104 protein-coding genes and 3 pseudogenes (2 of these 107 cut by a window edge) are annotated in these 115,343 nt (G+C 70.2%); 35 read left to right on the forward strand and 72 right to left on the reverse strand.

Translation table 11 applies throughout. The features are described 5' to 3' along the window. Both OG878_RS12115 and OG878_RS12120 read left to right on the forward strand, forming a co-directional pair. On the forward strand, nt 1-295 hold the final stretch of the coding sequence (locus tag OG878_RS12115; RefSeq protein ID WP_328886806.1) for an Acg family FMN-binding oxidoreductase. It extends 707 nt beyond the left edge of the window; the window shows 295 of its 1,002 coding nt (coding positions 708-1,002); its start codon lies off the left edge, out of view; its stop codon occupies nt 293-295. A gap of 60 nt (nt 296-355) precedes the next feature. Beyond that, complete coding sequence (locus tag OG878_RS12120; protein WP_328886807.1) at nt 356-676, forward strand: universal stress protein; 321 nt, start codon at nt 356-358, stop codon at nt 674-676. 391 nt (nt 677-1,067) lie between these two features. Here OG878_RS12120 and OG878_RS12125 read toward each other — a convergent pair whose 3' ends face one another. The 3 genes from OG878_RS12125 to OG878_RS12135 all read right to left on the reverse strand — a co-directional run bounded on the left by OG878_RS12125 (nt 1,068) and on the right by OG878_RS12135 (nt 6,832). Further along, entirely contained in the window at nt 1,068-2,513 is a 1,446-nt protein-coding gene (locus tag OG878_RS12125) for an aldehyde dehydrogenase family protein (protein WP_328886808.1), read from the reverse strand. Between the two features lie 193 nt (nt 2,514-2,706). Continuing rightward, nucleotides 2,707-4,275: a PucR family transcriptional regulator gene (locus OG878_RS12130; RefSeq protein ID WP_328886809.1), complete on the reverse strand. Its 1,569-nt coding sequence runs from the start codon at nt 4,273-4,275 to the stop codon at nt 2,707-2,709. Between the two features lie 163 nt (nt 4,276-4,438). Beyond that, complete coding sequence (locus OG878_RS12135) at nt 4,439-6,832, reverse strand: ATP/GTP-binding protein (protein ID WP_328886810.1); 2,394 nt, start codon at nt 6,830-6,832, stop codon at nt 4,439-4,441. A gap of 246 nt (nt 6,833-7,078) precedes the next feature. Here OG878_RS12135 and gabT point away from each other — a divergent pair, with 246 nt between their 5' ends. After that, on the forward strand, nt 7,079-8,419 hold the full coding sequence (gene gabT / locus OG878_RS12140) for a 4-aminobutyrate--2-oxoglutarate transaminase (protein ID WP_328886811.1): 1,341 nt from the start codon (nt 7,079-7,081) through the stop codon (nt 8,417-8,419). A 456-nt stretch (nt 8,420-8,875) separates the two neighbouring features. Continuing rightward, nucleotides 8,876-9,361 carry a phosphatase PAP2 family protein gene (locus OG878_RS12145; RefSeq protein WP_328886812.1) on the forward strand — a complete coding sequence of 162 codons (486 nt, stop codon included), beginning with the start codon at nt 8,876-8,878 and terminating at the stop codon, nt 9,359-9,361. Here OG878_RS12145 and OG878_RS12150 read toward each other — a convergent pair. The 8 genes from OG878_RS12150 to OG878_RS12185 form a co-directional block, all read right to left on the reverse strand. Then, nucleotides 9,346-11,169, reverse strand: a complete 1,824-nt coding sequence (locus tag OG878_RS12150; RefSeq protein WP_328886813.1) for a chitinase — start codon at nt 11,167-11,169, stop codon at nt 9,346-9,348. The two genes, OG878_RS12145 and OG878_RS12150, sit on opposite strands and share 16 nt — an antisense overlap. A gap of 116 nt (nt 11,170-11,285) precedes the next feature. Further along, nucleotides 11,286-11,780: a hypothetical protein gene (locus OG878_RS12155; RefSeq protein ID WP_328886814.1), complete on the reverse strand. Its 495-nt coding sequence runs from the start codon at nt 11,778-11,780 to the stop codon at nt 11,286-11,288. A 140-nt stretch (nt 11,781-11,920) separates the two neighbouring features. Continuing rightward, nucleotides 11,921-13,336, reverse strand: a complete 1,416-nt coding sequence (locus OG878_RS12160) for an NAD(P)/FAD-dependent oxidoreductase (RefSeq protein WP_328886815.1) — start codon at nt 13,334-13,336, stop codon at nt 11,921-11,923. 23 nt (nt 13,337-13,359) lie between these two features. Further along, entirely contained in the window at nt 13,360-14,163 is an 804-nt protein-coding gene (locus OG878_RS12165; RefSeq protein ID WP_328886816.1) for an ABC transporter permease, read from the reverse strand. After that, nucleotides 14,163-15,095: an ABC transporter permease gene (locus OG878_RS12170; RefSeq protein WP_328886817.1), complete on the reverse strand. Its 933-nt coding sequence runs from the start codon at nt 15,093-15,095 to the stop codon at nt 14,163-14,165. Before OG878_RS12170 ends, OG878_RS12165 begins: the two co-directional genes overlap by 1 nt. After that, nucleotides 15,092-16,243, reverse strand: coding sequence for an ABC transporter ATP-binding protein (locus OG878_RS12175; RefSeq protein WP_328886818.1), 1,152 nt, complete (start codon nt 16,241-16,243; stop codon nt 15,092-15,094). Before OG878_RS12175 ends, OG878_RS12170 begins: the two co-directional genes overlap by 4 nt. A 55-nt stretch (nt 16,244-16,298) precedes the next feature. After that, the gene (locus OG878_RS12180; protein ID WP_328886819.1) at nt 16,299-17,549 is read right to left on the reverse strand and encodes an ABC transporter substrate-binding protein; all 1,251 of its coding nucleotides are present in this window, start codon (nt 17,547-17,549) and stop codon (nt 16,299-16,301) included. A 42-nt stretch (nt 17,550-17,591) separates the two neighbouring features. Further along, nucleotides 17,592-19,106: a gamma-aminobutyraldehyde dehydrogenase gene (locus OG878_RS12185; RefSeq protein WP_328886820.1), complete on the reverse strand. Its 1,515-nt coding sequence runs from the start codon at nt 19,104-19,106 to the stop codon at nt 17,592-17,594. Nucleotides 19,107-19,321: 215 nt separating this feature from the next. Between OG878_RS12185 and OG878_RS12190 the strand changes: the two genes are divergently transcribed. Continuing rightward, complete coding sequence (locus OG878_RS12190; protein ID WP_443049251.1) at nt 19,322-19,888, forward strand: NADAR family protein; 567 nt, start codon at nt 19,322-19,324, stop codon at nt 19,886-19,888. A gap of 63 nt (nt 19,889-19,951) precedes the next feature. On the opposite strand, the gene OG878_RS12195 is transcribed toward OG878_RS12190, so the two are convergent. Beyond that, nucleotides 19,952-20,644 (reverse strand): DUF4190 domain-containing protein, encoded by a 693-nt coding sequence (locus OG878_RS12195; protein WP_328886822.1) that lies wholly within the window; start codon nt 20,642-20,644, stop codon nt 19,952-19,954. A gap of 133 nt (nt 20,645-20,777) precedes the next feature. On the opposite strand from OG878_RS12195, the gene OG878_RS12200 reads away from it, so the two are divergent. Continuing rightward, nucleotides 20,778-21,812, forward strand: coding sequence for an adenosine deaminase (locus OG878_RS12200; RefSeq protein ID WP_328886823.1), 1,035 nt, complete (start codon nt 20,778-20,780; stop codon nt 21,810-21,812). Nucleotides 21,813-21,834: 22 nt separating this feature from the next. After that, on the forward strand, nt 21,835-22,539 hold the full coding sequence (locus tag OG878_RS12205; protein ID WP_328886824.1) for a glycerophosphodiester phosphodiesterase: 705 nt from the start codon (nt 21,835-21,837) through the stop codon (nt 22,537-22,539). 13 nt (nt 22,540-22,552) lie between these two features. Here OG878_RS12205 and OG878_RS12210 read toward each other — a convergent pair whose 3' ends face one another. Genes OG878_RS12210 through OG878_RS12220 form a run of 3 tightly spaced genes read right to left on the reverse strand, consistent with a single transcriptional unit; the run spans nt 22,553 to nt 23,661 of the window. Further along, the gene (locus tag OG878_RS12210; RefSeq protein WP_328886825.1) at nt 22,553-23,098 is read right to left on the reverse strand and encodes a hypothetical protein; all 546 of its coding nucleotides are present in this window, start codon (nt 23,096-23,098) and stop codon (nt 22,553-22,555) included. Between the two features lie 21 nt (nt 23,099-23,119). Then, complete coding sequence (locus OG878_RS12215) at nt 23,120-23,401, reverse strand: DUF6308 family protein (protein ID WP_328891214.1); 282 nt, start codon at nt 23,399-23,401, stop codon at nt 23,120-23,122. Continuing rightward, nucleotides 23,398-23,661 carry a hypothetical protein gene (locus tag OG878_RS12220; RefSeq protein WP_328886826.1) on the reverse strand — a complete coding sequence of 88 codons (264 nt, stop codon included), beginning with the start codon at nt 23,659-23,661 and terminating at the stop codon, nt 23,398-23,400. Before OG878_RS12220 ends, OG878_RS12215 begins: the two co-directional genes overlap by 4 nt. A gap of 28 nt (nt 23,662-23,689) precedes the next feature. On the opposite strand from OG878_RS12220, the gene OG878_RS12225 reads away from it, so the two are divergent. Beyond that, on the forward strand, nt 23,690-24,229 hold the full coding sequence (locus OG878_RS12225; protein WP_328886827.1) for an ArsR/SmtB family transcription factor: 540 nt from the start codon (nt 23,690-23,692) through the stop codon (nt 24,227-24,229). Next, complete coding sequence (locus OG878_RS12230) at nt 24,226-25,521, forward strand: MFS transporter (RefSeq protein ID WP_328886828.1); 1,296 nt, start codon at nt 24,226-24,228, stop codon at nt 25,519-25,521. Before OG878_RS12225 ends, OG878_RS12230 begins: the two co-directional genes overlap by 4 nt. Nucleotides 25,522-25,737: 216 nt before the next feature. On the opposite strand, the gene OG878_RS12235 is transcribed toward OG878_RS12230, so the two are convergent. Continuing rightward, nucleotides 25,738-26,901, reverse strand: coding sequence for a polyamine ABC transporter substrate-binding protein (locus OG878_RS12235; protein ID WP_328886829.1), 1,164 nt, complete (start codon nt 26,899-26,901; stop codon nt 25,738-25,740). Nucleotides 26,902-27,085: 184 nt separating this feature from the next. Further along, nucleotides 27,086-28,525 (reverse strand): gamma-aminobutyraldehyde dehydrogenase, encoded by a 1,440-nt coding sequence (locus tag OG878_RS12240; RefSeq protein WP_328886830.1) that lies wholly within the window; start codon nt 28,523-28,525, stop codon nt 27,086-27,088. A gap of 178 nt (nt 28,526-28,703) precedes the next feature. Here OG878_RS12240 and OG878_RS12245 point away from each other — a divergent pair, with 178 nt between their 5' ends. The 5 genes from OG878_RS12245 (at nt 28,704) to OG878_RS12265 (ending at nt 34,060) form a co-directional block, all read left to right on the forward strand. Further along, nucleotides 28,704-29,192, forward strand: coding sequence for an Lrp/AsnC family transcriptional regulator (locus tag OG878_RS12245; protein ID WP_328886831.1), 489 nt, complete (start codon nt 28,704-28,706; stop codon nt 29,190-29,192). Then, nucleotides 29,177-30,556 (forward strand): aspartate aminotransferase family protein, encoded by a 1,380-nt coding sequence (locus OG878_RS12250; protein WP_328886832.1) that lies wholly within the window; start codon nt 29,177-29,179, stop codon nt 30,554-30,556. Before OG878_RS12245 ends, OG878_RS12250 begins: the two co-directional genes overlap by 16 nt. Nucleotides 30,557-30,834: 278 nt before the next feature. Further along, nucleotides 30,835-31,572, forward strand: a complete 738-nt coding sequence (locus OG878_RS12255) for an ABC transporter ATP-binding protein (protein ID WP_328886833.1) — start codon at nt 30,835-30,837, stop codon at nt 31,570-31,572. After that, entirely contained in the window at nt 31,554-32,864 is a 1,311-nt protein-coding gene (locus OG878_RS12260; protein ID WP_443049096.1) for a hypothetical protein, read from the forward strand. Before OG878_RS12255 ends, OG878_RS12260 begins: the two co-directional genes overlap by 19 nt. Before the next feature lie 74 nt (nt 32,865-32,938). Continuing rightward, nucleotides 32,939-34,060 (forward strand): LOG family protein, encoded by a 1,122-nt coding sequence (locus tag OG878_RS12265; protein WP_328886834.1) that lies wholly within the window; start codon nt 32,939-32,941, stop codon nt 34,058-34,060. Between the two features lie 29 nt (nt 34,061-34,089). Here OG878_RS12265 and OG878_RS12270 read toward each other — a convergent pair whose 3' ends face one another. The 5 genes from OG878_RS12270 to rlmN form a co-directional block, all read right to left on the reverse strand. Further along, nucleotides 34,090-34,542 (reverse strand): SRPBCC family protein, encoded by a 453-nt coding sequence (locus tag OG878_RS12270; protein WP_328886835.1) that lies wholly within the window; start codon nt 34,540-34,542, stop codon nt 34,090-34,092. A gap of 139 nt (nt 34,543-34,681) precedes the next feature. Further along, nucleotides 34,682-35,707, reverse strand: coding sequence for an ABC transporter ATP-binding protein (locus tag OG878_RS12275; protein WP_328886836.1), 1,026 nt, complete (start codon nt 35,705-35,707; stop codon nt 34,682-34,684). Between the two features lie 22 nt (nt 35,708-35,729). Next, nucleotides 35,730-37,343, reverse strand: coding sequence for an ABC transporter permease (locus tag OG878_RS12280; RefSeq protein ID WP_328891216.1), 1,614 nt, complete (start codon nt 37,341-37,343; stop codon nt 35,730-35,732). 131 nt (nt 37,344-37,474) lie between these two features. Continuing rightward, nucleotides 37,475-38,596, reverse strand: a complete 1,122-nt coding sequence (locus tag OG878_RS12285; protein ID WP_328886837.1) for a thiamine ABC transporter substrate-binding protein — start codon at nt 38,594-38,596, stop codon at nt 37,475-37,477. A gap of 227 nt (nt 38,597-38,823) precedes the next feature. Beyond that, entirely contained in the window at nt 38,824-39,930 is a 1,107-nt protein-coding gene (gene rlmN, locus OG878_RS12290) for a 23S rRNA (adenine(2503)-C(2))-methyltransferase RlmN (protein WP_328886838.1), read from the reverse strand. A gap of 269 nt (nt 39,931-40,199) precedes the next feature. Between rlmN and OG878_RS42260 the strand changes: the two genes are divergently transcribed. The 3 genes from OG878_RS42260 to OG878_RS12300 all read left to right on the forward strand — a co-directional run bounded on the left by OG878_RS42260 (nt 40,200) and on the right by OG878_RS12300 (nt 41,246). Continuing rightward, nucleotides 40,200-40,493 (forward strand): DUF6233 domain-containing protein, encoded by a 294-nt coding sequence (locus OG878_RS42260; protein ID WP_443049097.1) that lies wholly within the window; start codon nt 40,200-40,202, stop codon nt 40,491-40,493. A 26-nt stretch (nt 40,494-40,519) separates the two neighbouring features. Beyond that, the gene (locus OG878_RS12295) at nt 40,520-40,747 is read left to right on the forward strand and encodes a hypothetical protein (RefSeq protein ID WP_328891217.1); all 228 of its coding nucleotides are present in this window, start codon (nt 40,520-40,522) and stop codon (nt 40,745-40,747) included. A 133-nt stretch (nt 40,748-40,880) separates the two neighbouring features. Then, nucleotides 40,881-41,246, forward strand: a complete 366-nt coding sequence (locus OG878_RS12300; RefSeq protein WP_328886839.1) for a nuclear transport factor 2 family protein — start codon at nt 40,881-40,883, stop codon at nt 41,244-41,246. Nucleotides 41,247-41,838: 592 nt separating this feature from the next. Here OG878_RS12300 and OG878_RS12305 read toward each other — a convergent pair. From OG878_RS12305 to rpsB, 5 genes are all read right to left on the reverse strand, one after another. Then, complete coding sequence (locus OG878_RS12305; protein WP_328886840.1) at nt 41,839-42,921, reverse strand: phosphatidate cytidylyltransferase; 1,083 nt, start codon at nt 42,919-42,921, stop codon at nt 41,839-41,841. Continuing rightward, nucleotides 42,921-43,478: a ribosome recycling factor gene (frr, locus tag OG878_RS12310; protein WP_277328610.1), complete on the reverse strand. Its 558-nt coding sequence runs from the start codon at nt 43,476-43,478 to the stop codon at nt 42,921-42,923. Before frr ends, OG878_RS12305 begins: the two co-directional genes overlap by 1 nt. A 150-nt stretch (nt 43,479-43,628) precedes the next feature. Then, complete coding sequence (pyrH, locus tag OG878_RS12315) at nt 43,629-44,405, reverse strand: UMP kinase (protein ID WP_277328609.1); 777 nt, start codon at nt 44,403-44,405, stop codon at nt 43,629-43,631. Between the two features lie 159 nt (nt 44,406-44,564). Next, nucleotides 44,565-45,401, reverse strand: a complete 837-nt coding sequence (gene tsf, locus OG878_RS12320) for a translation elongation factor Ts (RefSeq protein ID WP_328886841.1) — start codon at nt 45,399-45,401, stop codon at nt 44,565-44,567. A 102-nt stretch (nt 45,402-45,503) separates the two neighbouring features. Further along, nucleotides 45,504-46,415, reverse strand: coding sequence for a 30S ribosomal protein S2 (gene rpsB, locus OG878_RS12325; protein WP_328886842.1), 912 nt, complete (start codon nt 46,413-46,415; stop codon nt 45,504-45,506). A gap of 278 nt (nt 46,416-46,693) precedes the next feature. Between rpsB and OG878_RS12330 the strand changes: the two are divergent. Further along, a pseudogene (locus OG878_RS12330) lies at nt 46,694-47,152 on the forward strand (murein hydrolase activator EnvC family protein); the annotation flags it as partial. Between the two features lie 212 nt (nt 47,153-47,364). Here OG878_RS12330 and OG878_RS12335 read toward each other — a convergent pair. From OG878_RS12335 to proS, 18 genes are all read right to left on the reverse strand, one after another. Further along, complete coding sequence (locus OG878_RS12335) at nt 47,365-47,922, reverse strand: TetR/AcrR family transcriptional regulator (RefSeq protein ID WP_328891218.1); 558 nt, start codon at nt 47,920-47,922, stop codon at nt 47,365-47,367. A 93-nt stretch (nt 47,923-48,015) separates the two neighbouring features. Continuing rightward, on the reverse strand, nt 48,016-48,852 hold the full coding sequence (whiG, locus tag OG878_RS12340; RefSeq protein WP_277328606.1) for an RNA polymerase sigma factor WhiG: 837 nt from the start codon (nt 48,850-48,852) through the stop codon (nt 48,016-48,018). Between the two features lie 241 nt (nt 48,853-49,093). Then, complete coding sequence (gene dprA / locus OG878_RS12345) at nt 49,094-50,446, reverse strand: DNA-processing protein DprA (RefSeq protein WP_443049098.1); 1,353 nt, start codon at nt 50,444-50,446, stop codon at nt 49,094-49,096. After that, nucleotides 50,443-52,068 (reverse strand): YifB family Mg chelatase-like AAA ATPase, encoded by a 1,626-nt coding sequence (locus OG878_RS12350; RefSeq protein WP_328886843.1) that lies wholly within the window; start codon nt 52,066-52,068, stop codon nt 50,443-50,445. The genes dprA and OG878_RS12350 overlap by 4 nt, the downstream gene beginning before the upstream one ends. Next, a complete protein-coding gene (locus tag OG878_RS12355) occupies nt 52,068-52,427 on the reverse strand; it encodes a YraN family protein (protein ID WP_328886844.1) in 360 nt (119 codons plus the stop codon). The genes OG878_RS12350 and OG878_RS12355 overlap by 1 nt, the downstream gene beginning before the upstream one ends. A gap of 201 nt (nt 52,428-52,628) precedes the next feature. Continuing rightward, on the reverse strand, nt 52,629-52,937 hold the full coding sequence (locus tag OG878_RS12360) for a DUF2469 domain-containing protein (protein WP_008745401.1): 309 nt from the start codon (nt 52,935-52,937) through the stop codon (nt 52,629-52,631). Nucleotides 52,938-53,001: 64 nt separating this feature from the next. After that, complete coding sequence (locus tag OG878_RS12365) at nt 53,002-53,490, reverse strand: NUDIX hydrolase (protein ID WP_328886845.1); 489 nt, start codon at nt 53,488-53,490, stop codon at nt 53,002-53,004. After that, entirely contained in the window at nt 53,480-54,229 is a 750-nt protein-coding gene (gene lepB, locus OG878_RS12370) for a signal peptidase I (protein ID WP_328886846.1), read from the reverse strand. Before lepB (OG878_RS12370) ends, OG878_RS12365 begins: the two co-directional genes overlap by 11 nt. A 49-nt stretch (nt 54,230-54,278) precedes the next feature. Further along, complete coding sequence (gene lepB, locus OG878_RS12375; RefSeq protein ID WP_328891220.1) at nt 54,279-55,175, reverse strand: signal peptidase I; 897 nt, start codon at nt 55,173-55,175, stop codon at nt 54,279-54,281. Continuing rightward, nucleotides 55,126-56,151: a signal peptidase I gene (gene lepB / locus OG878_RS12380; protein WP_328886847.1), complete on the reverse strand. Its 1,026-nt coding sequence runs from the start codon at nt 56,149-56,151 to the stop codon at nt 55,126-55,128. Before lepB (OG878_RS12380) ends, lepB (OG878_RS12375) begins: the two co-directional genes overlap by 50 nt. Continuing rightward, a complete protein-coding gene (lepB, locus tag OG878_RS12385) occupies nt 56,144-56,911 on the reverse strand; it encodes a signal peptidase I (RefSeq protein WP_328886848.1) in 768 nt (255 codons plus the stop codon). Before lepB (OG878_RS12385) ends, lepB (OG878_RS12380) begins: the two co-directional genes overlap by 8 nt. A gap of 45 nt (nt 56,912-56,956) precedes the next feature. Further along, on the reverse strand, nt 56,957-57,307 hold the full coding sequence (rplS, locus tag OG878_RS12390; RefSeq protein ID WP_030928567.1) for a 50S ribosomal protein L19: 351 nt from the start codon (nt 57,305-57,307) through the stop codon (nt 56,957-56,959). A 128-nt stretch (nt 57,308-57,435) separates the two neighbouring features. Further along, the gene (gene trmD, locus OG878_RS12395) at nt 57,436-58,257 is read right to left on the reverse strand and encodes a tRNA (guanosine(37)-N1)-methyltransferase TrmD (RefSeq protein WP_328886849.1); all 822 of its coding nucleotides are present in this window, start codon (nt 58,255-58,257) and stop codon (nt 57,436-57,438) included. Further along, a complete protein-coding gene (rimM, locus tag OG878_RS12400) occupies nt 58,257-58,826 on the reverse strand; it encodes a ribosome maturation factor RimM (protein WP_328886850.1) in 570 nt (189 codons plus the stop codon). Before rimM ends, trmD begins: the two co-directional genes overlap by 1 nt. A gap of 79 nt (nt 58,827-58,905) precedes the next feature. Further along, a complete protein-coding gene (locus OG878_RS12405) occupies nt 58,906-59,145 on the reverse strand; it encodes an RNA-binding protein (protein WP_005311361.1) in 240 nt (79 codons plus the stop codon). Between the two features lie 2 nt (nt 59,146-59,147). Beyond that, the gene (gene rpsP / locus OG878_RS12410; protein WP_277328596.1) at nt 59,148-59,591 is read right to left on the reverse strand and encodes a 30S ribosomal protein S16; all 444 of its coding nucleotides are present in this window, start codon (nt 59,589-59,591) and stop codon (nt 59,148-59,150) included. A gap of 157 nt (nt 59,592-59,748) precedes the next feature. Beyond that, nucleotides 59,749-60,342: a hypothetical protein gene (locus tag OG878_RS12415; protein ID WP_277328595.1), complete on the reverse strand. Its 594-nt coding sequence runs from the start codon at nt 60,340-60,342 to the stop codon at nt 59,749-59,751. 228 nt (nt 60,343-60,570) lie between these two features. After that, complete coding sequence (gene proS / locus OG878_RS12420; protein ID WP_328886851.1) at nt 60,571-61,986, reverse strand: proline--tRNA ligase; 1,416 nt, start codon at nt 61,984-61,986, stop codon at nt 60,571-60,573. A gap of 271 nt (nt 61,987-62,257) precedes the next feature. Between proS and OG878_RS12425 the strand changes: the two genes are divergently transcribed. Further along, nucleotides 62,258-63,118 (forward strand): methyltransferase domain-containing protein, encoded by an 861-nt coding sequence (locus tag OG878_RS12425; protein ID WP_328886852.1) that lies wholly within the window; start codon nt 62,258-62,260, stop codon nt 63,116-63,118. A 68-nt stretch (nt 63,119-63,186) separates the two neighbouring features. On the opposite strand, the gene ftsH is transcribed toward OG878_RS12425, so the two are convergent. The 6 genes from ftsH to nsdA all read right to left on the reverse strand — a co-directional run bounded on the left by ftsH (nt 63,187) and on the right by nsdA (nt 73,128). Next, nucleotides 63,187-65,097 carry an ATP-dependent zinc metalloprotease FtsH gene (ftsH, locus tag OG878_RS12430; protein WP_328886853.1) on the reverse strand — a complete coding sequence of 637 codons (1,911 nt, stop codon included), beginning with the start codon at nt 65,095-65,097 and terminating at the stop codon, nt 63,187-63,189. Between the two features lie 279 nt (nt 65,098-65,376). Next, on the reverse strand, nt 65,377-66,930 hold the full coding sequence (gene ffh, locus OG878_RS12435) for a signal recognition particle protein (RefSeq protein ID WP_328886854.1): 1,554 nt from the start codon (nt 66,928-66,930) through the stop codon (nt 65,377-65,379). A 176-nt stretch (nt 66,931-67,106) separates the two neighbouring features. Then, entirely contained in the window at nt 67,107-69,557 is a 2,451-nt protein-coding gene (locus tag OG878_RS12440; RefSeq protein WP_328886855.1) for a [protein-PII] uridylyltransferase, read from the reverse strand. A gap of 31 nt (nt 69,558-69,588) precedes the next feature. Further along, nucleotides 69,589-69,927 carry a P-II family nitrogen regulator gene (locus OG878_RS12445; RefSeq protein ID WP_037689863.1) on the reverse strand — a complete coding sequence of 113 codons (339 nt, stop codon included), beginning with the start codon at nt 69,925-69,927 and terminating at the stop codon, nt 69,589-69,591. Next, nucleotides 69,924-71,282: an ammonium transporter gene (locus OG878_RS12450; protein WP_328886856.1), complete on the reverse strand. Its 1,359-nt coding sequence runs from the start codon at nt 71,280-71,282 to the stop codon at nt 69,924-69,926. Before OG878_RS12450 ends, OG878_RS12445 begins: the two co-directional genes overlap by 4 nt. A gap of 370 nt (nt 71,283-71,652) precedes the next feature. Continuing rightward, nucleotides 71,653-73,128, reverse strand: a complete 1,476-nt coding sequence (nsdA, locus tag OG878_RS12455) for a transcriptional repressor NsdA (protein ID WP_328886857.1) — start codon at nt 73,126-73,128, stop codon at nt 71,653-71,655. Between the two features lie 424 nt (nt 73,129-73,552). On the opposite strand from nsdA, the gene OG878_RS12460 reads away from it, so the two are divergent. After that, nucleotides 73,553-74,200, forward strand: coding sequence for a bifunctional DNA primase/polymerase (locus tag OG878_RS12460; RefSeq protein ID WP_328886858.1), 648 nt, complete (start codon nt 73,553-73,555; stop codon nt 74,198-74,200). Between the two features lie 128 nt (nt 74,201-74,328). Here OG878_RS12460 and ftsY read toward each other — a convergent pair whose 3' ends face one another. After that, nucleotides 74,329-75,543: a signal recognition particle-docking protein FtsY gene (ftsY, locus tag OG878_RS12465; RefSeq protein WP_328886859.1), complete on the reverse strand. Its 1,215-nt coding sequence runs from the start codon at nt 75,541-75,543 to the stop codon at nt 74,329-74,331. Between the two features lie 75 nt (nt 75,544-75,618). On the opposite strand from ftsY, the gene OG878_RS12470 reads away from it, so the two are divergent. Then, on the forward strand, nt 75,619-77,055 hold the full coding sequence (locus OG878_RS12470) for a purine-cytosine permease family protein (protein ID WP_443049099.1): 1,437 nt from the start codon (nt 75,619-75,621) through the stop codon (nt 77,053-77,055). Between the two features lie 57 nt (nt 77,056-77,112). Continuing rightward, complete coding sequence (locus OG878_RS12475) at nt 77,113-78,072, forward strand: LLM class flavin-dependent oxidoreductase (RefSeq protein WP_328886861.1); 960 nt, start codon at nt 77,113-77,115, stop codon at nt 78,070-78,072. Nucleotides 78,073-78,190: 118 nt separating this feature from the next. On the opposite strand, the gene OG878_RS12480 is transcribed toward OG878_RS12475, so the two are convergent. The 4 genes from OG878_RS12480 to OG878_RS12495 all read right to left on the reverse strand — a co-directional run bounded on the left by OG878_RS12480 (nt 78,191) and on the right by OG878_RS12495 (nt 84,899). After that, the gene (locus tag OG878_RS12480; RefSeq protein ID WP_328886862.1) at nt 78,191-79,609 is read right to left on the reverse strand and encodes a sugar porter family MFS transporter; all 1,419 of its coding nucleotides are present in this window, start codon (nt 79,607-79,609) and stop codon (nt 78,191-78,193) included. 227 nt (nt 79,610-79,836) lie between these two features. Further along, the gene (locus OG878_RS12485; protein ID WP_328886863.1) at nt 79,837-83,667 is read right to left on the reverse strand and encodes an AAA family ATPase; all 3,831 of its coding nucleotides are present in this window, start codon (nt 83,665-83,667) and stop codon (nt 79,837-79,839) included. A gap of 298 nt (nt 83,668-83,965) precedes the next feature. Then, nucleotides 83,966-84,178 carry a hypothetical protein gene (locus tag OG878_RS12490; protein WP_018551753.1) on the reverse strand — a complete coding sequence of 71 codons (213 nt, stop codon included), beginning with the start codon at nt 84,176-84,178 and terminating at the stop codon, nt 83,966-83,968. A gap of 439 nt (nt 84,179-84,617) precedes the next feature. Beyond that, nucleotides 84,618-84,899, reverse strand: a complete 282-nt coding sequence (locus OG878_RS12495; RefSeq protein WP_328886864.1) for an acylphosphatase — start codon at nt 84,897-84,899, stop codon at nt 84,618-84,620. A 144-nt stretch (nt 84,900-85,043) separates the two neighbouring features. Here OG878_RS12495 and OG878_RS12500 point away from each other — a divergent pair, with 144 nt between their 5' ends. Further along, nucleotides 85,044-85,988, forward strand: a complete 945-nt coding sequence (locus OG878_RS12500; protein ID WP_328886865.1) for a CAP domain-containing protein — start codon at nt 85,044-85,046, stop codon at nt 85,986-85,988. Between the two features lie 23 nt (nt 85,989-86,011). On the opposite strand, the pseudogene OG878_RS12505 reads toward OG878_RS12500, so the two are convergent. The 3 genes and pseudogenes from OG878_RS12505 to OG878_RS12515 form a co-directional block, all read right to left on the reverse strand. Beyond that, nucleotides 86,012-86,657: pseudogene (locus OG878_RS12505) on the reverse strand (tyrosine-type recombinase/integrase); the annotation flags it as partial. Between the two features lie 693 nt (nt 86,658-87,350). Then, nucleotides 87,351-88,289 (reverse strand): hypothetical protein, encoded by a 939-nt coding sequence (locus tag OG878_RS12510; RefSeq protein ID WP_328886866.1) that lies wholly within the window; start codon nt 88,287-88,289, stop codon nt 87,351-87,353. After that, the gene (locus OG878_RS12515) at nt 88,286-88,834 is read right to left on the reverse strand and encodes a SigE family RNA polymerase sigma factor (RefSeq protein WP_328886867.1); all 549 of its coding nucleotides are present in this window, start codon (nt 88,832-88,834) and stop codon (nt 88,286-88,288) included. The genes OG878_RS12510 and OG878_RS12515 overlap by 4 nt, the downstream gene beginning before the upstream one ends. 487 nt (nt 88,835-89,321) lie before the next feature. On the opposite strand from OG878_RS12515, the gene OG878_RS12520 reads away from it, so the two are divergent. The 6 genes and pseudogenes from OG878_RS12520 to OG878_RS12545 all read left to right on the forward strand — a co-directional run bounded on the left by OG878_RS12520 (nt 89,322) and on the right by OG878_RS12545 (nt 94,650). Beyond that, nucleotides 89,322-90,779 (forward strand): NF041680 family putative transposase, encoded by a 1,458-nt coding sequence (locus OG878_RS12520; RefSeq protein WP_328886868.1) that lies wholly within the window; start codon nt 89,322-89,324, stop codon nt 90,777-90,779. An 87-nt stretch (nt 90,780-90,866) separates the two neighbouring features. Next, complete coding sequence (locus tag OG878_RS12525; protein WP_328886869.1) at nt 90,867-91,364, forward strand: hypothetical protein; 498 nt, start codon at nt 90,867-90,869, stop codon at nt 91,362-91,364. 54 nt (nt 91,365-91,418) lie between these two features. Beyond that, nucleotides 91,419-92,332, forward strand: a pseudogene (locus OG878_RS12530) (IS982 family transposase). A 496-nt stretch (nt 92,333-92,828) separates the two neighbouring features. Next, nucleotides 92,829-93,374, forward strand: a complete 546-nt coding sequence (locus OG878_RS12535; protein ID WP_328886870.1) for a hypothetical protein — start codon at nt 92,829-92,831, stop codon at nt 93,372-93,374. A gap of 256 nt (nt 93,375-93,630) precedes the next feature. Beyond that, nucleotides 93,631-93,888 carry a hypothetical protein gene (locus tag OG878_RS12540; protein WP_328886871.1) on the forward strand — a complete coding sequence of 86 codons (258 nt, stop codon included), beginning with the start codon at nt 93,631-93,633 and terminating at the stop codon, nt 93,886-93,888. A gap of 348 nt (nt 93,889-94,236) precedes the next feature. Next, nucleotides 94,237-94,650 carry a winged helix-turn-helix transcriptional regulator gene (locus OG878_RS12545; RefSeq protein WP_328886872.1) on the forward strand — a complete coding sequence of 138 codons (414 nt, stop codon included), beginning with the start codon at nt 94,237-94,239 and terminating at the stop codon, nt 94,648-94,650. On the opposite strand, the gene mutM is transcribed toward OG878_RS12545, so the two are convergent. The 8 genes from mutM to recG all read right to left on the reverse strand — a co-directional run bounded on the left by mutM (nt 94,647) and on the right by recG (nt 102,157). Beyond that, the gene (gene mutM / locus OG878_RS12550; RefSeq protein ID WP_328886873.1) at nt 94,647-95,507 is read right to left on the reverse strand and encodes a bifunctional DNA-formamidopyrimidine glycosylase/DNA-(apurinic or apyrimidinic site) lyase; all 861 of its coding nucleotides are present in this window, start codon (nt 95,505-95,507) and stop codon (nt 94,647-94,649) included. The genes OG878_RS12545 and mutM overlap by 4 nt on opposite strands. 119 nt (nt 95,508-95,626) lie before the next feature. Then, nucleotides 95,627-96,445, reverse strand: a complete 819-nt coding sequence (rnc, locus tag OG878_RS12555) for a ribonuclease III (RefSeq protein WP_328886874.1) — start codon at nt 96,443-96,445, stop codon at nt 95,627-95,629. A gap of 19 nt (nt 96,446-96,464) precedes the next feature. Beyond that, nucleotides 96,465-96,638: a 50S ribosomal protein L32 gene (gene rpmF, locus OG878_RS12560; RefSeq protein ID WP_003965982.1), complete on the reverse strand. Its 174-nt coding sequence runs from the start codon at nt 96,636-96,638 to the stop codon at nt 96,465-96,467. 2 nt (nt 96,639-96,640) lie between these two features. Beyond that, complete coding sequence (locus OG878_RS12565; protein ID WP_328886875.1) at nt 96,641-97,309, reverse strand: YceD family protein; 669 nt, start codon at nt 97,307-97,309, stop codon at nt 96,641-96,643. A 166-nt stretch (nt 97,310-97,475) separates the two neighbouring features. Next, nucleotides 97,476-98,564 (reverse strand): ATP synthase F0 subunit B, encoded by a 1,089-nt coding sequence (locus tag OG878_RS12570; RefSeq protein WP_328886876.1) that lies wholly within the window; start codon nt 98,562-98,564, stop codon nt 97,476-97,478. Between the two features lie 98 nt (nt 98,565-98,662). Continuing rightward, nucleotides 98,663-99,142, reverse strand: coding sequence for a pantetheine-phosphate adenylyltransferase (gene coaD / locus OG878_RS12575; protein ID WP_277329857.1), 480 nt, complete (start codon nt 99,140-99,142; stop codon nt 98,663-98,665). Nucleotides 99,143-99,168: 26 nt separating this feature from the next. Beyond that, complete coding sequence (gene rsmD, locus OG878_RS12580; RefSeq protein ID WP_328886877.1) at nt 99,169-99,753, reverse strand: 16S rRNA (guanine(966)-N(2))-methyltransferase RsmD; 585 nt, start codon at nt 99,751-99,753, stop codon at nt 99,169-99,171. A 196-nt stretch (nt 99,754-99,949) separates the two neighbouring features. Then, nucleotides 99,950-102,157: an ATP-dependent DNA helicase RecG gene (recG, locus tag OG878_RS12585; protein WP_328886878.1), complete on the reverse strand. Its 2,208-nt coding sequence runs from the start codon at nt 102,155-102,157 to the stop codon at nt 99,950-99,952. A 161-nt stretch (nt 102,158-102,318) separates the two neighbouring features. Between recG and OG878_RS12590 the strand changes: the two genes are divergently transcribed. Together OG878_RS12590 and OG878_RS12595 are read left to right on the forward strand one after the other, a co-directional pair. Next, complete coding sequence (locus OG878_RS12590) at nt 102,319-104,238, forward strand: HSP90 family protein (protein WP_328886879.1); 1,920 nt, start codon at nt 102,319-102,321, stop codon at nt 104,236-104,238. Continuing rightward, the gene (locus tag OG878_RS12595; protein WP_328886880.1) at nt 104,235-107,186 is read left to right on the forward strand and encodes a tetratricopeptide repeat protein; all 2,952 of its coding nucleotides are present in this window, start codon (nt 104,235-104,237) and stop codon (nt 107,184-107,186) included. Before OG878_RS12590 ends, OG878_RS12595 begins: the two co-directional genes overlap by 4 nt. Before the next feature lie 138 nt (nt 107,187-107,324). Here the strand turns inward: OG878_RS12595 and OG878_RS12600 are convergent, their stop codons facing one another. Continuing rightward, complete coding sequence (locus tag OG878_RS12600; RefSeq protein ID WP_328886881.1) at nt 107,325-108,950, reverse strand: DAK2 domain-containing protein; 1,626 nt, start codon at nt 108,948-108,950, stop codon at nt 107,325-107,327. Between the two features lie 257 nt (nt 108,951-109,207). Here OG878_RS12600 and rpmB point away from each other — a divergent pair, with 257 nt between their 5' ends. Further along, nucleotides 109,208-109,393, forward strand: a complete 186-nt coding sequence (rpmB, locus tag OG878_RS12605; protein WP_030928661.1) for a 50S ribosomal protein L28 — start codon at nt 109,208-109,210, stop codon at nt 109,391-109,393. A gap of 191 nt (nt 109,394-109,584) precedes the next feature. Here the strand turns inward: rpmB and OG878_RS12610 are convergent, their stop codons facing one another. After that, nucleotides 109,585-110,565: a thiamine-phosphate kinase gene (locus OG878_RS12610; RefSeq protein ID WP_328886882.1), complete on the reverse strand. Its 981-nt coding sequence runs from the start codon at nt 110,563-110,565 to the stop codon at nt 109,585-109,587. 320 nt (nt 110,566-110,885) lie between these two features. Between OG878_RS12610 and OG878_RS12615 the strand changes: the two genes are divergently transcribed. Together OG878_RS12615 and OG878_RS12620 are read left to right on the forward strand one after the other, a co-directional pair. Continuing rightward, a complete protein-coding gene (locus OG878_RS12615) occupies nt 110,886-111,119 on the forward strand; it encodes an Lrp/AsnC family transcriptional regulator (protein ID WP_030928667.1) in 234 nt (77 codons plus the stop codon). A gap of 20 nt (nt 111,120-111,139) precedes the next feature. Further along, on the forward strand, nt 111,140-111,628 hold the full coding sequence (locus tag OG878_RS12620) for a DUF3515 domain-containing protein (RefSeq protein ID WP_328886883.1): 489 nt from the start codon (nt 111,140-111,142) through the stop codon (nt 111,626-111,628). A gap of 6 nt (nt 111,629-111,634) precedes the next feature. Here the strand turns inward: OG878_RS12620 and OG878_RS12625 are convergent, their stop codons facing one another. From OG878_RS12625 to OG878_RS12635, 3 genes are all read right to left on the reverse strand, one after another. After that, nucleotides 111,635-112,792 carry a D-alanine--D-alanine ligase family protein gene (locus OG878_RS12625; protein WP_328886884.1) on the reverse strand — a complete coding sequence of 386 codons (1,158 nt, stop codon included), beginning with the start codon at nt 112,790-112,792 and terminating at the stop codon, nt 111,635-111,637. A 74-nt stretch (nt 112,793-112,866) separates the two neighbouring features. Next, complete coding sequence (locus tag OG878_RS12630) at nt 112,867-113,877, reverse strand: NAD(P)H-dependent glycerol-3-phosphate dehydrogenase (protein WP_328886885.1); 1,011 nt, start codon at nt 113,875-113,877, stop codon at nt 112,867-112,869. Then, complete coding sequence (locus OG878_RS12635; RefSeq protein ID WP_328886886.1) at nt 113,874-114,626, reverse strand: lysophospholipid acyltransferase family protein; 753 nt, start codon at nt 114,624-114,626, stop codon at nt 113,874-113,876. The genes OG878_RS12630 and OG878_RS12635 overlap by 4 nt, the downstream gene beginning before the upstream one ends. Nucleotides 114,627-114,776: 150 nt before the next feature. Here OG878_RS12635 and cofC point away from each other — a divergent pair, with 150 nt between their 5' ends. Beyond that, on the forward strand, nt 114,777-115,343 hold the 5' portion of the coding sequence (gene cofC, locus OG878_RS12640; RefSeq protein ID WP_328886887.1) for a 2-phospho-L-lactate guanylyltransferase. The gene runs 117 nt beyond the window's last position; 567 of the gene's 684 nt are visible here — the first part of the coding sequence; its start codon is at nt 114,777-114,779; its stop codon lies off the right edge, out of view.

Here is a 115,343-nt window from a genome sequence, read left to right on the forward strand (position 1 = left end):
CGCCCTGTTCGAGAACCGGCCGCAGCTGGCTCTTCTGAGCACTGCGGGCGACCGTCCCGAGGACTGGCTGCGCGCCGGCCAGGCCCTGGAACGTGTCCTGCTCACCGCCACACTTCACCACGTGTCCAGCTCATTCGCGACACAGCCCCTCGAATGGCCAGACCTGAGATGGATCCTGCGCGACCCTGTCTTCGGCAAGGGACATGCACAAATGATCATCCGCCTGGGATACGGCCCGGCGGGGCCCCGCACACCACGCCGCCCACTTGACCAGGTACTGACCATCGAACCGTAGAAACCCGGTCGTATGCCACCGAGGCAGGCGGCCGTCCGAGCAGGGAAGGCGGGGGGAGCGATGCAGCTCCCTGTAGTCGTCGGAGTGGACGGATCAGAGGGCAGTCTGCGCGCACTGGACTGGGCAGCGACGGAAGCGGCCCGCCGACAACTCCCTCTGCGCGTCATCCACGCGTCATTGTGGGAACACTACGAAGGGCTGCGCCCCACATTCGACACCGAGTGTCCCGCCGAGCAGATCCTCGCCGATCATCTCGTCGCCTCCGCGCAGGAGCGGGCGCAACGTCTCCGGCGCTTGCTCGCGGTGCGATTCTCGACGGACTCAACTGCCCAGCGATCGAAGCGGTATCGCAGCTGGTCCGCGGCGGCGGGGTCGATGTAGCCCTTGCCCTTCACCCAACCTGGGGGCCAGTGCTGCCCAGCCTCGTCAACGGCGTCCCTGAAGACCGTGGCCGAGTCCTCGTCGTCGAAGCGTTCGGTCTGCTGCTCGCCGGTCCTCACACGGCCTTCGCGCCACCTCACCTGGTAGCTGGAGATCTCCCCAGCGCTATTCCTACGCGCAACAAGGTTCGCCATACGCGGAGAGTGGCGACTCATGCTCCCACTGCCCCATCTGATCCAGCCCAGATCCGACCATCGCCGCAGTTCAGGGCCCAGATATGCAGGAACGGCCGGAGCCCCCGCACAGTGGGCTCCGGCCGTTCGGCTGCCGCCTGTTGTCGTGCTGTCCAGGCGGATTACAGGCGGCAGAGGTGGATCGGTTCGATCCCGCGCTACAGAGCGAGGCCGGTGAGGACCAGCACGCGCTCGTAGGTGTAGTCATCCATCGCGTAACGGACGCCCTCGCGGCCGACGCCGGACTGCTTGGCTCCGCCGTACGGCATCTGGTCCGCGCGGTACGAGGGGACGTCACCGATGATCACGCCGCCGACCTCGAGGGCGCGGTGGGCACGGAAGGCGCTCTGCAGGTCGTGGGTGAACACACCTGCCTGCAGGCCGTACTTGGATGAGTTGACGGAGGCGAAGGCCTCGGCCTCGCCGGACACCTTCTGCACGGTCAGCACCGGTCCGAAGACCTCCTCGGCGGCGAGGGTGACGCCGTCCGGGAGCTCCGTGAGCACGGTCGGCGCGTAGGTCGCACCGTCCCGCTTGCCGCCGGCGAGCAGCTGGGCGCCGGCCTGCACGGCCTCGTCGACCCAGGACTCGACGCGCTTGGCGGCGTCCTCGTTGACCAGCGGGCCGACATCGGTGGCGTCGTCGGACGGGTCGCCGGTGACCTGGGCCTCGACGGCCGCGACGATCTTCGGGACGAGCCGGTCGTAGACCGAGGCGTCCGCGATGACACGCTGCACCGAGATGCAGGACTGGCCGCCCTGGTAGTTGGAGAAGGTCGCGATGCGGGTCGCGGCCCAGTCCAGGTCCTCGTCGGACGCGTAGTCGCCGAGGACGACCGCCGCGGCGTTGCCGCCGAGCTCCAGGGTGCAGTGCTTGCGCGGCACCGACTCCATGATCGAGTAACCGATCGGGGCGGACCCGGTGAAGGAGATCACGGGCAGGCGCTCGTCCTGCACGAGGGCGGGCATCCGGTCGTTGGGCACCGTGAGGACGGACCACGAACCGGCCGGGAGGTCCGTCTCGGCCAGCAGCTCACCGAGGATCAGCGACGAGATCGGGGTGGCCGGGGCGGGCTTCAGGATGATCGGGGCGCCGACGGCGATGGCCGGGGCCACCTTGTGGGCGCTCAGGTTCAGCGGGAAGTTGAAGGGCGCAATGCCGAGGACCGTGCCGCGCGGGAAGCGCCGGGTCAGCCCGAGACGACCGGTGCCACCCGCGTCGGTGTCGAGCCGCTGGGCGTCGCCGCTGTTGAAGCGCCGGGCCTCCTCCGAGGCGAACCGGAACACGGAGACGGCGCGGCCGACCTCGCCGCGCGCCCACTTGATGGGCTTGCCGTTCTCGGCGGAGATCAGCTGGGCGATCTCCTCGGTGCGCTCCACCAGACGCCGCACGACGTGGTCGAGGGCGGCGGCGCGGACGTGGGCGGGGGTCGCGGCGAACTCCTCGCGCACGGCGTGCGCGGCGGCGACGGCCTCCTCGATCTGCGCGTCGGTCGGCACGCTGACGGTGCCGACGAGACGACCGTCCCAGGGGTTGGTGACGTCGAAGCTGTCCTCGCCGGTGGCCTGGCGGCCGGCGAGCCAGAAGGCGTGGGTGGAAGTCATGGAGGTTCCGGCCCTTCGGAGTCGTGGGGTGTTCTGCCCCCACCGTAGGGCCGTACGGCAGGCCTGGCGTTTGTCCGGCGTGGAGCGGAGGAGGGCGGGCATGCGCCGGTTTGTCTGATGACGACGCGGCCCGCGGGGAAGGCGCACGGCCGTCCAGGGGGTGAGACGGTCCCCGGCCCGGACGGGCTTCGGCTCACGGCGTCGGCGGAGAGCCGGTGACCTTCAGCGCCAGCCAGAGCTCCATCCGCACGTCCGGGTCGTCCAGGGACCGGCCGAGGATCTCCTCCACCCGCCGCATCCGGTACCTCAGGGTGTGCCGGTGCACGCCCAGGTCGGCCGCGGCCGCGTCCCACTGGCCGTGGTGGCTGAGCCAGGCGCGGAGCGAGGCGACCAGGTCGCCCCGGCCCTTGGCGTCGTGTTCGCGCAGGGCCCGGAGCATGCCGTCGGCGAAAGCCCGGACCGCGTCGTCCGCGAGCAGGGGGAGGACCGAGCCGGCTGCCAGTTCTTCGTGCTCGACCATGGCCCTGCCTCTGCGGCGGGCGACCGAGAGCGCCTGCTCGGCCTGTTTGTACGCGGCGGAGACAGCGATCGGGCCCGCCGGTGCGGACAAACCCACCACCAGGCCCGCGTCCTCCGGCGCCGCCTCGTCCGGGGTCCGTTCGTCCTGGGCCTCCGCGTAGGCCGCGCAGGCTGCGACCGCCTCGCCGCCGTCCTTGGCGAGGACGACGAGCCGTTCCCCTTCGGGGACGGACAGCAGCGCCTCGCCGGACCGGGCGGCGGCGGCCTCCATCGCCTCGCCGAGCAGTGTCCGGCTCGCCGGATCGGGCGACTCCGCGATCAGCAGCCGGAACGGGGCGTCGAGCAGCCCGCCGTACAGATCTCCGGCAACGGCCCGGGCATGGTCCGGCTGGCCGGCCAGGAGCATCCGCAGTACCGCCGCGCCGAGGCGCTGCTCGGCACCCTGGAGGGCGCGGGAGCGGGCGGTGGTGAGCGTCAGCAGGGCGACGGCCGAGTGCACGGCGTACCGCTCGGCGGTGCCTAGTGCGGCCCCGGTTCCCACGGCCAGGGCGCCCCGGGCCCGGCGGCCGGTGCCCAAGGTCTGGAGCTCGACTCGGTCCTCGGTGTCGCCGACGACGACGCTCGCCGGGGCGGGGCGTTCCCGCAGGCGCTCGACATCCGGAGTGAGCCGGGCGGCTCTGCGGGCGGCCCAGTCGGGGGCTGCGGCCACCACGGCGCCGGAGGCGTCGTACAGCGCGGCCCATCCGTCGACCTGGGCGGCGAGCCGGGCGAGGAGTTCGCCGGGGCCGTCCCCGGCGAGCGCGGCCCTGGTGAGATCGCGCTGGGCTTCGAAGCCCGCGGTCACCGCCCGGTACTGGTCGGCGGCGATCTCCGAGGAGACGGCCTTGGCGATGGCGAGGAAGGCGGTGCGGCGCGGCACTTCGAGGAGCGGCAGCCCCGCCTCCTGCGCGGCATCGATCAGCGGCTGCGGTACGTCGTCGTAGTTGACGCCCACGGCGAAGCCGAGCCCGACGACTCCGGCGTCGGCCAGCCGGCGCACGTACCGGCGCATCGCTTCGGGGTTCTCGGCGTCGAGGTTGCTGGCGGTGACGAGGAGGAGCTCTCCGCCCTCCATGTACGGAACGGGGTCGGCCAGCTCGCTGGCATGCGCCCAGCGCACGGGCGCGTCGAGCCGGTCCGCCCCCGCACGCACCGTGAGTTTGAGCGCCGAGTGCTGGACGAGCGAGGCGAGAGTGGGGGGCATGGGACCGCGGGACCTTCGGGAGTCGATTTCGCCGTCCCGTATGAACGGCTCCTCACGATTCTGCCAGAGCGGCAGGGTCGACCGTAACCACTCTCCGTGACCCGGTGCCGTCCCGGCCGGGCGGATCCGCCGCAGGATCCGCTGCGACGGCCCCGGCCCCGGTTCAGCCGTTCAGGTTCACGAGCAGGGGCGGCGCATGGTCCCCCCGTACGGTCGTCAGGGACAGCACCGCATGTCCGGCCGGGACGCGATGGGCCAGCTCGGAGGCCGACCAGCGTTCGCGCTCGACCTGGCGAACGGTCACCGCGTCCGTGGTCACGGCCTTGCCGGTGACCAGCTTGCGGAAAGCGTGGACGGCCCGGGTCATCGGCTGGTCGGCGAAGACGGTCCGTTGGGTGACGTCCCGGGTCTCGACCCATTCCGTCCCCCATGCCTCGGCGAACCGCTTGCCGTCCCAGGTGGTGATCCCGGAGAAGGCCATTCGGCAGCCGACCGCGCCGAGCAGCGCCGTGTGCAGGTTCTCCGGCACGTCGTCGAGGGTGCGCAGCGTGAGCACGGCCCCCGCGTGGGCGGAGCGCAGCCGCTGGACGCCGCGGACGGTGTCGGGGGTCAGCGTGCGGGTCGCGTCGTCGAGTACCAGGCAGGCGAAGAGGGAGCGGTCGGCACGGGCTGCAGCGCTCGCGGTGAACTGGGCGAGGACGAGACGGGCCAGCATCCGCGAGGCCTCGGCGTGGCCGCGTTCGGGCAGATCGATACGGACCCGGAGCGGGTGTTCCAGCGCCCGCAGGGAGAACGGGCGGGCCTTCCCGGTGGTGTCGAAGAAATCGGCGAACGCGGGCCGGTCGAGCAGAGCGACCCGGTCGGCGAGCGCGGGTCCCGGGTCTCCGGGCGTGCCGGACTGGCGGGCGCGGGCGTCGAGCTCGCGGTGCATGCCGTGCCCGCGCCCGACCTCCGTGTCGAGAGCCTCGCGCAGGTCCGCGAGCGCATCCGGGACGCCGTCCAGCAGCTCCCGCAGCTCGGGGACGGAGGGGAAGCGGCCGTGCGCGGCGCGGTAGGGGCCGAGGAGCTGTGCGAGGGCGGTGGCGGCGCGCCTGCCGTCCACCTCGGGCAGATCACCGACGAGCCCTTCGGCCAGGACGGCCGCGGCCTCGTCGGGGTCGGTGGTGCCCCCGTACAGGTCGAGATCATGGACGGAGGCCGGGTCGCCGATCTTGATCACGACGTCGAACCCCTGGTCGGCGCCGAGCTGGGTTCCGGTGGCGCATACCGCGACGACGGCGGCCCGCCCGGCAAGCGCCTGGAGGGCGAGGGATTCGACGACGGGCCGGACCAGTGCGCGGCTCTTGCCCGCCCCCGGCGGTCCGACGGCCAGCAGGGACGTGCCGAGCAGGCCGGGGTCGAGGGCGATGCCGCTGCCGCGGCGCGCATAGGGGTTGCGCTCGTTGTCGTCGACCGTGCCGAGCCTGACCTGGTCGACCAGCAGATCGTGGCGGGCGGCGCGGACCGGGAGATCGCGGGCGCCGGAGGGGTGGGTGCAGGCGGCGGCGCCGTTACGGAGCACGGTGTCGATGAAGGCGGGCAGCCGGGTGCCGTCGGCCCGCACGGAGGTCCAGGCGCGTCGGATACGGGCGTAGTCGACGTCGTTCATCCGGCCCGACCGGGCCTCCTGGGCGAGCTTGGCGGCGGCCTGCTCCTGTCCGGCGGCGCGCAGTTCGGGCCATTCGGCCGGATCGTCCGCGCCGCCCTCCCCCGGGGCCTGTGTGCCGCGGCCGGCGACGGGCGTGGTGCCACGGTCCGCGGGACCGCGCGCGCCGTCGGGGGTGGCGGCGTTCCGGCGGCGCAGCTGTGTCCATCGGCCCAGCCTCGCGAACGGCCACACGATCACCAGGGTGATCAGGGCGTACAGCCCGTACGTGACTGCGGTGGTCAGGGTGCGGTCGGTACCCATCCACGGCCCGGCCACGAAGCTGAAGGTGAGCTCCATCCCCGGCACGGTCCCCGTCCACACGAGGATCCAGACCAGCAGTGCGCCGGCCGCCGCACCACCCGCACGGGCGAGGGGCCCCCGGCGGGCGACACCGCGTTCGAAAGCGGCGGGCCAGTTACCCAGCCGGCCGAACCCGTAGACGAGGGCCCCGATGATCAGCAGACGGTAGATGTCGAGGGCGCGCACGGCGCCGTGGGTCAACGGCTGGTCTCCGAACGGTCCCCACCATGCGTGGGGGGTGAACAACTTCAGCGGGACGCGCCAGTAAGGGATGTAACCGTTGCGCCAGAGCGACCAGACGAGGATGCAGGCCAGCAGCGAGATCACCGCTCCGCTCAGCAGCGCGCGGTCGGGCGTGCGCTCCTCGGCCTCGGCGGGCCGGACGGTGTGTCCGGACCGCCAGACGCCCGGTTCCGCCAGGGGCCTGGGGATGCGCAGCCAGGCCCCGAGGGAGGGGCCCGAGGCCGGTGCGTGGCCCGGCATGGGCGGTAGTGCGGGCGGGCCGGCCGGGCGCGGCACCGGAGGACCGGAGCGGGTGCCGCGCGGGTCGTACGTGCCCTCGGTGTCCATGTGCTGTCCCTCGTCCCCTGACCAGCGCCGACCACTGACTCCGGGCGCAGGCGCCCCGGCCCCCTCAATCTAGTGCCCCGTGGCACCCCGTCAGACGCGGTCGCACGGGATGTCCCGCCCCCGGTCGCTATGTCCGTGACGGACAACCGCGTCGGGCCACTTCTCCCGATCGGAACATGCCGGACCCCCCTGCTCGCACCTAGCCTGCAGACAGAGAAGCGTCCGAAACACCCCCAGGAGCCCCTCATGACCGAAATTCCGCAGGAGCGCCGCGTCGTCACTGCCATTCCCGGCCCGAAGTCGGTGGAGCTGCAGGCCCGCCGTCTCGCGTCGGTCGCCGCAGGTGTGGGCTCCACCCTGCCGGTCTTCACCGCCCGCGCCGGTGGCGGAATCATCGAGGACGTGGACGGCAACCGTCTGATCGACTTCGGTTCCGGTATCGCCGTGACGACGGTCGGCGCCTCCGCCGAGGCCGTCGTACGCCGCGCGTCCGCGCAGCTCGCCGACTTCACCCACACCTGTTTCATGGTCACGCCGTACGAGGGGTACGTCGAGGTCTGTGAGCAGCTTGCCGAGCTGACGCCGGGCGACCACGCCAAGAAGTCCGCGCTGTTCAACTCGGGCGCCGAGGCCGTCGAGAACGCCGTGAAGATCGCCCGCGCCTACACGAAGCGCACCGCGGTCGTCGTGTTCGACCACGGTTACCACGGCCGGACGAACCTGACGATGGCGCTGACCGCCAAGAACATGCCGTACAAGCAGGGCTTCGGTCCGTTCGCGCCCGAGGTCTACCGCGTCCCGGTGGCGTACGGCTACCGCTGGCCGACCGGTGCGGAGAACGCCGGTGCCGAGGCGTCCGCCCAGGCCATCGACCAGATCACAAAGCAGATCGGCGCCGAGAACGTCGCCGCGATCATCATCGAGCCGGTGCTCGGCGAGGGCGGCTTCATCGAGCCGGCGAAGGGCTTCCTCCCGGCGATCGCGCAGTTCGCCAAGGACAACGGCATCGTCTTCGTCGCGGACGAGATCCAGTCGGGCTTCTGCCGTACCGGCCAGTGGTTCGCCTGTGAGGACGAGGGCATCGTCCCCGACCTGATCACGACCGCCAAGGGCATCGCGGGCGGTCTGCCGCTCTCCGCCGTGACGGGCCGCGCCGAGATCATGGACGCCGCGCACCCGGGCGGCCTCGGCGGTACGTACGGTGGCAACCCGGTGGCCTGCGCGGGCGCGCTCGGCGCCATCGAGACCATGCGCGAGCTGGACCTGAACGGCAAGGCGAAGCGCATCGAGGAGGTCATGAAGGGCCGCCTCGCCGAGATGCAGGCGAAGCTGCCGAACGGCGATGTCATCGGTGACATCCGCGGCCGTGGCGCGATGATCGCGATCGAGCTGGTGAAGTCCGGCACGAAGGACCCCAACCCGGAGGCGGCCGCGCAGCTCGCGAAGGCCTGCCACGCGGAGGGCGTGCTGGTCCTGACCTGCGGCACGTACGGAAACGTGCTGCGCTTCCTGCCGCCGCTGGTGATCGGCGAGGACCTGCTGAACGAGGGTCTCGACGTCATCGAGCAGGCCTTCGCGGGCATCTGATCCCTGCCGGAGGGGTCCGCTCCCGGCCCGGCCCGCGTGAGGGCCTGTGAAGAAGGTGTGGGGGGCCGATGGCGGGATTCGTTTCCGACTGTCGGTCCCCCGTCGGCTGACGTACGGTTCCTGCAGATGAGAGAAACACCCCGCTCGCAGGGGACTGCGGGTGATACCGGGTCGGAGCTTCGCCGGCGCCGTCCCGGTCGTGCCACCGCGCACACCACTGGAGCCTCCGGCTCCGGAACTCCTCACCGATCGGATGGCCGCTCGCCCCAAACCCCCCGGGGCGCGCGGCAAACCGATCCGGACGGCCGCCCCGGAACCACCCCCCCTGTTCCGGGGCGGCCGGCTCCTCTCCTCCTCCTGGCGCCGTCGCTTCTCGCGGTCCTCGCGCTCCTCACCTGGCAGGTCGCATCGCACGGGCCGCTGCGCGGGCTGGACGAACGGATCGGCCGCGCGGTCGTGGGGCACGGCCCCGTCCGTCTCACGGAATGTCTCGCCGATCTCGGCAATATGCAGGTCGCTCTCCCCGTCCTGGGCTTCGCCCTCGTCCTCGCGCTGGTGCGCGGCGCGCGCCGCGTCCCGCTCCTTGCGGTGCTCGCCATGGCGGCGGTGCCCGCACTGATCGTCCCCCTCAAGGAGTGGATCGCCCGTCCGGGACCGCTGACCGAGGCGGCCGGCTACTACCCGTCGGGCCATGCGGCGACGGCCGCGGTGGCGTACGGAGCGGCGGCGCTGGTGACCGCCCCCTGTGCGCAGCGGTCGAAGCGGTCATGGATGATGCCCGTCGCCGCTGTCCTGCTGACGGCGGCGACGGGCATCGGTCTGTTGCTGCGCGGCTATCACTGGCCGCTGGACGTGCTCGCCGGCTGGTGCCTGGGCGGGCTGTTGCTGGTGGCGCTCAGCTGGACGAGCGGTCGGTCTCGGTGGCGTCAGCCGCCGAAGTAGGCGTCGAAGTTCCTCGCGAACTCACCGTTGTTGAAGCGGTCCCAGTTGATCGACCAGGTCATCAGCCCACGCAGCCCGGACCAGGTCCCGTGCGTCGCGTATGTCCCGCAGTCGGTCTTCTTCGTCAGGCAGTTCAGCGCCTTGGTGACCTCGGTGGGTGAGGTGTAGCCGTTGCCCGCCTGGGTGGAGGCCGGCAGTCCGATGGAGACCTGGTCGGGGCGGAGTCCCGGGAAGACCTTGGTGGTGTCGCCGGCCACCGGGAAGCCGGTGAGCAGCATGTCGGTCATGGCGATGTGGAAGTCGGCGCCGCCCATCGAGTGGTACTGGTTGTCCAGACCCATGATGGAACCCGAGTTGTAGTCCTGGACGTGCAGCAGGGTGAGGTCGTCACGCAGGGCGTGGATGACCGGCAGGTAGGCGCCGGCGCGCGGGTCCTGGCCGCCCCACGGGCCCGAGCCGTAGTACTGGTAGCCGAGCTGCACGAAGAAGGTCTCGGGGGCCATGGTCAGGACGAACTTGTCGCCGTACTTGGCCTTGAGGGTCTTCACTGCGGAGATCAGGTTGACGATGACCGGAGTGGTCGGGTTGCGGAAGTCGGTGTCACCGGTGTTCAGCGAGAGCGAGTGACCCTCGAAGTCGATGTCCAGACCGTCCAGGCCGTACTCGTCGATGATCTTGCTGACGGAGGAGACGAAGGTGTCGCGGGCGGCGGTGGTGGCGAGCTGCACCTGGCCGTTCTGGCCGCCGATGGAGATCAGCACCTTCTTGCCCGCGGCCTGCTTGGCCTTGATCGCCGCCTTGAACTCGGCCGCGGACTCGACGTTCGGGCACTCGGTGACCGGGCAGAGCGAGAACCGGATGTCGCCGGAGGTGACGGAGGTCGGCTCGCCGAAGGCCAGGTCGATGACGTCCCAGGAGTCGGGGACGTCCGCCATCCGCGTATAGCCGGAGCCGTTGGCGAAGCTGGCGTGCAGATATCCGACGAGTGCATGGGCCGGGAGGGCGCCGCCCCCGCCTCCGCCGCCCGCCGTGGTGGTGGCGGTGACGGCCCCGGACCTGGCGGACTCACCCGCGGAGTTGGTGGCGCTGACCTGGAAGCTGTACGAGGTCGAGGCGGCCAGGCCCGTCACGGTGGCGGAGGTTCCGGTGACGGAGAGAACCTTCGTACCGCCCTGGTAGACGTTGTAGCCGGTGGCTCCCGTGGAGCCGGTCCAGGAGAGGGCGACGGAGGAGGACGTGGTCGTGCCGGTGCGCAGTCCGGCGGGGGTGGCCGGGAGCTGGACCGGGTCGCCGCCGGGGCCGATGAGGGTGAGGTCGTCGGCGTAGTAGGCGGGGGTCCCGTACCACCCGTGGGTGTAGATCTTCACCGAGGTCGTCGTGGCGCCGGTCGTGAAGGTGGTGGTGAGCTGCGTCCAGCCGGTCGCGGACGGCGTCCAGGTCGACACGTCGGTGGTGCCCGTCCCGGATGCGCCGAGGTAGACGTAACTGCCCTGCACCCAGGCGCTCAGCGTGTATGTGGAGCTCGGCTTGACCGTCACGGCCTGGGAGCACTCGGCGTTGTCGCTGCCGGCCGGAGTCGCCTTCAGCGCCGAAGCCCCGCCGTGGGTGGGGGCGCTGACGACGGCTCCGCTGCCGCCCGTACAGCTCCAGCCGTCCAGGCCGGCCTCGAAACCGCCGTTGCGCGCCAGATCGGTGTCGGCCGCGACGGCGGCCGGCGCCGAGACGGCGAGACCGGCGGCGACCAGGAGGGCCGCCGAGAAGGCGGCCAGAAGTCCGGACATTCGGGCGGGGGGTCCCGTGCGTTCCACAACGGCCTCCGTGCAGGGGGAATTGAGTGGGGCGCGCCACAACATGGTCCAGACCAATCGGGTTGTCAAGACCTCTGGCACCACCGCACCTTTCCCTCCCATCTCTTGACCCCCTTTCAGACCTCTGCGCCGCCCCCGCCCCGGTCCCTGTCGCCACCGAGGTCCGGCCGGACCGCTGCCGCCGCGGCCTCGTGCATCGCCAGTTCCAGCAGCGCCGCATCGGTGAGCGTTCCCGAACCGTCGGGCGGGATCAGCCAGCGCACCCCGCCGGCGGCCCGCCCCGGGTACGGCACGACGATCCAGGTCCCGAGCCCCACCCCACGCACCCCTGTTCCGATCCAGCGGGCGGCGGTACCCGGCTGCACGAGAAAGCCCATACGGGCCTCGCCGAAGCAGGAAAGGACCGGCCCGGGCCGGTCGATGAGACGGGTGAGCACATCGAGCGTCGGATAGCCGAGCTCCCCCGGAAGAATCAGTACGTCCCAGCGCCTGCCTGCAGGAAGGAGCGCAACCCCCTGGGGATTGCGCTCCCATTCCCACCGGCAGGCAGCCGGATCCGGTGCCACCGACGCGAGCCACTCGACTCCTGCCCGTACCCCCGTGCCCACCATGAGCGGCCTCCTCGTCCGTGTGCGCCGACAGCGCGTCCACACGGCGAGAGAGGGTTCGGCCCGGACCATTACGCGAGTCGGGGCCACCAATCAAAAGTGATACGGGTCACTTCGCGACCGGTGCCATGTCCGGACCGGGATCAGCTGTCGAAGCCGAGCCCCAGCCGGTCCATCGTCCGCAGCCACAGATTGCGGTGCCCGCCATGGCTGTCCGCCCGGGCCAGGGACCTCTTCGTGATCTCGACCCCGGCCCAGGCGAACGGTTCCGGCGGGAACGGCATCGGCTTGGTGCGCACCATTTCCAGGCCGGTCCGCTCGGTCCGTTCACCGGAGAGGAGATCGAGCATCACATCGGCGCCGAACCGGGTGGCTCCGACGCCGAGACCGGTGAAGCCTGCGGCGTAGGCGACCCGCCCCCGGTGGGCCGTACCGAAGAAGGCGGAGAAGCGGGAGCAGGTGTCGATCGCGCCGCCCCAGGAATGGCTGAAGCGCACCCCTGCCAGTTGCGGGAAGCAGTCGAAGAACTGGCCGGCGAGCTTGAGGAACGTCTCCGGCCGCTGGTCGAGATCGGCGTTCAGCCGGCCGCCGTACGGATAGATCGCGTCATAGCCGCCCCACAGGATCCGGTTGTCCGCGGACAGCCGGAAGTAGTGGAACTGGTTGGCGCTGTCGCCCAGGCCCTGGCGGTTCTTCCAGCCGATGGAGGCGAGCTGGCCGTCGGTGAGCGGCTCGGTCATCAGCGCGTAGTCGTAGACCGGGACGGTGTACGCGCGCACTCGCCTGACCAGCGACGGGAAGATGTTCGTGCCGAGTGCGACCCGGCGGGCGAGGACCTTGCCGTACGGCGTGCGGACCACCATCCCGGTGGCGGTCCTGGCGAGTTCGAGGCCCCGGGTGTGCTCGTACACCCGCACCCCCAGATCGAGGCAGGCCTGCTTGAGGCCCCAGGCCAGCTTGGCGGGGTGCAGCATGGCGACTCCGCGCCGGTCCCAGAGCCCGCCGAGGAAGGTCGGTGAGTCGACTTCGGCGCGCAGTGCGTCCCGGTCGAGGAATTCCACTCCGGTGAAACCGAGTCTCTCGGCCTCCTGGTGCCGTTCCCGCAGCTCTTCCAGCTGATGCGGTTCGGTGGCGACATCGATCTCGCCGGTGCGCTCGAATGCGCAGTCGATGGAGTAGCGGGCGACGGCCGCCTCGATGGCGTCGAGGTTCCGTTCGCCCAGCTCCTCCAGCTTCGCGATCTCGTCCGGCCAGCGCTCCAGGCCGTTGGGGAGGCCATGGGTGAGGGACGCGGCGCAGAATCCGCCGTTGCGGCCCGAGGCGGCCCAGCCCACCTCGTGCCCCTCGATGAGGACGACGTCCCGTTCCGGATCGCGTTCCTTGGCGATCAGCGCGGTCCACAGTCCGCTGTATCCGCCGCCGACCACGAGCAGATCGCAGTGCTCGTCGCCGGTGAGCGCGGGAAGCGCGTCGGGCCTGCCGGGGTCGTCCAGCCAGAACGGGACCGGCCGTGCTTCGGAGAGAGATTGTGCAGCAGTACGCATGGCAGCTGGGGCCATGGTTTCCAACTCCTTCAGGACTCTCAGGGTCGTGCGCTGTTTTTTCGCCGGTTCGTGAGCAGCTGGCCGGCGACGACCACCAGTACGGCGATGACGAACATCGCGGTGCCGATGACGTTGATCTGCACGGGTGTGCCGCGCTGTGCCGAACCCCAGACGAACATGGGGAAGGTCACGGTCGAGCCCGCGTTGAAATTGGTGATGATGAAATCGTCGAAGGAGAGCGCGAAGGCGAGCAGCGCTCCCGCGGCGATGCCGGGTGCGGCGATCGGCAGGGTCACCCGGACGAAGGTCTGCACGGGTCCCGCGTACAGATCGCGGGCCGCCTCCTCCAGCCTCGGGTCCATCGACATCACGCGCGCCTTGACGGCCGTCACGACGAAGCTCAGGCAGAACATGATGTGGGCGATGAGGATCGTCCAGAAGCCCAGCTGCGCGCCCATGTTGAGGAAGAGCGTGAGCAGCGAGGCGGCCATGACGACCTCGGGCATCGCCATCGGCAGGAAGATCAGCGAGTTGATCGCGCCGCGTGCCCGGAAGCGGTAGCGGACGAGCGCGAAGGCGATCATGGTGCCGAGTGCGGTCGCACCGATCGTCGCCCAGGCGGCGATCTGGAGGGAGAGCGAGAGCGAGCCGCACATGTCGGCGACGCCGCACGGGTCCGTCCAGGCGTCCAGTGAGAAGCGCTGCCAGGCGTAGTTGAAGCGCCCGTTCGGCTTGTTGAAGGAGAACACCATCACGACGATGTTCGGAAGGATCATGTACGCGAGGGTCAGCAGACCCGCGATGACGATCAGATGGCGGCGGAGCCAGCGCAGTACGGGCATCAGACCAGGTCCTCCGTCCCGGAGCGGCGGATGTAGACGGTCACCATCAGCAGGACGACCGCCATGAGGATGAAGGAGAGCGCGGCCGCCATCGGGTAGTCGAGGACGCGCAGGAACTGGGTCTGGATGACGCTGCCGACCATCTTGGTGTCGGTGGAGCCCAGCAGTTCCGCGTTGACGTAGTCACCGCTGGCCGGGATGAAGGTCAGCAGTGTGCCGGAGACGACGCCCGGCATGGAGAGCGGGAACGTCACCTTGCGGAACGTGGTGGCGGGGGTGGCGTACAGGTCGCCCGCCGCCTCGTGCAGCCTGCCGTCGATCCGCTCCAGCGAGGTGTAGAGCGGCAGGATCATGAACGGCAGGAAGTTGTACGTCAGACCGCAGACCACCGCCATCGGCGTGGCCAGCACCCGGTTGTTCTCGGTCCAGCCGAGCCAGCTGGTGACGTCCAGGACGTGCAGGGTGTTCAGTACGTCGACGACCGCGCCGCCGTCCGCGAGGATCGTCTTCCAGGCGAGCGTACGGATCAGGAAGCTGGTGAAGAACGGCGCGATGACCAGCACCAGCACCACGTTGCGCCAGCGGCCCGCCTTGAAGGCGATGAGATACGCCAGCGGGTAGCCGAGCAGCAGGCACAGGATCGTCGCGGTGCCCGCGTACAGCAGGGACCGGATGAACTGCGGGTAGTACTCGGACAGCGCGTCCCAGTACGTCTGGAAGTGCCAGGTGACCTCGAACCCCTTCTCCAGGGATCCGGTCTGCACGGAGGTCGAGGCCTGGTAGACCATCGGCAGCGCGAAGAAGACGACCAGCCAGAGGATGCCGGGCAGCAGCAGCCAGTACGGGACGAGTCGTTTGCGGGTGGAGGCCTTGCGCACGGGGAGTTCGGCAGGGTCCTTGGGCGGCGCGGGCGGCGCTTCGGTGACGGTCACGTCGCGTCCTCCACCGTCTCGACACCGGCGTCGATGTCCTGAGCCGCGTCGAGGCCGAAGGTGTGCGCCGGGTTCCAGTGCAGAACGACCTCGGTGCCGCGGGTGAGTCCCGCGCGGTGTCCGACGTTCTGCTCGTACACCTGAAGTGCCTTGCCGGCCGGGCTCTCCACCACGTACTGCGTCGAGACGCCGATGAAGCTGGAGTCGACGATCCGGCCGGTCACCCGGTTGCGTCCGGCGGCTATGGCGTCCGCCTCGTCGGCGGATGCGAGGGAGATCTTCTCCGGGCGGACTCCGACCAGCAGCTTGCCGCCGCGGGCGGCGGGGGCCGAACAGCGATCGGCGGGCAGCCGCAGCGTGCTGCCGCCCGCGGCGACCAGGACGTCCGCGCCCGCCTCGGTGATCTCGCCCTCGATGAGGTTGGAGGTGCCGAGGAAGTTGGCGACGAAGGTGGTCTTCGGGTTCTCGTACAGATCGGCGGGGGCGCCGAGCTGCTCGACGCGGCCCGCGTTCATCACCGCGACGGTGTCGGCCATGGTCATGGCCTCCTCCTGGTCGTGGGTGACATGGATGAACGTGATGCCGACCTCGGTCTGGATGCGCTTGAGCTCCAGCTGCATCTGCCGGCGCAGCTTGAGGTCGAGGGCGCCGAGCGGCTCGTCGAGCAGGAGCACCTGAGGGTGGTTGATCAGTGCGCGGGCGACGGCGACGCGCTGCTGCTGGCCGCCGGAGAGCTGATGCGGCTTGCGCTTGGCGAAGTCGCCGAGCTGGACGAGCTCCAGCATGTCGTCGACTTGTTTCTTCACCGACTTGATGCCGCGCCGGCGCAGACCGAAGGCGACGTTCTCGGTGATGTCGAGGTGCGGGAAGAGCGCATAGCTCTGGAAGACGGTGTTGACGGGCCGCTTGTACGGGGGCAGGCCGGTGATGTCCCGGCCGCCGAGCGAGACGGTGCCGGTGGTGGCCTCCTCCAGCCCCGCGATCATCCGCAGGGTGGTCGTCTTGCCGCAGCCGGAGGCTCCGAGCAGGGCGAAGAAGGAGCCCTGGGGGACGGTCAGGTCGAGCGGCTGAACGGCGGCGAAGGAACCGTACGTCTTGCTGATCCCGGCGAGGCGGACGTCGCCGCCTTCTGTCTGCTGCTGTGTCATGGGTCGCAGTCCCAGTGGTGTCAGGGGAAGATCGGGCGGGGGAAAGGCACGGCGGTCAGGCGCCGATGAGCTTGGCGAACTTCTCCTCGTACGCCGTCTCTTCCTTGGCGCTCAGCGAGCGGAAGGCGTGCGATCGGGACGCCATCTCCTTGTCCGGGAGGATCAGCGTGTTGGAGGCCATCGCCTTGTCGATCTTGGCGAGTTCGTCGCGGACACCGTCGACCGGGCAGACATAGTTGATGTACGCGGCAAGCTGGGCGGCGACCGGTGGCTCGTAGTAGTAGTCGATGAGCTTCTCGGCGTTGGTCTTGTGCCGCGCGTTGGCGGGGACCAGCATGTTGTCGCTGGACGTGATGTAACCGGCGGCCGGGATCGCGAACTTGATGTCCGGGTTCCCCGACTGCAGCTGGATGATGTCGCCGGCCCATGCGATGCAGGCGGCGAGGTCGCCCTTGTCGAGGTCCGCGGTGTAGTCGTTACCGGTGAAGCGGCGGATCTGCTTCTTGTCGACGCCCTTCTGGATCCGGCCGATCGCGGCGTCGAAGTCGGCGTCCGTGAACGAGCCGGGGTCCTTGCCCATGTCGAGCAGGGTCATGCCGACGGAGTCACGCATCTCGGAGAGGAACCCGACCCTGCCCTTGAGGGAGGGGTCGTCGAGCAGTTGCGTGATGGAGTCGACCTTGCGCCCGCCGGTCGCCTTGGAGTTGTAGGCGATGACGGTCGGAATGCCCGTCCAGGGGTACGAGTGGGAGCGGCCCGGGTCCCAGTCGGGGGTGCGGAACTGGGCCGAGAGGTTGGCGAAGGCGTGCGGCAGGTTCGTCGGGTCGAGCTTCTGCGCCCAGCCGAGCCGGATGATGCGCGCGGCCAGCCAGTCGGTGACGATGATGAGGTCCCGGCCGGTGTCCTGGCCCGCGGCCAGCTGCGGCTTTATCTTGCCGAAGAATTCGACGTTGTCGTTGATGTCCTCGGTGTACTTGACCTCGATCCCGGTGCGTTTCGTGAACGCCTCCAGCGTGGGCCGGTGCTTCTCGTCCTCACTGACGTCCATGTATTCGGTCCAGTTGGAGAAGTTGATCTGCTTCTCCTTGGCCGAGTGGTCGTCCGAAGCCGCTGCGGCGTCCCCTTCCCGCTTCGCCGGCGGGATGCCGCAGGCGCTCAGCGTCCCCAGTCCGCCGAGCGCGAGCGCGCCCATACCGGAGGCGCGGATGAGTGAACGCCGGGTGAGGGCGCCCCTGCCGCTGGTCAGACTGCGCCGCATCGCGGCCAGCTGCGCCGCGGAGAGGTGCTCGGGCTCGTACTGCTCCATGCGCGTTGCCCTTTCGGGTGGGAATGGCCGAGGTCGGCCGGGCTATCGGTCCCCGAAGATCGTGCGGTGCCAGTCCTTGCGGGCTACCGCGGTGTTGTCGTACATCACATGCTTGACCTGTGTGTACTCCTCGAAGGAGTACGCCGACATGTCCTTGCCGAAGCCGCTGGCCTTGTATCCGCCGTGCGGCATCTCGCTGATGATCGGAATGTGGTCGTTGACCCAGACGCAGCCCGCCTTGATCTCACGGGTGGCGCGTCCGGCGCGGTAGAGGTCGCGGGTCCAGGCGGAGGCCGCGAGTCCGTAGGGGGTGTCGTTGGCGAGCGCGATGCCCTCGTCGTCGGTGTCGAAGGGCAGCACCACCAGGACCGGGCCGAAGATCTCCGACTGGACGATCTCGCTGTCCTGGGCGGCGCCCGCAATCAGCGTCGGGCGGTAGTAGGCGCCGTCCTCGAGGTCACCGCCCGGGGCCTCGCCGCCGGTGACGACCGTGGCGTACGCACGGGCGCGCTCGACGAATCCGGCGACCCTGTCCCGCTGGGCGTGGCTGATCAGCGGGCCGAGGTCGGTCGACGGGTCGAAGGGGTCGCCGAGCCGGACGGTCTCCATCAGTTCGGCGACACCGCGGACGAAGGCGTCGTGGAGCGGGCGCTGGACATAGGCGCGGGTGGCGGCGGTGCAGTCCTGACCGGTGTTGATGAGCGCTCCGGCGACCGCACCGTTGACGGCGGCTTCGAGGTCGGCGTCGTCGAAGACCAGGAAGGGGGCCTTGCCGCCGAGTTCGAGGTGGAGCCGCTTGACGGTGGCGGTGGCGATCTCGGCGACCCGCTTGCCCACGGCGGTGGAGCCGGTGAAGGAGGTCATCACGACGTCCGGGTGGCCGACGAGGTGCTCGCCGGCGTCCTTGCCCGCGCCGGTGACGATGTTGATCACGCCGTCCGGGATGCCGGCCCCGGTGGCGGCCTGCGCGAACATCAGCGAGGTCAGCGGGGTGATCTCGGCGGGCTTCAGCACGATCGTGTTGCCTGCCGCGATCGCCGGGAGGATCTTCCAGGCGGCCATCTGGAGCGGGTAGTTCCAGGGGGCGATGGAGCCGACGACGCCGATCGCCTCGCGGCGCACGTACGAGGTGTGGTCGCCGTCGTACTCACCGGCGGACCTGCCCTCCAGGTGGCGGGCGGCGCCCGCGAAGAACGAGGTGTTGTCGACGGTGCCCGGCACGTCGAACTCGGTGGAGAGCTTGACCGGCTTGCCGCACTGGAGCGACTCGGCGTACGCGAAGTCGTCGGCCTGTTCGGCGAGTACGGCGGCGAAACGGTGCATCGCCTCGGACCGCCCTGCCGGTGTGGCGCCCGACCAGCCGGGGAAGGCCGCGCGGGCGGCGGCGACGGCCGCGTCGACATCGGCGGTGCCCGCCAGTTCGTACCGGTAGACGGTCTCGCCCGTCGCCGGGTTCACGACCGCGTGGCTGCGTCCCGATGTGCCGGACCGCAGTTCTCCGTCGATGTACTGGGCGCCGTCCGCAAAGCGGTCCTGCACCTGGAAACCGTTGCCCATGACGCTCTCCTCCGCCGCTGTCCCCGTCAGCCGGGGCGGCGTAGCTTCTGCACGAATTGAGTGCCGATCCTGACAGAGGAGGTCCATCCCAACAAGTGATTCCGTTGTTGCCTTTTGGTTACGCAACGGAATCTGTCGACCATGTGTCGCGTCGCCCCGGAAATCCCCGGACGGAATGTCAGTGGCGGATGCCACACTCGCATGCCATGGAACACATGAACGATCTCGTGGCACGGACCCGCCGCGGTGAGCGGGTGAAGTACCTGCGGTTCTGGGGGCATCGCCCGCTCCCGGACGGGCGGATCGGCGCGAGCTGTCTCAGCCAGTGGTGGCCGTCGCCGTTCACCGTCGACGGCGTGACGTACGCGTCGGCCGAGCACTGGATGATGGCCGGCAAGGCGCGGCTCTTCGGCGACGAGGAGGCGGAGCGCCGCGCCGTGTCCGCGAGCAGCCCCGCGGCGGCGAAGAAGGAGGGCCGGCTGGTCCGCGCCTTCGACGGCGCGGTGTGGGAGCGGGAACGGTTCGCCCTGGTGGTGGCGGGCAACATCCACAAGTTCGGCCAGAACGCCGGCCTGCGGGAGTTCCTGGTGAACACCGGGGACCGGGTGCTCGTCGAGGCCAGTCCCGTGGACCGGATCTGGGGCATCGGGCTGGCCGCGGACGATCCGCGGGCGGAGGACCCGGCGAGCTGGCGGGGGCTGAACCTGCTGGGGTTCGCGCTGATGGAGGCCCGCGAAGAGCTGCGCACCACAGGAAACGGACTGCGGGGCGGCGGGGTCTGACCCACCGCCCCGCAGTCCGCGAGCGTCCTGGCCGCTACCGGGCGGCGACCGGGACCAGGGATGTCATCGCGCGTCGTCGACGACCAGGGACGTCCCGTAGGGGTCGTCGTAGTAGGTGTCGTCCTTGAAGTCGTCCATGTGCGTGGCGAAGAGCCAGATGAGTCCTCCGATGATGACGACACCGATGGCTATGCCGATGGACCCCAGGATGACCCCGGCCAGCGCCTGGCCGGCGTTGTCCGCCTCGCCACGTCCGACCCGCTTGCGGCCGATGATGCCGAAGATCAGCGCGAGCGCGCCCAGGATGAGACTGGGGATGCCGTACACGCAGAACAGGCAGACGGCCAGGATCCCGAGCACCATCGCCGCCGTGCCCATGCCGTTCGAGGGCGCTGCGCCCCATGCGGGCTGACCGCCGTAGCCGGGGTACCCCGGGTAGCCGCCGTACGGTGCCGACGGTGCGGCCGGGTAGCCGTACTGCCCCGCCGGCGGCGGACCTGCCTGGCCCGGGCCGTTCGGGGCGACCGGCGGCGGGGGCACGTCCCCGGGGGCCTGGCCCTCTCCGGTGCCCGGTGCGCTGCCGAACCCGGGCGTGGGGCCCGCCGCGGCGGGCATCGACGTGACGGTCTGCTGGTCGTGCACGGCAGGCGGGCGCGGGTCACCGGCCGGCTTCTCCAGCGGCACCCTGCTGTCCGGCGGAGCCCATGGATCGCGTGGCGCGGCCCCGTCCCCCGGCTGCTCTGTGTTCTCTGACATGGTCCTCCCCCATCGTGGTCCCGTCATGCTACGGCCCGCTCCTGCAGCCCCGGGACCGGCCTACGATGATCCCCGTCCCGCACCCGGCCGCCACGCGCCCGGGCCGCTCGAACCGCATGTCCCGGAGGATCCGATGACCGATCTGCACCCCTTCATCGCGGGGCTGCCCAAGGCCGAACTGCATGTCCACCATGTCGGATCCGCCTCGCCCCGCATCGTCGCCGAACTGGCCGCCCATCACCCGGACTCCAAGGTCCCCACCGACCCCGAGGCGCTGGCCGACTACTTCACCTTCACCGACTTCGCCCACTTCATCGACGTGTATCTCTCCGTCGTGGACCTGATCCGCACCCCGGAGGACGTCCGGCTGCTGACCTTCGAGGTCGCCCGTGACATGGCCCGCCAGAACATCCGGTACGCGGAGCTGACCGTCACCCCGTTCAGCTCGACCCGGCGCGGCATCCCGGAGCAGGGCTTCATGGAGGCCATCGAGGACGCCCGCAAGGCCGCCGAGGCCGAGCTCGGGGTCGTACTGCGCTGGACGTTCGACATCCCCGGTGAGGCCGGGCTGGAAGCCGCGGAGGAGACCACCCGGCTCGCGGTCGGCCTGCGGCCCGAGGGACTCGTCGCGTTCGGGCTCGGCGGCCCGGAGATCGGCGTGCCCCGCCCGCAGTTCAAGCCCTACTTCGACCGGGCCATCGCCGAAGGACTGCACTCCGTCCCGCACGCCGGGGAGACGACGGGCCCACAGACCATCTGGGACGCCCTGAACGACCTGCGCGCCGAACGCATCGGCCACGGCACCAGCGCCACCCGGGACCAGCGTCTCCTCGACCACCTCGCCGAGCACCGGATTCCGCTGGAGGTCTGCCCGACCTCGAACATCGCGACCCGCGCGGTGACCGACCTCGACCTCCACCCGATCAAGGAGATGGTGGACGCCGGCGTGCTGGTCACCATCAACAGCGACGACCCGCCGATGTTCGGGACGGACCTCAACAACGAGTACGGGGTGGCGGCCCGTCTCCTCGGCATGGACGAGCACGGGCTCGCCGCACTCGCGAAGAACGCGGTGGAGGCGTCGTACCTCGACCCGGCCGGCAAGCGGACGCTGGCCGCCGAGATCGACACGTACACGACGAACTGGCTGGAGCGCACCGCCCGGTGACGGGGGCGGTGACAATGGCCCCATGGCCACCTCTGTCACCGCCGTGGCTCACCGCGGCGATCCGTACCGTGTCCGCGAGAACACCCTTCCGTCGATCCGCTCCGCCATCGAACGCGGGGCGGACGCGGTCGAGGTGGACGTGCGGGTCACCCGCGACGGAGTGCCGGTCCTGCTGCACGACGCCACTCTGGAGCGTTTGTGGGGTGACGACCGAAGGCTGGACCGGCTCACGCACCAGGAGCTCGTCGAGGCGACCGCGGGCGGTGTGCCCACCCTGCGCGATGCGCTGCTCACCGCCGGAACGCACCGCCTGATGGTCGATCTGCCCGGCTCCACGGACGATTCGGTGCGCAGGACGGTCGGTGTGGTCCGCGAGTGCGGGGCCGGGGAGCGTACGTACTACTGCGCGGGCCCCGAGGCAATGCTGCGGGTGCGCGCCGCGGATCCGGCCGCCGAGATCGCCCTGACGTGGACGACGCTCGCCCCGCCCCGTGCCGGGCTGCTGGACGCGGTGAAGCCGCGCTGGCTGAACTACCGGTTCGGTCTGGTGAGCCGGGAGCTGACGGACCAGGTCCACCGGGACGGGCTGCTGGTCTCCGCCTGGACTGCCGACACCAAGCACACCATGCGCCGCCTGATCGAGCAGGGCGTCGACTCGATCACCACCAACCGGGTCGACGCCCTGCGCGGCCTGCTCGCCGCCTCTCCTGCCCGCCGCACTCCCTGATCGATCCGCCGGGTCAGCCGGCTGCGGCCGGCACCGGGTCCGTCGCCGGACCGGGTGTCCGCGACAGGGTCTCCAGGCGCTTGATCATCCGGCGGAGGACTAGCAGCGGGATCACTCCGATGACACCGAACGACATGTCGATGACCGTCCACCAGAAGGGAATGTCCCGGATCGGCCCGCAGATCAGCGCGAGCGGAATGATGCCCGCGCAGGCGATCATGCCGAACTCGACGACCCAGATGTTGCGGACCGGGTCGCGGTACGGACCGTAGAAGGCGACCGCGATCACGAGATGCGCGAAGGCCAGCCAGTCGGTGCCGTACAGCACGAAGGGGTACGACGCGTCAGCCTCGTCGAGACCGGTCCGGACCCGGGTGATCCACTCCATCAGGGCCGGGAAGTGCTCGGGCACGGGCGAGGCCGAGGACTTCAGCAGGTCCTCGGCCCAGTGGAGTTCATGGACGAGCGGGAAGGCGGTCAGCCCGCTCAGCACCAGACAGACGACAAAGACGGCAACCCACACGCGTATGCGCCTCAACAGGGCTCTTCGCTCGCTCATGCCGGCAGCGTACGCCGGTGTTTACGCGCTCATTGCTCCGCCTGCGACCAGGACCGCTAGTTGCTCAGGCAACGAGCGTGACCTGCGCTGATGCCAAGTAGCTTCGGCTGCTGGAGGCACGGAATCAGAGACCCGCAGCGCACTGACGGTCTCGGGAAGGTCTGCGGCCTGCCGTGCAGCCATCAGCTCGTGGTGCAGCGCCCAGTCGTCGACACGTAGCACGGCACGCAGGTCGAGCCAGAAGGACTTGGGCTGAGCTTGTTCTTTAACCCTTTCGGCGTTCAGGGACTGAATTGGATTCAGAGTTTCAGTGGTCCGAAGGTGCCGTCTCGGAACGTGAAGACGGTTGGCTCGGTGTCGAACTCCTCCCGGAAGTACCCGCTGTAGCCAGGTTCTTCGACGTGGGGTGCGAGCAGGTCCAGGACGGTGTAGAGGTCACCCATCATGTCGTCGAGCCAGAGGTTGCGGCTGAACAGTCCCCATGCGTGGAGCTCACCACCGGGCGTGAAGCCTCGGGACTGGCGGAGAACGAGTTCAGACCGTACGGAAATCCTCTTGCTCAATGGTCAATAATCGTTGACCATTGGGGGCATGCCTACCGACGATCCTCCCGAGACGTTCCACGTCACCACTGACGAGCAGCTACGCGCTGTCTCCAATCTCACGCGTCACCGGATCATGGCCGTGCTCCGCTTCGAGCCCGCGACGATCACGCAGATCGCCGAGCGGGTGGGCCTGGCGAAGGGGAGTTCCAGCTATCACGTGCGGCTGCTCGAGCGGGCCGGCCTGGTGAAGGTGGTACGGACGCGGAAGGTCCGGGGGGTCACCGAGCGGTACTACGCAATGGCCGCGCAGGCGATCGTGCTGCCGGATCCGGGCGCGGGAGGGCCGGATGTGCTGATGCGGCATGCGGTGGCTGACCTGGAGGCGGCACCGGCGGAGAGCGAGCGGCACGTACGGATGGCGCATCTGCGGCTCACCGGGGAGCAGTTCGCGGAGCTGGGGGCGCGGCTGCAGGCACTGGCGGACGAGTACCGGGAGCTGTCCGATCCGTCGCTGCCGGACGCGTCACTCGTCTTCGCACTGTTCCACCCGGCACCGCGCGAGCAGGCCGAAGGGGACGCCAAGTGACCTCAGACGTTCGGAAGTTGCCGACCGGGTTCGGACGGCTGTGGACCGCGCAGACAGTGTCCTCGCTCGGTGACGGGGTGACCCATGCCGCGCTGCCGCTGCTCGCGTTGACGTTGACGCGGGATCCGATGGCACTCGCCGTCGTCACGGCCGCCGGGACGCTGCCGTGGCTGCTCTTCGGGGTGCTCGGCGGTGCGCTGGTGGACCGCTGGGACCGCCGGCGCACGATGTGGGTCACGGACGCGGCGCGGGCGGTGCTGCTCGCGATACCGGCGGCAGCGGCCGCGCTCGACGTGCTGAGCATTCCACTGCTCGCGGCCGTCGCCTTCCTGCTCGGCCTCGGCGGACTCTTCTTCGACACTGCCGCCACGGCCTATCTGCCGGATCTGCTCGGCCGCGACCCCGCGCTCCTGGAACGCGCCAACTCCCGCCTGCGCGGCACCCAGACCGCCGCGTCCGGCTTCGCGGGGCCGCCCGCCGGCAGTGCACTGCTCGCGCTCGGACGGGCGGTTCCGCTGCTCGCCGACGCGGTGTCGTTCGCGCTCTCCGCCCTGCTCGTACGGTCGCTGCCCACCGCACCCCGGCCCGTACCGCAGGCCCGTGAGTCGCTGCTGCGGCAGGCGCGGGCCGGCGCCTCGTACGTATTCCGGGATCAGTTGCTGCTCGGGCTCGCGCTGCGTCCGGCGGTCGGGAACATCGCCTTCCTCGCCGTGGAGACCGTACTCGCCCTCTTCGCGCACGATCGTCTCGGCATCGACACCTTCGGCTTCGGCCTGCTCCTCACGGCGGAGGCCACCGGCGGCCTGCTCGGCGCGGGCATCGCCTCCTTCCTCGGTCGACGACTCGGCACCGGCACCGCGCTGACCTGCACGGCCGCAGTCGAAGGGCTTGCCATCCTGGGGCTTGCCGCCGCCCCGAATCCGTACGTGGCCGGGCTCGCGCTCGCGGTCTGCGGGGCCGGCATGGGCGCCACGATGGTGCTCGGACCCTCCCTCCGGCAGGCGATCGTCCCGGCCCATCTGATGGGCCGGGTCGCCTCCACCTCCCGCATGCTCGCCATGTGCGCCGCCCCGTTCGGCGCCTTCCTCGGCGGCTGGCTGGCCACCACATACGACATACGCACCCCGCTCTACACCGCCGCCGGCCTCCTCCTCACCATGACCACCGTCACGGCAACCATGACCAGCAACCGCCGGGTCGACGCGGCACTGCGTAGCGCTGCCCCGACCAGTGGTCCAGGTCGTCCGGCATCCGACGATCCCGTCCGGGAGGATGCACCCGAATCGCTGTGACGCTTTCGCGAAAGGTGTCACGAAAATTTCGGGGTGCGGGTCGACCAGCGGGTCGCCGTCGTGCCGGCACCACCGCTCCGCCCGCTGCCGGAGGCTCAAGAGGGCGAAGCACAACGGGAGCGGGAAGAAGCTGAGGGCGAGGCCCACGGCGGTCGCTCGTGAAACAGCGGCGCCTGCGAGGGACATGCGGCTGGTCGCACCACCCTTCCACGCGCCTCAGAGGCCGACCACGGCGTTCCATTTCTTGGCGAACTCGGTGCGCTCCTCGGACGTGATGTCGCGGGCGATCGCCAGCCGCCGGCGCATCGCGTCGTCGGGGAAGATCAGCGGATCCTCGGCGAGGGCGGCGGTCTCCTCGTCCTTGGCGGACGCCAGCACCTCACGCGCGGCCGGGACGGGGCAGACGTAGTTGACCCAGGCAGCGAGCTCCGCGGCGACCTCGGGCTCGTAGTAGTGGTCGATCAGTTTCTCGGCATTGCGCTTGTGGCGGGCGAGGTTGGGGATCATGAGCGATTCCGCCCAGAGCTCGGCCCCCTCCTCGGGCACCACGAACTCGATCTCCGGGTTGTCCGCCTGGAGCTGGATGACATCGCCCGAGTAGGCCTGGCAGGCGAGCACATCGCCGGTCGACAGGTCCTTGATGTAGTCGTTGCCGGTGAAGCGGCGGATGTGCTTCTTCCTCACCAGCTTCTCCACCTGGTCGCACGTCGTGTGGAAGTCGTCCCGCGTCCAGCGGGTGATGTCGACGCCGTTGCCCTGCATGAGCAGGGCGAAGGCCTCGTCGAGCCCGGACAGCAGAGTCACCTTCCCTCGCAGGTCGGCCGCCCAGAGATCGCTCGTGTGCTTGACCTCGCGGCCGAGCTTCCTGCGGTTGTACGCGATGCCGGTGATCCCGGACTGCCAGGGGACGCTGTGTGTCCGGCCCTCGTCGAAGGCGGGCGAACGCAGCTGCGGGTCCAGGTACTTGGCGACGTTGGGCTGCGCGGCCCGGTCCATCTCCTGCACCCAGCCCAGCCGCACGAACCGGGCGGCCATCCAGTCGCTGATGACGATCAGATCCCGGCCGGTCTGCTGATGGTTCATCAGCGCCGGGCTGACCTTCCCGAAGAACTCGTCGTTGTCGTTGATCTCCTCGGTGTACGTGACGGAGATCCCGGTGCGTTCGGTGAACGCGTCGAGGGTGGGCCGCCGTGACTCATCCTCGTCGTCGGTGTCGATGTACAGCGGCCAGTTGGCGAAGTGCAGCGTGTGGTCGGTGGCGGAGAAGTCGCGCCCGGCGCGGTCACCGGGCTGCACGTACGCAGCGGGCACTCCGCAGCCGGCCAGCGCGGCACCGGCCGTACCGGCACCGAAGGCGCGCAGCAGGGACCGGCGGGACATGGGGTTCCTCGGGATCGCTCGCACCTGCGCAGGATGCCGGTCGGCGGGTGCGGCGGACAATGGACCATTCGTCCAGCGGCGCGCACCGCGCCCGCACACCCTGTCGATACCGCGTCAGAAGCGGGCTCCGGCACGGAAACGGCCCCGGGCCGGAGCCCGGGGCCGTCACCACACGCATGTCGGATCAGTCGCCGAGCGACGTCATGACGTGCTTGATGCGCGTGTAGTCCTCGAAGCCGTACGCGGAGAGGTCCTTGCCGTAGCCGGACTTCTTGAATCCGCCGTGCGGCATCTCGGCGACGAGCGGGATGTGCGTGTTGATCCACACGCAGCCGAAGTCCAGGCTCTTGGACATCCGCATCGCGCGGGCGTGGTCCTTCGTCCACACCGAGGAGGCGAGGGCGAACTCGACGCCGTTGGCGTACGCGACGGCCTGTGTCTCGTCCGTGAAGGACTGGACGGTGATGACCGGGCCGAAGACCTCGTTCTGGATGATCTCGTCGTCCTGGCGCAGGCCGGAGACGACGGTCGGGGCGTAGAAGTAGCCCTTGTCGCCGACCCGGTGGCCGCCCGCCTCGACCTTGGCGTGGGCGGGGAGCCGCTCGATGAAGCCGCTGACCTGCTTCAGCTGGTTGGCGTTGTTGAGCGGGCCGTACAGCACGTCCTCGTCGTCCGGCAGGCCGGTCTTCGTGTCGGCGGCGGCCTTGGCGAGCGCGGTGACGAACTCGTCGTGGATCGACTCGTGGACGAGCACGCGGGTCGCGGCCGTGCAGTCCTGGCCGGCGTTGAAGAAGCCCGCTACGGAGATGCCCTCGACGGCCTTGGCGATGTCGCTGTCCTCGAAGACGACGACCGGGGCCTTGCCGCCGAGCTCCAGGTGGACGCGCTTGACGTCCTTGGAGGCGGACTCGGCGACCTGCATGCCGGCGCGTACCGAACCGGTGATGGAGGCCATCGCCGGGGTCGGGTGCTCGACCATCGCACGGCCGGTCTCGCGGTCGCCGCAGATGACGTTGAAGACGCCCTTGGGGAGGATCTCGCCGATGATCTCGGCGATCAGCACGGTCGACGCCGGAGTGGTGTCGGAGGGCTTGATGACGACGGTGTTGCCCGCGGCGAGCGCCGGGGCGAACTTCCAGACCGCCATCATCATCGGATAGTTCCACGGCGCGACCTGCGCGCAGACGCCGACCGGCTCGCGGCGGATGATGGAGGTCATCCCCTCCATGTACTCACCGGCGGAGCGGCCCTCGAGCATCCGGGCCGCACCCGCGAAGAAGCGGATCTGGTCCACCATCGGCGGGATCTCTTCGGTGCGGGTCAGCTCGAGCGGCTTGCCGGTGTTCTCGGACTCCGCGGCGATCAGGTCCTCGGCACGCGCCTCGAACGCATCCGCGATCTTCAGCAGGGCCTTCTGGCGCTCGGCCGGCGTGCTGTCGCGCCAGGCGGGGAAAGCGGCGGCGGCGGCGGCCATGGCGGCATCGACATCGGCCTGCCCGGAGAGCGGCGAGGTCGCGTAGACCTCTTCCGTCACCGGGTTGACCACGTCGATGGTCCGCCCGTCCGCGGCGTCCCGGAACTCTCCGTTGATGTAGTTGCGCAGACGGCGCACCTCGGTGGTCACAACCACCCCTCCTGTCGACACATCCAATGGGTGAGATGTCCAGCCTAGTCGCAGGGGTAACGCTTTCGACATACCCAACCGCCGTGAACTTCGGATTCAGTGATATCCAGTCCTGGAAACAACGAATTTCATTGATTCAGGGTTGCCAGACAGACGACTCCCGGTGCAGAGTGGCCCCGTGGCCAGTCGCAGCGCAGACTCCAGGACCGGGAACGGATCATCAGCGGTCGATGCCGTCTCCCTCGCAATCATCGAGCAGCTCCAGGAGGACGGGCGTCGTCCGTACGCCGCGATCGGCAAGGCTGTCGGCCTCTCCGAAGCGGCCGTACGGCAGCGCGTTCAGAAGCTGCTCGACCAGGGCGTGATGCAGATCGTCGCCGTCACCGACCCGCTCACCGTGGGGTTCCGGCGCCAGGCGATGGTCGGCATCAATGTCGAAGGCGATCTCGATCCCGTCGCGGAGGCGCTGTCGGCCATGGCCGAGTGCGAGTACGTGGTGATGACCGCGGGCTCCTTCGACCTGATGGTGGAGATCGTCTGCGAGGACGACGACCACCTGCTGGAAACGATCAACAAACGCATCCGGGCCATCCCCGGAGTGCGCTCCACCGAGAGCTTCGTCTATCTGAAGCTCAAGAAGCAGACCTATATGTGGGGAACCCGATAGCCGTGAGCAAGGACCTCAGCCGAACCGCGTACGACCACCTGTGGATGCACTTCACCCGCATGTCGGACTACGAGAACGCGCCCGTTCCCACCATCGTGCGTGGCGAGGGCACCTACATCTACGACGACCAGGGCAAGCGCTACCTCGACGGCCTGTCCGGGCTGTTCGTGGTCAACGCCGGTCACGGCCGTCATGAGCTCGCCGAAGCGGCCTACAAGCAGGGTCAGGAACTGGGCTTCTTCCCGGTCTGGTCCTACGCCCACCCGAAGGCCGTCGAGCTCGCCGAGCGCCTCGCGGACTACGCGCCGGGCGACCTCAACAAGGTCTTCTTCACCACCGGTGGCGGCGAAGCCGTCGAAACCGCCTGGAAGCTCGCCAAGCAGTACTTCAAGCTCAAGGGCAAGCCGACCAAGTACAAGGTCATCTCCCGCGCAGTCGCCTACCACGGCACCCCGCAGGGCGCCCTGTCGATCACCGGTCTGCCGGCCCTGAAGGCCCCGTTCGAGCCGCTGGTCCCCGGCGCGCACAAGGTGCCGAACACCAACATCTACCGCGCCCCGATCCACGGCGACGACCCGGAGGCCTTCGGCCGCTGGGCCGCCGACCAGATCGAGCAGGAGATCCTCTTCGAGGGACCGGACACGGTCGCCGCGGTCTTCCTCGAGCCGGTGCAGAACGCCGGCGGCTGCTTCCCGCCGCCGCCCGGGTACTTCCAACGCGTGCGCGAGATCTGCGACAAGTACGACGTGCTGCTCGTCTCCGACGAGGTCATCTGCGCCTTCGGCCGCCTCGGCACGATGTTCGCCTGCGACAAGTTCGGCTACGTGCCGGACATGATCACCTGCGCCAAGGGCATGACCTCGGGCTACTCCCCGATCGGCGCCTGCATCGTCTCGGACCGCATCGCCGAGCCGTTCTACGAGGGTGGCAACACCTTCCTGCACGGCTACACCTTCGGCGGCCACCCGGTCTCCGCGGCAGTCGGCCTCGCCAACCTCGACATCTTCGAGCGCGAGGGCCTCAACCAGCACGTCCTCGACAACGAGAACGCGTTCTTCAGCACGCTGCAGAAGCTGCACGACCTGCCGATCGTCGGCGACGTCCGCGGCAACGGCTTCTTCTACGGCATCGAGCTGGTGAAGGACAAGGCCACCAAGGAGACCTTCACCGACGAGGAGACCGAGCGCGTCCTGTACGGCTTCCTCTCCAAGGCGCTGTACGAGAACGGTCTGTACTGCCGGGCCGACGACCGCGGTGACCCGGTCGTCCAGCTCGCCCCGCCGCTGATCTCCGACCAGTCGACGTTCGACGAGATCGAGTCCATCCTGCGGTCCGTTCTGACGGAGGCCTGGACGAAGCTCTGACCCGGCCGTGATCCGGCCTGTGGGCCGATCGGCCGGTCGACCACGGATCGACCGACCGATTGACCACGGCCGGATCACCGCCCGGACTGCTTCCAGCAGTCATTTCATACGGTTCACGCGGCCCGGATGCGCCCATTCGAGTGGGATGGAGCGCACCCGGGCCGCGTGCTGCCGTCCCGCCGTGGTTCACATCCTTACGGTGCCGAGTGACCGATCGGCCCCCTCTTCGTTCCCCCGTACAGGGGACGGGAATTCTGATCTGAACCGAGGTGTACGCCATGGTGGCTCCGCCGGACAACGATGTGATCTGGGCGCGTTCCCTGCACCACACCCACAGCGGCTCGCCCGCGCTCGGCGGGATCTCCCTGGAGGTCCGCGACGGCGAGATCCTCGCAGTGACCGGACCGCGGGCCAGTGGCAAGACAACTCTTCTGCACTGCCTCTCCGGTCAACTGGTGCCCCAGCAGGGCGAGGTCTGGTTCAACAGTGTCCCGGTCCACACCATGGGCCCCCGGCTGCGCGAGCGGCTGCGCCGGGACCGGTTCGGCTGGATCGCGTCGGAACCCCAGCTCGTACCCGAGCTGAACACCTGGGAGAACACGGCGCTGCCCCTGCTGCTCCGCGGAACCCCCCACCGGGTCGCGAGGAAGGCCGCCATGGAGTGGCTGGAGCGGCTCGACATCGGCATGTGCGCCAAGAAGCGGCCTCACACCCTGCCCCAGGGGCAGCGCCAGCGGGTCGCCGTGGCCCGTGCGCTGGCCGGATCACCCACGGTGATCTTCGCCGACGAGCCGACCGCGACACTGCACCGCACCGACCGCACCCATGTGCTGCGGACCCTGACGAGCGCGGCTCGCTCGCACGGCATCACGATCGTGCTCGCCACCCATGACGCGGAGGTCGCCTCGCTCGCCGACCGTGCGGTCTCGCTGTTGGACGGCCGTCGCGTCACCACCGTCGCCCTGCCCTCCGTGTCCGATACGGAAGGCCGCGCGGCGTGCTCGCTCTCCGTCTGACCCGCGGCCACCCGCTGGTCCTGATGCGGCGGCTGCTGGTCGCGGCCGCCTCCGCCGGGGTCGGCTTCCTTCTGCTGTGCACCCTGATGTACGCGTCGACGCATCCCGCGTACTCGACCACCGCGGTACTGCGGCTGCTGTGGTGCTTCGTACCGCTGGCCGCCACCGTGCAGTTCGCGGTCGCGGTGGCCCGTACGGATCCCGCCACGCGTCCGCGTTCGGCGCTGTCCGCCGTCGGTCTCGGCCCGGTCCGGCTCAGCATGGTGGCCGCCCTCTCCACCGCCGTGTCCTGCACCCTCGGGTCGATGGTGGCGCTGCTCGTCTTCCTGCATCTGCGCGGCGACCTGACCGGGCTGCCGTTCGACGGTGCGGCTACCCACCTGGTCGGCGCGGGAGCACCGTTGCCGGTGGCCGCCGCGCTCGTCCTGCTGGCGCTGGTGCCGGTCACCGCGGCGACGACGTGCGCGGTGGCGTTCCTTGCGCGGTCGGCGAGCCGCACCAAGGCGGCCACGGGCGCCGGCCGGGCCGCCTTCGCGGGCGAAGCCGCCGGCGCGGGCGAAGCCGCCGGCGCGGGCGAAGCCACCGCCGTGGGCGAGGCCGAGGACACGGCGGAGGCGGATGTCACCGACAACACCGGCAACCCCGACGTCGGCGACTGCGTCGAACCGGCGATTCCCGCTCCCGCCGCGCCCCCGACGGGGCTGCCCTGGGGCGTCGCGCTGACCGCAGTGGGTCTCGCGGTCGAGGCGTACACGAGCCGCACCACCCCGGGCAACCCGTTCCCGCTGCCCGGCAGGTTCGACTCCACCCCGGCCGCCGTGCTGGCCGGCTGGACGCTGACGGCGATCGGCCTGGCCATGGCCGGCCCCGGTCTGACCCATCTGTGCGGGCGGGCACTGCAGTCGGTGCGCCCCGGAGTCGTACGCCTGCTGGCCGGCAGGATGCTGATGACGGAGGCGAGCAGGATCGGCCGTCCGCTCGGCGTGGTCTGCGCGGTGCTCTCCGCGGTGATCGCCGCGTACGCGCTGTACGGGACGGGACCGCGCCCCTTCGGTCCGCTCACCGCTCTGGGCGCGGTGCTGGTCCTGGGCTGCACGGCGGCCACCCTGCTGGCCTCGGCGCTGGAGGCGAAGCAGGCCCGGGCGCAGACGGCGCAGGCGCTGCGGCGGCTCGGCGCGCCTGCCACGACACTGCGTGCGGCCACGGCCCTGCGCGCGGTGGCGCTGCTGGTCGTCTTCGCCCCACTGACCTGGCTGATCGCGGAGCTCGCCGCGCTTCCGCTGACGGGCTGAGGGCGCTGACCAGACGGGGAATGCGCCCGCACGGACTCCACCGTGCAGGCCGGCCGGGTACGTAGCATGACGGGATGGACAACCCGGACGACAGCATTCCCGCACCCGGCATCGAGATCGAGTCGCTCGCCGAATTCGACGCCGCGGTCGCCTCGGGACCGCTCACCGGACATCGTGTCCAGTCCGTCGACCTGACGGACCGCAGCGCCGCGCTGCTCGCCGCCGACACGTCCGGCGCCGTCTTCCTCGGTTGCCGGTTGACGCCCGACGCGGTGGCGAAGGTGCGGGCCGAGGGGGCGTTCGTCTTCCCGCCCGTGCCGGGGCTGCCCTTCGACCCGTACCGCGGGCTGCTCTACTCCCCCGATGCGCTCTACGAGGGGCTCGCGGCCGGGGGCTACGAGGCGACGCCCGACGCCCGCGCCTACCACTGGTTCCAGCGGACCCGGGCGAACGGCGACACCTTCGCCTCGATGCTGCGGGCGCTCCACGACGACGCGGTCTCCGACGCACTGGACGAACTTCTCACCGGGGCCCGGGTGGTCGGGGTGATGGGCGGTCACACAACGGCCCGCGGCAACCCCGCGTACGCGGCCGCGGCCCGGCTGGGCAGAACGCTGACGCGCAGTGGACTGACGGTGGCCACCGGTGGTGGCCCGGGCGCGATGGAGGCGGCGAACCTCGGCGCGTACGCGGCTCCGCATCCCGATCCGATGCTGGACAAGGCCTGCGAACTCCTGGCGGCCGTACCGTCGTTCACCCCATCGGTCACCGACTGGGCGCGGACCGCCTTCGCCGTGCGGGAGCGGTGGCCGGACGGCGGCGGGTCGGTCTCGATCCCCACCTGGTTCTACGGTCATGAACCGCCGAACCCGTTCGCGGACCACATCGCCAAGTACTTCACCAACGCGCTCCGCGAGGACGGGCTGCTCGCCCGGTCCGGGGCGGGCGTGATCTTCCTGCCGGGCGCCGCCGGAACCGTACAGGAGATCTTCGACAACGCGACGCCGAACTACTACGGCTCACGCGGCGCGCCGACGCCGATGGTGCTGGTCGGCATCGCCCACTGGACGGACGAACTGCCCACCTGGCCGCTGCTCAGGGCACTCGCCGAAGGCCGGCCGATGGGTTCCCGGATCGCACTCGTCGACACGGTGGACGAAGCCCCCGAGGCACTCGCCCGGCTGTCCGCCCCGTAAGGCCCCGCTCCCACATCATGCCGACGGCGTCAGACCGCCGCGAGCCGGTTCTCCAGCGCGTCGAAGAACGCCTCCCAGCCGTCCTCCGCCGCCGCATACTGCTCGGCCGTGAGGTTGCCTCCGCGCTGCTGGAAGACCATCTCGGTGGCCTTGCGGCCGTGGTCGGCAAAGGTGACGGTGACGATCTCGCCCTCGATGTCGGCGGGCGCGCCGGCGTCCTTCAGCGTGAAGACCAGCCGTTCCGGCGCGACCACCTCGCGGTAGACACCGTGGAACGGCATCTCGGTGCCCGGCACCACGATGACCAGGCTCCACTCGCCGCCGGGCCGTACGTCCATCGCCACCCGGTCGAGCGGTACCTCGGCGTCGCCGCCGTACCAGGCGGCGAAGTGCTCGGGGGTCGTCCAGGCCCCGAAGACGCGTTCCCGCGGGGCGTCGAGGACGCGGGTGATGTCGATGCCCTCGCGTGCCGTTCCAGTCATGGTCGCTGTCCTTTGCGGAGTCGGTACGGATCTTCCGGATGAGATGTTCCCCAAAACCGGCAAAACAGCTCATACCGGACCACTGTGGCGGTCCGGCCTCTCCGCGGCGTCGCCCGCGGCGCCGGGCGACCGCGCGTGTTCAGCCGGCGGCGGGCAGGACCACCGTCTCCGAGGCGTCGAACGTCACGCCCACCGCCGCGCCCTGCTGAGGCGTGTCCCGCAGCGGGCACTCCGCCTCCAGGACCGGGCCCGCCCCGGGGTGCAGGGTCACGGCGACATGGTTGCCCCGGAAGGTGCGGGCGCCGACCGTGCAGCGCAGGCCGTCCGCCGGGGCGCCGATCCGTACGCCCGCCGGACGCACCAGCAGAGCGCACGGGCCCTGCGGCGACCCGTCCGGCACCGGGACCCTGCCCCACGCCGTGGCCGCGGCAGCGCCCGTGACCGTCGCGTCCACCACATTGTCGAAACCGAGGAACCGCGCGACGAACGCGGATGCGGGGCGCTGCCAGACCTCCAGCGGGGTACCCACCTGGGCGATGCGCCCGTCACGCATCACGACGACCCGGTCGGCGAGGGCGAACGCCTCGCCCTGGTCGTGGGTGACGGCGAGCACCGTCGTACCCAACCGGGTGAAAAGCGTGCGCAGTTCGACCACCAGACGTTCGCGCAGGCTGCGGTCGAGCTGGCCGAGCGGTTCGTCGAGCATCAGCAGCTTCGGTCGCGGGGCGAGCGCCCGCGCGAGGGCGACGCGCTGCTGCTCGCCGCCGGACAGCGCGGCGACCGCCCGCCGTTCGGCGCCGGGCAGGCCCACCAGGTCGAGGAGTTCGGTGACCCTGCCGTCCTGGTCGCCGCGGTTCACGCCGTGCATGCGCAGTCCGAAGGCGACGTTGGCGCCGACGTCCCGGTGCGGGAACAGCTGATGGTCCTGGAACATCAGCCCCAGGCCGCGCCGGTGCACGGGAACCCCGGACTGGTCGACGCCGTCGAGCAGCACCCGGCCGCCGTCCGGCGGGTGCAGTCCGGCGACCACCCGCAGCAGCGTCGACTTGCCGCTGCCGCTCGGCCCCAGCACACAGACGATCTCGTGGTCGGCCACCTGCAGATCCACCGCGTCGAGCGCCGCCCGCTCCCCGAAGAGGACCGTGGCGGCTTCAAGTGTCAGCATGTCCAGAACACCCCGGGCATCGTCAGAACTCCCCGGACCGGTCCGGGCGGATACGTTCGAGCAGCAGCAGCGATGCCGCGCACACCAGCATCAGAATCGTGCTGAGGGCCATCGCCTGGCCGTAGTTGAGTTCCCCGGACCGCCCCAGCAGCCGGGCCACGGCGACCGGCAGCGTCGGGTTGTCGGGCCGTGCGATGAACACCGTCGCCCCGAACTCGCCGAGCGACACGGCGAACGCGAAGCCCGCGGCAACCAGCAGCGCCCGCCGCACCAACGGCAGATCGACCTCGCGCCAGGCCCGCAGCGGTGACGCCCCGAGCACCGCCGCCGCCTCGCGCAGCCGGCCGTCCACCGCCCGCAGCACCGGCAGCATCGTGCGTACGACGAACGGCACACCGACCAGCGCCTGGGCCAGCGGCACCAGGATCCAGGAGGTCCGCAGATCCAGCGGCGGCCTGTCCAGCGTGATCAGGAAGCCGAAGCCGACGGTGACCGCGGACACCCCGAGCGGCAGCATCAGCAGCGCGTCGAAGCCCCGTACGAGCCGCCCGGCCCGCCTGGTCAGCGCCGCCGCCGCGAGCCCGCCGACGACCAGCGCGATCACGGTCGCGACCACGGCGTACTGCAGTGAGTTCCCGATCGCTTCGAGCGGCGCCACCAGGAAGGTGCCGCCGCTCGCATCCACGGACTGCAGGGCCCGGTAGTAGTCGAACCCGTGGCCGCCTGGTGCGTCCAGCGAACGCTCCACCAGCACACCGAGGGGCAGCAGGATCAGCACCAGCACGGTGAGCAGAACCCCGCCGAGCAGCGCCCACTGCCCGGCGCCGCGCGGCCTGCGGGCGGTCTGCACGGGGTCGACCAGCCTCAGCGCCGTCTCCCTGCGCCGCACCGTCCACGCATGTACGGCCAGGATCGCGCCGACCGCGGCGAACTGCACCAGCGTCAGCACGGCGGCCGTCGGGAGGTCGAGCAACTGGGCGGTCTGCCGGTAGATCTCCACCTCCAGCGTGGAGTACCCCGGACCGCCCAGGATCTGCACGACCCCGAAGGAGGTGAACGTGAAGAGGAAGACCATCAGCGCTGCGGCGGCCACGGCGGGCGCGAGGGCCGGCAGCGTCACCCGCCGCCACGCCGCGAACCGACCGGCGCCCAGCACCCGCGCGGCCTCCTCCTGCCGCGGGTCGAGCTGCGACCACAGCCCGCCGACGGTCCGTACGACCACCGCGTAGTTGAAGAAGACATGCGCGAGCAGAATCGCCCACACGGTGGTGTCGAGCCGTACGCCCGCGAGTTCGTCGAGGAAGCCGCCACGGCCCAGCAGCGCCAGGAACGCGGTACCCACGACGACGGTCGGCAGGACGAACGGCACGGTGACGACCGCCCTCAGCAACTGTTTGCCGGGGAAGTCGAAACGGGCGAACACATAGGCGCCGGGCAGCGCGATCAGCAGGGTCAGCGCGGTCGAGGCGAACGCCTGCCAGCTGGTGAACCAGAGGACGTCGAGGATGTCCGGCCGGGTCAGCACCTGGCCGATCCGGCCGAACTGCCAGACACCGTCGCTCTTCAGGCCGCGGCCGACGATCGCGACGACGGGGTAGGCGAAGAACAGCGCGAAGAACACGACGGGCACGGCCATCAGACCGAGCCGCACCGCGCTCCCCCGCCGAGCCCCGGCGCGCGCGGCACTCGCGCCGCTCCGGGGACGCGCACCCTTCCCGCGCGCGCCCGGAGCGGTAACCGGCGCCGTCGCGGGTACCGGCGTCTTCGCTACTTCACTACGAGCGAGGACCACGACTGGACCCACTGCTCACGGTTCTTGGCGATGGTGTCGGGGGCCACGGTCGTCGGCGCGTCGACCGTCGCGCCGAACTTCGTGAAGACCTCGGGCAGCTTCGCATCCTCGGTGACCGGGTTCACGAACATGTTGAGCGGCATGTCCTCCTGGAACTTCTTGCTGATCAGGAAGTCCAGCAGGGCCTTGCCGCCCGCCTCGTTCTTCGCGCCGTTCAGCAGCCCCGCGAACTCGATCTGCCGGAAGCAGGTCCCGGTCGCGACCGCGGTCGGAGCCTCGGACGGCTGCGGCTCCGCGTACAGGACCTCGGCCGGCGGGCTGGAGGCGTACGACACGACGAGCGGCCGGTCGGCCTTGGCCTTCCTGCCGCCCGCGGAGCCGGAGAACTCCTCGTTGTACGCCTGCTCCCAGCCGTCGACGACCTTGACGCCGTTGCTCTTCAGCTTCTTCCAGTAGTCCTGGTAGCCGTTCTCGCCATAGGTGGCGACGGTGCCGAGGAGGAATCCGAGTCCGGGCGACGAGGTCGCGGCGTTCTCGGTGACGAGGAGGTTCTTGTACGCGGGCTTCGCCAGGTCGTCGAAGGACTGCGGCGGCGCAAGCTTCTTGTCGGCGAAGTACGCCTTGTCGTAGTTGATGCAGATGTCGCCGGTATCGATCGGGGTCACCCGGTGCTTGGCGGCGTCCAGCTGCGTGCCGGCCGCGACCCGGTCGCTGCCCTTCGCCTCGTACGGAGTGAACAGGCCGTTGTCGAGCGCGCGGGAGAGCAGCGTGTTGTCGACGCCGAAGAACACATCGCCGCGCGGGGAACCCTTGGTCAGGATCTCCTGGTTGAGGGCGGCTCCGGCGTCCCCGCTCTTGAGGACCTTGACGGTGTAGCCGGTTTCCTCGGTGAACGCCTTCAGTACGTCCTTGGAGGCACTGAAGGAGTCATGGCTGACCATGGTCACGGTCTTGGATCCGGAGCCCTTCGTGCCGCCGGCCCCGGAGGCCGAGTCGTCGGAACCGCCGCAGCCGGCGAGTGCCGTGACGCCGAGCGCGGCGGCGACGGCGGCCGCCGCGAGCTGCCTGGTCGTGGGCCTGGTGCGATTGGTGCTCATCGTGTATTCCTCCTGGGTTTGACCAGGAAGAGACGCGGCCCTGCCCGCCGGAAGGCGGGCAGGGCGCAACAGCATGAGTTGATGACCGAACTTCCTACCCGGAATGACCCGGGCGAGGTTCAGAGGGTCTGCGGCCGGCCTGCCGGTACCGCACTCTCAGCGCTGTGGCGCTCCCCTGTCGGAATATGAAATTGATATCGGCCCAGATTACACGGGCCGACCCGGCCTCAGCGCTCCGATGCCGCCAGCTGCCCGCAAGCCCCGTCGATCTCCTGGCCGCGGGTGTCCCGCACGGTCACGGGCACCCCGTGGGCGGCGATCGCCTCGACGAACGCCTTCTCGTCCTCGGGCCGCGAAGCGGTCCACTTCGAGCCGGGCGTGGGGTTCAGCGGGATCAGGTTGACATGCACGCGCCTGCTCTTGAGGAGCCGGCCGAGCAGGTCGCCTCGCCAGGCCTGGTCGTTGATGTCGCGGATCAGCGCGTACTCGATGGAGATCCGGCGGCCGGACTTCTCCGCGTACTCCCACGCCGCATCCAGCACCTCGCGCACCTTCCAGCGCGTGTTCACCGGCACGAGGGTGTCGCGGAGCTCGTCGTCCGGCGCGTGCAGCGAGACCGCGAGACGGCACTTGAAGCCCTCGTCGGCGAAGCGCAGCATGGCCGGCACCAGGCCCACGGTGGAGACGGTGATCCCGCGCTGCGAGAGACCCAGGCCGTCCGGCTCGGGATCGGTCAGCCGGCGGATCGCGCCGACCACCCGCTTGTAATTGGCGAGGGGCTCACCCATGCCCATGAAGACGATGTTGGAGAGCCGCGCGGGCCCGCCCGGCACCTCTCCGTCACGCAGCGCGCGCATGCCGTCCACGATCTGGTGGACGATCTCGGCGGTGGACAGATTGCGGTCCAGACCGGCCTGCCCCGTCGCACAGAACGGACAGTTCATCCCGCACCCCGCCTGCGACGAGATGCACATGGTCACCCGCTCCGGATAGCGCATGAGGACGGACTCGACCAGCGTCCCGTCATGCAGCTTCCACAGCGTCTTACGGGTGGTGTCGTCGTCGCAGCTGATGTGCCGGACCACGGACATCAGATCGGGGAACATCGCCTCGGCGAGCTTGTCCCGCGAACCGGCCGGGATGTTGGTCCACTCAGCCGGGTCGTGCGCGTACCGCGCGAAGTAGTGCTGCGACAGCTGCTGCGCGCGGAACGGCTTCTCGCCGATCGCGGCGACGGCTTCCTTGCGCTCGGCGGGCGTGAGGTCGGCGAGGTGCCGCGGCGGCTTCTTGGCTCCGCGGGGCGCGACGAAAGTGAGTTCTCCGGGCTTAGGCATGGTTCCTCCAGTGTTGCAGACACGCCGTGGTAGTAGAGGCCTTCACCCGTTCAGGAGGGGTGGGGGGGGCGGACGGGCCGGGTCGCCATCGGTCGCCATGAGTCGACGTCGGCGGCCCTTTGGCGGCCCGGAGACGGCCCAGCCACACGGTCGGGACAGTGACCGATTGCACGATGGACAGGATGTGCGCGCAGCGGCTCGCCACCACCTAGAATCGAATATGTGTCCGAAAACCTCTCTCGTCCGGATCGTCTGCGCATCGTGCGCGAGTGGCAGGCGTACCCACTGGGCGAACCGGTCGCACCCTCGCCGAGCTGGAGGAACATGAAGCCGCAGCCGCCCGCGCTGCACGCACCCGGCCCCCGTCGGCACCCGCGTGGAAGCTCCCTGCCCCGCGCACGGGTGGCGGGGCGCACGCCGACGCCGTCCACACAGGCCACTGCGGCATGGGCGGAAGGAGACCATGGACGATGACCAGAGACCGAGCGCCACGTGCACTGCCGGACGACGGCACCACGGCTTGCCCGTACTGCCGACCCGACAGAGAGCTGCGAGTGCTGTGAGTCGCGAGGCACCAGCACCTGAGGACCTGAGCGGCGCACCGATCGTCGTGCACCGAGCAGCCGGAACGGGCGGCCGGCGAGTGACGATCCGCGCCCGGACCGCGGGCCTCGCTCGCAACGACGACGACGTGGTCGAATTCCTGCGCCGCGCCGGCCTGCCGGACGCCGGTGACATGCTGGACGATCCCCGATGGGTGCAATGGCAGGGCGGCCACCCACATGAGTACGGCACAACCTCTCGCCAACTACCGTGATCTTGTCGCAGTTCGGCCCGGCCAGGACCAGCGAGGAAGCGTCTCACCACGCGGAGAGGTGCGGGCCGGCCGCTCCCAGGTAATGGGTTCAAAGTACACGCGTCCATCATCGCTCTGCCGCATCATGATCCGTATGAATCTCGACTTCGCCCGTCGCTTCGCCGCGCAGTGGCAGGACGACTGGAACTCCCACGACCTGGACCGCATTCTCGCGCACTACCACGACGACGTGACCTTCAGTTCGCCCATGATCGCCCGGCTGACGGGCGACCCGGCCGGCACCGTGCACGGCAAAGCCGCCCTGCGTGCGTACTGGGCTGCGGGGCTCAAGCGGATCCCCGACCTGAAGTTCGAGGTGATGGACGTACGGGCGAGCGTCGACGCACTCGTGATCGACTACCTCAACCAGATCGGCGGCAGGGTGAGTGAGGTGCTGACCTTCCGGGACGGCCTGGTGGTGGCGGGCTTCGGCGCGTACGGCGAGACGCCCGCAAACTGACCCGCCCGCCCGTCCGCTGGGGCCTTCGTTCGGATCAGGCGGCACACCAGCCCGGACGCCGGGGAGCACATCAAGGACCTGAGTGGCTGCCTCGGCCACACAGATCCCGGCTTCACTCGCCGGGTGTACACACGCCTGATGCCGAGCAGTGAGAGCTGCACCCGAAATGCCGTGAACAGCCTCTGCCAGCGCGACAGTGAGAGCGATGACGGCCCGAGCGACATGGAGTGAAGGCCGGGCCACGGGAAACACAGAGGTCAAGCGCCAGGTGTGCCCCGTTCCCGGCTGAACTCTCCGGGCTTGGGCATGGTTCATCCAGCGTCGCCAGACACGCCGTGGTAGCAGAGGCCCCTGCCGGCTCACCGGGGGTGAAGGGTAGACGGGCCGGGCCCCGGTCCTCACCGGTCGTCGTCGGGGGCCCTGTGAGGGCCCCCGGACGGCCCGGCCGCGCACATGAGCAGTGACCGGTGCACGACGGATCGGCAGTGCACTGCACCGGCACCCTTCCGGTACGAGTGAGGGCCCGCCGCCCTGTGGGCAACGGACCCTCACTCGTAAGAACACAGATCGAGACGGGTGGCGAACCGGCCGCTCAGCCCGATCCGACGAAGAGCACCAGCAGCAGCCACACCACCGGAGCGGTCGGCAGCAGCGAGTCCAGCCGGTCCATGATCCCGCCGTGGCCCGGCAGTAGCGTGCCCATGTCCTTGATCCCGAGATCCCGCTTGATCATGGACTCGCCCAGGTCACCGAGGGTGGCGCTGACGGCGACGGCGAGGCCGAGCAGCAGCCCCTGCCACCAGGTGCCGTCGTCGATCAGGAACTGCATGCACAGTGCGCCGGCGACCATCGCGAAGGCGACGGCCCCGACCAGGCCCTCGCGGGTCTTGCCGGGGCTGATCCGCGGCGCGAGCTTGTGCTTGCCGAACCGCCAGCCGACGGCGTACGCCCCCGTGTCGCTGACCACGGTCAGCAACAGGAAGGTGAGGACCCGCTGCGGCCCGTCGTCCGCGTTCAGCAGCATCGACACGAAGGTGGCCAGGAAGGGTACGTAGAACACGGCGAAGACGCCGGCCGTGACGTCCTTGAGGTACCCCTCCGGCGGTTCGGTCATCCGCCAGACGAGCACGGCCAGGGCGGTCAGCGCAGTCGCGACCCAGGCGCCCTCGGCGCCACGGACATAGCCGGCCACGACCATCGCAGCGCCGCCGACCGCAAGCGGTACGAGCGGGGCTTTGATGCCCTTGCGTTCCTCGAGGCGGGAGGTGAGTTCCCAGAGGCCGACGACGACCGCGACCGCTATCACGCCGACGAACACGGCCTTGACGATGAAGAGCGAGGCGACGATGACGGCGCCGAGCCCCACACCGACCCCTATGGCGGCTCGCAGATCACGGCCCGCACGTTTCTTCTGCGGGGGCGGCGGGGTGGACATGTGCTCCTGCGGCTTCTCGTCACGGAAAAGGGGGCGGCCGCCCAGGTGGGCGGCTCCCCCGTCCCGGTCGTCACGATCGTCAGCGTCTCTACCTGCGTCGGGAACGTCCGGCACGATGGGCATGGGCCGAGTCTGCTGGGCGTCATGCACATCGTATGCAGGACCCGCCGGAACGGCCTCCCGCTCGGGCGTGACCCAGTTGCGGGCTCCCTGCGGGGCGCCCCAGGAAGAGTCGTTCATCAGACTTCGAGCAGCTCGGCTTCCTTGTGCTTGAGCAGCTCGTCGACCTGCGCGACGTACTTCGCGGTGATGTCGTCGAGCTCCTTCTCGGCGCGACGCACCTCGTCCTCGCCGGACTCCTTGTCCTTGACCAGCTTGTCCAGGGTCTCCTTGGCCTTGCGGCGGACGGCCCGGATCGAGATCTTGGAGTCCTCGGCCTTCGTCTTCGCGACCTTGATGTAGTCGCGGCGACGCTCCTCGGTGAGGTCGGGGAAGTTCACCCGGATGATATTGCCGTCGTTGCTCGGGTTGACGCCGAGATCGGAGTCGCGGATCGCCTGCTCGATGTTGCGCAGAGCGCTCTTGTCGAACGGCGTCACAACGGCCATCCGCGGCTCGGGAACCGAGAACGAGGCCAGCTGGTTGATCGGGGTCAGCGCGCCGTAGTAGTCGGCGACGATCTTGTTGAACATCGCCGGGTGCGCGCGGCCGGTGCGGATCGCGGCGAAGTCCTCTTTCGCGACCACGACGGCCTTCTCCATCTTCTCCTCGGCCTCGAGGAGGGTTTCTTCGATCACCACGTGCTCCTGCGTGTCTAGAGTGGGCCCGGCGTGCTCTGGCCCGGCGGGTCCTGCGTCGCGTCCTCACCTGCACGGTGTCCGACCGGCAGGCCGTTGTCCATCCTTCGGGGCCGCTCCCGGGATCTCCCGGAACCGTCCTCCCGGTTCTCAGGCCCGGGTGCCCTGGTCGCTCACGAGCGTGCCGATCTTCTCACCCTTGACGGCGCGGGCGATATTGCCGGTCGCGGTGAGCTCGAAGACGAGGATCGGCAGCTGGTTGTCACGGCAGAGCGTGATGGCGGTGGCGTCGGCAACCTTGAGATCGCGGGCGAGCACCTCGCCGTACTCCAGCGCGTCGAACTTCACCGCGTCGGGGTTGGTCTTGGGGTCGGAGTCGTAGACCCCGTCCACACCGTTCTTGCCCATCAGCAGACCCTCGGCGTCGATCTCCAGGGCGCGCTGGGCGGCAGTGGTGTCGGTGGAGAAGTACGGCATGCCCATACCGGCGCCGAAGATGACGACGCGGCCCTTCTCCAGGTGGCGCACGGCGCGCAGCGGGATGTACGGCTCCGCGACCTGGCCCATCGTGATGGCGGTCTGGACCCGGGAGTCGATGCCCTCCTTCTCCAGGAAGTCCTGGAGGGCGAGGCAGTTCATGACCGTGCCGAGCATGCCCATGTAGTCGGAGCGGGCCCGGTCCATGCCGCGCTGCTGGAGCTCGGCACCGCGGAAGAAGTTGCCGCCGCCGATGACGACGGCGATTTCCGCACCGCCGCGGACGACCGCCGCGATTTCCCGGGCGATGGCGTGCACGACGTCGGGGTCCACCCCGAGGCCGCCGCCGCCGGCGAACGCCTCACCGGACAGCTTCAGCATGAAGCGCCCGGCCACCTTGCCGTCGTCGCGCTTGTGGTCGGTTTTCGCGGCGTCCGCGCCCTTGTTCATGGAATTTCTCCTCGTACACATACGAAGAAGGCCATTGCCGGTGGGTCTGGTGTCCCTCAGCGGCAATGGCCTCCTCGTCAGTTCTGCGGTCGTACGGCGGGTGTGCGGCCGACGACTGCACTAGACCCTATCGGGGTCCACCGTTTTTCGCGGACGGACTCAGATGCCGACCTTGATGCGCGAGAAGCGCTTCAGGGTGACACCGGCCTCGTCCAGGACCTTCTGGACGGACTTCTTGTTGTCCTTGGCGAAGGCCTGCTCGAGGACGACGACGTCCTTGAAGAAGCCGTTGACGCGACCCTCGACGATCTTCGGAAGGGCGGCCTCGGGCTTGCCCTCCTCGCGGGAGGTGGCCTCGGCGACCCGACGCTCGTTCTCGACCGTCTCGGCCGGGACCTCGTCGCGGTTGAGGTACTTCGGGGCGAAGGCGGCGATGTGCTGCGCGACGTCCTTGGCGACCTCGGCGTTCTCCTTGTCCAGCTCGACGAGCACGCCGACCTGCGGCGGGAGGTCGGGCATGGTGCGGTGCATGTACGCAGCCACGTAACCGCCGGTGAACTGTGCGAAGCGGTCCAGGACGATCTTCTCGCCCAGGTTGGCGTTCGCCTCGTCGACGTACGCCTGGACCGTCTTGCCGGCCTCGATCTCGGAGGAGAGCAGCGCAGCCAGGTCGGCCGGCGAGGTCGCGGCCACGTGCGCGGCGAGCGCATCGGCGACGGCCAGGAACTTCTCGCCCTTGGCGACGAAGTCGGTCTCGCACTTGAGCTCGAGCAGGACGCCGGAGGTCTTGTCCTCGGAGATGAGGGAGACGACGGCACCGTTCTCGGCAGAACGGCCCTCGCGCTTGGCGACGCCCTTCTGACCCTTGATACGGAGAGCCTCGACGGCCTTGTCGACGTTGCCGTCGGCCTCGTCGAGCGCCTTCTTGCAGTCCATCATGCCGGCGCCGGTGAGCTCACGGAGCTTCTTGACGTCAGCGGCGGTGTAGTTCGCCATGAGTCTGTGTTTCTCTCTCGAAGTCTGAAAGATCTACGGGTGAACGGCGGGGGCGGTGCTTGTGGCACCGGCCCCCGCCGTCATTCAGCCGTGACGGAGTGGTCAGGCCTGCTCGGCGTCCGCGGCCGGAGCCTCGGCAGCGGCGTCCGCGGCCGGAGCCTCGGCAGCGGCGTCCGCGACCTTCTCGGTCTCGGCAGAGGTCTGCACCTCGGCAGCACCCTCGGCGTCCGCCTTCTTGTCGCCCTCGAGCAGGTCGCGCTCCCACTCGGCGAGCGGCTCGCCGGCGGCCTTCTCGCCCGGCTTCGAGTCGCCGGTCGCGGCGCCGGAACGGGCGATGAGGCCCTCGGCGACGGCGTCGGCGATCACGCGGGTGAGCAGGGTGACGGAGCGGATCGCGTCGTCGTTGCCCGGGATCTTGTAGTCGACCTCGTCGGGGTCACAGTTGGTGTCGAGGATCGCGACGACCGGGATGTGGAGCTTGCGCGCCTCACCGACGGCGATGTGCTCCTTCTTGGTGTCGACGATCCAGACGGCGCTGGGCACCTTCTGCATCTCGCGGATACCACCGAGGGTCTTCTCCAGCTTGGCCTTCTCGCGGGAGAGAACCAGGAGCTCCTTCTTGGTGAGGCCGGAGGCGGCCACGTCCTCGAAGTCGATCTGCTCGAGCTCCTTCAGACGCTGAAGGCGCTTGTAGACGGTGGAGAAGTTGGTGAGCATGCCACCGAGCCAACGCTGGTTGACGTACGGCATGCCGACGCGCGTCGCCTGCTCGGCGATGGCCTCCTGGGCCTGCTTCTTCGTACCCACGAACATGATGGAGCCGCCGTGCGCGACGGTCTCCTTGACGAACTCGTAGGCGCGGTCGATGTACGACAGCGACTGGAGCAGGTCGATGATGTAGATGCCGTTGCGCTCGGTGAAGATGAAGCGCTTCATCTTCGGGTTCCAGCGACGGGTCTGGTGACCGAAGTGGACGCCGCTTTCCAGCAGCTCCCGCATCGTGACGACGGCCATGGCCGTACTCCTTGAGGTGCTCGGTTGTCGCGACCGCAGGATTGCTGTCGCGCCTGACGCCCCGACGCGCCGTGCCACGAGGGACCGAGGAGCGCGGCCACCGTCCGCAGAGAGGGAGGTGGCGGGGCGTGCGAAGTCGACCCGGTGACCCGGATCGCCACAAGAAGTGTACGGGACCCGTCGGGTGCCGGGTGACGGCGATGTCCACAACCGGCGAGTAGTCCACAGATCCGGTCCATGATCCCCGCGGATCCGGCCGGTGCGGGACGGTTCCGTCCATGCGATACACACCTGAACCGGCTACTGTCCGGCGCAGCGCGCCGCCGCGTCGCCTTCGGGCACCGACCGCGGTCACAGCGATTTTCCTGGCCGCGCTCGCGGTGCTGTGCGGCGCGCGCGTCGCGGCCGCCGACGCCGTGCCGGACGGCGGGCGTGCGTGGCCGGTCGAGGGCCGCCCGGTGGTCGTGCGGGGGTGGGAACCGCCGGCCAGCGCCTACGGGCGGGGGCACCGCGGCGTCGATCTCGCCGCCCGGCCCGGTGCCCGGGTGCGCGCGGCCGCCCCCGGGCGAGTCCTGTTCGCGGGGCGCGTCGCGGGACGCGGGGTGGTCACGGTCGATGTGGCGGGTACGGGCGATCCGCCGCTGCGCACCACCTACGAGCCGGTGCGCGCGCTGGTCGCGCAGGGCGACGAGGTGGTCGCGGGGCAGGTGGTCGCGGTTCTGGAGGCCGGGCCGTTCCACTGCGCATCCGGGTGTCTGCACTGGGGACTGCGGCGCGCGGACGCCTATCTGGACCCGCTGTCCCTGCTGCCGCCGTCACTGCTCCGACGGGGTCCGTCCCGCCTGCTGCCGGTGTTCGGCGTACCGGAACCGCGGCCGGACGCACCGGGCGCCATCGGGTACGCCGCCCCGGCCGTGCTGCTCGTCGCGGCGGGATCCGGAGCCGGGCGTCAGCCCCGTACGCCCCGCAGGACCATGGCGACGACGGTGTCCGCGATCACGCCCGGCTCCTCCGCCACGCCGAGTTCGATACGGCGCACCGCGGCATCCACCGAGCCCTGCAGCAGCATCGCCGCAAGCCTGGGCTGCTCGTGGCCGAGGTCGCCGAGCGCCTCGACGATCATGGCGATCAGCCCGCCGTGGGCGGCCCGGATCTTCTCGCGTGCGCCCGCGTCGAGCTCGCTGGCGGAGATGGCCACCACCGCCCGGTGCCGCCGGTCCCCGACCAGGTCCAGCTGGCGGCGCACGTACGCCTCGATCTTTCCCTCCGGGGTGCCGGCCCGCTCCATGGCGTGCTCGACCTCGGCGGCCCAGACGGGGAAGTCGACGGCGCACAGCTCCTCGACGACGGCCGCGCGGGAGCGGAAGTACTCGTAGACGGAGGACCTGGCGAGGCCCGTGCGCTCGGCGAGAGCGGGGAAGGTCAACGCCTCCGTACCGCCCTCGGACAACAGGGAGCGGGCGGCGTCCAGGAGGGCGCCACGCTGCATCGTCCGGTGCTCGGCCACAGAGGCCGCTCGAATCCTGGGCACGCGTCCACTCTACGGCGGCGCGTGTCGGAGAGGGGGCGGGCGGCGCCGATCGTCCGATCGGGTACCGGCTCAGCGTCCGGCATCCGCCAGTTTCGCGCGCAGCTGCAGCACCGATTTGGTGTGGATCTGGCTGACCCGGCTCTCGGTCACGCCGAGGACGTTGCCGATCTCGGCGAGGGTGAGCCCCTCGTAGTAGTAGAGGGTCACGACCGTCTTCTCGCGGTCCGGAAGGGTGTTGATCGCCCGGGCCAGCAGCCGTCTGAGCTCACGGTCCTCGGCAACCTCCACCGGATCGTCGGCGGCGGTGTCCTCCAGTGTGTCCATGAGGCTCAGCCGGTCGCCGCCCTCGCCGCCGACATGCAGCAGCTCCTCCAGGGCGACCACGTTCGCCAGGGACAACTGGCTGAAAACCGCGTGCAGTTCCTCCAGCGCAATGCCCATCTCGGCAGCGACCTCCGGCTCGGAGGGGGTGCGCCGCAGCTGCGCCTCCAGTGTGGCGTAGGCGCGTTCGACGGCCCGTGCCTTCTGTCGCACGGAGCGCGGAATCCAGTCGAGCGCCCGGAGTTCGTCGATCATCGCGCCACGGATGCGAGTGATCGCGTAGGTCTCGAACTTGATGGCCCGTTCGATGTCGAACTTCTCGATGGCGTCGATCAGCCCGAAGACTCCCGAGGAGACGAAGTCCGCCTGCTCGACGTTGGACGGCAGCCCCACGCTCACCCGGCCCGCTACGTACTTCACCAGCGGCGAGTAGTGCAGGATCAGCTGCTCCCGCAGCCGCCCGTCACCCGTGGACTTGTACGAACGCCACAACTCGTCGAGCGAAGAGGGGGCAGGGGGGCGCACAGTGCCACGCGCAGCCGGTGGTACTGCCGCGCGGTCAGACCCGGAGGTGTGCTGGGGCATGTGGTGCCTTGAGCCGTTCTGCTGTGGAGTGCTGGGGACTTGTGCCTGGGCCGGAATCCTTGCGAGCGTAGCGTGACTGAAGTGTTGCGGTGCGCGAAGGATAGAGGATCGACACCGGACGCTTCCGGACGAATGGACATGTCCGCACGCCGGGACCGTCACCACGCGCACGGGTCCCGGAGGCGTCACCGAAGGATCCGCCGAGGTCAACGGCATCACCTTTTCACCCGAATGCTCCAGGTCAAGTACCGCCTCGCCGCGCGTCACCATTGCGTGTCGGGCACCCTGTCAACTGCCAGCGGTCGCCCTCGCGTTCGACGAACCCCAGTGAGTGCAGTTCGTACAATCTGGCGAGTGCTTCGTCGGCGCTTGTTCCCGCAGTGCGTGCGATGTCCCGCCCGTTGACGGAGCCGTGGAACGGCAGGGCGTCGAGGACCCGGGCAGAACCGGCGCCGAGCAGATCCCTGGGGAGCACGGGACCTCGCCGGGCCGGGGCGAGGTCGCCGATGTCCCCCACCAGTTCGGCGACTTCCGCAGCGTCGGTGACCAGGACTCCTTCACCCCGCAGAAGCTCATGGACCCCTGCCGACAGGGCGCTGGTGGCGGGGCCCGGCACCCCCATGGTGAACCTGCCGAGCCGCTGCGCGCTGCGTGCGGTGACCAGCGAGCCGCTGCGGTATTCGGCCTCGACCACCACCGTCCCCCGGGTCAGCGCTGCAATCACCCGGTTCCGGAGGATGAATCTGCTGCGTGTCGGGTGGGCGGAGGGCGGCAGCTCGCCGATGAGGAGGCCCTCTTCCGCCACGCGTCCGATCAGCTCGGCGTGTCCTCGGGGATAGACGACATCCACCCCGCAGGCCAGGACCGCCATCGTCGCCCCGCCCGCCGAGAGGGCACCGCGATGGGCCGCCCCGTCCACCCCGAACGCAGCGCCCGACACCACCACCCACCCCAGCTCCGCCAGCCCCGCCCCGAGGCTCGCCGCCATGTGCGCCCCGTACGGCGTGCAGGCCCGGGCGCCGACCACGGCGACCGAGCGCAGCGCCCAGAGCCGCAGATCGGGCCGCCCGCGCACCCAGAGGCCGGTCGGCCGTGAGTCGCCCAGGTCGTCGAGCTGACTGGGCCACTCCCGGTCACCGGGGCAGATGAAGCGGCCACCCACCGCGGCGACCGCCGCCAGATCCCGCTCGGGGTCGGCCGTCTCGGCCCGGAGCCGGTAGCCGGCCAGCCGCCTCGCCGTCATACCGCCCAGTGTTTCCGCGGTCCCGTCCCGGTCCCCGATCCTCCGCATCAGTTCGACGGCGCCGATCTCGCGCAGCCAGCGACCGCCGCGCTCATCACCCGGTTCGAGTACGCGGGTCAGGGCGGCCCGCGCCAGCCGCTCCCGGTCGCCCACCGGCCGCCGCTCCCGCTCCCGTTCAGGGTTCTGCTCCCGGCCGCCCGGTGTCGTGGCGCCCCGCCCCTCGTCAAGGCCGGCCGGCGCCGTGCTGCCCGGTCCCTCTGCGAGGCCCCCAGGCGTTCCGGTGCCCGGTTCCTCGCCGAAGGCCCTCGGCGTCGCCACGCCCGTGTCCACGTCCGCGGCACGCGGCGTCATGAGGCCCACTCCGGCACCGCGGCACCGCGCGGGATTCCCGTCCGGAGCTCCAGGGCCACCGCCATGTCGGCCGCCTCCGGGCGGTCTGATCCGCGGAGATCGGCGAGGGTCCAGGCCACCCGCAGGACCCGGTCGAGTCCCCGCGCGGTGAGCAGTCCCCGCTCCATGTCCCGTTCGGCCTCCAGGAGCGCACCCGGCGCCGTGAGCAGCCGGGTGCGCAGCTCATGGCCGGGTACTTCGCTGTTGGTGGTCCAGGGCGTGCCCGCGAGCCGGTCCGCGGCCCGCCTCCTGGCCGCCCGCACCCGGGCGGCGACGTCGTCGGTCGACTCTCCCCTGCCTCCCCGCCCCATCAGGTCCGCACGCGTCACCGGAGCGACGCGCACGCGCAGATCCACCCGGTCCAGCAGAGGCCCGGAGAGTCTCGCCTGGTAGCGGCGGACCGACGAGGGCGGGCACTCGCAGCCCGCGCCGTTGAGCGTGTGGCGGCCGCACGGACACGGGTTGGCGGCGAGCACCATCAGGAACCGTGCGGGCAGCCGCACCACCCCGGCGCTGCGCGCCACCACCACGTGTCCCGACTCCAGCGGCTGGCGCAGCGCGTCCAGGGCCCGCACGGAGAACTCGGGGGCCTCGTCAAGGAACAGCACGCCCCGATGGGCCAGCGAGACCGCACCGGGCCGCGGCATTCCGTTGCCCCCGCCGATCAGCGACTGCATCGTCGCCGAGTGGTGCGGTGCGCAGTACGGCGCCCGGGAGACGAGCGGCTCGCCCGGCGGCAGAATGCCCGCCACCGAATGCACCGCGGTCACTTCGAGGGATTCCTGCCTGGTCAGCGTGGGCAGGATCGCGGACAGCCGCTCGGCCAGCATGGTCTTGCCCGCGCCGGGTGGCCCGGAGAGCAGCAGGTGGTGGGCTCCCGCCGCAGCGACCTCCAGGGCTTTGCGCGGCAGCTCCTGGCCTGCCACGTCCGCCAGGTCCGGACGGTTCCCTTCGCCCTGCGCGGATCCCATCGCCAGTCCTGTGCCGATGCCCGTGCCCGGCACCATCAGCCCGGCGAGCATGGTGTCGGGGCGCCCTTCCTCGTGGCTCTGCGGCTCGTCCGGCACCGGCTCGTCGCTGAGCACGGCGATCAGCTGCCGAAGGCTCCGTACCCCCAGGACCGACACCCCGGGCACCAGCGCCGCCTCGCCCGCGGTCTGTTCGGGGACGACGACCTTGCCGTATCCCGCCTCCGCCGCGGCCAGTACGGCCGGCAGCACCCCGCGCACCGGCCGCACCCGGCCGTCGAGCCCGAGTTCGCCGATCATCACCACGTCGGCGATGGCCGCGGGGTCGATCCGCTCCGCCGCGCCCAGCACCGCGCAGGCGACGGCGAGATCGAAGCCCGACCCGCCCTTGGGCACGGAGGCGGGGGAGAGCCCGACCGTGAGTTTCTTCTGCGGCCACTCGGCGCCGGAGTTGACCACCGCGGCCCTGACCCGGTCCCGGCTCTCCACCAGGCTCTTGTCCGGCAGCCCGACCAGGGTGAACGCCGCCACCCCCGGCTCCAGATCCGCCTGGACCTCCACCACCACGCCTTCGACGCCGACCAGCGCCACCGAGCACGCCCGCGCGAACCCCATCAGGCCACCCCCCGCGCGTGCTCGGCCAGCGGCGCCCCGCGCCGCGGCAGCACCACACCGACCAGGTCGATCCGCACCCCGCCCGGCGGCGCACCGCCGTTCCGGTCGAGCCAGATCTCGGCGAGCCGTCGCAGCCGGTCCGCCTTGGCCCGGGTGACGGCCGCCATGGGGTGTTCGAACATCCCGGCCCTGCGGGTCTTGACCTCGCAGACGACCAGGGCGTCACCGTCCATGGCGAGGATGTCGATCTCACCGGCGCGACAGCGCCAGTTCCGTTCCAGTACGGCCATGCCGGCGTCGGTCAGCAGCCGCACCGCCAGATCCTCGCCGTACCGCCCGAGTGCCCCCCGTGCGTTCATATCGGCACCACCTCCGGCACCGACTCTGATACGTCCGGCCCCGGCTGGTGGATCTTGGTGGACAACTCGGCGGGTGTGGACAACTCCGCCACTCAAAAGCGTGACCTGCCCCGGACGACCGCAGGCCGGCCACCCGGATCGGGACGACCCGAAGGGGCGGCCGGCAGAGCCGACCGCCCCAGGTACCTCGGACCGGACTGCTCAGCCGCCCGGGAGCTCGAGATCCGTCTTGTTGAGCTCCTCGATGTTGACGTCCTTGAACGTCAGCACACGTACCTGCTTGACGAACCGGGCAGGCCGGTACATGTCCCAGACCCAGGCGTCCGCCATGGACACCTCGAAAAACACCTCGCCCTGGACCGAGTGCACCTGCATCTCGTAGTCGTTGGTGAGGTAGAAGCGCCGTTCGGTCTCGATCACATATTTGAACAGACCGACGACATCGCGGTACTCCCGGTAGAGCTTCAGCTCCATCTCGGTCTCGTACTTCTCGAGGTCCTCGGCGCTCATTGGCATGTTCCCCTTCAGCCGTGCGTCCACCTATTGTGCGCCAGGCACCGGCGCCCCTGGACGCTTAGACGATTTCGGGGGCCAGAACCAGTGGCGTACGCGGCGGACCCTCTTCGAGCAGCGTGCCCAGCAGCTCGGCGAGTCTGGTCGGGTACACCGTCTCACGGGCCGCTGACAGTTCGGCGGAGGTCCACCACCTCAGACCCGCGACACTGCGCTGTTCCAGTCGGGTCAGCCCGCTCTGGTCCGTGACGGTCTGCGTCGTACGTGCCAGGAAGTACCACTCGTCCTGGTCCCAGCGCCGCCCGTCGAACGGGAAGGAGCAGATCCGCTGCCACAGCACCGGCCCCAGCTCGACATCGGTGATCCCGGTCTCCTCGGCCAGCTCGCGCAGCGCCGCCTGCTCCCGGCTCTCGTCGCCCTCCAGGCCACCGCCGGGGGTGAACCACCAGGTGCTCCCGGGGTCCTCCGGTTCGTATCCATGGATCAGCAGAATGCGGTCGTCGGGGTCGAGAAGGACCACCCGGGCGACCTTCCGCTTCTCAGTGGGCACCGACAGGCGTCCTTCGCTCCTGCCCGTGCCTCCTGCGTGCGGACCGCGCGGCGATCGGGCCGTAGACGGAGCCGCCGAAGATCAGCACCACACCCGCCACCACGGCCACGAGCTGAAGCTTCAGCGGACCGGGGGTCGAGACTCCGCCGGGGAGCACCGCGAACGCCTGCGGCCGCCCGATCATGCCGTCCATCGGCCAGGCGATGGCATCCACCCGGGCCTCCACGGCGCTGCGCGGCACCGAGCCCTGCCCCGGGTCGTCGAGATGGACCCGGGAGTCCAGCGAGCCGCTGCGCGCGTCCCCGAGGAGGAAGAGCTGCCCCTGGGGCACATCCGCCGTGAAGTTATTCACCGAGGCGAGGCCCTTGGTCTGCAGATACGGTTCCTCAATGGGTTTGCCGTTGACGGTGAGCCGGCCGTTCTTCTCGCAGCAGGCGATCGTGTCGCCGCCGATCCCGACGACCCGCTTGACCATCGGCATGTCACCCCACGCCGGGTCCTTGAAAACCACCACGTCACCACGGCGCACCTCGCCGCCGTCGACCCGCTCCGCGAGCACCCGGTCCCCGGCGTGCACCGTCGGTGTCATCGACTCGGTCGGCACGGTGTACGGCTTGTACGCCACCGCCGCCCAGGCGAACCCGGCGAGGAAGAGCACACAGCCGACGGCCACGGCCAGCCCCGACAGCCTGCTGCCGAGCCGGCCGTGGCCGTCTCCCGTACGTCCTGTTCCACTCATCCCAGCGTCCCCCATCGGAGATCGACAATCGCTGATCCGAGTCGGCACCCTACCCGGCGGTACGCCCGCCGGTCAGCCTCCTGCGTCGCCACATCACGAGCGGCAGCGCCCCGGCTACACCGAGTGCTCCCGGCGCCATTCCCATCGCCGCGTTGATCCCCGGCTGGTCGAATGTGGCGGGGACCGGCAGGGTCGCCCACCGGTTGATCGGCCACGCCACCACGAAGGCCCGCCCGACGACCTCATCGGTGGAGACCGTGCCCTGGCCGGGCAGCTCCTGGTGGTAGCGGGAGTCGAGGGAGTTCTGACGGTGGTCGCCCATCACCCAGATACGGCCCTCGGGCACCTTGATCGGGCCGAACGGCTGGTCGTTGCAGGGGGTGTTGCCCGGGTAGATGAACGACTGCTCCTGCAGCGCCTTGCCGTTGACCGTGACGGGTCCGTTCTCCCTGCATTCCACCGTGTCGCCGCCGATCGCGATGACCCGCTTGATCAGGTCCTTCTCCTCGGCGGACGGCATCAGTCCGATGAAGCTGAGGAACTTCTGCACCACGTTCGGTTCCGGCGTCTGGGCGTTCTCCAGCCAGCCGCCCGGGTCGTGGAAGACCACGACCTCGCCGCGCTGCGGCTCCGAGCCGAACCACGGGGTCAGTTTGTCGACCAGGACCCGGTCGCCGCGCTGGAGGGTGTCCTGCATCGAGTCCGAGGGGATCGAGAACGCCTGCACCAGAAACGTCTTGATCAGCAGCGCCAGGATCAGCGCGATGCCGATGAGCAGGGGCAGTTCCTTCCAGAAGGAACGTGGCGCCCTCGGAGTCGCGCTGCCGCCGTCCGGGGTGTCGCCGTCACCCTCCGTCCGGTCCGCCGCCTCGGGGGTCTCGCCGCTCCCCGGAATCTCAGGCCGGTCCTCGGGTTCGTCGTGTCCGGATCGTGCGCCGACCGCCAAATCCCCCACATCCACTCCTCACTCCGTGCCACCGCCTGCGCCCGATCCGGCGCAGGCCCACCACTCCCATAACGAGCGGGAGTTCCGCAGGGGTCGGGAGCCGGACCATTCCATTGAGATCCTGGGAGGACACACTATTCGACGGTTCGTACGCCGCCGCCGTCCCGGCGCGCGCGTCCGGCACGGATGCGTACGTCTGCGGCTCCTCCAGCTTCCGCCAGTGGCCGAAGGGCCAGGCGATGACGACCGCTCGTCCGACGACCTCGTCCTCGGAAACCGTGCCCTGACCGGGGCCGTCCAGGTGGAAGCGTGAATCGGCAGAATTGGAGCGATGGTCGCCCATCACGAAGATTCGGCCGGCCGGAACCTTTACCTCGAATTTGAGTGTGGAGGGCGGATTGCCCGGATGCAGATACGGTTCATCGAGCGGAACCCCGTTGACCGTGACCTTGCCGTCCGTGCTGCAGCACTTCACGGTGTCACCGCCGACGGCGACCACGCGTTTGATCAGATCCTGCTCGTCGTCGGACGGCAGCAGCCCGATGAAGGTCAGTCCTTCCTTCATCTGTTTGACGACGACGGGCGGATCCTTCTTGGCGACGTTCTCCTGCCGCAGCCAGCCGCCGGGATCCTTGAAGACGACGACATCGCCGCGCTGCGGCCTGGCGCCGAACCACGGTGTCAGCTTGTCGACGAGCACCCGGTCACCTATCCGGATCGTCTGCTCCATCGATCCGGACGGGATCACGAAGGCCTGCACCAGGAAGGTCTTCAGGACGAGTGCGATGAGCAAGGCCACGGTGATGAGGAGCGGTATCTCCTTGACGGCCGACCTGCGCCGCCGCCGCTTGACCTTGCGGGCCAGCTTGCGCCGCTCCGCCCGGGTCGGCAGCGAGCGCGAGGCCGTCGGCCGGGTGCCGGTCGGCAGCGGGGTGCCGGGGTCCGAGGCGGCGCTTCCCCGCCCGCGGCTACCCATGGGTCCCGCCCGGCTCCCGTATGCCGTCGAAGGCAGCGGTCCGCGGCAGCGAACCCAGTCTTCCCAGCGGCCAGCCGATCCAGTCCACCCGGCCGATCACCCGGTCGACCGGCACCATGCCGCCGCCCGGCTCGCCCAGATGGTCGCGGGAGTCGCGGGAGTTGCTCCGGTGGTCGCCCATCATCCACAGCTTTCCGTCGGGGACGACGATGTCGAACGGCGCTGCGGACGGCTCGTCGCCCACGTGCAGGTACTCCTCGTCCACCGGCCGGCCGTTCACCTCGACCCTGCCCCGCTTGTCGCAGCAGACCACCCGGTCGCCCCCCACGCCCACCACCCGCTTCACGAAGTCGGTCCCGGCGGGCTCTGCCAGCCCCAGGGACGCCGCCACGCCGTGCACCAGGGCGACGACGGGGTTCTCCTCGGGCGTCTCCTGTACGAAGGATCCGGTGCCGTCGAAGACCACCACGTCGCCGCGGTGCGGTACGGAGCCGAAACGGTACGCCAATTTGTTCACGAGCACCCGGTCGCCGATCCGCAGCGTGGACTCCATCGAGCCGCTGGGAATCAGGAAGGGCTGCACCACATAGTTGCTGAACAGCAGCAGGAAGACCGCGCAGACGCCGCCGAGCGCGGCTGCCCGCCGCCATGACATCGCAGCGAACCGGTCCGGGATACGCGAAGAGCGCGACCCCTCCTCCGACCCTGCTTCGGGTGCGGAGGAGCGGTCGCGCTCCGTGTGCTTTGCTTCCGTGTCCATCGGGGCCAGAGCCTATCCGGCCGTGCTGTGGACCTGGGAGCTAGCTCACCTGTCGCGCTTCTCCTTGATCTTCGCGGCCTTGCCGCGCAGCTCACGGAGGTAGTACAGCTTCGCGCGGCGGACGTCACCGCGGGTGACGAGCTCGATCTTCTCGAAGATCGGGCTGTGCACCGGGAAGGTGCGCTCGACGCCGACGCTGAAGGAGACCTTGCGGACCGTGAAGGTCTCGCTGACGCCAGAGCCCTGGCGGCGGATGACTACGCCCTTGAACTGCTGGATACGGGAGCGGTTGCCCTCGATCACTCGCACGTGGACGTTGACGGTGTCACCGGGGCGGAACGCCGGGACGTCCGTACGCAGGGAGGCGGCGTTGACGCCATCGAGCAGGGAAGCCATGTTGTCTGCTTTCTTCGCCGATGCCACAGGTCATCGGCGGAAGTTCGTGAGGAAAGGGGGTGCTGATCGCGTCGGGCGGGCGTCGTTCCCCCTGTGGCAGGGGCGCACGCCGGACGTACAGCAGCGGCTTATTCTTCCACGGCTTGGGGCCTGCGCCAAAATCGGCCGCCGGGCTCCGGCGACCAGCCGAGGATCGAGAGCATCTCACGGTCCTTCTTGTCGAAGGCGCTCGCCTCGCAGCGCTCGATGAGATCGGGCCGGTTGGCCGCGGTACGACGCAGCGCCTCGTCCCGCCGCCAGCGCGCGATCTTCCCGTGGTGACCGCTGAGCAGGACGTCCGGGATGCCCCTGCCGCGCCACTCGGGCGGCTTGGTGAAGACCGGGCCCTCCAGGAGGTTGGCCATGGCGCCGGGGGCGAAGGAGTCGTCGCGGTGCGATTCGGCGTTGCCGAGCACACCGGGCAGCAGCCGGGCCACCGCCTCCGTGATGACCAGCACGGCGGCTTCCCCGCCGGCCAGCACGTAGTCCCCGATGGAGACCTCGACCACCGGCATGCGGGTGGCGTACTCGTCCATCACGCGGCGGTCGATGCCCTCGTAGCGGGCCGGGGTGAAGATCAGCCACGGCCGCTCGGAGAGTTCCACGGCGAGTTCCTGGGTGAAGGGACGGCCGCTGGGGGTCGGCACCACGAGCACCGGGGAGTGCGCCCCGGTCTCGTACCCAGCGGCGAGGGTCTCGTCCAGGGCGTCGCCCCACGGCCCGGTCTTCATGACCATGCCCGGACCGCCGCCGTACGGGGTGTCGTCGACCGTGTTGTGCCGGTCGTACGTCCAGTCCCGCAGGTCGTGCACCTGCACGTCGAGGCGGCCGCGGGCGCGGGCCTTGCCGACGAGCGAGACGTTCAGCGGTTCCAGGTACTCGGGGAAGATCGTGAGGACGTCGAGCCGCATCAGGCTTCGCCCCCGGGCTCGGACGCCTCGTCGTCACGCGAGGAGACGATCACGGCCTGGCTGTCGTCGATCAGGCCGGGCGGCGGGGTGATGACCGCACGCTGCTCCTCCAGATCGATCTCGGTGACGATCTCCTCGACGAACGGGATCATCACCTCGCTGCCGTCCGGGCGCTCCACGATGAAGAGGTCCTGGGACGGCAGGTGCGAGATCTCGGTGATCCGGCCGATCTCGGTGCCGTCGGCGAGAACCACATCGAGGTCGATGAGCTGGTGGTCGTAGAACTCCTCGGGGTCCTCGGGGAGTTCCGCCGGATCGACGTCGGCGATCAGCAGGGTGTTCCGGAGGGCCTCGGCCGCCGTGCGGTCCCGTACGCCCTCGAAACGCAGCAGCAGCCTGCCGCTGTGCACCCGTCCGGTCTCGATCGTCAGCGGTCCGTTCGCTGCCGGGTCGGTGGTCAGACGGGCCCCGGGGCCGAGCCTGAGCTCCGGCTCGTCCGTACGCACCTCGACGGTGACCTCACCCTTGATGCCGTGGGCGCGGCCGATCCGCGCAACTACCAGCTGCACCTTGTGTCTCTCCTGTCATACGGCGACGGGCCGGGGCGGGCGCATGGCCCTCCCCGGCCCGTGCCGGTGTTCAACTCTGTCAGCGAACCTGGTCCACATCGACGAGGTCGACGCGGATGCCACGGCCGCCGATGGCGCCCACGACGGTTCGCAGCGCGCGTGCGGTGCGGCCGTTGCGGCCGATCACCTTGCCGAGGTCATCGGGATGGACCCGGACCTCGAGCACACGACCACGGCGCAGGTTGCGCGAGGCGACCTGCACATCGTCGGGGTTGTCGACGATGCCCTTCACGAGGTGCTCGAGAGCCTCCTCGAGCATGCTCAGGCCTCGGTCGACTCGGCGGACGCGGCAGCGTCAGCAGCCTCGTCCGCCTTCTTGTCGGACTTCTTCGCCTTCGGCGTGATGGCCTCGCCCTTGGACTCCTCGCCGGCGTCCTTGGCCAGGGCCTCGAACAGGGCGCGCTTGTCAGCCTTGGGCTCCGGCTGCAGCAGCGGCGCGGGGGCCGGGAGACCCTTGTGGGCCTGCCAGTCACCGGTGAGCTTCAGGATCGCGAGAACCGGCTCGGTCGGCTGGGCGCCGACGGACAGCCAGTACTGCGCACGCTCCGAGTTGACCTCGATGCGCGAGGGGTTCTGCACCGGGTGGTACAGGCCGATCTCCTCGATGGCCCGGCCGTCACGGCGGGTACGGGAGTCGGCGACGACGATGCGGTAGTGAGGCGAACGGATCTTGCCCAGACGCTTCAGCTTGATCTTGACTGCCACGGAAGTGGTGTCTCCTGGTCTATGACGTGGTTGGGCACAACGAAGATGCCACGTGGGGTTGCGGTACTCGGGTGCCCGATGGACGCGTCAGCCGGAGGCGAGAGGGTTCCTGTGCGGCTGTCGAGTACAGCTAGCCATTGTGCCACACCACATCGGGTCACCCCACCGCGACCGCCGCTTCCGGGATGCGGAACGGCTTTCCGCAGCCGCCGCAGACGATGGGCGCCTGGGCGAGGACCGACGGAACGACCCGGACGTTGCGTCCGCAGTCGCAGACGGCCTTCACCCGCACGCCGCCTCCGGAGGAACCGTGCCGGGCGGCCGGCCCGCGGAAGGAACGCTTGGTGTCGGCGGCGGTGGCGACCGTGTGCGCCTTGAGGGCGCGCTGCAGCCGCTCCATGGTCGGGCGGTACCGGCGCTTGGCCTCGGGGTTGAGCGTGACCAGCGAGAAGCCGCTGCTGGGATGCGGCTCCTCGGAATGGTCGAGGCCGAGCTCCTCGGCGATCGCGAGGAACCGTCTGTTGTGGTAGCGGCCGGCGCGGGAGGTGTCACGGACACCTCGTGCGGCGGCGATGCCATGGACTGCCTCATGGAGCAGTCGCTCGAAGGAGAGCTCGGCGCCACAGGCGGACGAGGATTCTCCGATCAGGGACTCGGGCGCGGCAAGATCGGGCAGCTCGGGGTGGTACCGCTGAATGTCGGCCCACGCCTGCGCCAGCTCTGCGGCAAGTACAGGTGGTGTCGTGCTCACGTCGTGACAACGAGCCTGAGTGCTCCGGTGTTCCGATTCCGGGCCATCCCAAATATTTTGCACGTACCAGTCAGTTGCCGTTCATCTGTCCTGACGAGGGCAGGTGCGCTGATCTGCGGAGAAGTCACACAGCTCGCACGAAGCCGGTACGTAGCGACGCGTACGCCCCGGCGCGTAGGCAACGCCCGCGCGCCGGGGTCCGGACGGTTCCGGGGACGCCGTCGGACGTCAGTAGGCGCGGGCCACGACGGCGACAGTACCCGGGGTGTCGTCGGACTGCGGCACCGACCCGTCCTCGGCGACCAGACACCTCACCGAGGCTCCCTGCTCCCCGAGCCGCGCCTCCCCCGCCGGGCCGAGAACGTCCCAGGGGATGCGGGCCCAGCCGCCCGCGGCCGCCGCTTCCGCGGCCTCCTCGACCGTGGACACCTCGCTGGTGCGTGAGGTGCGGCGGTCCCGGGACTCGCGCAGCAGGGTGGTCTGGTCCTCCTCCAGGACGGCGGGCAGCAGGGTTGCCAGCGCCTCGATCGGGACCGGCTCCTTCCCGCCGGGGATGCGGCGGGCCAGCATCGCCGTGCCGTTCTCCAGATCGCGCGGGCCGATCTCGATCCGGACCGGTACGCCCTTCAGCTCCCAGTCGACCGCGCGCCGCCCGAACGGGGTGTCCGTGCGGTCGTCGACCTGGACCCTGATCCCGGCGGCGCGCAGCCGGTCGCCGATGGAGCGGACCTCGGCAAGGACCGCGTCGTCCTCCTTGATCGCGAGGACGACCGCCTGCACAGGGGCCAGCCGCGGCGGGACGCGAAGCCCCCGGTCGTCGCCGTGCGACATGATCAGGCCGCCGACCATCCGGGTCGAGGTGCCCCAGGAGGTCTGCCAGACGAGCTCCTGCCGGCCCTCCTGGGACAGGTACGTGGTGTGGAAGGCCTTGGCGAAGTTGGTGCCGAGCTCATGACTCGTGCCCATCTGCAGGGCCTTGCCGTCGCCCATCATCGATTCGAGGGTGAGCGTGTTGACGGCGCCCGCGAACCGCTCGCTCGGGGTCTTGCGGCCGAGCACCACGTCGATGGCGAGGACGTCGGTCATGAAATCGGCGTAGACGTTCCGGTGGATGTGGGCGGCGTAGTCCCGGGCGTCCTCGTACGAGGCATGGGCGGTGTGGCCCTCCTGCCAGAGGAACTCCGTCGTCCGGAGGAAGACCCGCGGGCGCATCTCCCAGCGCACGACGTTGGCCCACTGGTTGATGAGCAGGGGCAGATCCCGGTAGCTCTGGACCCATTTCGAGAAGTACTCGTTGATGATCGTTTCGGACGTCGGCCGCACCACCACGGGCTCTTCGAGGTCCTTGCCGCCCCCGTGGGTCACGACGGCGAGTTCGGGTGCGAAGCCCTCGACGTGCTCCGCCTCGCGTGTCAGGTAAGACTGGGGGATGAAGAGCGGGAAGTAGGCGTTCTGGGCGCCCGCTTGCTTGATGCGGGCATCCATCTCCTGCTGCATCCGCTCCCACAAGCCGTATCCGTACGGTCGGATGACCATGGTGCCGCGCACCGGACCGTTGTCCGCGAGTTCGGCCTTGTTGATCAGATCCTGGTACCAGCGGGGAAAGTCCTCGGCCTGGGGTGTGAGAACGGGTGCCTTAGCCATGGCGCGCATCGTACGGCGACATCTCGCCCCGAACGGGGTGACGGGACCGGCCCGGGCGGCATGTTCCGGTGGGCGCTTGGCGTGTGCCGGGGGGCGCACGACCGTAGCGCGCAACCATTGCCCTCCGACCCCTGGACGCGACAGCGGATGCGGAGTTCTCTGACTTACGGAGGCAGTGCGGGCGCGCACGCATCCGGGGGCCCTCCCACTCGGGGTACGACCGGCCTCTCGGCGGACACGACCGAACTCTCGGCGGATTGGGGCGCATTCCATGACACCAACGCTCGTCCGGCACTACAGGCAGGCGGATGCATCCGCCCCGGTGGAACCCGGAACCCGTGCCCGTGACTGGGCCGAGATCCAGGAACGCATGCTCGCACCGCTGTACGAAGCGGTGTACGAGCGGCTCGAAATCGGAGCCGGTACGCGGATGCTCTCCCTCGGCTGCGGCTCCGGGCTCGCGCTGCTGATCGCGGCGGCCCGCGGGGCGCAGGTCACCGGCGTCGACACCGACCATGAGCGTCTGGCGCTGGCCCGTGAGCGGCTGCTGCCCGAGGCCGGCGCCGACCGGGACCGGGACGGTCTGCCGGTGCTCCTCGACGGTGATCCGTCCGTGGCCGTCCGGCCCGAGGATCCTCCGTACGGCCTGCTCACCGTGTTCACCCCGATCGGCTGTTCGGCGGGCGACTCCGAGGGACTGAAACGGACACTGGAGTCCGCCGTGCCACTGGTCGGCCGGGGCGGCACGGTGGTGCTGACCGGTTGGGGGCCGCCCGAGCGCTGTGCCACCTCGGCGGTGCTACGGCTGGCGACCCGGCTCGCGGACGGTGCGAGTGTGCCTCCCGCGGGCGGCTGGCGCCCGGCGCGCCGGGACGATCTGGAGGAGGTCGCGTTCCGGAGCGGGCTGAATCCGAACGGCTCGGGGCGGGTGGCGTGCCCGTTCGGGTACGCGGACATGGACAGTGCGGTGCGCGGGCTGCTGTCGACGCGGCTGTTCGACGCGGCGGTACAGGCCACGGACCGGGCCCAGGTCGAGAAGGAGCTGGCGGAGGCGCTGCATCCGCACCGGCGCAGGGACGGCACGGTCTGGATGCCGAATGTCTTCCGCTATCTCGTCTGCACCACTCCTTAGAAGGGGCTCCTCGCCGGCGGAGCGCTCCGTGCAGGGGTGCTCCCGGGAGCCGCCCGGCCGGGCGGCTCTCAGTGTTTGGTCAGGCGCGCGACGCCCGCCGCCCGGTAGGCCGCCTCCTCGTCCAGCGTCTCGTTCTGCAGCAGCGCCGCTGCCAGGGCGTCGAGCTGGTCCCGGTGCTCGCGCAGCAGCCGCTGCGCCTCGATGTAGCACTCGTCGACGATGCGCCGCATCTCGTGGTCGACCGCGTCCAGCGTGGCGGGCGCCGCCGAGAGTCCGTACGCCTGCTGGGCGTCGCCCGGGATCGCCGTCAGCCTGCCGACTCTTTCGCTCATCCCCCAGCGCCCGACCATTCCGCGCGCCAGAGCGGTGACCTGTTCCAGGTCGCTCTCCGATCCCGTGGTGACCACGCCGTAGACCAGATGTTCCGCGGCCATGCCACCGAGGGCGCCGATGATGCGGCCGCGCAGATACTCCTCGGTGTACGCGTACTTGTCGGCTTCCGGCGTCGAGAGGGTGACGCCGAGGGCCCGGCCGCGCGGCACGATGGTGACCTTGCGGACCGGGTCGGCACCGGGCTGGAGCATGCCGAGGAGGGCGTGGCCGCTCTCGTGGTACGCCGTCCTGCGCCGCTCCTCCTCCGGCATGACCAGCGGTCGTTCGGCGCCGAGCTGGACCTTCTCCAGGGCGTCCGAGAGTTCGGCCTGATCGACCTCGGACTTCTTGCGCTTGACGGCGAGCAGTGCGGCCTCGTTCGCGAGGTTGGCGAGGTCCGCACCGGTCATGCCGGGGGTGGTCCGGGCCACCTGGCCGAGGCTGACGTCCTCGGAGAGCGGGATCTGCCGGGTGTGGATCTTCAGGATCGCCTCCCGCCCGCCCCGGTCCGGCGGGCTGACCTGGACGATCCGGTCGAAGCGGCCGGGCCGGGTGAGCGCCGGGTCGAGGACGTCGGCCCGGTTGGTCGCGGCGAGGACGACGACGCCCTCCGATCCGGAGAAGCCGTCCATCTCGGTGAGGATCTGATTCAGCGTCTGTTCCCGCTCGTCGTGGCCGCCCACCCCGGAGCCGCCGCCACGGGCCCGGCCGATGGTGTCGATCTCGTCGATGAAGACGATCGCGGGGGCGACCTTACGGGCCTCGGCGAACAGTTCGCGCACCCGGCTCGCGCCGACGCCGACGATCATCTCGATGAACTCGGACGCGGAGGCGGAGAAGAACGGCACCCCGGCCTCGCCCGCGACGGCCCGCGCGAGGAGCGTCTTGCCGGTGCCGGGCGGGCCAGCCAGCAGCACTCCCCCGGGCATCCGGGCGCCCATCTTCCGGTACTCCTGCGGGTTCTTCAGGAAGTCGACGACGTCGTTGAGTTCGCCCTCGACCTCGTCGATCCCGGCCACGTCCTCGAAGGTGGTGCGCTTGCCGCCCTCCAGCTCGACCGGTTTGGGCGGGGCCTTGCGGCCCAGCGCGCCGCCGCCGAGCCCCCCGGACATCCGGCGGGCGATGAAGACCCAGAGCAGGACGAGCAGCAGCATCGGGGCGAGGGAGATCAGCAGGTTGGCGAGGAAGCTGCGCTGCTGCACGACCGGCTGCGCGGTGACGGTGACATCTTCCTTGACCAGCTCGGCCCAGAGGTTGTCGTCGGCGAAGGCGGGCCGCTGGGTGACGAACTTGGTGTACTTATCGTCACCACCGGGGATCTTCGCCTCCTTCTTCAGCTGCCCCTGGATGGCGTCGCCCTTGGAGTAGATCTTGGAGACATTGCCCGCCGTGACCTGCTTGCTGAACTCCGTGTACGCGATGGTCGGCTCGTCCCTGCCGTTGAAGAACGACAGCACCAGGTTGGTGATCAGATAGACGGCCAGCGCGGTCAGCAGCAGTCCGCCCCAGCCGCCGGCCATCTTCCGGCGCGGCGGCGGGGGCGGTGGGGCACCTTCGGAGCGCCATGGCTGATCGGTCCGATCGCGTGGCGGTACGGGACTGGTCACGCGCGCTCCTCTGCCGACGACCTTGAGGCGACATTAAGCGAGAAAACACACCAGAGCTCTCCCAGGGCCTGTTCGGTGGGCCCATGGGGGGACAGCGGCGCGCGGACGCGTGAACCCTTGTCCGTACGTCCAGGCGACCGGGGCACGCCTGCCACCGGCACGTACGTCCCCACGCGGGCCGTCGGGCGGTCCGGGCAGATGCAGAGCGGCCCGGCCCGCATGCAGAAGGGGCGCCCGCCGTTGTCGGCGGGCGCCCCTTCTGCATGCGGGCCGGGAACGTCAGCCCATGAACTTCTTGAACGCGTCCGGCAGCTCGAAGTTCTGGTCGTCCTGCTCGGCCGGGAGACCGAACGCGCCGCCCTGCGCCGCCGCCTGCTCGCGGCGGGCCGCCGCGGCCTGCTCCTCGGCCTTGCGCTTCATCGGGTTACCGCTCTTGCGCTTGCCCTTGGCCTGCTTGACCTGCTTCTTCTGCCGTCCGGCGCCGCCGCCCATGCCGGGCATCCCCGGCATGCCCGGCATGCCGCCGCCCTGCGCCATCTTCGACATCATCTTGCGCGCCTCGAAGAACCGCTCCACGAGGTTCTTCACAGCGGACACCTCGACACCGGAACCCTTGGCGATACGGGCCCGGCGCGAGCCGTTGATGATCGTCGGCTCCTGGCGCTCGTGCGGCGTCATGGACTTGATGATCGCGGCGGTACGGTCCACGTCCCGCTCGTCGATGCTGTTGATCTGGTCCTTGATCTGACCCATGCCGGGCAGCATCCCGAGCAGCTTGGAGATGGAGCCCATCTTCCTGACCTGCTCCATCTGCGCCAGGAAGTCGTCGAGCGTGAAGTCCTTGCCCTTGCTGGACGCCAGCTTGGAGGCCATTTTGGCGGCCTCTTCCTGGCTGAAGGTCTTCTCCGCCTGCTCGATCAGGGTGAGCAGGTCACCCATGTCGAGGATGCGGGACGCCATGCGGTCGGGGTGGAAGGCGTCGAAGTCCTCGAGCTTCTCACCGTTCGACGCGAACATGACCTGCTTGCCCGTGACATGGGCGATCGACAGGGCTGCACCACCGCGGGCGTCACCGTCGAGCTTGGAGAGCACCACGCCGTCGAAGCCGACGCCGTCGCGGAATGCCTCGGCGGTGTTGACCGCGTCCTGGCCGATCATCGCGTCGACGACGAAGAGGATCTCGTCGGGGCTGACGGCGTCGCGGATGTCCGCGGCCTGCTGCATCAGCTCCGCGTCGATACCGAGGCGGCCCGCGGTGTCGACGATCACCACGTCGTACTGCTTGGAGCGGGCGTGCTCGATGGAGTCCTTGGCGACCTGGACCGGGTCGCCGACGCCGTTGCCCGGCTCCGGCGCGTACACCGCGACAGCGGCGCGGTCGGCGACGACACTCAGCTGGTTGACGGCGTTGGGGCGCTGGAGGTCACAGGCGACGAGCAGCGGGGAGTGGCCCTGGCCCTTGAGCCAGAGGCCGAGCTTTCCGGCGAGGGTGGTCTTACCGGCACCCTGCAGACCCGCGAGCATGATCACGGTGGGCGGGTTCTTGGCGAACCGCAGCCGACGCGTCTCGCCGCCGAGGATGCCGACGAGCTCCTCGTTGACGATCTTGACGACCTGCTGGGCGGGGTTCAGCGCCTGGGAGACCTCGACGCCGCGCGACCGCTCCTTGACGTTGGCGATGAAGGCGCGGACCACAGGGAGCGCGACATCGGCCTCGAGGAGGGCGATACGGATCTCGCGTGCCGTGGCGTCGATATCCGCCTCGGACAAGCGGCCCTTGCCCCTGAGGTTCTTGAAAGTCGCGCTAAGGCGGTCGGAGAGAGTATCGAACACGGCGCTCGTCGGTCCTCAGGGTCGGGGTCGTGGTGGGTCGCTCCCTAGAGTATCTGGCTCGCGCAAGCGACCTCCCGTGCCGGCCGGATCCGGTCGGCACGGGGAGTAACTCCGCGGTGGCCGGGAGCATCTCCCGCCCACCGGTCCACCGGGCCGCGCGGCCCGGCGTGACGGCGTCACCGCAGCGCCTCCTCCAGCGCCTTCGCCACGGCCGCGGCGTCCGCGTCCGGCAGCACCGAGCCGTCCTGCCGTGTGACATAAACGGTGTCCACCGCGTTCGCCCCCAGCGTCGACACGTGCGCACTGCGCACCCGTACCGCGCTCTGTTCCAGCGCCCGGCCGATCCGGTGCAGCAGCCCCGGGGCGTCCTGGGCCCGCACCTCGATGACCGTCGCCAGCCGTGAGCCGGCCGGTGCGACCGTCACCCGCGGTGGCGGGGCCTTCACCCCGCGGCGCCGCGGATAGGCGGCTTCGCGTTCGGCGAGGCGGGCCTGGATGTCGAGGGAGCCGTCCAGGGCGCGTACGAGGTCTGCTCGGAGCCGGCCGGCCTGCGGCAGGGAACCGTATTCGGCCGCCACCCGCCAGCTGAGCAGCAGTACGTCGGCACACTCGCCGATTTCGGTGGGGAGCTCGACGGCCCGCAGGTCGGCGGCGCGGACGGTGAGGCGGTGCAGGGCCAGGACCCCGGCGGCGGCGGGCAGGACGCCGGGGCGGTCGGGCACGGCGATCTGCAGTTCGACGCCCACGGGTTCCGGCTCGCCGTCCTCGTCCGGTGCCTCGGTCTGGGCGTGCAGGGTGAGGACGGGTTCACCGGTGCGCAGGGCCTCGACGGCGAGGCGTTCCTGCTCGGCGCTGGGTGCGGCCGGTTCGGGTTCGTCCGGGGCCTCGCCGGCGAGCACGGCTGCGACGCGTGTGACCAGGTCGGTGACGAGGGAGGCGCGCCAGGTGGACCAGGCGGCGGGCCCGGTCGCCAGCGCGTCGGCCTCGGTGAGGGCGTGCAGCAGCTCCAGCGTGGACGCGGTCCCCACAGCGGTGGCGACGGACCGGACGGTCGCCGGGTCGTCGAGGTCGCGGCGGGTGGCGGTCTCGATGAGCAGCAGATGGTGGCGTACCAGGGTGGCGATGACGCCCACGTCGTGCTGGTCGAAGCCGATCCGGGCGGCGACGTCGCGGGCGATGACCTCCCCGGCGACGGAGTGGTCGCCGGGCCAGCCCTTGCCGATGTCGTGCAGCAGGGCGGCGACGAGGAGGAGGTCGGGGCGGCCGACGCGGCGGGTGAGGGAGGAGGCCCGGACGGCCGCTTCCACGAGGTGGCGGTCTACGGTCCAGGTGTGGACGGGGTTGCGCTGGGGCCGGCAGTGGACGCGTTCCCAGTCGGGCAGCAGCCGGGTGATCAGTCCTTCCGCCTCGAGGGCCTCCCAGACGGGGATCGTGGCCTCGCCCGCGCCGAGCAGGGTGACGAGTTCCTCACGGGCCTCGGCGGGCCAGGGCACCGGCAGCGGGCGCGCGGCGGCAGCGAGGTGGCGTACGACATGACGGGAGATCGGCAGTTCGGACTGGGCGGCCGCGGCAGCGGCGCGCAGCATGAGCACGGGGTCGCGTTCGGGGCGGGCGGTGCGCGCGAGGACGACCTCGCCGTCGGCCTCGACGACGCCGTCGGCGAGCGGGGTGCGGTCGGGGGCGGCGGCCTTGCCGCCGAGCATGGCGCGCAGCCGGGGCCGTGCCGAGCGCGCCCGCAGCACGCGGTTGACCTCGCGCCAGGTCACGTCGGTGGCGTACGAGACGGTGCGCGCGGCCTCGTACACCTGGCGCAGCAGCGCGTCGGCGTCGAGCAGGCCGAGGGCGGCGGAGACCTGGTCCTGCTCCTGGAGCGCGAGACGGTCGGTGGCGCGGCCGGTGGTCAGGTGCAGGGCATCACGGGCGTCAAGGAGGATGCGGCGGGCTTCGGCGAGGCCTTCGCGGGGCGCGTCGGCGATCCAGGAGGCGGCGACGGCGCGCAGGGCGGTGGCGTCGCGCAGCCCGCCGCGGGCCTCCTTGAGGTCGGGTTCGAGGAGGAACTGGAGCTCGCCCTGGCGTTCGGCCCGTTCACGGCAGAGTTCGTCGAGGGCCGGGAGGCGTTTGGGGGCGAGGTTGCGCCAGTCGGCGAGGATCGTGGTGCGCATCGCGGCGACCAGTCCGCGGTCGCCGGCCACGGGCCGGGCGTCGAGCAGTCCGAGCTGCACCTTGAGGTCCTCGCCCGCGGTCTTCCTGGCTTCGCCGGGTGTGCGCACGGAGTGGTCGAGGGCGAGGCCGAGGTCCCAGACGGGGTACCAGATGCGGTCGGCGAGGGAGGCGATGGCGCCGGCGTCGGCGCTGCCGTCGTGCAGGAGCAGAAGGTCGAGGTCGCTGCGCGGGGAGAGCTCACCGCGGCCGTAGCCGCCGACGGCGACGAGGGCCGCGCCACGGACTCCGGCCGCCTCGGCCGCGGCGGTGAACAGACCGGTCAGCCATGTGTCGGTGAGCGCTGCTAGGGCCGCACGGCGCGGCGGCCCGGACTGCGCCTTCTCCTGGAGGAGGCGCAGCCGGGCCGCCGCATAGCCGCTGGGTCCCGAGTCTTCGGATTCGGTAATCACTTCGATGCTCGTCACCCAGCTGCCTTTCGGTTTACGGGACGTCCGGTCAGAGAGCGTCCGGGCCGCGTTCGCCGGTGCGGACCCGTACGGCCGTCTCGACGGGCACGCTCCAGACCTTGCCGTCTCCGATCTTGCCGGTTCGGGCGGCCTTCACCACCACATCGATGAGCTGTTCGGCGTCCTCGTCCTCGACGAGGACCTCGATGCGGATCTTGGGGACCAGGTCGACGGTGTACTCGGCGCCGCGGTAGACCTCGGTGTGACCGCGCTGGCGCCCGTAGCCGCTGGCTTCCGTGACCGTGAGGCCCTGGATGCCGAAGGCCTGGAGGGCCTCCTTGATCTCGTCGAGCCGGTGCGGCTTCACGACTGCGGTGATGAGCTTCATGCGTCCACCTTCTTGGTCTGCGCTGCTGCCGTCGAGTCCGATACCGGGGTGGAGCCACTGGTGCGCGGGGTCGCACCGCCGCCGGCGCCGCTGAAGTCGTACGCGGTCTCGGCGTGCTCGACCTGGTCGATGCCGGAGATCTCGTCGTCTTCGTCGACCCGCATGCCGATCGTCCTGTCGAGGAGGAAGGCGAGGACCGCGGAGACGACCAGAGAGTAGGCGAGGACCGCGAAGACACCGACGGCCTGCTTGCCGAGCTGGTCGAGACCGCCGCCGTAGAAGAGGCCCTTGGCGTCGGACTGGACGCCGCCGGTGGCGAAGAAGCCGATGAGGAGCGAACCGGCGACACCGCCGACGAGGTGGACACCGACGACGTCGAGGGAGTCGTCGTAGCCGAACCTGTACTTGAGGCCGACCGCCATGGCGCAGAGCACACCGGCGATGGCACCGACCGCGATGGCGCCGAGCGGGCTGATCGCGCCGCCGGACGGGGTGATGGCGACGAGGCCGGCGACCGCGCCGGAGGCGGCGCCGAGGGTGGTGAAGGAGCCGTGGCGGAGCTTCTCGTAACCGAGCCAGGCGAGCATCGCGGCGGCGGTGGCGACCTGCGTGTTGACGAACATGACCGCGCCGACGCCGTCGTCGTTGCCGAGCCACGATCCGGCGTTGAAGCCGAACCAGCCGAACCACAGGAGGCCGGCGCCGAGCATGACGAGCGGAAGGCTGTGCGGCCGCATCGGGTCCTTCTTGAAGCCGACCCGCTTCCCGATGACGAGGATCACGCCGAGGGCTGCCGCACCGGCGTTGATGTGGACCGCCGTACCGCCCGCGAAGTCGATGACGCCGAGCTCGAAGAGCCAGCCGCCGGCGCCCCAGACCCAGTGCGCGACCGGGAAGTACACGACGGTCACCCACAGGGCGACGAACAGCGCCCAGGAGGTGAACTTGACGCGGTCGGCGAGGGCTCCGCTGATCAGGGCGGGTGTGATGATGGCGAACATCAGCTGGAAGACGGCGAAGACGTAGATCGGGATGGTGTAGCCGTCCCAGAGCTGCGTGATCCCGATCCCGCTCAGGCCGGCGAAGTCCGAGCTCCAGCCGATGAACGAGCCGATGTCGGTGCCGAAGGCGAGGCTGAATCCGTAGAGCACCCACAGGATCGTGACGATCCCGAGGCTGATGAAGCTCATCATCAGCATGTTGAGGGTGCTCTTGACGCGGACCATGCCTCCGTAGAAGAAGGCCAGACCCGGGGTCATGATCATCACCAGGGCCGAGCAGATGAGCATGAACCCGGTGTTGGCGGCAGACAGCGTCGGGGCGTCTGCGGCAAGCGTCGTGATGCCTGGGGGCATCGGCGTCTCCTCGTCGTCGGTGCGGCCGCGTGCGGGGTGAAAGTGCGGGACCACGTGCGGGACCACTGTGGAAAAGGTGCGGGCCGGTTATGCGCCATGAGGTTCGCCCAGCGCGGTTTCCGCCGATGCCGCACGATGTTTCGCCGCAGTGACGAAGAGGTGTGGCGTGTTACGTCCCCATGAATCCCGAGTGGCGTATCCGGGGCCGGGCCTGCCCTGCGGCCGGGGCCGCATACGGTGCGGTTACGACTGTGGAGTACGGGAACGGGAACGCGAACCGGCCACGCCGGTCACCCGCTGACCTGGCAAGGGGGAGCCGAAGTCGGTCTGTGCGGGGTGGCCGGCGTGGCCGGAGTGTGCTGGTGCCCGGTCAGACCGCCTCGGCGGTCTCCGGCAACTGCTCGGTGAGCAGATCGGTGAGACTGGCGACCTCGGGGATGTCGCCGAAGTCCCTGGCAGCGGTGTCGACGGTCTTGCGCAGCCGGGTGTTGACGCGCTCGGAGCGGACCTTCTTGGCGACCTTCAGCGCCCTTTCGGCCAGCCGCGTGGACTGCTCGGGTTCGCGCTGGAGGAGATGCACGGTGGCGAGGCCGATCAGGTTCAGTGCGTACGACCGCTGGTGCTCGTCGTCCTCGCCGAACAGCTCGACGGCCTTCTCCATGAGGGGCTCGGCGAGCGAGGCGTACGTGGGGCTGCGGCCGGCGACATAGGCGAGGTCGCGGTACGAGTGGGAGTTCTCGCCGTTGAGCTCGGCCTCGGAGAAGAAGCGGATCCAGTCGGGCTCGGGCTCGCCGTCGATCCCGGCGTCGAGGAAGGTGTCCTCGGCCATCCGGACGGCTCGCTTGCACTTGCTGGGCTGGCCCATGTTGGCGTAGGCACGGGCCTCCATCGCATACAGCATCGCCTGGGTGCGCGGAGTGGCGCAGTCCCGGCTGCCGTACTGGGCGAGATGGATCAGTTCGAGGGCGTCGTCGGGCCGTCCGAGGTGGATCATCTGGCGGCTCATGCTGGACAGGACATAGCTGCCGAGCGGTTTGTCGCCGGCCTCCTTGGCGGCGTGCAGCGCGAGGACGAAGTACTTCTGGGCGGTGGGCTGGAGGCCGACGTCGTAACTCATCCAGCCCGCCAGCTCGGCGAGTTCGGCCGCACACCGGAAGAGCCGGGTGGCGGTGGCGGCGGGCTGCGGTTCCTGCAGCAGGTCGGTGACCTCGTGGAGCTGGCCCACGACGGCCTTGCGGCGCAGGCCACCGCCGCACTGGGCGTCCCACTGGCGGAACATCACCGTGGTGGACTCCAGCAGGTCGAGCTCGGGGCCGGAGAGCCGGGACGGGCGGCGGTCCGTCGTGGACGGCGCCGGATCGGCCGGTGCCCCGGCGGGGACCGGCACCAGCCAGCGCTGCATGGGCTCGATGAGGGCCGGGCCCGCGGCGAGGGCGAGTGAGGTGCCGAGGAAGCCGCGCCGCGCGAGCATCAGGTCGCTGCGGGAGAACTCGCTGAGCAGCGCGACCGTCTGCGGGCCTGCCCAGGGCAGGTCGACGCCGGCCACCGACGGTGACTGATGGGCGGTGCGCAGCCCGAGGTCCTCGACGGCGACGACGGTGCCGAAGCGCTCGGAGAAGAGCTCGGAGAGGATGCGCGGAATCGGCTCGCGCGGCTGCTCGCCGTCGAGCCAGCGCCGAACCCGTGAGGTGTCCGTGCTGATGTGGTGGGCGCCCATCTGGCGTGCCCTGCGGTTCACCTGCCGTGCCAGCTCGCCCTTCGACCAGCCGCTGCGCACGAACCATGATCCCAATTGCCCGTTGGGGCGCTTACCGGCATTCGTATCGCCTGCGCCGCTGCCACTCACTGGAACGCCCCCATCCCGCTGCATACGTGTCGCGCGAACCACTATCAGAATGCCGTGGGCCGAAGCCGTCCGTACGGCGGTTGCGCACCTTCGAACAGGAAATCGACTTGCCTCCGGCATACCCGCAGGCGCACATACTTCCATGGTTCGTGTACCGACGGTAATCCTACGATCACCCCCTCGGCGAGGGTGATTACAGAAACGCCACCATTCGCCACCCCTTCGAATGAACGCGTCCGCCGCGTAGCGCGATTCACTTGACAGACGGCGATCGGCAGCAGAATCAGTGATGCGCCCAGGGGCGCGCGGACCGTGCCGCACCACCTGGGATTCACCCGTGCGCTGCCGGATCGACGGGGCGACGGAGTGTAACGACTGGGCTCCGCGTCGTAACCACCGGCGAGCCGGACCCGTTGGAGGGGGCATGGGCTTCACGATCGGCGGCATCCGAGAGATGCGAACCGGCTCACGGCGACGGGGCCGTACGGCCGGGTGCACCGCGGTGGCCGAGTACACAGGGCTGTGGGGCTGGGCCGTCGCACCGGGGGCGCGGGCCGCGGCAGGCAACTGCTCCTGCGGCGACACCGCGTGCGCCTCTCCCGGCGCCCATCCGCTGGACTTCGCCGACGAGGTGCCGGCGGGCGCCACGCTGGACGCCGCGGCGCGTGCCTGGGCCCGGGTGCCGGGCGCCTCGATGCTGCTGCCGGTGGGGCGCACGTTCGACGTTCTCGATGTCGCCGAACAGGCGGGGCGCCGGGCACTGGTGCGACTGGAGCGGATGGGTCTGCCGCTGGGCCCGGTGGCCGTGACGCCGTCCGGGCGGGCGCAGTTCTTCGTCGCGCCGGGCGCCGCCGCCGGACTTCCGCAGCTTCTGTACCGGCTGGGCTGGGACGACGCGGGTCTGGATCTGCGGGCGCTGGGTCCCGGCTGTCACATCACCGCGCCGCCGTCCGACGAGGGCGGTCTCGGCCCGGTCCGCTGGCTGCGACCGCCGGCGCTGGACACGGCGGCCGCGCCGCCGCAGGCGCGGCTGCTGCTGGGCACGCTGGCGTACATCTGCCACCGCTCGTAAGGGCGGACGCCCGCAGAGAGCGGGTACGGCACTTGCAGGGAACATGAACGCGGTCGCCGGGTGGGCTCGGAATCCGAGCCCACCCGGCGACCGCGGGCGAAACGGCTGTCGGCCTGAGCCGATGCGCGTCAGTCGCCGATCAGTGCGTCGACGAACGCCTCCGGCTCGAACGGAGCCAGATCGTCCGGCCCCTCGCCCAGGCCCACCAGCTTCACCGGTACGCCCAGTTCGCGCTGGACCGCGATGACGATGCCGCCCTTGGCGGTGCCGTCCAGCTTGGTGAGAACGATGCCGGTGATGTCGACGACCTCGGCGAAGACCCGGGCCTGAACCAGACCGTTCTGCCCGGTCGTGGCGTCGAGGACGAGCAGGATCTCGTCGAGCGGGCCGTGCTTCTCGACGACGCGCTTGACCTTGCCGAGCTCGTCCATGAGCCCGGTCTTGGTGTGCAGCCGGCCCGCGGTGTCGATCAGGACGACGTCGGCGCCCTCGGCGATGCCTTCCTTCACCGCGTCGAACGCGATCGAGGCCGGGTCGCCGCCCTCGGGTCCGCGGACGGTGCGGGCGCCGACGCGCTCGCCCCAGGTCTGGAGCTGGTCGGCGGCGGCGGCGCGGAAGGTGTCGGCCGCGCCGAGCACGACGCTGCGTCCGTCGGCGACGAGGACCCGGGCCAGCTTGCCCGTGGTGGTGGTCTTGCCGGTGCCGTTGACGCCGACGACCATCACGACACCGGGGGTGTCGACGCCGCTCTCCGTCTTGACCGCGCGGTCGAAGTCGGTGCCGAGCAGCGCGAGGAGCTCCTCGCGCAGCAGGCCGCGCAGCCCCTCGGGGGTGCGGGTGCCGAGGACGCGGACCCGCTCGCGCAGCCGCTCCACCAGCTCCTGGGTGGGCGCGACGCCGACGTCGGCGGTCAGGAGGGTGTCCTCGATCTCCTCCCAGGTGTCCTCGTCGAGGTTGTCCCGGGACAGGAGCGTCAGGAGCCCCTTGCCGAGGGTGCTCTGCGAGCGGGCGAGCCGGGCTCGCAGCCGTACGAGACGGCCCGCGGTGGGCTCGGGGATCTCGAGCGCGGGGGCGGCGGGCGCCTCCGGCTCGGCGACTGCCGGGGCTTCCGCGACGGGAGCCTCGGCCTCGGGCGGACCGGCCTCCTCGATGGTGCGGCGCGGTTCCTCGCGCGGTGTCTCGGCCTCCTCGCCGACATGGGGCTCGGCGGGAGGAGTGAGGGTCGGCGTGCTCGACGGTGCCGGGGGCAGCTGCTTCTTCTTGCGGCCGCTGACCACGAGCCCGCTGACCAGACCGGCCACGACCAGGGCGGCGATGACTACAGCAAGGATGACGAATTCCATAACGCACCCAGTATCGGTCACGGCAGCGTCCGGGGAGCGGTGCCGGAGGAGCCGCCGGAGATCGAGTAGGACGTAATGGCCCTTTTGGCGGTAAATGTGCGAAGTGAAGGTACGATCCCGCTCGTGGAGACCCGTGGCCTGGAACCCGTCCCCGACAGCGAGCGCACCGGCCGGGTCCGCACCCTCTTCCCCACGTGGGCCGCCGCCAACATGACGGTGCTGCTCCTCACGGTGGGCGCGGGACTCATCGTCCTCAGCCGGCTGAATTTCTGGCAGGTGCTGGTCGTGGCGGCCACGGCGCCCGTCGTCAGTTACGGACTGGTCGGCCTGATCTCGGTCGCGGGACAGCACGGCGGCGCGCCGGGCATGGCGCTCTCCCGGGCCGTCTTCGGGCAGCGCGGCAACCTGCTGCCCGGAGCGCTGATCTGGATCGCCCGCTGGGGCTGGGAGACGGTGAACGCGGTCACCGGTGCCTACGCCCTGCTGGCCGTGCTCCATCTGCTGTTCTCCGTCCGGAGCACCAGCATGCTGATCATGGCGGCGCTGCTGACCTTCGTGGCGAGCAGCTATCTGGTGTCCGGGCTCGGCATGGGCGCCCTGCGGACGTGCTGCACCTGGTCGGCGTATCTCTTCGGCGCCTTCAGCGTCCTCGTGCTGATCCACCTGTGGGCGGGCACCGACTGGCGGGCCGTCCTCGACCGGCCGGCCGGGCCGACGGCGCTGATGGTCGCCGGCGTCGGCACGTTGGCCGCCGGTGGCATCAGCTGGGCACCGTCCGGTCCGGACTTCACCCGCTATCTGCCGCGCACCGCCTCCGGCCGGTCGGTGGTCGGGGCGACCGTGGGCGGTGCGGTGCTCGTCTCGCTGCCGCTGGTCCTGATGGGCGCGGTGATGGCGGTCGCCACTCCGGACCTGGCCACCAGCGGCGATCCGGTCTCCTTCATCGGCACGCTGCTGCCCGACTGGATCTCGGTGCCGTATCTGCTGATTGCCGTGGTCGGAATGGTGCTGATCAATGCGATGTCGATGTATTCGGCCGGATTCACCGCGCAGACGCTGGGATTCATGATCCCGCGCGCCTGGGCGGTGGGGGTGAATGCCGCAATCAGCCTGTTGCTGGGCGGAATGCTGATGATGACGGCGAGCGGTTTCATCGATGCGTTCGTCTCCTTTCTGACGCTGCTCGCGGTGACGTTCTCGGCATGGATCGGCGTCTTCGGCGCGGATCTGCTGCGGGGGCGCACGTACGACGCGGTGGCGCTGCTGGACACCACCCCCACCGGCGCCTACTGGTACACCGGCGGCTACTCGGTGCCCGCCGTGACCGCGTGGACCGCGGGGCTCACGGTGGGACTGCTGCTGACCGGCGTGGAATGGTTCAGCGGGCCGCTCGCCACCACCTGGATCGGGCGCCACGGTCTGGGCTGGGCGGTCACCATCGCCGTGTCCGGGACGCTGTACGCACTGCTGCCGCGCCCGGCGGTACGCACCGGCACGCCTCTACACTTCTGACGCCACGTCAGCTACTGTCCGGCTCGCCCTGCCCGCCCGGCGAAGGGGACGCCCGTCATGGCCTTCACAGTGGTCCGGTTCAATCTCGTCGATCCCGATGCCACACCCGAGTCCCTCTCGGCCCGTTATCGCACGGCGCTGGAGATGGCCGCGTACGCCGACGGACACGGCGTCGACACCGTGCAGACCGAGGAGCACCACGGCGCCGCCAACTCCTGGCTGCCCTCCCCCTTCGTCTTCGCCGGATCGGTCTTCGGCGCCACGAGCCGGATCGCGGTCACGGTCTCGGCGATCATCGGCCCGCTGCACGACCCGCTGCGGCTGGCGGAGGACATCGCGGTCCTCGATCTGCTGAGCGGGGGGCGGCTGGTGACGGTCGCGGGCATCGGATACCGGCCCGAGGAGTACGAACGGGCGGGCGTCGAGTGGGGCACGCGCGGCCGGCTCCAGGACGAGCTGCTGGAGACCGTGCTGCAGGCGTGGACCGGCGAGCCGTTCCCGTACCGGGGCCGTACGGTCCGGGTCACTCCGCGCCCGTACACCCAGCCGCATCCGCTGCTCCTGGTGGGCGGCAGCTCGCGGGCGGCGGCGCGGCGGGCAGCCCGGCTGGGGCTGCCGTTCTTCCCGAGCGCGCATCTGCCCGAGCTGGAGGCGTACTACCACGAGCAGCGCGCGGTCCACGGCACGGAGGGCTTCTGCATGATGCCGGCGGCCGAGACGCCGCTGCTCCATGTGTCGGAGGATCCGGACGGGACGTGGGACCGGTACGGCGCGTACTTCCTGCACGAGGCGCGGACGTACTCCTCCTGGCAGTCGAAGGACATCCGGTCGGCCGTGCGCTCGGCGGCCACCACGGTGGCCGAGCTGCGGGACGAGGGGGTCTACCGGATCGTCACCCCGCAGCAGCTGGCCGCGCTGGACGCCGACAGCCTGGTGCTGCATCCGCTGTGCGGCGGGATGCCGGTCGAGGAGGGGTGGCGCAGCCTGCGGCTGTTCTGCGAGGCGCTCGCGAAGTGACGTGCCCGCACCGCAGTGGCATGACTCGTTCGCGCCGCTGTGACGTACGGACATGCACGCGTCCCCGGCTCGCGGGCGCGGGCCGAGGACGCGTGGTCGAGGAGAGGGGCAGCGGGGATCAGCCCATCTCCTCCAACGCCTTGCCCTTGGTCTCCTTCACGAACTTGAGCACGAAGGGGATCGAGAGCACGGCGAAGCATGTGTAGATGATGTAGGTGCCCGACAGGTTCCAGTCGGCCAGGCTCGGGAAGCTCGCGGTGATCGCCCAGTTGGCGATCCACTGCGCGGAGGCGGCGACGCCGAGCGCGGCGGCGCGGATCCTGTTCGGGAACATCTCGCCGAGGAAGACCCAGACCACGACACCCCACGACAGGGCGAAGAAGAGCACGAAGACATGGGCCGCGACGAGGGCGACGACGCCCTGGGCGGTCGGGAGTTTGCCGTTGACCAGATCGGCGGAGAAGGCCCAGGCCTCGAAGGCCAGTGCGATCGCCATACCGGCGGAGCCGGCCAGCGCGAGCGGCTTGCGGCCGATCCGGTCGACCAGGACCATCGCGATCACCGTACCGATGATGTTGACGATCGACGTGGTGAACGACCAGAAGAAAGAGTCGGTCGGGTCGATGCCGACGGACTGCCACAGCGTCGCCGAGTAGTAGAAGGCCACGTTGATGCCGACGAGCTGCTGGAAGACCGAGAGGCCGATACCGACCCAGACGATCGGCAGGAAGCCGAAGCGGCCGCCGAGCAGGTCCTTGAAGGTGGACTTGTGCTCGCGGTGCATGGCGGTCTCGATCTCCAGGACGCGGGCGTCGAGGTCGACGGCGCCGCCCTCGACCTCGCGGAGGATCTCCCGGGCCCGCTCCTTCTTGCCGACCGAGATCAGGAACCGCGGCGACTCGGGGATCGCGAACGACAGCAGCCCGTACAGGAGTGCGGGAACGACCATCACACCGAGCATCCACTGCCAGGCTTCCAGGCCGCCGATCGTGCCGCGCTGGTCGCCGTCGGCCATCTGCAGGATGCCGAAGTTCACCAGCTGCGAGATGGCGATGCCGATGACGATCGCAGCCTGCTGGAACGAGCCGAGCCTGCCGCGGTAGGCGGCCGGCGAGACCTCGGCGATGTAGGCCGGGCCGATGACCGAGGCCATGCCGATGGCGAAGCCGCCGATGATCCGCCAGAAGGCCAGGTCCCAGAGGGCGAACGGGAGCGCGGAGCCGATGGCGCTGAGGGTGAACAGCACCGAGGCGATCCGCATGCACGTGATGCGGCCGATCCGGTCGGCGATACGGCCCGCCGTCGCGGCGCCGATGGCGCAGCCGATCAGGGCGACGGCGATGACCTGGGCCAGCGTTCCGGAGCCGATGTCGTAACGGTGCCGGATCGCCTCGACGGCTCCGTTGATCACGGCGCTGTCGTAGCCGAAGAGGAAGCCGCCCATCGCAGCGGCCGCCGTGATGAAGATGACATGGCCGAGGTGTTCCGGATGGGCCGCTCGGGCGCCGGATCCCGGTGGTTGCGATGTGCTGGTCACATGAACTCCTGGTGCCTGGCCGCGTCGTCAGGCGTGGGGCGAGTCGTCAGGCGTGGGGGGGACTCCTCCAAGTGGCGCACAACTTTTAAGCCGCCACCACTTGAAGTTGAAAACGACGACCCAGAGGATATGCGTTCAAGTTTCGAAGTCGCGAATCGGGTTTTGCGCAGACTTCTACCCAATACCGCCCAAAACGCGTGTTGAAGACTTGAAGAACAGGTAAAACTTCAGCGCAACCGCTGGCTGATGACCTTGGAGACCCCGTCCCCCTGCATCGAGACGCCGTACAGCGCGTCGGCAACTTCCATCGTCCGCTTCTGATGCGTGATCACGATGAGCTGCGAGCTCTCCTGGAGTTCCTCCATGATCCGGATCAGCCGCTGCAGATTGGTGTCGTCGAGCGCCGCCTCGACCTCGTCCATCACGTAGAACGGACTCGGCCGGGCCTTGAAGATCGAGACCAGCAACGCCACGGCGGTCAGCGACCGCTCGCCGCCCGAGAGCAGCGAGAGCCTCTTCACCTTCTTGCCCGGCGGGCGGGCCTCGACATCGACACCGGTCGCCAGCATGTTGTCCGGATCGGTCAGGACGAGCCGGCCCTCGCCCCCGGGGAAGAGCCGCGAGAAGACGCCCTCGAACTCACGGGCCGTGTCCCGGTACGCCTCCGTGAACACCTGCTCGACCCGCTCGTCGACCTCCTTGATCACCTGCAGCAGATCGGCCCGGGTCTTCTTCAGGTCCTCGAGCTGCTCGGAGAGGAACTTGTGCCGCTCCTCCAGAGCCGAGAACTCCTCCAGGGCGAGCGGATTCACCTTCCCGAGTTGCTGATACGCCCGTTCGGCGGACCGCAGCCGCTTCTCCTGCTCGGCCCGGACGAACGGCTTCGGCTGGTTGCGCGGGTGCTCCGGGTCCTCCGGCAGCTCCTCGCCCTCCGCGGCCGGTGACGGCGGCACCAGCTGGTCGGGGCCGTACTCGGCGGCCAGTCCGGCCGGTTCCACGCCCAGCTCCTCGAGGGCCTTGGCCTCCAGCTGCTCTATCCGCAGCCGTTTCTCGGCGCCCAGCACCTCGCCACGGTGGACGGAGTCGGTCAGCTTGTCCAGCTCGCCCTTCAGCTCGCGACCGCGGCCGCGCTCGGCGGTCAGCTCCCGCTCCCGCTCCGCCTTCGCCGCCTCGGCCGCGACCCGCTCCTGCTCGGCACGTACGACCGACACCTCGACGTGGGCGAGGAGCTGACGGGCGCCGGATGCCACGGCGGAGGCGACCGCGGCCTCGTGGCGCAGCCGGGCGCGGCGCTGCTCGGCACGGGCACGGGCCTCGCGTTCGGCGCGCGCGCCGCGGTCGAGGGAGTCCGCGCGTCCGGCGAGTCCCTTCACGCGCTCCTCGTGGGTACGGACCTGGAGGCGGGCCTCCATCTCGGTCTGACGGGCGTTGGCGCCGTCGGCGGCGAGCCGGTCGCGCACGGAGGTGTCGGGCTCCTCCTCGACCGGCATCTCCTCGGCCACGAGAAGCCGCTCGGCCAGTTCCTCGGCCTCCTCGGTCGCCCGCTCCAGGGCGTCCTGGGCGCGGGCGGCGGAGGCGGCCGACCGCTCGGCCTCACCGGCCGCGCCGCGCGCCTGCCCGGCGAGCCGCCCGAGCTGCTGGGCCACCCCGGACTTCTCCCGCTCGGCGGCCCTGCGCCGCTCCGCGAGTTCCTCGACAAGTGCGGCACAGGCGCTGCGCCGGTCCCCCGCGAGCCGCTGGGCCTCGGCCAATTCGGTGCACCGGACGGCCAGTTCCGCCAGCTCGGCAGCGGCCTCGTCGACGGAAGCCTGCACTTCGAGAAGGCTGGGCGCCCCGGCGGAGCCGCCGTGCGCGAAGTGGGTCCCGAGGACGTCTCCTTCGGCGGTCACCGCGGTCAGCCGGGGATGCGCGGCAACGAGATCCTCGGCGTCCTCCAGAGTGGGGACGACCACCATGTCCCGCACCAGCCGGCGCACCGCGCCCATCAGCTCGGCCGGCCCCTGGACAAGATCGGCGACAGCGGGCGCGGCGGTCCGGGCCACCGCACGGAGCAGCGGACCGGACGCCTCGGGATGTTCGGCGATCCGGTCTGCCGGGGTGTCCGCCACGGGGGCGTGACCCACGCCCTGCCCGGGCAGCCGCGCGGCGTCGGCCGGGACCGCCCCCTGCTCGCCGCCCGGCCCGGGTACGAACCCGGCACCCGTCTCCGCGTCCTGCCCGGCACCGGGCCCGGCCCCCTGTCCAGGCAGGCGCTGTGCACCCGCGTCCGCGTCCGCCGCTGCACCCGGTCCGGTCCCCTGCCCCGGAACGCCTCCCGCGTCGACCGCACCCGCGTGCCCCGGCCCTCCCAGCAGCAGCGCCGCCCGCCCCGCGTCCTGCTTGCGCAGCAGGCGGATCGCGTGTGCTGCCGTGGCCGGGTCCGTCACTGCCACCGCGTCGGCCGCCGCACCCAGTGCCGCCGCCACCGCCACCTCGTGGCCCGGGGCCACCGTCAGGAGTTCCGCAGCCGGTCCGAGCAGGCCCGCCAGGCTGTCCTGCGCGGCGAGCAGCATCCCCGTGCCGTCCTTGCGGCGCAGGCCCAGCGCCAACGCGTCGTGGCGGGCCGCGACCGCCGCCCGCTTGCGTTCCGCACCTGTGGCGGCCTCCCGGGCGGCCGACAGGGCCGCCTCCGCCTCCGCCAGTTCCCGCTTGGCCTCGTCGTGGCGCTCGCCGAGCTCCGTGTCGCCCGCGTCCAGGCCGTCCACCTCGGCCTTGAGCTGCTCGTACTCCTCCTGGGCGGCGATCGCCCGCTCCTGCGCCTCGTCGCGCGAGGCAGCGAGCCGGTCGATCTCCGCCTGTGCCGAACCGGCCCGGCTGCGGGCCGCGTTGACCTGCCCGGTAAGCCGTGCCAGCCCCTCGCGCCGGTCCGCGATGGCCCGGGCCGCGTCCTTGAGCCGCCGCTCCTCGGCCGCCAGCTCCCTTTCCAGCTCGGCCCGGTGCGCGGCGGTGTCCTCAAGCGCGTGTTCCGCCGCCTCCAGCGCGGCCTCCAGCTCCGCCTCCTGCTCACGGATCCGGGCCGCCTCGCGCTCCATGTCCTCCGGGTCGCGACCGCGCCGCTCGTCATCGGGGGCAGCGGTGGCGCTCTTCACCCGGGCGTCGGCGAGAGAGATCGTGCCGCGCACCCGCTCGGCCAGCTGCGACAGCTCGTACCAGGTCTGCTGGGCCCGCTGCAGCCGCGGCGCCAGCCGCCGTACCTCGTCCTCCAGCTCCGCCTCGCGGGCCAGAGCGGCCTTCAGCTCGGCCTCCGCCGCTTCCCGGCGTTGCTTCAGCGCCGCTTCGTCGGCGATCTCGCTGCGCAGCGCGTCGTGCAGCCGCACCAGGTCGTCGGCGAGCAGCCGCAGGCGGGCATCGCGCAGATCGGCCTGGATCACGGCGGCGCGCCGGGCGACCGCCGCCTGCCGGCCCAGCGGTTTCAGCTGCCGTCGGAGTTCGTCCGTCAGGTCCTGGACGCGAGCCAGATTGGCCCCCATCGCGTCCAGCTTCCGGAGCGCCTTCTCCTTCCGCTTGCGGTGCTTGAGCACGCCCGCGGCTTCGTCGATGAAGGCACGGCGCCCCATCGGATCGGCATGGAGTACGGAGTCCAGCTGGCCCTGGCCGACGATGACGTGCATCTCCCGGCCGATACCGGAGTCCGAGAGCAACTCCTGGATGTCGAGGAGCCGGCAGGTGTCGCCGTTGATCTGGTACTCGCTTCCGCCGTTGCGGAACATGATGCGAGTGATCGTCACTTCGGCGTACTCGATGGGCAGCGCGCCATCCGCGTTGTCGATGGTCAGTGACACCTCGGCGCGTCCGAGCGGCGGCCGCCCGGTGGTGCCGGCGAAGATCACGTCTTCCATCTTGCCGCCCCGCAGGGATTTGGCTCCCTGCTCACCCATGACCCAGGAGAGCGCATCCACCACATTGGACTTGCCGGAACCGTTGGGACCGACGACGCAGGTGATCCCCGGTTCGAACCGCAGGGTGGTCGCGGAGGCGAACGATTTGAAACCACGCAGGGTCAGGGCCTTGAGATGCACGCCGCCGGACTCTACCTTTCGCTCTCGGTTTCGCTGATGAAGGTGCAGGGCACATCAGACGGTAAGGGAAGGGGTGTACGTCCGGGGGCGGGTCCGGCGCAGGTCCAGGAGAAAAAGAAAGAAGGGACGCCGAAGCGCCCCTTGCAAATCTTGCTGCGGTACTGCGTGACGGATCAAGAACGCGGCGGATCAATAGCGCGACAGATCAGAGCGATGATCTTCAGTGATCCGGTGGCGATCCGGTGATGAACTCAGACGGCTGACGTGAGCAGCCCGACCGGCCCCTGTGGGCCATCGGTCAGGTCAGCGCCGGCTCCGCCTGGGGTACGTCAATGTCGATGCTGTCGAGCAGCGACTCTTGGTGCTGGGCGGCGGCGTTGAGCGCGTCGTTCTCGTCCTGAATCCGTACGAGCTCGGACTCAAGATCCTGGACGCGTTGCTGGAGCCGTCGCATCTCGGCGAGGAGTCGCGGGTCGGAACCGCCGACGTAACCGAGAAGCGCCTTTGCCATGATGGATGGTCCTCCACACTGAGTGACCGACCGATGCGGTGTGGGTCGTGAGGGAATCGCACCCGCGGTGCTCGGCAGTGCTCTGTCATCACTGCGGTTCTGCTGCCAACCAGCTCTGCCAAACAGCTAAGGTGCGCGGGGATTTCAGCGTCTCACCAAAAAGTTTGACGGTCAACACGATCACACCCCGTACAGGCGGGCGTCCCGGGGGCGCGCGGCTTCACGATCATGCGGCGCGGCTCTCCTGCGGGGCCCTGAGGGGCGTGGAGATCATCCTTACTGCCGCAGCCTGGCACGCCGGCCGAATCTTGGCAACCATGCTGTTCTTCCGCAGGTCATTTCATGTGTACGCAGATGAGCGGCCCGCGCCGTCACCCCACGACGCCCCTCGAACACCGTCCGAACATGACCTCGAATTCGGCCCGCATTCGGATCAGGATCAGCGGATCGCAAATCCCTCGTAACCACCGCGCGGGGTGTCCCAGATCTCAGTGACTCCGTCAACGCGCCCGGGTGTGTCGTCGGAGCGCAGCCACTCCAGCAGACGGTGGCAATTGTCACGTTGCCCTTCGGCGACCACCTGTACTCGGCCGTCGTCGAGGTTGAGGGCGAATCCGGTGAGGCCACCGATCTCCAAAGCGTTTGCCCTGGTGAACCAGCGGAACCCTACTTGCTGTACTCGGCCGCGTACCCATGCGGTGAGTCGCACATCTTCGTTCATGCCCGAACGCTAACCGGCCAATTGCTCATGGAGCACTTCACTCCCATAGGCCATGCCGTACAGTCCCGTCGCAATAGCCTCACCCGATCGGATGAGGCACGGCGACGCCGGCAGTGGCGTCCAGATAGCCAGAAGGGGCAGCAGATGGGCCGCCATCGACGTTCCGCCGCAGGTCCCGAAGCAGTTGCGGCCACGGGCGGGCACAGGGCCGCGGGCCGGCGCCACGGGGCTCGCCGCAAGAAGCGGTCCGGCCTGCCCGTGCGTACGGGACTGATCGGCGCCTCCGCAGCACTGGCCGTCGGCGCCGTGGCCATGAGCTCCGGACTGCTGCCCGGCGGCGCCGGCTACCAGGTAGGCGGCGGTCCGACCGCCGACCGGGTCCGTGCCGACGGAGCCCCGGACCTGCTGACGCAGGGCGGTTCCACGACCTCTCCGGCCGACCACGGCCTGTCGTCGGCCGCGTCCGGACGCGCTGCGGGCCGCACCCAGGGGCCCGGGGCGTCCTCTTCGCCGAGCACCTCGGCCACGCCGTCCAGCTCCCCTTCGAAGAAGGCGGAGACCGCCGCGGAGAAGACGGAGAGGTCCGCCGCTCCCTCGGCGGCGGACAAGACCAGCGCCGCGCCGACGGCCTCTGCGTCGACCAGCGCCCCGGTGGCACCGACGAAGTCTGCCGCCTCTCCGACCCGCGCGGCCACCACTCCCACGGCCGCGGGCACCTCCGCCCAGGCGGCCGTGCTCGCCCTGGTTAACCAGGAGCGCGCGAAGGTCGGCTGCAGCCCGGTGACGGCCAGCGCCCCGCTCACCTCGCTGGCCCAGAACTTCAGTGACGACATGGCGGCCCGTGGCTTCTTCGACCACACCGACCCGGACGGCCAGACCCCCTGGGACCGTGCCGCGAAGGCCGGCGTGCAGGGGCTCGGCGGCGAGAACATCGCCCGCGGCCAGGCCGACGCGCAGGCCGTGATGGACTCCTGGATGAACAGCGCGGGCCACCGCGCAAACATTCTCAACTGCGATTACAAGACGCTCGGTGTCGGTGTGCACTTCGGCTCCGGCGGCCCCTGGTGGACGCAGGACTTCGGCTTCTGAGATTTTCGCAGGTCTGCGACCTATCAGCTTTCTTGGGCCGTCTCGGGGCCGTTATCGGCAACCGAGGCGGCCCAAACTGTGTCTACGGCCGCCCGCGTACGGGTCTCGCTCGAAGGCATCAGATGCGTGTAGGTACGCAGCGTGAAGCCGGGGTCTTGATGGCCGAGGTATTCACTGAGCGCCTTGATGCTCTCGCCCGCGTCCAGGAGTACGGACGCGTAGAAGTGCCGCAGCGCGTGCATTCCTTATCCCGCCCGGTGCCGACACCAGCAGCGCGTAGAGCAGGACGCCACTGGCGATCGTTGAACCGGTTGCGGTTCAGGGAGAGGCCCTCAGGACTCCGGAAGATGAGCGACGCCGTGACCGGTGGACCGTCCACCCTCTTCCAGGGCAACGTCACCTCGGCCGCGGGGAACCGTGTCAGGTGGCCGGCCAACGCGAAGTCAATGGACTCGGGCAGAGGAACGTCCCGCTCCTTTCCCCCCTTGGGCGGAGCGAACACAGGGCGGTTACGGAGCAGCTTCACTTGCCGCACCACTGCACGAGTCCGCCGAGGAAGTCGACATCCTCGACAGCCGGGCCGAACACCTCACCTTGGCGAAGGCCGCAGCCCGCAGCCCGCAGCCCGCAGCCCGCAGCAGGGTCCACGAGCGCCCGATACCGCTCCGGGCCCGCGGCGAGGCAATTCCGCACCAGCAGGCTCCCGACAGTTCCGGAGCGGACAGCCAACCAGCGAGTGTGCTCGTCCAACACGACGACGCCGAGCTGTGCTACGACGGCACGACCTATCGAGCAACGCAGCGTCGACAGCTCTACAACGCCAGCCCGGACCCCATCGCGCGCTATCTGATCCGGATCTCCGTTGATCACTACCCCGGCAGCCCGGAGCAGCCGAACCGGCTCTACCGCGAGAACCCGCTCACATGGGAAGAGATCAGCCTCACGGCGAAGGTGGGAAACGAGCCGATCGGATGGCGAGTTCAGCACGACCGGGACGCGACCGCTCAGCATCAGCGTGGAGCACCAGGACATCGACGGGAATCGCGGCATCACGATCTTCGAGTATGCAGTCGCCCGACTCGTAGCCCATGAAACCGCATGCGTCCCGATGCCGAGCCCATCCCAGTCTCCGAGTATCGCGGCACTGGTCACACCTGGACCTATCAGCCAGATGGGGCGAATCCCTGACGTCGAGTTCCAATGGGCCTGTTACAGGTTGCTCTATCTCATAAATGGGTGAGGGCCTTCTGGCTCGGTGTGGATTGCCACATCTGCACCGGCGACCAGAAAGGCCCTCGTGCCGCACCGCTGACCGAGATCGGGGGGCGCCGCCCCCTGTGCAGCGCCCCCGGCCGGGTGGCGCTACGGCAGCCGCTTCTCGTAGTACTTGTCTTCGTCGGAGTTGTAGACCAACTTGCTGTCGGCGTCATAACCCTTGATGCGCGGGGCTACGGTGACCTGCTGGTTCAGGACGCCAGAGGCGACGAACCAGCCGTGGTCCAGGGCGGCCTGGCTGGTGACACCGCCGTAGGAGACGGTCACCCGGGCCACTGACGGCTCGACGGTGCCGATGACACCCCATCGGAACGGGAGCTTCCAGTTGCCGCGGTCGAGGACCGACTGCTGGTAGAGCTTGCCGCCGTTGATGTCGGCCATCACGGAGCCGGCGCCCGGCAGATCGTCGGAGCCTACGCTGGTGTTGAGACCCTGGGCCTCGCCGTCCTTGAGGTTGCAGATCAGCCGGGTCTGCTTCGGCTGCTCCTTCACCGCGACGACATACATGCCATTGCCGGGCGCGTTGGAGTCGCCTGTGCTGTTCATCGCCAGGATGATCCGGTAGGCCTCCGCTGTACCCAGGCCCGTGTGGAACTTGTCAGCCTGCCCGTGTGTGTGCGACTGGTCAAAGGCGAGGCACTTCTCCAGCCCATCTGCGGCCTGCCCGAAGGTGATCCCGTCGAGGAGCTGGCCCTCCGTGGCCGGCCGCGCGGGCCCCGACGGCGACGCGGACGGCGTCGGTGTCGGCGTCGCCGACGTCCGCTGCATGGCGCTGGCCGACGGTGTGTCCCCGCCTGTATCCCCGCCGGCCAGCGCGTACGCCCCCACGGGCATCGCCGCCAGCGTCACCACCGCCCCGGCCGCCGCCACCCAGCGCCGCCGCTCGACGGTGCCCTGGCGGCGGATCGCCGGATACGGCACCGGCGAGGGACGGACTGTGTTCGCGTCCTCGGCGAGCAGTTCGCGCAGCTGCTCCTCGAAGTCCCCGCTGGATCCCGTCCCCTGCTGTTTCTGCTCCTCGTTCACCTTCCGCCTCCCTGCCCGGACGACGCGCAGCTGCGGACAGGTCCGCCCATGACCTGCGCGAGCCCCGGATACGTACGCAACTTCGCCAGTCCTTTGGACGCCTGGCTCTTGACCGTGCCGGGCGAGCAGCCGAGCACCTCGGCGACCTCGCCCTCGGACAGGTCCTCCCAGTAGCGCATGACGATCACCGCCCGCTGCTTCGGTGGCAGTCCGGCCAGCGCCGCGAGCAGGGCGCTGCGCTCGTCGGCCCACGAGACGGCCTCGTCGCGCCCGGCCACCTCCGGCGGCGCCTCGGTCAGAGCCTCCGCCACCCGCCGCTTGCGGAACCGGTCGCTGTTGCAGTTGACCAGTATCCGCCGGACGTACGCCTCCGGACTGTCGCTGCGCGAGACGCGCCGCCATGAGCGGTACGCCTTGGCCAGCGCCGTCTGAGCCAGGTCTTCGGCGTGGTGCACATCGCCCGTGAGCAGATACGCGGACCGTACGAGATGGGACCACCGCGCTCTGACGAATTCGTGGAACTCGGCCTCTTGTTTGGCCTGCATCAAGCACCCTCCCTCGCCCTCCAGACCACAGTTTCGGCGGATTCGGTTGCCTGGGATCCGGTGCCTCGTCGGTCAGGTGAGTGGGGCTGATGGGGGGGTGCGTTTTGCTTGAGCCAGCCGATGTCGGCGACGCGTGAATTGTGGTTCTGGATCACGAATAGTGCGGGGATGGCACTGCGGCGAGGGCTGTCCCGTAACCCCTGGCGGGCGCACGCCGACAGCTACGGCACCTCGCCGCGTTGTCGGAACGCCCGTATACGCCCAGTATGCGGACGTCCCTCCGCCTTGCGATGCACCGCATCTGACGCCGCGCGCTGATCCACCAGGGATTACGGAACAGCCCTTAGCTTGATATTTAACCTCGAGGGTCGAACGACTCCTCGTACTTGATCACTCGGAGTGGTAACTGCCGTACATGCAGGCGGCCTTCGGCTGAGCATGTGATCCGACCAAGGAACACACAACGCCCAGCACGAAGGCCGTGGGGATGAGTCTGCTGCATCACGTCGTCCGGCAGGATCCGTTTGCGGAACTGTCACACTTCCGGGGTGAGTTCTACTCCTGTCTGACCAGACGTGCGGACGCATTGTTCGAACTCGCGGACGCGGTGCTGTGTGCAGACGGTCCGGTCCGGTCGCTGGTCGAATTGTCGCTGGTCGGCGAACACCGGCGCGGGCACGGCGGGCTCTACGACGCCCTGGCCGCGGGCCGGGTCGATGTCGCCCGGCTGAGACGAGCCCTGGCCACGGTGCCGCTGCCCCGGGCGGCGGACGGCCAGCTGGTCCTGGCCGCCGACCTCACCTGCTGGCTGCGGCCCAGCGCCCACACCTCACCGCAGCGGATCCTGTGCCACACCTACGGCCGGGGCAAGGACCAGCACATTCCCGTTCCCGGCTGGCCCTATTCAGTGATCTGCGCGCTGGAGACGGGACGCACTTCCTGGACCGCACCGCTGGACGCACTGCGTCTGGAGCCGGGCGACGATGCCGCCACCGTCACCGCCGGGCAGATGCGTGAACTGGTCGAACGGCTCATCACAGCCGGGCAGTGGAAGGACGGCGACCCGGACATCCTGATCGTGGTGGACGCCGGCTACGACGTGCCGCGTCTGGCCTTCCTGCTGAAGGACCTGCCGGTGCAGGTGCTGGGACGGATGCGCTCGGACCGCGTCCTGCACCGGACAGCACCGTCCCGAGAGCCCGGTGTCCGGGGCCGTCCGCCCCGCCACGGCGGCGAGTTCGTCTTCGGTGACCCGGCCACCTGGAACCCACCCGACGCGCAGACGGTGACCCAGACCCGTCTCTACGGCACCGCCACCGCCCGGGCCTGGAACCGCCTCCATCCAAGGCTGACCCACCGCTCCGCCTGGACCGCCCAGCTCGGCACCCTGCCGGTGATCGAGGGCACCGTGATCCGCCTGCAGGTCGAGCACCTGCCCAGCGGCGCGACACCCAAGCCGGTCTGGCTGTGGTGGTCGGGCACCGACGCCACCCCAGCCGACGCCGATCGTTTGTGGCAGGCGTTTCTGCGGCGCTTCGACATCGAACACACCTTCCGGCTGTTCAAGCAGACCCTGGGCTGGACCTGCCCGAAGATCCGCACCCCTGAAGCGGCCGACCGCTGGACCTGGCTGATCCTCGCAGTCTTCACCCAACTACGTCTGGCCCGCCCACTGGCAGCCGACCTCCGACGGCCGTGGGAGAAACCAACCCCGCCCGACAGACTCACCCCCGCCCGCGTCCGCCGCGATTTCCGGCACCTCCGCCCGAAGGCCGCCTGTCCAGCCGGAGCACCAAAATTCTCCCGCCCCGGCCCCGGACGGCCGCCCGGTCGCAAAAACACCCGGCCGACCCCACGCCACGACGTGCACACAGTCGGCAAAACGGACCCAGCAAAACGACGAACGAAGAAGCCAACGACCCCACGTCCACGCCGCACAGGTTAAAGATCAAGTTAGATGATCGATTCCAAGGGGTAGCGGCTTTGAGTGGACCGCTACGATCAGGGCCTTGGGTGCGGGGGAGGTCGTTTTATGGTCGGCTTGGCGAGTCCGGGACGTCGGGGCGCGCTCGCGCTGGGCTTGGCGACGGTACTCGTGGCGTGTACGTCGACTGCGAAAAGCACAGACGGCAACGAAGTCCATACGGACTCTGAACCGCTCGAACGTCGGTTCGCCACGCTCGGCCCGCTCTCCGACGCACATTGGCTTGGCGTCGTGCTGGGTACCCCCGATTCGAGGGTTCCGGGTCCCACTGATGTTCGTGTGGTGGGCTTCGCCCAGCTGCGAGCCGGTGCCGTCGCCTCCATTGTGGGGGCATCGCAGCGAGGTTTTCAGCCCGCGAAGCCAAACCAACTGCCGGAAACACTCGTGCAGTTCATGCCCAAGAGGGCCAGGTGGTTCCGGAGCGAGTCCTTCGACCGTCAGGTGACAAGCGAGACGTATTCCGGGGTGTTCTACTTCGACCCGGGTGCGGACTGGGTCTACTTCGACACGATCAATCCGAGTGTTGCCTCCAGCTCCGGAACGTGATCGGGTCCCCCGGTTCGGCCACGCAGACGATATGAGGGCGTCCAAAGTCATCTTGTGACGAACGACCTGGACACCCTCGCGACCGCACTCTACGTGAAGACCGACGACGTGCTGAAGGACTCGCCGCAGTGCAGCCAGTGGCGGCCAGCGGTGGGTATATCGCCGCAGCTCAGCGATGCCGAACTGGTGACCTTGGCGATGATGCAGGCCATGCTGGGGTTCACCTCCGAGGCTCGGTGGTTGCGGCACGCCCGCTCCCATCTGCGGCACCTGTTCCCCTACCTGCCACAGCAGCCCGGCTACAACGAGCGGCTGCGCAAAGCCGCTGAGCTCATCCGGCGGGTCACCCGCGCGCTGGCGGTCGACACCACGTTGTGGACCGACGACGTGTGGGTCGTGGACTCGACGCCGGTCGAATGCGGACGCTCCCGCGAAACCGTCAAACACTCCGACCTGGCCGGATGGGCTCAGTACGGGTACTGCGCCAGCCACTCCCGCTTCTTCTGGGGGCTGCGGCTGCACCTGGTGTGCACCCTGCGGGGCCTGCCTGTGGCCTTCGCGCTGACCGGGGCCAAGGCCGACGAACGCGAGGCGCTGCTGGATCTGCTCGCCGTCGAGCCGCGGCTCATCGACGAGCGTCGCGACCAGACACTGATCGGCGACAAGAACTACTTCGGCCGCGAGTTTGAGCAACAACTCATGGAGCTGGGCATCCGGCTGCTCCGGCCGGCCCGTAAGGGCGAGGCCGAGCGGGCCGGATCACAGCTGTTCAAGCCGCTGGGCAGGTCATCGAGTCCATCAACGAGACCTTCAAGGGCCGGCTCGACCTCGAACAGCACCGCGGCCGCACGCCCGGAGGCGTGGCCGTCCGCGTCCTGCAGCGCATTCTCGCCCTCACCGCCGCCATCCGGCACAACGACCACACCGGCCAGCCGGTCATGCGCGCACTGACCGGCTACGACCACTGAACCCCTTGGAATCGATCATCTAGAGCGAGAAGGCCTGGACGAAGGGAAACGCAAGGCTCAAGGACATGCCTCCGGCGGGGGCGCTCAGACACCGGGATGGACAGGGCGCCGTTCGCGAGTGCCGGCCCGAGCGTGGCGAGCGTCGTGGGCTCCCATCCCGACCACCTTCGACCCAGGCAGAGCCGAGCAGTCGCGGCCCAGGGCGTCAAGGTCGTTCGTACAGTGGCGCGCTCCACCTTGACGCCCTGAACCACGCCCGCTCCACGATGTGTGGCCCGAAGGTGGACGGGATGGGAGCCGGGGAAAGTGGTGGGATGAGGTGGGGCGTGAACGCTCGCTGTAGGGCAGAACGGCCGCGAAAGACGAGAGTGTCGATGAGCCTGCTAGCCCGCTCCGGCCAGCAGCCGTAGGCGGTGGACAGCGCGCCCCCGGTCCGCCATGCTGCCCTGGCGATCACGCGCCGACGGTGGCTGCATTGTGTGAGAGGTGGGGATTGGTGGAGCAATCGCAGGTCGAGGTTATGCCGCCGGAGCGCATCCGCTACCGGTATACGCGTCTCCAACACGTACTGCCTGTTCTGCCCCTCCTTGTCGTCGTCTGGGCCACGAAGGTCTGGGATTGGATGACCTGGAAGCCCGCCGGGGCCGAGATAGCCGAGTCGTTTGGCATGTGGGGCACCATGCTGTTCGTGCTGTTGATCACCGGGCAGTACTTCGGCGTCACTCTCACGGAGTCGACGGCCATCGTGCACAACCTCCGCCGCCGGACCATCCAGTGGTCGGACGTCCAGGCCATTCGTATCGAACGCTTCCAGGGGGCCCAAATCGTTGTGATCTACGAAGCGGGTGGCCGTCGTACTCGCCTGCGGGCACCAATCACCGGCTTCCTCTGCTGGGATCGCGGGTTCGAGGAGAAGTTCGACACCATCGGCAGGTGGTGGCTGGACCACCGCGGCCCGGATTGGGCGCCTGTCCTGCTTCCGGGAGCGCAGTTGAGCGGCCCACCGCTTCCCGACGGGAACCCTTTCGGGTCCCCCACGTAGTCGGCGCCGGGGCCTCGTAGCGGCGGAATGGCCGTCGCTGACCGATCTGGCTGGAGCTACGGATCAGAAAGTGTCCGTGCCACAGCCGCGCCGGATCGGGCGGGGACTCACGGGGAACTGCGTCTGCTGGCGGAGGCCACAGCCAGCAGACGCCGAAGTCGGCATCCCGCAGGTCAGGCCCCAACTCGCCCCACCACACTCCTAACGCGGTGCTCCAGCTATCGCAGTGTCACACTTCCGCCCCCACTCTGTGGTCGTGGACGAGGATATGCATGACCTTGCATTGTGGCTCGAGTCGAAGCGTCTGATGATCCACCCCCATACGGACATCCAGGTTCTGCAGAGTCTCATCTCCGAGGATGAGGATCCGCTGTTGCTTGCCCTGTACGACGACATCAGTGATCCCCGATCCGTCGCGGTCGCCCGTGCACAACAGCGTGCGGGCGGACAGCGACGCCGGCGGTTGCGGCGGCTCGCAACTCGCGGGGCACAAGCCACTGACATCACTTGCTGACATCAACGGCGGCGGTCGGCCGCGGACCCAGCTGGCAATCGAAGTCCTCAGCCCCCTCCGAGATCTTGAGGTTGCCCAGGTCGCCGACGGCCGCGATCGAACTCCTGAAGCGGATGTCATCGCACCACGGAGCGCCCTCCCGGGGCCGTCTCGGGGCCGTGGAAGGGCGCTCAACGGTGACCAACGCTGACAACTGCCGACAGCTCAGCAGCAGGTAACGGCGTCGTTCGATGATGTGACCGCAGGTCGGAGACCCGGCGTGTTTCACTTCTTCGGCTTCCGACTTCGTCACTTACGCCCGCACAGCGCACTCGGAAAGTGAGCGCTGTGCGGGCGTAAGCTTGTTTTATGGACGAGATCACCCGGCGGGAGGGCGCCGGCAGCCTGCCCTTCGACGTGTTCTCCCGGCAGTGCCCCTCGCGCGGCACGCTGGAACATGTCACCGGACGCTGGGGCAGCCTGACGCTGACCGCGCTCCACGATTCCGGCGCCCGCTTCAACGAACTGCGCCGCAGGGTCGACGGCGTGAGCGAGAAGATGCTCTCCCAGACGCTTCACGCGCTGGAGCGGGACGGCCTCGTCCGCCGGGAGGCACAGCCCACCAACCCGCCACGCGTCGACTACTCGTTGACCCCGCTGGGGCACGAGGTCGCCGGCCGGCTGCTCGGGCTGATCCAGCTGGTCGAAGGCCGGATGCCCGAGGTGCTGGACGCCCGCAGCCGCTATGACGAGGCCCGCCCGGGGCAGGGCCTCCGGCCCTAGCCCGTGACGCGCGGCGGCCGCTGGCAGCGGGGGCAGAAGTAGCTGGAACGGTTCATCCACGGACGGCGGCGCATCGGCGTGCCGCAGCGGTGGCAGGGCTCGCCCTCGCGTCCGTAGGCGTGGAGCGACCGGTCGAAGTAGCCCGACTCCCCGTTCACATTGACGTAGAGGCTGTCGAAGCTGGTGCCGCCCTGGTCCAGCGCCGCGTTCATCACGTCCCGGACGTGTCCGAGCAGCTCGGCCGATGTGGGCCGGGTCAGTGTCGCGGTGGGCCGGTCGTAGTGCAGCTTCGTACGCCAGAGCGCCTCGTCCGCGTAGATGTTGCCGACGCCGCTGATCAGCGACTGGTCGAGCAGGGCACGCTTGACCGTCGTACGGCGCAGGCGCAGCGCGGTGTGGAACGCCGCATCGTCGAACGCCGGGTCCAGCGGGTCGCGGGCGATGTGCGCGATGGGGTCGGGCAGCCCGTCGGCGGTGTTCTCGTGGAGCGACAGCCCGCCGAAGGTCCGCTGGTCGACGAAGCGCAGCTCGGTGCCGAGCGTGTCGTCGAAGCGGATCCGTATCCGCAGGTGCTTCTCGTCGGGGGCGTCCTGCGGCTGTACGAGCAGCTGGCCGCTCATGCCGAGGTGACCGAGGAGCGAGGAGGACACCTCGTCCAGCGGCACCCAGAGGTACTTGCCGCGGCGCATGGCCCTGCCGAGGCGGCTGCCGCTGAGCCGGGCCGCGAAATCCGTGGAACCCGCGACATGGCGGCGGACCGCACGCGGGTGCAGGACCTCGACGCCGGCGACCGTACGGCCGGTGATCCAGCGGTCGAGACCGCGCCGTACGACTTCGACCTCGGGCAGCTCGGGCACGGGGCAGCTCCTTCAGATCCTTCGGAACAAGGGTACGTACCTGTCCTTGAAACCCGGACAGCCGGACGTCCGGACACGGCAGACCCCCCGGTGCCCAAGGGCACCGAGGGGTCGATGTGTCAGGCCGGAGCGACGTCGGTGGACGGGTCGGCAGGGGTATCGGCGGCCCCTCCGTCGGCGGCGGCCTTGGCCGCAGCCTCCCGTTCCTCGGCGGCGGCGCTGATCTCGCGCCAGGCGGACTCGGCCGCCTGCTGCTCCGCTTCCTTCTTGCTACGGCCGGTGCCGGTGCCGTACGAGACACCACCGACGCGAGCAGCAGCAGTAAAGGTCTTCTCGTGGTCCGGACCGGTCTCCGTGACGAGGTACTCGGGGACCCCGAGGCTCTCGCTCGCGGTGAGCTCCTGGAGACTGGTCTTCCAGTCCAGGCCGGCTCCGAGGTTGGAGGACCTGTCGATCAGCGGGTCGAAGAGCCGGTGGACCAGCTCCGAGGCCGCGCTGAGGCCCTGGTCGAGATAGACCGCGCCGATCACCGCTTCAAGGGTGTCGGCGAGGATGGACGCCTTGTCCCTGCCACCCGTGCCCTCTTCACCCCGGCCGAGCCGGATGAAGGAGCCGAGTTCGAGGCCGCGGCCCACTTCCGCCAGTGCACGCGAGTTGACCACCGCGGCCCGCAACTTGGCCAGCTGGCCTTCGGGCAGGTCGGGGTGGGTGCGGTACAGCGTGTCCGTGACCACCAGGCCGAGCACCGAATCCCCGAGGAATTCGAGCCGCTCGTTGGTGGGCAGACCGCCGTTCTCGTATGCGTACGAACGGTGGGTCAGCGCACGCACCAGAAGGGCGGACTCGAGGTGATACCCGAGCCGCCCTTCCAGAAGCGTGTGGGACGAGGCTGTGTTGACGTTGTCTGCCTGCTTCTTGGCGTGGGACAACTCAGACATCGGGCCTCTCACCAGCCGCTCAGACCTCGAGGACCTGGCGCTTGTTGTACGTGCCGCAGCTCGGGCACGCGATGTGCTGCAGCTTCGGCTCCTGGCAACGCTCGCACGAAACCAGGGTGGGGACCGCAGCCTTCCACTGCGACCGGCGGTGGCGCGTGTTGCTGCGCGACATCTTCCGCTTCGGAACAGCCACGGCTACTTCTCCTGCTTCTCGTCGACGCCCGCTTCGGCGCCGCCCATGTTGTCCTTCTCGCCGTCCGAAACGGTCTCGGCGAGTCCTTGCAATGCCGCCCAACGAATGTCGAAGGCATCGTGGTGGTGACCGGGATTCTCGTCCAGCCTGATTCCGCATTCGGAACACAGACCGGCACAGGTCTCCCGGCACACCGGCTGCATCGGCAGTGCGAGCACCACCGCATCACGCAGCACTGGCTCGAGGTCGAACAGGCCGTCCTCGATGAAGAGCCTGTCCTCGTCGTCCTCGGCGTCGTCGGCCGGTTCCGCTTTGGCGCGGCCCCGGTCATCGGCGTCAGGGTACGAGAACATCTCCTGGAAATCCGCCGCGACCTCTTGGCGCAGCGGCTCCAGACACCTTACGCACTCCCCTTCGGCCGACGCACGGGCGGTGCCTGTGACAAGCACCCCTTCCATGACCGATTCGAGGCGGAGGTCCAGTTCCACGGGTGCGCCTTCCGGCACACCGATGACCCCGTCGATACCGAGGTCCTGGGGGGCGTCCACCGAGCGGGTCAGCCGCAGGAGGGCACCGGGACGCCGACCCAGCTCGTGCGTATCGAACACGAGAGGGTTGCGGTGGTCGAGGTGGCCGTTCAGGGCTTTTCCTGCTTTCGAAATCGTGTGCATGGCGCATCGCGCACCGTGGGGAGGGGCCGACCGGTTCGGAGTCGAAGCGGGCAGCCTGGATCGCAGTCATACGCGCGACCGAAAAGCCAGGATACTGGACGCGTAAGCCTGCTCCCAATCGGGTCCGACTTCCGGCCCCGAATCGGCCGCAACCGACCGCAACCGGTCAGCGACCCTGCTCGTACCGGCGGAGCTGGTCGAGGTCGATCATGCTGGTGTCGAACAGGCTGGTCTCGTCGAGGTCGCTCTCGCCCTGCGGGTGGAGTCCCTGCTGCTGGTGCATCTGCTGCTCCGGGAGCGGCTGGTGCTGCCAGCCGTCGTACCCCTGCGCCTGCAGCTGCACCTGGCCCTGGTCGTAGCCCTGCTGCTGATAGGCGGCGTAGGGGTCGGGCTGCTGCTGGTAGCCATACATGTCCTGCTGGGGCTGTTCCTGGTACGCGTACGTCTCCGCGTAGCTCGGCTGGGCCTGTGCCGGGAAGTGCGGCTGGACCTGCTGGGGCAACGGCTGCGGCTCGGGGGTGGCGAGCTCGGCGAGACCGGCCCAGTGGTCCTCGTCGCTGGTGTGTCCCTGGCTGCCCGCGGCGTCCTGGGCGGCCATGTGCGCGCCGAGTTCGTCGGTGGCGACCCGGCCGTGCAGCTTCTGCCGGCCGCGGCCGACCGCCTCCAGAGTCTTGGCAAGCACGGCCTCGAAGGCGCCGAGCTTGGTGTCGACGTACTCGTCCGCGCGGCGCTGCAGCGTGGCCGGATCGGTGCTGCGCTCGGGGGCCTCGGCGAAGTCCGGGTCCTCGTACCCCTGCTCGTCGAAGGGCTGGCCGCGGCCGAGGAGCTTCTCGCGGCCCCGGTCGACCGAGCCGATGGTCTTGGTGAGGACGACCTCGAAGTTGGCGAGCTTGCTGTCGACGTACTCGTCGGCCTCGGCGCGTACCTCGTCGGCCTCCCGGCGCGCCTCGTCCAGGATGCGGTCGGCCTCGGTCTGCGACTGCCGGGCGATCTCGGTGTCCGAGATCAGCGAGCCGCGCTGGGCGTGAGCGGTCTCGATGATCCGCTCGGCCTCCTGGCGGGCCTGCTCCACCAGCTGCTCCCGGCCGCCGAGGAGCTCCTGGGCGTGGGCGAGCGAACCGGGGAGGGCCTCGCGTACCTCTTCGAGCATCGCGAGCAGCTCGGCGCGGTTGACCACGCACGACGCCGACATGGGCATGGAGCGGGCATTCCCGACCACTTCGACGATCTCGTCGAGCTTCTTCTGCACGTCCACCGTGTGCTCGCCACTCTCTACTGCTGATTGGAGACGGACGGGACGACTGTACGGCCAGTCGGCGCCCGTCCGACACCTGGTGACGGGCAGTCAGTGGTTCACTGCTGGGCGAGCCGGTCCACGAGGGCCCGGTGGACCAGCGGCGGCAGCAGGTGGGAGACGTCGCCACCCCAGGTCGCGACCTCCTTGACCAGGGAGGACGACAGGAAGCTGTAGGTGGGGTTGGTCGGCACGAAGAGCGTTTCGACGCCGGAGAGGCCGTTGTTCATCTGGGCCATCTGCAGCTCGTAGTCGAAGTCGCTGACGGCCCGCAAGCCCTTCACGATGGCCGGGATGTCGCGCTGCTTGCAGAAGTCGACGAGCAGGCCGTGGAACGACTCGACCTGGACGTTGCCGAAGTCCGCGGTGACCTGGCGGATCAGCTCGATCCGCTCGTCGACCGTGAACAGGCCCTTCTTGGACTGATTGATCATCACCGCGACATGTACGACGTCGTACAGCTTCGAGGCGCGGCCAATGATGTCGAGGTGGCCATTGGTGATGGGGTCGAACGACCCCGGACAGACGGCGCGGCGCAACTTGAGTCCCTCGCTCTCCGGTGCGGTCATCGTGCGTCTTCGCACGTAGAGGCGGCGCGACCGTACCAAAGCGTTCCCTCGCCGTAGCGACGGGCCCGCAATGGCTCGAATCCCTCGGGCCAGTTGAATTCTCCGCCTCTGGTGCTCCGTTCCACGGTGACGAGGGCATCGTCCGTGAGCCAGCCCTGGGCGCGGAGTGTGAGCAGTATCTCGCCAAGATCGTCGTCGGTGACGGCGTACGGCGGGTCCAGGAAGACGACGTCGTACGGGTCCGTCGGCGCCGGTCCTGTCACGATCTGTTCGGCTTTGCCGCTACGGACCTCGGCGCCGGGGAGGCCGAGCGCGCGGACGTTGTCACGGACCGTGCGGACGGCCCGGGTGTCCGCCTCGACGAGCAGGGCATGGACCGCGCCGCGGGAGAGCGCTTCGAGGCCGACGGCGCCGGAGCCCGCGTACAGATCCGCGATGCGGATGCCCTCCAGGGTGCCGAGCAGCGCCTCCCAGGTGGAGAAGAGGCCCTCGCGTGCACGGTCGGAGGTGGGGCGGGTGCCGGTGCCGGGCGGGACGGCCAGGCGGCGTCCGCCGGCCGAGCCGGCGATCACGCGGGTCATGGGTGTCTGGTCCTCGGGTCGGGGGTGGTCCGCCGGACGGGGCGGGCGCCGTGCGTCCCACGATATGGCGTCGGGGCCGTTCGGGCCCGGGGGCCCCGGCGGCCCGCGGGTCTCTCCCGTGCCCGGGGGACCGCCGTCTCCCGCTCCCGGCCGCCCGCGGGTCTCCCCTGTGCCCGGCGCGTGTCGTCCGCGGCACTCAGCCCTTGTCGAGGTACTCCTCGCGCTCCTTGTCGAGCAGGGCGTCCAGGGCGGTGCGCAGCTCCGGCAGGTGCGTCAGTTCCGGATCGGCGGTGACGACGGCGACGGCCTCCTCGCGGGCAGCGGCGATGACCTCCTCGTCGTCGATGACGGTGAGCACCCGAAGGGAGGAGCGGACACCGGACTGGGCCTGGCCGAGGACGTCGCCCTCGCGGCGCTGTTCGAGGTCGATCCGGGACAGTTCGAAGCCGTCCAGGGTGGCGGCGACGGCGGAAAGGCGGGCGCGGGCGGGGCTCGCCTCGGGCGCCTCACTGACCAGCAGACACAGGCCGGCCGCGGAGCCACGGCCGACGCGGCCGCGCAACTGGTGCAGCTGGGAGACACCGAACCGGTCGGCGTCCATGATCACCATCCCGGTGGCGTTGGGGACGTTCACCCCGACCTCGATGACGGTCGTCGCGACGAGGACGTCGACCTGGCCCGCCGCGAAGCGGCGCATCACGTCGTCCTTGTCGTCGGGGTTCATCCTGCCGTGCAGTACGGCGATGCGCAGGCCTGCGAGGGGACCCTTGGTGAGCTGATCGGCGATCTCCAGAACCGCTAGCGGCGGACGCTTCTCGCCGTCCTCCTCGGTGGCCTTCTTCTTGTTCTTCTTCTCGGTCTCGTCGTCGGCGTCGTCGCCGATCCGCGGGCAGACGACGTACGCCTGATGCCCGCTCTCCACCTCCTCGCGGACCCGCTCCCAGGCCCGGGTCAGGAAGTGCGGCTTGTCCTTGGCGGGGACGACATGACTGGCGATCGGCGAGCGGCCGGCCGGCAGCTGGTCCAGGACGGACGTCTCCAGGTCGCCGAAGACGGTCATGGCGACCGTCCGGGGAATGGGCGTGGCGGTCATGACCAGCAGGTGCGGCGGCTGCTTGCCCTTGGAACGCAGGGCGTCACGCTGCTCCACACCGAAGCGGTGCTGCTCGTCCACGACGACCAGCCCCAGGTCGTGGAACTGCACCTTGTCCTCGATCAGCGCATGCGTGCCGATCACGATCCCGGCCTCACCGGTGACCAGGTCCAGCAGCGCCTGGCGGCGGGCCGCCATGCCCATCGACCCGGTGAGCAGCACCACCTTCGTCCCGAGGTCGGAGCCGCCCAGCATCCCTCCCTCGGCCAGCTCGCCCATCATTTCCGTGATGGACCGGTGGTGCTGCTGGGCGAGCACCTCGGTGGGGGCGAGCATCGCGGCCTGTCCGCCCGCGTCGACGACGGCGAGCATGGCGCGCAGTGCGACCAGCGTCTTCCCGGACCCGACCTCGCCCTGCAGGAGCCGGTGCATCGGGTGCTCGGTCGCCAGGTCGTCGAAGATCTCCTTGGAGACCTTCTCCTGGCCCTCGGTGAGGGTGAACGGCAGCTTGGCGTCGAACGCGTCGAGCAGCCCTCCGTGGGCGGGGACCCGCGCCACCGCCGGGAGCTGGGTGTCCGCGAAACGGCGACGGGCGAGCGCCACCTGGAGGACGAACGCCTCGTCCCACTTCAGCCGGTCCCTGGCGTCGGCGATGTCCGCCTTGGTCTGCGGGCGGTGGATCTTCAGGAGTGCCTCGGGCAGAGAGGTGAAACCGCGCCCCTCGCGCAGCGACGGCGGCAACGGGTCGACGGCGTCCCGGGCGCTGGGCAGCACCGTGTCGACGGCCTTGGCGATCCGCCAGGAGTCGAGCTGCTTGCAGGCCGGGTAGATGGGCAGCAGCCGGCCGGCGAATGCGTCCACCGCCTCCGTGGTCTCGTCGGCGTCCGTGGCGTCGAGCAGCTGATAGGTGGGGTGGGCCAGCTGCATCTTCCGGTTGAAGACCGAGACCTTGCCGGCGAACATCGCCCGGCGGCCGGGCAGCAGCTCCTTGTGCGGCTTGTGCACCCCGTGGCCGAAGAAGACCAGTTGGAGCCGGCCGCTGCCGTCGGTGAGGGTCACCTCCAGGCGCTTGCCCCTGCCGTTGTTGAACACCATGATCCGGGCGTCCGCGACCTGCGCCACGACCGTCACGTGCTCGTCCAGCGGGAGGTCGCCGAGCGTGGTGAGCTGGCCGCGCTCCTCGTACCGCCGCGGGTAGTGGTGCAGCAGATCACCGACCGTGTGCAGGTCGAGGTGTTCGGCCATCACCTTCGCGGTGGCACCGCCGAGCAGCTTCCTGAGGGGTTCATCGAACGCAGACACGCGATCCATTGCACACCACACCACTGACAGAAGTCGCCCGCACCACCGGAATCCCCTGGTCGGATACGTGTCCCCGCCCCTAGGATCGGACCCCGCTCCTCGCTCGCGATCGCCCTCCGCGGGATCGCCCGACCCGCGCCGTCGCCCGTCCCCCCACCGGCGCTGCGACGATGACATCTGAGACCTCAGCGAACTCCGCAGCCCCCGATCCGTCCTCCGGATCCACCTCCGGCCCGTCCCGTGAGTCCCCTTCCGCCCGGTCGCCGCACACCTTCCAGGTGGACCTGCGCGGACTGGTCGACCTCCTCTCCCATCACCTCTACTCCTCTCCCCGCGTCTACCTGCGCGAGCTGCTGCAGAACGCCGTGGACGCCCTCACGGCCCGGCGCGCCGAGCAGCCGGACGCGCCCACGCTGGTACGGCTGTACGCCTCCGGTGGGCGGCTGCGGATCGAGGACAGCGGGATCGGTCTGACCGAGACCGATGTGCACAGCCTGCTCGCGACGATCGGCCGCAGCTCCAAGCGTGACGGTGTCCAGGGACTGGCCTCGGCGCGTGCCGAGTTCCTCGGTCAGTTCGGGATCGGGCTGCTCGCCTGCTTCGTCGTCGCGGCCGAGATCCGGGTCGTCAGCCGGTCGGCCCGTACGCCCGCCGCGCCTCCCGTCGAGTGGTGCGCCCGCGACGACGGCTCGTACACCGTCCGTACCCTCCCGGACAGCGCACGCCCCGAGCCCGGCACCACCGTGCATCTGGTCGCCCGCCCCGGCAGCGCGGACTGGCTCACCGAGGAGCGGGTCCTCGCGCTCGCCCGCGACTTCGGCTCGCTGCTGCCGTACGACGTACGGGTCGGCGACGCCAAGGTCACCGCTCTGCCGGCGCCGTGGGACCGCCCGTACCCGAGCCCTGCGGGGCGGCGGGTGGCGCTGGCCCGCCACTGCCACGAACAGTTCGGCTTCTCGCCGCTCGACGCGATCGATCTGGATCTGCCGCTGGCCGGGATCCGCGGTGTCGCGTACGTCCTGCCGTCGGCCGTCAGCCCGGCGCAGCGTGCGGGCCACCGGGTGCATCTCAAGGGGATGCTGCTGACCGACCGCGCCGACGAACTGCTGCCCGACTGGGCGTTCTTCGTGCGGTGCGTCATCGACACGGACAGTCTGCGGCCCACCGCGTCACGGGAGGCGCTGTACGCGGACGAGACCCTTGCCGCCGTACGGGAGGCGCTCGGCGAGCGGATCAGGGACTGGCTGACCGGACTGGCCGCAGGAGATCCCGAGCGGCTGGCGGATTTCCTGTCCGTGCACCACCTGGGGGTGAAGTCCCTGGCCCGGCACGACAACGCCATGCTGCGGACGATGCTGCCGTGGCTGCCGTTCGAGACGACGGACGGCCGGCTGTCGCTGGAGGAGTTCGCCCGGCGCCATCCCGTGGTGCACTTCACCCGGACCGTGGAGGAGTACCGGCAGGTCGCGCCGATCGCGTCCGCGCAGGGCATCGGAGTGGTCAACGGCGGCTACACGTACGACACCGAGCTGGTCGAACGGCTGCCGTCGGTGCGGCCGGGAACGGCGGTCGCGGAGCTGGACGCCGATACCGTCACCGCGCATCTGGACACGGTCGATCCGGCCCAGGAGCTGGCGCTCGGCTCGTTCCTGGCCGCGGCCCGCGCCCGACTCGACCCGCTGGGCTGCGACGTGGCGCTGCGCGCCTTCCATCCGCTGACCGTGCCCGCGCTGCACCTCGACGACCGGTCGGCCCGCCACGAGCAGGCCCGCGCCGACACGCAGGAGCAGGCGGACGACCTGTGGGCGGGCATCCTCGGCTCGCTGCGCGGAAGTGCGCCGCGCGCCCGGCTCGTACTGAACCATCTCAATCCGCTGGTCCGCCGGATCGGTTCCCTGGACACCCCGGAACTGGCGGCGACCGCCACGGAGGCGCTGTACGGGCAGGCGCTGCTGATGGCGCAGCGGCCGTTGCGGCCGGCCGATTCGGCGCTGCTGAACCGGGCGTTCATCGGGCTGCTGGAGTGGGCCGCGCCCCCGGCCCCCGCACAGCCGCAGAACCCCGCCCGTCCGCAGGAGGACGACCGATGAGCTCCGGCATCTCGACGATCCGGCAGGCGCTGCGGGACAACTACCAGGAGCCGGAGGGCCCGGCCCGCAACGCCCGTGCGGAACAGCTGCTCTCCGAGGCCGAACGGACGGGGGACGTGCCGCTCCTCGTCGAGGCGCTCACCAACCAGCTGCAGGCGTACAACTACAGCTCGGAGAAGGACAAGATGTTCGTCCCCTTCGCGCGCCTGCTGCGCATGTGGGACGAGCAGCCGGGAAGTTTCGACCGGGTCATGACCCACCATCTCTTCTGGATGTTCAAGTGGGTGTCCAGTTCCATGATCGATCAGCCGCACATCCCGCTCGCCTCCATCGAGAACTGGCAGGGCGAGATGGCACGCCGCTACCGGCTGGCCGGGCATTCCGAACGGGCCGTGCGCCAGGGCGAGCTGCAGATCGCCCGCCATCTCGGCGATCTTGAGCGGGCCGAGCGGGCGTACGCCGCGTGGCAGGCGGCCGACCGGGACCGGATGGCCAACTGCCACGCCTGCGAACTGCACGGCCAGGGCGCCTGGCAGGTGCACCGGGGGCTGGACGAGGAGGCGCTCGACACCTGGCGGCCGGTCCTCGAAGGGGAGCACACCTGCGCCCATGAGCCGCATGCCGTGCTGGCGGCCTCGCTGCTCCCGCTGCTGCGCACCGGCCGGGCCGAGCAGGCGCGCGCCCACCATCTGCGCGGGTACCGGATGGTCCGCCCGATGGAGTCCATGCGGGATTCCGCCGCGCTGCACATCGAGTTCTGCGCGCTCACCGGCAATGAGGCGCGGGCCCTGGAGATCCTCGCCGAGCGGCCCGCCTACTTCACCGCCACCGGGAACCCCGACTCCCTGATGGACTTCCTGGCCGTGACCGCCCTGCTGATGGACCGGCTGACCGCGCTGGGCCACGGGGACCAGCCGGTGCCGGGGCCCGCCGGTACCGACCGGACCGCGCGGGAGCTGGCCGGACACGCCCGCGAGGAGGCGCTCGCGCTCGCCGCCCGTTTCGACGAGCGCAACGGCAATACGCAGGTCAGCGGCCTGGTGCGGGAGCGTATGAACCAGCAGCCGCTGCTGGACCGGCTGCCGCTCGGGGTACGGGCCGCGCGGCCGGTCACGACGGTCGCGGAGCCGGTCGCCATCGTCGTTTCGGGGCCCGCCGTGGACGCCTCGGCCGGCCTTCCCGGGCTGCTCGCCGAGGCCCGCCGTCTCTCCGACGCCCAGCACCCGGACGCGGGGCCCGCCTGGCAGGCCGTCGCGCGCGCGGCCGACGGTGCGCAGGAGCTCTCCGACCACGACCACGCCTGCATCGACGACCACCGTGCAATGGACGGCACGCTTCCGCCCGCGGCGGCGCGGGAGCTGTTCCTGACCGCCGCGGAGCTGTACGGGGCGGCGGGCGATCCGGGCGAGGCCACGGGCGCGGCCGCTCGTGCCGCGTACGCCCGCTCGCTGGAAGCCGGGCACGCGGCCGACGCCCTCACGGAGGTCGCGGACCTCGTGGACCGGGCCCTCGCCCTGCACGCGGAGGGCCGGGCCACCGCCCGCCAGGCCGGCGGCGTGCTGGTCTGCCGTGCCCGGATCCTCGATCAGCTGGTGCTCGCCGCGCCGGACGAGCCGTCGGCCGAGGCCGCCGTCGACGCGCTCGAAGAGGGGGTCCGGGACGTGCTCGCCTTCACCGAACCGCTGGGCGCGCAGGCCGGGGTGGCCACCCGGACCGCGGAAGCGGTGGGTCTCCTCGGCGACATCGCGGCCTACCGGGGCGACGGAGCGCTGGCGGGCGAGCTGTACGCGCGAGCAGCCGCCGGCACCCACGCCGCCGGACTGCCCTGGTACGCCGTCGCGTACGAGACCAAGGCCTCCCGGATCGCGGTCGGACTCCACGACCATGCGACGGCCGAGCGCACCGCCCGCGCGGCTCTGGAGCACGGCGCGGCGTTCGTACCCGCACCGGGCCGTGCGCGGCTGCATCTGCAGCTCGCCGAAGTCCTCGGCGGTACCGGGGAGTTCACCGAGGCGACCGAGCACGCGCTCGATGCCGCGCACTGGGCGGACGAGGCGGGCGAGAGCGGCGGCCTCGGGGTGTACGCCCGGCATCTGCTGGGCGGTTGGCTGCTTCAGCTGGGGCGGGCGGCGGAGGCGGCAGCCGTGCTGGAGGCCGTGCTGCCCGTCATCACGGCCGACGACCACGGCGACGGCATGGTCGTCCAGACGCTGTGGTGGCTCGGCGACGCGCTGACCGCGCTCGGCGAACCGCGGGAGGCGGCCGGGCACTGGCTGGGTGCGGCGGACATCGCTCGGTCCTGGCCCGAGCAGCGCGACCACGCGATGCTCGCCAACCTCGCCGGGCAGGCGCTGTACCGGGCCGAGCTCAACTCCCAGGCAGAGAAGGCGTATGCGAGGGCCGGAGAGCTGTGGCGCGAGCTGGGCGACGTCCATGCACTGGTACAGACGCTGCGGGTGCGGGCCTGGATCGCGGTCCGGAAGGGGCAGCCGGGACCGGCGGCGGCGCGGGCCTTCATGGCCGTGGCGGAGCGTGAGTGCGAGGCGGCGCTGCAGGCCGCGGAGCCGGAACAGGTGCCCGGGCTGCGGGCGGAGCTCGCGGACACCCACCGCCAGACCGGCGAACTGATCGCCGACGCCTGCGAGGGCGGACCGGACGAGGACGACGACGGCCGTGCGCGTACGGCCTACGAGGAGGCGCTCGCCCACGTCGTCCGGGCCGTCGCCGGCTTCACCGAGGCCGGGCCGGACTTCCTCGGCCGGCGGACGGCGGCGGAGCTGATGGCCGCCTGGCTGGAGGCGGACCTGGGCCGACGCGAGGAGGCACGGGCAAGGGCGCGGGGGGTGCTCGCGGCGTACGGGGGCGCGGACGAGGACGAGACGGCGCGGGCGCGGCGGGCGGAGGCGGAATCGGTACTCGGGTACGTGGCCGAGGACCCGGGGGCGTAGGGAACGGGCCCGCCCGGCAGCCGTTCTCGTCTTCGGCCCCCCATGGAGGCATGGGGGACCCCCTTCGACGGGCTGGATGTCGCCGCCCGTCCGGCGACCGGGGAGAACGATTCACGGGCGGCGGCGCCCGTATCCGCCCTACTCCACCCCGATCAGCAGCGCCGCTCCCTGGCCGCCGCCCCGGTACACCACCGTGTCCACCGCGAGGTAACCCTCCCGCACATGTTCCTCCAGCGCGTCGGCCAAGGCGTCCGTCACGTCCTCGCCCAGTACCAGCGTGACGAGTTCGCCGCCCGCCGCCAGCATCCGGTCGATCACCGCCCGGGCCGTACGGGGCACGTCCTCGCCGATGACCGCCACATCGCCGTCGATCAGACCCAGGATGTCGCCGGCCTGGCAGATGCCCGCCATGGTCCAGGACTGCCGCTCGGCGACGGTCAGTTCGCCGTAGCGGGTGGCGCCGGCCGCGGCGGTCATCGCCACCACGTCCTCGTCGAAGCTGCGGTCGGGTTCGTGGACGGCGAGCGCGGCGATGCCCTGGACGGCGGCCCGGGTCGGGATGAGGGCGACCCGGATCCCTTCGGCGCGGGCCTGTTCGGCGGCGGCGGCCGCGGTGTGGCGCAAATCGGCGTCGTTGGGCAGGAGGACCACCTCGCGGGCGTGCGCGCGGCGGATCGCGTCGACCAGTTCGCCGCTGGCGGGCGGTTCCCCGGGCCGGGCGAGCACCGTGGTCGCACCGGCCTCCGTGCACAGGCCGGAGAGCCCGTCGCCGGGGACCACCACGACGACACCGCGCTGCGCCGGCTCGCTGCGGTGCGGGTGGACCCGGTCGGCGCCGAAGTGCGTGATCCGGATCCGGTACGGCCGGCCGGCCTCGACGCCGGCCTCCACTGCCGCACCCGCGTCGTCGACGTGGACGTGGACGTTCCACAGCCCGTCGCCGCCGACCACGACGAGCGAGTCGCCGAGCCCGTCCAGCCGGGTCCGCAACCGGTCGACCGCGTCGTCCCCGGCCTCCAGCAGATAGATCACCTCGAAGGCGGGTCCGTCGTGCTCGACGGCCACCGTGCAGTCGACGTCGGCCGGGGCGATGCCCGAGATCACCCGGATCCCGTGCGCGGGCGCCTCCCCGCAGACCGCTTCGACGAGCGCGCCCAGGACGGTCACCAGGCCCCGCCCCCCTGCGTCGACGACGCCCGCCCGCCCGAGGACGGCAAGCTGCCCGGGGGTCGCGTCCAGCGCCGTGCACGCCCCTTCGTACGCCGCCTTCGCCACCGCCTGCGGACGCGGGTCGCCCGCCGTGCACCCGGCGGCCTCGGCGGCTGCGGTGGCCACGGTCAGCACGGTGCCCTCGACGGGGTGGGCGACGGCCTGCCGGGCCGCGGACGCCGCCCGGGCCAGCGCGAGCCGCAGATGGTCCGCGTCATGACCGTCGGCGAGCACCTCCGCCATGCCGCGCAGCAGCTGGGCCAGGATCGTGCCGGAATTCCCGCGGGCGCCGATCAGCGCCCCGTGCGCCATGGCCCGAGCGGCGTCACCGAGGGCGGGCACGGACGCACCGGTCTCGTGCGCGGCGAAGACCGCCTCGACGGCTGCGGCCGCGGACTCCACCGTCAGGTAGAGGTTGGTGCCGGTGTCCCCGTCGGCGACGGGGTACACATTGATCGCGTCGATCGCCGCGCGCTCCCGGCCCAGCGCATCCAGGGCGAGCGAGCACCAGGTACGCACCGCGCCGGCGTCGATGTCGTCGGCGGTCTGCGGCACGTGGTGTTCCTCCTGGAGAGCGACCGTGGGCGGCCGGCTGAACCGCAGAATAATCCTGCCCCGCAGGTCCGGCGGGGACAGGGGCGGGGGCGAGGGCGGCGAAACCCATGGTAGTTTCGTTCTACCGACGCGGCCGTTGTATGCTGCTTCGGTTGCCCGATGAGAGTCGGGCCTTTCCTCCGGTACGCCACTTCAGTCAAATGATTCCGGCGCGCCGGAATTCACTGTAAGTGCATCTGAAGTCTTTGGAGTGACCCGTGGCTGCCAACTGCGACGTCTGCGGCAAGGGGCCGGGCTTCGGCAACAACATTTCGCACTCGCACCGCCGTACGTCCCGTCGCTGGAATCCCAACATCCAGCGCGTGCGTGCCGTGGTCGGTCGGACGCCGAAGCGGCTCAACGTCTGCACCTCGTGCATCAAGGCCGGCAAGGTCGCGCGCTGACGTCCCCGTCGTTGCGCAGCCTTCCGGTTGCCCAAAAAGCCGGTCCACCTCGGTGGACCGGCTTTTTGCTGTGCTCCCGCAGCTGCTGCGCGCCCGGCAGCCGGGTCGTCGGATCGGCCTGAATGTCCTCACCGCCGCCGGAACGGGTCCGACGGCGGTGAGGACACAGGCCCGGCCCCCGTGTCACCCGGTCACCGGTTCTCCTGCGCGTCCTCGATCCCGCCGAAGTGGTCCCAGCCGCCCTTGCTCGTCCAGGGCGCACCGTCGACCGTGACCTGCGGCAGCGCCGACGGGTTGAGGACCTCGCCGATCACCTTCCAGCGGGCGGGCAGCTTCACGTCCGGCGGGAAGGTCGCCACGATCGCGTGGTCCTCTCCCCCGGTGAGCACCCACTGCAGCGGGTCCACGCCGACCGCCTGGCCGATGTCGGACATCTGCGAGGGGATGTCGATGAGGCCGGAGCGCAGATCGATCCGGACCTTGCTGGCCTCGGCGATGTGCCCGAGGTCGGCGACGAGTCCGTCGCTGACGTCGGTCATGGCGGTGGCGCCGAGTCCGGCGGCCGCGGGGCCCGCGTGGTACGGCGGTTCGGGACGCCGGTGGGCCTCGACGAAGGCGCGCGGCGAACGGAAGCCGCGGGAGAGCACGGCGTACCCGGCCGCGGACCAGCCGAGCCAGCCGGTCACGGCGACGACATCGCCGGGGCGGGCGCCGGACCGGGTGACCGGCTCGTGGTTGCGCAGATCGCCGAGTGCGGTGATCGCGACGGTGATGGTGTCGCCGCGGACGACATCGCCGCCGACCACGGCCGCCCCCGCGACCTGGCACTCGTCACGGAGGCCGTCCATCAGCTCGCCCGCCCAGGTGACCGGGAGTTCGGCGGGGACGACCAGGCCGAGCAGCAGCGCGGTGGGCACGGCGCCCATGGCGGCGATGTCGGCGAGATTCTGTGCGGCGGCCTTGCGGCCGACGTCGTACGCGGTCGACCAGTCGCGGCGGAAGTGCCGTCCCTCCAGCAGGACGTCCGTACTGGCCACGACCCTGCGGTCGGGAGCGGACACGACCGCGGCGTCGTCGCCGGGCCCCAGCCGTACCGCCGGAGTGGTGGTGAGCCGGGACGTGAGCTCCCTGATGAGCCCGAACTCCCCCAACTCACCCACGGTTCCCTTCACCGAGTCTCACCTCTCATCTATCGCGCCGGACAGAAGTCCGGCCTGGATCGGCGGCCGGAGGCCCGGACCATGGCCCGGCCGCCGTCGGAAGCAGTCTGCACCCGTTGTCACTGGCATGCCTGTCCCCCGTCTGCACCGCTGGACTTGCGGTCGCGGGCCGTCACTGCTGTCGGTACTGTCAAGACAAATGTCAACTTCCGGCATCCGTACGCCACGCGGTGGACGTCACAGGGCCCGCAGGTCTCCCCGCGGCCCGCGGCAACGCGATACCGTGGCGTCTCTTTCCCCCACATGATCCTCGTGGCCGCCCTGGAGGTTCCGTGGTACAGGCGTACATCCTTATTCAGACCGAGGTGGGCAAGGCGTCGACAGTCGCCGAGACCATCACGAAAATCCCGGGAGTGATCCAGGCAGAGGACGTCACCGGCCCCTACGACGTGATCGTGCGCGCACAGGCCGACACAGTCGATGAACTCGGACGCATGGTCGTCGCCAAGGTCCAGCAGGTGGAAGGCATCACCAGAACCCTGACCTGCCCGGTCGTCCATCTGTAGCCCCCGTCTACGCTGGGCCGGTGACGTCCTTCCGCCGCCGGCTTCGCCGCCCCGTCTTCCTCGGTCCGTCCGCTGCCGTTCTGCTGCTGGCCGCGGCGGGCTGTTCCGCCACGGACACCAGTGCGTCGATCGTGGTTCCCACCCCGGCGCCGGAAGCCGCAGCCTACTGCCGTGCACTGCACAAAGAGCTGCCGAAGACCGTCGCCGGACAGGAGCGCAACGACCCCGGGCCGAAGTCGGAGCTGACCGCCGGCTGGGGGGACGGGGCGATCGTACTGCGCTGCGGTGTCGACCGACCCGCAAAGATGGACGATCCGATGGCGAAGGGGACCGACGCGAACGGCGTCAACTGGCTGCTGGAGCAGCCGGAGGACGCCGGTCCGCGCTTCACCACCACCTATCGCAAGGCGTATGTCGAGGTGTCGTTCTCGACGGCGTACGCCCATGACGCCAGCCCGCTCGCGGCGTTCGCCGCGGCCGTCAGGAAGACGGTCCCCAGCAGTCTGTAGCCCGGCTCAGCGCAGGCCGGTGGGGCGGCGCAACGCCGCCTGGATCAGCCGGTCCACCAGCTCCTGGTAGCTCACACCGCTCTCCTGCCACATCCGCGGGTACATGGAGATCGGGGTGAAGCCCGGCAGCGTGTTGATCTCGTTGATCACGAAGCTGCCGTCCTCTGTGAGGAAGAAGTCGGCGCGCACCAGGCCCTCGCAGGACGCCGCCTCGAAGGCGTCGATAGCGAGCCGCTGGACCTCGGCCGTCTGCTCGTCGGTGAGCGGGGCGGGCACGATCCCGGACGCCGAGTCGATGTACTTGGCCTCGAAGTCGTAGAAGTCGTGGGCGGTGACCGGCGGGATCTCGGCGGGCACGCTGGCGCGCGGTCCCTCCTCGAACTCCAGCACGCCGCACTCGATCTCGCGTCCCCGCAGCAGCGACTCGACCAGGAACTTGGGGTCGTGGCGGCGGGCTTCCTCGATCGCCTCGTCGAGACCGGCGATGTCGTCGACCTTGGTGATGCCGATGGACGATCCGGCCCGGGCGGGCTTGATGAAGAGCGGCCAGCCGTGTTCACCGGCGAAGTCCACGATGCGCTTGCGGGCGGCGGAGCGGTCGGTGTCCCATTCGCGGGGGCGGACGACGACGTACGGGCCGACGGGCAGCCCGAACGAGGTGAACACCCGCTTCATGTACTCCTTGTCCTGGCCGACGGCCGAGGCGAGCACGCCCGCGCCCACGTACGGCACCCCGGACAGCTCCAGGAGCCCCTGGAGGGTGCCGTCCTCGCCGTAGGGGCCGTGCAGCACGGGGAAGACGACATCGACCTCACCCAGCGCCTTGGGTACCGAGCCGGGCTCGCTGTAGACCACCTCGCGGCTGCCGGGGTCGACGGAGAGCACCACGCCGCCCTCGGTGGACTCGGCCAACTGGGCCACGTCCGGCATCGCGCGGTCGGTGATGGCCATCCGCTCGGGTTCGTCGGCCGTGAGCGCCCAGCGGCCGTCCGTCGTGATACCGATCGGCAGGACGTCGTACTTGGTCCGGTCGATGGCGTTCAGGACGGCACCTGCCGTGACGACCGAAATGCCGTGTTCGGAGCTGCGGCCGCCGAACACGACGGCCACACGCGGCTTGCGGAGCTGCTGCTCCGGGCTCTGGGGGAGGTTCTCGCTGCTCATATCGCGATGAGCGTACCTGCTGGTACGGGTCTCGTCAGCGTCCCCGGGGGCGACCCGCGTGCCCGGCCGGCCGGTCAGTGCCGCTCGGCCTTCGCGCTGCGCGACATCAGCTCGCCCAGAGCGACCATCGGCGGCTTGCCCTCGTGGACGATGGAGACGACCGTCTCCGTGAGGGGCATGTCGACGCCGTGCCGGCGCGCCAGATCGAGCACCGATTCACAGGACTTGACGCCCTCGGCGGTCTGCTTGGTGACGGCGATGGTCTCTTCCAGCGTCATGCCGCGGCCGAGGTTGGTGCCGAAGGTGTGGTTGCGCGACAGCGGCGAGGAGCAGGTCGCCACCAGATCGCCGAGGCCCGCGAGTCCGGAGAACGTCAGCGGGTCCGCGCCCATGGCGAGGCCGAGCCGGGTGGTCTCGGCGAGGCCGCGGGTGATGAGCGAGCCCTTGGCGTTGTCACCGAGGCCCATCCCGTCGGCGATGCCGACGGCGAGACCGATGACGTTCTTGACCGCGCCTCCGAGTTCGGAGCCGACCACGTCGGTGAGGGTGTACGGGCGGAAGTACGGGGTGTGGCAGGCGGCCTGGAGGCGGCGGGCCACCGACTCGTCCTGGCAGGCGACGACGGCCGCGGCGGGGCGGCGTTCGGCGATCTCCTTGGCCAGATTGGGGCCGGTGATGACGGCGATGCGGTTCGCGGGGACCTTGGTGACGTCCTCGATGACCTCGCTCATCCGCTTGGCGGTGCCGAGTTCGACACCCTTCATCAGCGAGACGAGGACGGTGTCCGGGCCCAGGTGCGGGGCCCAGTCGGCGAGGTTGGCGCGCAACGTCTGCGACGGCACGACGAGCATGGCGAAGTCGGCCCCGCGCAGCGCCTCGGCGGCGTCGGTGGTGGCCCTGACGGACTCGGGGAGTTCAATTCCCGGCAGGTAGTCGGGGTTGGTACGGGTCGTGTTGATCGCCTCGACGAGCTCGGCGCGACGGCCCCAGAGGGTGACCTCGCACCCTGCGTCGGCGAGGACCATGCCGAAGGCCGTACCCCATGAGCCGGTTCCGAAGACGGCTGCCTTTACGGGGTGCGTCACTTGGGAGCCTCTCCTTCGGCCTTGCGCCGCTGTTCGGCACGCGCCTTGCGGTGGTCGTAGAGCTCGGCGGGGGCCTTCTCACCGCGTACGGCTTCGAGCTGGGCGGTCACCGCGGCCATGATGACCTCGGTCGCCTCGCGCAGGACGTCGGGCGTCGGTTCCTTGTCGTAGAACCGGGAGAGGTCGACGGGCGGTCCGGCCTGCACCTGGAGCGTCTTGCGGGGGAAGAGCCGGAGCTTGTTCTCCTTGGCGTAGGGCGGCATCGCCAGGTTGGCGCCCCACTGGGCGACGGGGATGACCGGGGCCTTCGTCATCAACGCGACGCGGGCGGCACCGGTCTTGCCGGCCATCGGCCACATGTCGGGGTCGCGGGTGAGGGTGCCCTCCGGGTAGAAGGCGACGCATTCACCGCGCTCGATGGCGTCGACGGCGGCCCGGAAGGCGTCCAGGGCGTTGGTCGTCTCGCGGTACACGGGGATCTGTCCGGTGCCGCGCAGCATCATTCCGACGAAGGGCGTCTTGAAGAGACCCGCCTTGGCGAGAAGCCGCGGCACCCGGCCGGTGTTGTACTGGAAGTGTCCGTAGGAAAGCGGATCCAGGTACGAGTTGTGATTGACCGCAGTGATGAATCCGCCGTCGGCCGGAATGTGTTCCATTCCCCGCCAGTCACGCTTGAACAGAACCACCAGTGGCGGTTTGGCGATGACCGCCGCCAGGCGGTACCAGAAGCCGATTCTGCGGCCGGACACTCGGACACCTTCCTCTACGGACCTGACGTGCTGCCTGGCTGTGGGCGGCCAATTGTGGCCCCAGGCCCTTGCTCTGTCGAGAACACCGTACGCCCCGCCACCGGAGCCGACCCTCCGGGTTGTCGCACCGGCAGGCGAGAATGAACGGCGATGCGCACCGAGGGGGAGATCGCCACGAACACCGACCCGACCGGCCTGTGGTCCCTGGTCGTCCCGTTGAAGCCGCTGGCACACGGCAAGAGCAGACTGCGGCGGGCCGCCGGCGACCTGCTGCGTCCCCGGCTCGCGCTGGCCTTCGCCCAGGACACCGTGGCCGCCGCGCTGTCCTGCGGGGGCGTGCGGGATGTGGTGGTCGTCACGGACGACCCGGTGGCCGCGGCCGCGCTCGCGGCGCTCGGGGCGCGCACCGTGCCCGACGAACCGGCCGCGGGGCTCAACGCCGCGCTGGCCCACGGCGAGCGGGCGGTACGCGACCGGTGGCCCGCCTCGGCGGTCGCGGCGCTCAACGCGGACCTGCCCGCACTGCGCCCCGAGGAATTGGCCCGGGTGCTCGAAAATGCCGCCGAATTCCCTCGCGCATTTGTCGCGGATACCGCGGGAATCGGTACGACATTTCTGTCGGCTTCACCGGGGGTGGAATTGCGTCCGGCTTTCGGTGGTCCGTCGAGAGCCCGGCATCTTTCCTCGGGCGCGGTGGAAATCACGTCGGCCGGTATC

Origin of the sequence: Streptomyces sp. NBC_00316, from assembly GCF_036158715.1 — a bacterium.
GTDB lineage: Bacteria > Actinomycetota > Actinomycetes > Streptomycetales > Streptomycetaceae > Streptomyces.

Coding starts and splice junctions, on each gene's coding strand:
- OG878_RS12120 (WP_328886807.1), top strand. CDS start 356: ATGCAGCTCCCTGTAGTCGTCGGAGTGGACGGATCAGAGGGCAGTCTG.
- OG878_RS12225 (WP_328886827.1), top strand. CDS start 23,690: ATGCCTACCGACGATCCTCCCGAGACGTTCCACGTCACCACTGACGAG.
- proS (WP_328886851.1), bottom strand. CDS start 61,986: ATGGCTAAGGCACCCGTTCTCACACCCCAGGCCGAGGACTTTCCCCGC.
- lepB (WP_328886847.1), bottom strand. CDS start 56,151: ATGGGTAGCCGCGGGCGGGGAAGCGCCGCCTCGGACCCCGGCACCCCG.
- OG878_RS12495 (WP_328886864.1), bottom strand. CDS start 84,899: ATGAACGAAGATGTGCGACTCACCGCATGGGTACGCGGCCGAGTACAG.
- OG878_RS12180 (WP_328886819.1), bottom strand. CDS start 17,549: ATGGAGCAGTACGAGCCCGAGCACCTCTCCGCGGCGCAGCTGGCCGCG.
- OG878_RS12525 (WP_328886869.1), top strand. CDS start 90,867: ATGGTCGGCTTGGCGAGTCCGGGACGTCGGGGCGCGCTCGCGCTGGGC.
- rnc (WP_328886874.1), bottom strand. CDS start 96,445: ATGTCTGAGTTGTCCCACGCCAAGAAGCAGGCAGACAACGTCAACACA.
- OG878_RS12460 (WP_328886858.1), top strand. CDS start 73,553: ATGGGCTTCACGATCGGCGGCATCCGAGAGATGCGAACCGGCTCACGG.
- OG878_RS12270 (WP_328886835.1), bottom strand. CDS start 34,542: ATGACTGGAACGGCACGCGAGGGCATCGACATCACCCGCGTCCTCGAC.
- dprA (WP_443049098.1), bottom strand. CDS start 50,446: ATGACGCCGCGTGCCGCGGACGTGGACACGGGCGTGGCGACGCCGAGG.
- OG878_RS12205 (WP_328886824.1), top strand. CDS start 21,835: ATGGCCACCTCTGTCACCGCCGTGGCTCACCGCGGCGATCCGTACCGT.
- pyrH (WP_277328609.1), bottom strand. CDS start 44,405: ATGAACAAGGGCGCGGACGCCGCGAAAACCGACCACAAGCGCGACGAC.
- OG878_RS12355 (WP_328886844.1), bottom strand. CDS start 52,427: ATGAACGCACGGGGGGCACTCGGGCGGTACGGCGAGGATCTGGCGGTG.
- OG878_RS12545 (WP_328886872.1), top strand. CDS start 94,237: ATGGACGAGATCACCCGGCGGGAGGGCGCCGGCAGCCTGCCCTTCGAC.
- lepB (WP_328886846.1), bottom strand. CDS start 54,229: ATGAGTGGAACAGGACGTACGGGAGACGGCCACGGCCGGCTCGGCAGC.
- OG878_RS12500 (WP_328886865.1), top strand. CDS start 85,044: ATGGGCCGCCATCGACGTTCCGCCGCAGGTCCCGAAGCAGTTGCGGCC.
- rpsB (WP_328886842.1), bottom strand. CDS start 46,415: ATGGCCGTCGTCACGATGCGGGAGCTGCTGGAAAGCGGCGTCCACTTC.
- OG878_RS12265 (WP_328886834.1), top strand. CDS start 32,939: ATGGACAACCCGGACGACAGCATTCCCGCACCCGGCATCGAGATCGAG.
- OG878_RS12565 (WP_328886875.1), bottom strand. CDS start 97,309: ATGCACACGATTTCGAAAGCAGGAAAAGCCCTGAACGGCCACCTCGAC.
- OG878_RS12190 (WP_443049251.1), top strand. CDS start 19,322: ATGAACGATCTCGTGGCACGGACCCGCCGCGGTGAGCGGGTGAAGTAC.
- OG878_RS12595 (WP_328886880.1), top strand. CDS start 104,235: ATGAGCTCCGGCATCTCGACGATCCGGCAGGCGCTGCGGGACAACTAC.
- OG878_RS12280 (WP_328891216.1), bottom strand. CDS start 37,343: ATGGCCGTGCCCGTCGTGTTCTTCGCGCTGTTCTTCGCCTACCCCGTC.
- OG878_RS12425 (WP_328886852.1), top strand. CDS start 62,258: ATGACACCAACGCTCGTCCGGCACTACAGGCAGGCGGATGCATCCGCC.
- OG878_RS12195 (WP_328886822.1), bottom strand. CDS start 20,644: ATGTCAGAGAACACAGAGCAGCCGGGGGACGGGGCCGCGCCACGCGAT.
- OG878_RS12125 (WP_328886808.1), bottom strand. CDS start 2,513: ATGACTTCCACCCACGCCTTCTGGCTCGCCGGCCGCCAGGCCACCGGC.
- OG878_RS12210 (WP_328886825.1), bottom strand. CDS start 23,098: ATGAGCGAGCGAAGAGCCCTGTTGAGGCGCATACGCGTGTGGGTTGCC.
- ftsY (WP_328886859.1), bottom strand. CDS start 75,543: ATGGAATTCGTCATCCTTGCTGTAGTCATCGCCGCCCTGGTCGTGGCC.
- OG878_RS12490 (WP_018551753.1), bottom strand. CDS start 84,178: ATGGCAAAGGCGCTTCTCGGTTACGTCGGCGGTTCCGACCCGCGACTC.
- OG878_RS12175 (WP_328886818.1), bottom strand. CDS start 16,243: ATGACACAGCAGCAGACAGAAGGCGGCGACGTCCGCCTCGCCGGGATC.
- trmD (WP_328886849.1), bottom strand. CDS start 58,257: ATGCGGCTCGACGTCCTCACGATCTTCCCCGAGTACCTGGAACCGCTG.
- OG878_RS12135 (WP_328886810.1), bottom strand. CDS start 6,832: ATGGACACCGAGGGCACGTACGACCCGCGCGGCACCCGCTCCGGTCCT.
- OG878_RS12590 (WP_328886879.1), top strand. CDS start 102,319: ATGACATCTGAGACCTCAGCGAACTCCGCAGCCCCCGATCCGTCCTCC.
- OG878_RS12300 (WP_328886839.1), top strand. CDS start 40,881: ATGAATCTCGACTTCGCCCGTCGCTTCGCCGCGCAGTGGCAGGACGAC.
- OG878_RS12235 (WP_328886829.1), bottom strand. CDS start 26,901: ATGTCCCGCCGGTCCCTGCTGCGCGCCTTCGGTGCCGGTACGGCCGGT.
- OG878_RS12360 (WP_008745401.1), bottom strand. CDS start 52,937: ATGAGCGCCGAGGACCTCGAGAAGTACGAGACCGAGATGGAGCTGAAG.
- OG878_RS12155 (WP_328886814.1), bottom strand. CDS start 11,780: ATGGTGGGCACGGGGGTACGGGCAGGAGTCGAGTGGCTCGCGTCGGTG.
- OG878_RS12405 (WP_005311361.1), bottom strand. CDS start 59,145: ATGCTCGAGGAGGCTCTCGAGCACCTCGTGAAGGGCATCGTCGACAAC.
- rsmD (WP_328886877.1), bottom strand. CDS start 99,753: ATGACCCGCGTGATCGCCGGCTCGGCCGGCGGACGCCGCCTGGCCGTC.
- lepB (WP_328886848.1), bottom strand. CDS start 56,911: ATGGACACGGAAGCAAAGCACACGGAGCGCGACCGCTCCTCCGCACCC.
- OG878_RS12185 (WP_328886820.1), bottom strand. CDS start 19,106: ATGGGCAACGGTTTCCAGGTGCAGGACCGCTTTGCGGACGGCGCCCAG.
- OG878_RS12350 (WP_328886843.1), bottom strand. CDS start 52,068: ATGGGGTTCGCGCGGGCGTGCTCGGTGGCGCTGGTCGGCGTCGAAGGC.
- recG (WP_328886878.1), bottom strand. CDS start 102,157: ATGGATCGCGTGTCTGCGTTCGATGAACCCCTCAGGAAGCTGCTCGGC.
- OG878_RS12475 (WP_328886861.1), top strand. CDS start 77,113: ATGGCCTTCACAGTGGTCCGGTTCAATCTCGTCGATCCCGATGCCACA.
- rlmN (WP_328886838.1), bottom strand. CDS start 39,930: ATGCCTAAGCCCGGAGAACTCACTTTCGTCGCGCCCCGCGGAGCCAAG.
- OG878_RS12200 (WP_328886823.1), top strand. CDS start 20,778: ATGACCGATCTGCACCCCTTCATCGCGGGGCTGCCCAAGGCCGAACTG.
- tsf (WP_328886841.1), bottom strand. CDS start 45,401: ATGGCGAACTACACCGCCGCTGACGTCAAGAAGCTCCGTGAGCTCACC.
- OG878_RS12625 (WP_328886884.1), bottom strand. CDS start 112,792: ATGAGCAGCGAGAACCTCCCCCAGAGCCCGGAGCAGCAGCTCCGCAAG.
- OG878_RS12445 (WP_037689863.1), bottom strand. CDS start 69,927: ATGAAGCTCATCACCGCAGTCGTGAAGCCGCACCGGCTCGACGAGATC.
- OG878_RS12255 (WP_328886833.1), top strand. CDS start 30,835: ATGGTGGCTCCGCCGGACAACGATGTGATCTGGGCGCGTTCCCTGCAC.
- OG878_RS12160 (WP_328886815.1), bottom strand. CDS start 13,336: ATGGCCCCAGCTGCCATGCGTACTGCTGCACAATCTCTCTCCGAAGCA.
- OG878_RS12515 (WP_328886867.1), bottom strand. CDS start 88,834: ATGCAGGCCAAACAAGAGGCCGAGTTCCACGAATTCGTCAGAGCGCGG.
- OG878_RS12470 (WP_443049099.1), top strand. CDS start 75,619: ATGGCCCTTTTGGCGGTAAATGTGCGAAGTGAAGGTACGATCCCGCTC.
- OG878_RS12450 (WP_328886856.1), bottom strand. CDS start 71,282: ATGCCCCCAGGCATCACGACGCTTGCCGCAGACGCCCCGACGCTGTCT.
- OG878_RS12275 (WP_328886836.1), bottom strand. CDS start 35,707: ATGCTGACACTTGAAGCCGCCACGGTCCTCTTCGGGGAGCGGGCGGCG.
- OG878_RS12285 (WP_328886837.1), bottom strand. CDS start 38,596: ATGAGCACCAATCGCACCAGGCCCACGACCAGGCAGCTCGCGGCGGCC.
- OG878_RS12520 (WP_328886868.1), top strand. CDS start 89,322: ATGAGTCTGCTGCATCACGTCGTCCGGCAGGATCCGTTTGCGGAACTG.
- rplS (WP_030928567.1), bottom strand. CDS start 57,307: ATGGCTTCCCTGCTCGATGGCGTCAACGCCGCCTCCCTGCGTACGGAC.
- OG878_RS12130 (WP_328886809.1), bottom strand. CDS start 4,275: ATGCCCCCCACTCTCGCCTCGCTCGTCCAGCACTCGGCGCTCAAACTC.
- whiG (WP_277328606.1), bottom strand. CDS start 48,852: ATGCCCCAGCACACCTCCGGGTCTGACCGCGCGGCAGTACCACCGGCT.
- OG878_RS12165 (WP_328886816.1), bottom strand. CDS start 14,163: ATGCCCGTACTGCGCTGGCTCCGCCGCCATCTGATCGTCATCGCGGGT.
- OG878_RS12305 (WP_328886840.1), bottom strand. CDS start 42,921: ATGAACGACTCTTCCTGGGGCGCCCCGCAGGGAGCCCGCAACTGGGTC.
- gabT (WP_328886811.1), top strand. CDS start 7,079: ATGACCGAAATTCCGCAGGAGCGCCGCGTCGTCACTGCCATTCCCGGC.